We start from the raw sequence: 104,559 nt of genomic DNA, 5'->3' as shown, positions 1-104,559 counted from the left end.
TCGACCTTCTCACGCTTACGAAGTGCGCTTGGGTCGAAGCCCATGACCAAGTCAGTCCGCGCTTTTTTTGCCAGATCTCGGGCGGTTTTCAGGCTGACCTTGGGGTAGGTTCCGAGCGAAATGGTCTTTCGGACACCCTTGAATGTGTAGTCCAGCCTCCAGCCGTGGGACCCGCTGTTGCAAAATGGCAACAGGTACAGGCCGTCGCCGTCGGACAGGCGCTTGCGGGGATCTCCAGGCTTGACGCTTCGGATGACAGCGTCCGAAAGAGGGGTTACGATCTTCATAACAGTAAGGTTTCCAGTACATTGGGAAATGTGTATAGGCAAACCTAGTGTTCATGCGGGTTCTAAGGCATCTTTCGATAGAGCCCCAGGCCACCAAAAATTCAGATCTTCGCCATGCCGGGGATCGTATCCCCAGCTCGGGCTGCTGCTTGCCCGATAGCTAGCGGGCGAGAGTGCCACGCCGACATCGCGGTCGTGCACCGCGGCGTACAAATTCCATCGCATCTCCCCGTCTTCAACGCCCGCGAGGTCTCCGTGCGTAAATATCGATCGATTGCCCCGGTAAATGGCCGCTTGCGCCGGCTCAACCGTCGCCAGCGCAAGAAGTTGCACGTCGGTGAATTCCAAGACTGTCTTTTCGAAGTTCGCGGGTCGCTCGTTAGCGACATCGATGATGGCGATGCGCTGCTCGATGCGTTCATCGCGTGGATCGAAAGCTGCGATCTCTACTTTGCCGGTTACGTCGGTCGAGGCAGGATCGATGGCATGGTGCTCACTTCGGTGGGATCTCCAACTGAAGCACAGCGGCAATCTGTCGTCCGCTGGTTCAAGGAGCGCCCAGAAGTCGCCGAAGTCGAGGCGGGAGAATTCCGAGATGCCTTTTACGGCTATGAATAGGCATTAACCCACGCGTCGCTCGCAATCCAAAGGCAGCACACGCCGCGCCAAGCAAATAGACTGCTCGCTCGGTCGCCCCCCACACTAAGCCCCCCGGGTATCTAAGCTCCTCAGCATTTTCAGCCGTCCCATGATCAGGTCGGCACGCTCGGGCTCTGCAAGCAGGCCTGGAAGCACATTCGCAAAATCGGGATTTTCGATGAGTTTGTCGATGGCGGACCCCACGGCCTGGCGCAACGCGGCAGGCGAATCGGCAAGTTCTGCGGCCAATTCTTCTCGACCGTCCACGATGTTCAATACATCTTCCAAGTCGTGGCTGTTCATGAAGTCGCCACCTCCCCGGCCAGCAAACGCCTCCAATTTTGTGGAGACAAACGCGACGGCGCTAATCAGCTTGATCGTCACCCCAGATTCCAGCTCCATGTCGCCAGCCGTCTCGACGGCGTAGGAATACCATCGATTGGAAAAGCCTAAGATCTCCGGCTGAACGGGCATGAGATCGAAAAGCACGCCGGATTCTTTGTGCACCCAGCGGCAAATGACATCACTGCTGACATCGCGCGCAAACCCACGCGCCGCAACGGCTTCTTCGAACCTATGAAAAGCGGCACGATTGGCCTCCAGCACGGCGTCCACGTCGCGCGTCGCGCGTACGGGGTCGGCCAAAGGGTCCGTGATCAGCAGGCCCGCCACAGCGCCCCCGACAAATACAACTTGTTCCCGCAATTCACCCAGCGCCCTGGCGATGCTGCGTAAATAGGGCAAGTTGGGGTCATCCATTCGCATCGAGGACTCCTGCATCGGCGTGCATCAGTTCGGTCTCCAAAAGCTGGGTAGCGAGGTCGCGCTCACGGGCTCTGCCTGTGCGCAAGGCATCCACCAACGCCAGCATGCGGTGCAAGGCCGGGTCCGCAAGCGCGGCCTGCGGCGCCGTGCGATACAGCGGCGAAAGCGTTGGTCCCTTGGCGGCGCCCGTGGGATGCGCCCAGACGGGGGCCTCCCCCGGCGCGGCGTTCAAGCGGCTAGCTAGCGGCTCGGTGCCGAAAGCAGTTGGAATGCCACGCTTGACCGGCCCCGGTGTCGCTGGCCAGACATATCGCACGCCGTGGACGACAAACTCCAGAATATTCGCTCTTACCGGCCGCCATTTGCCGCGTGCCGGCGCCACCGCCAACCCTGCCGCGACAGCCCGCTTGACGCTTGCGTGAGCCTCCGAGGCGCTCATGTGCAGCGCCGAACCCAGCGCAGCGTAGGTCCAGTGCTGCGGCGGGTGGGCAGCAGCCTTGAGCAGTACCAGGAGGTCTTGAGGCTTCAGGTCCATGAGCATATTCGCTATTCGCGAATAGCGAATATCACCCATGAACCAGTTTTTTGCAACTGCTATATACGGCGCTCAGCGCCAGAGGCGGTTTCCAAATTGGAGCCTTCCGCACGCTTGCGAACAACCCTTCCCGCAACAGCCCTTCTGGCCCGCCGCATTTCGCGATATCGTGACATGCCGCCGTTTCGCAGTCGATGCCAAGTAACCGCACGTCCGTCCCCCACCACGGAGTCGCACCATGCGCGCCCGCGCACGAATCCTCTTCTGGCTGTCTGGCCTGGTCCTGGGATGGGCGCGCGTGGCGCTTGCGGCGGAAACGCCCGCGCCCGCCGCGCCGCCTGCCGCGATCCAGATGGCCGAGATTCCGCTGCGGGCGGACACGGATTTGCGGTACGCCGAGGGCGTGTTGCAGCGCGCGGCGACGGCAGATCCGCTGACCGCGTTGATGCCGCCGCTCGATGCCATCGCCAAGTCCGCCGACGAAAAGCTCTACGAATTCCAGCCGGCCCAGCTGCGCAACTTTCCCATCATGCGGCTGGAAAGCCTGGAGCGGCACTGGCTTTTCGACGTGCGGCGGCTGGCGCGCTGGCGGGCCGACATGCGGCAGGCGACGGCCTGGTACGCCAGCGACGCGGCCGAGCTGCTGCGTAGGCGCACGGCCTGGCAGGCGATCAAGGATGCGCCGGGCGCGGCGGGGCTGCCGGCGGCATTGGCCGACCGCGTCGACGTGGTGATCGCGCAATTGCTGGCGGCCAGCCAGGCGCTGTCCGTGCCGCTGTCGCGCCAGGTTGAACTGGAACAGCGGGCCAATGCGATCGAGGAACAGATCAAGGCAGGCCAGCGTCAGGTGATGGAGGCGATCAGCTACGTCGACGCGCGGCTATTGCGGGTGGATTCGCCGCCGCTCTGGGCGTTGGACTGGTCCGGAAAATCCGACCAGGACACCATGACCCTTCTGCGCCAGGGTCTGGACATCGAGGTCCGCTTCGCGCGCGACTATGGCGCCGCCGGCGCCAGCAATCAGCGCGCGCTGCACACGTTGCAACTGCTGCTGCTGCCGCTGCTGATCTGGCTGGCCAGAAAGAGCCGCAACGCCATCCGCACCGGCGTCATGAGCGAAACCGCCGCCGGTGTGCTCGGGCGGCCCATCTCCACGTGGGTCCTGCTGTCGATGATGGGCGTGCTGGCCCTGGAGCCGGACGCGCCGTTGATGGTGCAGCAGATCGCCCTGGTGCTGGCGGCGGTGCCGGTGCTGCGCCTGCTTCCGCCCGCCAGCCGCCGGCATCTGGACCATTGGCCGCGCGTCATCACCGTGCTCTTCCTTGCCGAGCGGCTGGGCTTCCTGTTCCTGGCCAACACCCTCTTCTATCGGCTGTCGACCGTGGCCGCGGCGGTGGCGGCCCTGACGGCCATTTTGTGGCTCCTGGCGCGCGGACGGCGCCAGACCTATCCGCCCGGCTCCGAGCGGCTGGTGCGCGCCTTGCGCGCCGTCGCCTGGTGCGCAGCGGGACTGCTGTGCGTGTCGCTGGGCGCGAACCTCATCGGCAATGTGTCGCTGTCCGAGATGCTGACCAGCGGCATCATCGGCAGCGGCTACTTCGGGCTGGTGCTGTACGCGGGCGTGACCGTCATCATCACGCTGCTGCAGCTTCTGCTGGCCCGCCAGGGCATTTCGCGCTTCCGGCTTGCGCGCGAACACGCGCCGCCGCTGGTGCTGCTGCTGATCCGGCTTTTCAGCGCCGCCGCGGTCGTGGGCTGGGCGGTCTACACCATGGACCGCTTCCGCGTCCTGCGCGCCACCTACGCCTTCGTGACGCAGGTGCTGTCCTATACGCTGGAAGTCGGCGAGGTCTCGATCAGCCTGGGCAACATCCTGGTCTTCGCGATCTCGGTCGTGATTGCCTTCTGGGCCGCGCGCGCGGTGCGTCTTATCCTGCACGACGAGGTTCTGACCCGCATGTCGCTGCCGCGCGGCGTCGGCAACAGCATCGCCTCGCTGTCGTACTACCTGGTGCTGCTGCTGGGATTGGGCATCGCGCTGTCGGCAGCGGGTTTCCAGACCAGCCAGCTCACCATCGTGTTCGGCGCCTTGGGCGTGGGCATCGGCTTTGGCCTGCAGGGCGTGGTGAACAACTTCGTGTCAGGCCTGATCCTGATGTTCGAGCGTCCGATCCAGCCCGGCGATGTCGTGGAGATCGGCGGCACGTCGGGCCAGGTGCGGGATATCGGCATGCGCGCCACCCGCATCAAGACGTTCGACGGCGCCGACGTGATCGTCCCGAACGGCACGCTGCTGTCCGACAAGCTGACCAACTGGACGATGCTGGACCGCAGCCGCAGGATCGAGATCAGCATCGGGCTGGCCTACGGCACCGACCCGCGGCAGGTGCTCGCGCTGCTGGACGACGTCGCGCGGCAGACGCCGGGCGTCGTCACGGAGCCTGCGCCGATGGTGCTCTTCATGGGCTTTGGCGCCAGCACACTGGATTTCAGCTTGCGCGCGTGGACCTATGACTTCGACCGGTGGATCGAGATCCGCAGCGACATGCTGGCGCGGATGTACGACACGCTGCGTGACGCGGGCATCCAGATCCCCTTTCCGCAGCGGGACTTGCACCTGCGCAGTGTTTCGGCAGAGGCGGGCCGTGCGATCTTCGCGGCCAGGCAACCCGGACCGGACGCCCCGCCTGCGGGCTGAACCTGTACCTAAAGCGCCGGCCTCGGCGCCGGTTCACCCGCCGGCCATCACCGGCACCGTCAACCCGTTCTTCACCCGGCTCATCACCACCAGCGTCGAGAACCGCTTTACGTTCGGATTGCCCCAGAAGTAACGCTGCGCGAACACCTCGTATTCGGCCATGTCGCGCATGGTGAGCGTCAGCACGAAATCGACCTCGCCCGTCACCGACAGGCATTGCATGATTTCGGGCGCGTTCTGCATGGCGCGCTTGAACTGGTCGAGTTTGTCGGCGCGTTCGCTTTCCAATGACACCAGCACAACCATCGTGATGCCGCGGCCCACGGCGGCGGGATCCACGACGGACACGTCCGCCGTCACCACCTTGGCTTCGCGCAGCCGCTTCATGCGGCGTAGGCACGATACCGGCGACAGGTTCACGCGTTGCGCGACGTCCTGGCTGGTGCGCTGGTTGTCTTCCTGCAGGCTTTGCAGGATCTGCAGGTCGAAATCGTCTAGTTCCATGAGGCGCTCGGAACGCGGGGAAATGGCGCCCAGGATGGCGCGGGGAGAGGCTATTCGAGGATTCTAATCGGGGCGGCGATGCAATCCTTCGCGATTTCGACGGGAAACTTCATTTCGGGGCCGCGGGACGCAGGAATTATTCAGGCCGCTTGCTTACACTGGGAGCCCTCCGCCCGCACATGCGGGATTTTTCACGCTGCACCCGCAATGCCCTCACTCCAGTTGTTCCTGCTGTTCCTGGCCGCCGATGCGGCCTTGAAGCTTACGCCCGGCCCCGACATGGCGCTTACGCTGTCGCGAGGCATGACGCAGGGATTCCGCCCCGCCTTCCATAGCGTGCTGGGCAACGTGGCGGCCGGGTTCATCCAGGTGCCCGCTGTGGTGCTGGGGCTGGCGTCGGTGCTGCGGACCTTTCCCACGCTGTTCGTCGGCATCAAGGCGGCGGGCGGCCTGTACCTGGGCTACCTGGGCATCAAGGCCATGAGCCGGTGCGCGAACGCCGCCGAGGTGTCGCTGGCGGCCCGGCCCGGCGACGCGCGCGACGCCTTCTGGCAGGGCTTCATCACCAATCTGCTGAACCCGAAGGTGCTGCTTTTCATGATCGCCTTCCTGCCGCAGTTCACCTCGCCGGACAACGGACCGGTCTGGATCCAGATGCTGGTGCTGGGCGTCACGATGAAGGCGCTCAGCCTGCCGTACGGCAGCTGCTTTGCGTACGGCGCGTCGCGCATCCGCGGCTGGGTCGGACGCAACCCCTGGTTCCTGCGCATGCAGCAGGGGCTGCTGGGCGCAATCATGTTCGGGCTGGCGATCTACGTGCTGATTTCCACGGCGATGCATCCACAGCCCTGACCGCTCATTCGCCCGCCTGAACCGACGACGCCATTGCACACCCTCAGCCTTCCATGACCGCCGCCACCTTGAACAACGGACACCCCAGCGCCACGTCCACCCTGCTGCCCACCCTGTCGCTGATCGGCGCCATGGCCTCCTTGTGCGTGGGCACGTCGTTCGCCAAATCGCTGTTTCCCGAAGTGGGCGCGCAAGGCACCACCGCATACCGCATCGTCATCGGCGCCATCATCCTGCTGGCCTTCTGGCGGCCCTGGCGCTTTCCGCTCACGCGCCGCAACGCCGCAAAGATCGCCCTGTATGGCGTGACGCTGGCGTGCATGAACCTGCTGTTCTACATGGCGCTCAAGACCCTGCCGCTGGGCATTGCCATTGCCATCGAATTCACCGGGCCGCTCACGCTGGCCGTCGTGCTGTCGCGGCGCGCCATCGACTTCGTCTGGATCGCCTGCGCGCTGGCCGGCCTGATCCTGCTGATCCCCACCGGGCAGTCCGTGCACGACCTCGATCCGCAAGGCATCGCGTACGCACTGGGCGCTGCCGTGTGCTGGGCGCTGTACATCATCTTCGGCAAGATGGCCGGAAACGTGCATGGCGGACAGGCCACGTCGCTGGGCCTTCTGGCGGCCACGATGGTGGCCCTGCCGGTCGGCGCGGCGCACGCGGGCATGGCGCTGCTGGATCCCAAACTGATCCTGGCCGGCGTGGCCGTCGGCATCCTGTCCAGCGCCCTGCCTTACTCGCTGGAAATGGTGGCGCTGCGGCGGCTGCCGCAAAAGACCTTCGGCGTGCTGCTCAGCATGGAGCCGGCGATGGGCGCGCTGGCGGGGGTGGTGGTGCTCAACGAGCACCTGTCGCAGACGCAATGGCTGGCGATTTGCGGCATCATCATCGCGTCCGCCGGCTGCGCAGCCACGGCGCAGCGTAGCCGCAAGGCGCCGATCCCCGCGCCTGATTGATCAGACTCCTACGCGCGCGGACGGTGTCTCACCAGGTGTCTGACACCCTGGGGAGAGGATCGTCCGCTTGCAGCGGCATCTCAACGGGTGTCAGACACCGCCGCAACAAATCGCTCGCCCCTCGTACCCCTTGCGGCGGCTGTTACCCGCCCGTTCACTCGGCCGACAGCCCCTTGCTCCGGATGACCGCGCCCCAGCGCGCGTGCTCCTGCCGCGCGTAAGCCTCGAACGCCTGCGGCGTGCTGCCCGCCGGTTCCATGCCCTGCAAGGTAAGCTGCTTGACCACGTCCGGCGAGGCCAGGGCTTGCCGGATTGCGCGGCTAAGCGTCTCCACCACCGGCGCCGGCGTGCCGGCCGGGGCCACCACGCCCTGCCAGGCCGCCGCCTCGAAAGCCGGACCGCCCGCCTCGGCAAAGGTCGGCACGTTGGCCAGTTGCCCGAATCGGGCGGCGGACGGCACCGCGATGGCATGCAGCCTGCCCGCCTGGATCAGCGGCCGCGCGGCGGCCAGGTCCGCCATCATCAGCGGCACCACGCCAGCAGCAACGTCCTGAAGCGCCGGCGGCGTCCCCTTGTACGGCACGGCCGTGGCGCGTCCCCCGATCGTTTCCATGAACAATTCCATCGCCAGATGGTGCGGACTGCCCACGCCCAGCGAGGCGTAACTGCCCGGCTCGTTGCGCTTCAGATAGGTCTTGACGTCGTCCAGCGTGCGCAGCCCGGAATCCGGGGCGGTCACCAGGACGATGGGCAGCGCCACCAGCGTGGACACCGGCGTGAAATCGGCCTGGGGATCGTAGGGCAAATCGCTGTAGAGCCACGGGTTGAGCGCCAGCGTGCTCATGCCGGCGGTCAGCACCGTGTAGCCATCCGGCTGCGCGCGCGCGGCCTCCTGCGCGGCGACGATGGTGGCCGCGCCCGGCCGGTTCTCGACCACCACCGGCTGACCCAGCGTCTGGCCGACATGACGGGCCACGATGCGCGTGGCCAGATCGCTGCCGCCGCCAGCACTGAACGGCACCAGCCAGCGAATGGGGCGATCGGGATATCCGCCCGCCACCGACGCGGCCGGAATGGCCGCCGCCAATGCGGCCGACAACAGCATGCGCAGCACGCCCTGAAACATGAAGCTCACTCCTTTTGCACTTCGATTGGGGGCATTGCGCGGGATCAGGCGCGGGCGGCGTTCAGCCAACGCAGGCCGGCCGAGGTCGCACCCGCGGGGCGGTACTCGCAGCCGATCCAACCGCCGTACTGCAACTCACGCAGCACGCCGAAGATCCAGCCGTAATCGAGTTCGCCGCGGTCGGGCTCCTGGCGCAGCGGCACCCCGGCGATCTGCAGATGGCCGACCCGCCCGGTGGGCAGGTATTCGCGCAGCTTGGCGGTGACGTCGCCCTCGACGATCTGGCAGTGATAGAGGTCCATCTGGACTTTCAGGTTGGGTGCGTCGACAGCCTGCACGACGGCGTGCGCCTCGTCCTGGCGGTTCAGGAAGTAGCCGGGGATGTCGCGCGTGTTGATCGGCTCGATCAGCAGCGTGACGCCGGCGGACCGGGCCTCGCGCGCAGCCCAGTCCAGATTGGCCAGATAGCAGTCCCGCATCTCATCGCGCGACGCGTCCGGCGGCACTACGCCCGCCATCACGTGGACGTTGGAACAAGACAGCGCGGTGGCATAGCAGAGCGCCTGCTCGATGCCGGCCTGGAACTCTTCCTGCCTGCCCGGCAGCGCCGCCAGGCCGCGGTCGCCCTGCGCGGTGATGCCGGGCGGCGCATTGAACAGCACCTGCGCCACGCCGGCGGCATCCATGCGCTCGCGCACGAACGCGGCGGGCGCTTCATACGGAAACATGCATTCCACGCCCGCGAAGCCGTCGGCCGCTGCCGCCGCATAGCGGTCCAGGAACGCATGTTCCGGGTACATCATCGACAGATTGGCGGCGAACTTCAGCATGGCGGGCTCCTGGCGCGTGATGCCGCCGCGGGCGGCGGCATCCGCCGAAAATAGCACAGCCGGGCGCCGCCCCCAACCCGGTCAGTACGTCATGCGCACGCCCAGCAACACGCTGCGTCCGGGCAACGGCGCCACCGACGAGATGAACGACGCGTGGTTGTAGGCCAGCTTGTTCAACAGGTTGGTGCCGCGCAGGTAGACCTCGTAGCCCGTCGCGCCGTACTGGCCGCGATACGCGACGACCGCGTTGACCATGTTGTAGCCCGGGGTGGTGTCCTCGTACGCCGCAATGTCCTTCTGCGCGAACACGCGGGCGTATTCGACGCCGCCCGACCACTGCTGCCACTTTAAGTTGCCGCGCACGCCCGCGCGCCCTGCCGGAATGCGCGGCAGATTGCCGTCGCCGCCCGTCAGCCTGCCCCGCACGTAGTCGCCGAACACCGCCGCCGAGAAGACCGGCGTGAACTGGTGCCGCAGCTCGCCTTCCACGCCCGTGAATTCCGCATCCTGCTGGGTGTATTCGATCAGGCGGAAATCCTCAAAGCGATCCAGCGTATTGGCGTAGATGTAGTTCTTGACGCGGTTGTGGAACACGCTGGCCGAGAACGTCGTGTCGCCCGAATGCTTGCGCAGCGTCAGGTCGATGTTGTGCGACGTTTCGCGCGTCAGGTCCGGATTACCCAGTTCATACGTATTGGTGGCAAGGTGAACGCCGTCCGCATACAGTTCCTGCGCGTTGGGCAGGCGCTGCGAGCGCGACAGCGACAACGCCACCGAATACTGCGGCGCGAAGTCCCAGATCGCGGCGGCCGACAGCGACGTGCCCGACAGGCTGCTGCGCGGCGCGCCGCCCGACGGCGACACGCGCTGCCAGTCCTGGCGCGCGCCCAGCTCGAACCGCCAGTCGTTCAACTGGTATTCCTCCAGCACGAAAATGCCGTTCGACCGCGTCTTGCTGGGCGGCAGGAACGCCTCTTCGCCTTCGGCGCTGAAATCGCTGTACGCATTCTGCAGACCGATCACGCCGCGCCACCCGGCGATGGGCTTGTGCTGCAGCTCCACCCGCATGTCGTAGCCCTTGTTCTTGAAGCGCGTGCCAACCTCGCCGCCTTCGATCTCATCGTGCTGGTAGTCCGTCAGGCCGCCGCGAAAGCGGATCTTCTCGAAGCCGGCAAACGGATCCTGATATTCCGCGCGCAGATCCACCCGGTTGCTGCGCAGCTTCACGTAGGGCACGCCGCCATGCTCGTGATCGTGGTCGTGGTCTTCCTCGCCCTCGTCGCCGTGGTCATGATCGTGGCCGCCGCAGTGCAGATGCGTGCCGTGCGGATGGCAGCCCTCGTACTCGTGGTTGTGGCCGGGCAGGCCGTATTCGCTTTGCAGGTGCGTGAAGGCCACGCCCACATAGCCGCGCGGCGTGATCCACGACATGCCCACCGAGCCCTGCGTCGATTCGCTGTACGAGCCTTCCAGCGTGCCGCCGGGCCAATCCGGCACGTCGTAGTCGCTGGTGCGGCGCTTCATGCCTTCGACGCGCACCGCGAACTGGCCTTCGCCCGCCGTGATGCCCACGGCACCGGCGCGCTCCTTGGTGCCGGTGGCGCCGCGCAGCTCAGCTTCGGCGGCGATGCCTTTCTCCGGCACCTCGGTCGGGATTTTCTTGTCCACCACGTTCACCACGCCGCCGATCGCGCCGCCGCCGTACAGCAGCGTGGCCGGCCCGCGCAGGACCTCGATGCGATCAGCCAAAAGGGGCTCGACCGTCACGGCATGGTCAGGAGAGATAGCCGAGGCGTCCATCACTTCGGACCCATCGGACAGCACCTTCACGCGCGGCGCGGTCTGCCCGCGGATCACCGGGCGGCTGGCGCCGCCGCCAAACGTGTCGCTGTTCACGCCCGGCAGGTTCTTGAGGGTCTCGCCCAGCGTCCCGTTGCGCTGCTCGATCAGCGCGTCCCCTTCCAGGACCGAGGCGGGCAGCGTGGTGCTGTTCAAGTCCAGCCCCAACGGGTTGGCGGACACGGTGATCGGCGCGACGGTCTGCGCGCGCGTCTCGCTCGCGGTCTGCGCCTGCGCCACGGGCGCCATCAGCATCAGCGAGCACACCAGCGGTTTCAACGGCGCCCGGCCATGTGAACGGCTGCGCAAGACCTTCACGCGCGCTTTCCCCAACCCCAGCTTCTTTCCTTTCATCTTCGCTCTCTCGGATGTTATATCATTACAAAACGCAGTCGGATGATATAACATTTCATAACTGACGCAGCGCCTCCCCAATGAAAAAGCGCGATTCCCATGCGGGAATCGCGCTTCGATGACGCGGACAACGATGAAACCGACAACCAGACGTGCGGAAACGGCGCCCGCCCGTCGATCAGCCCGCCTTGAACTCCTTGTTCCAGAACTCGAGCATGTCCGCCTTCTTCTCGGTCAAGCCCTTCAGGTCGTAGGCGTGCAGCAGCTTGACCTCGGCGTCCGAAAAGCCGACCCGCTTCAAGGCTTCCGGCAACTGCGCGTTGGTCACGGTGGGCGCGTAGCCCATCTTTTCGGCAAAGCCGATCTGCCCTTGCGGATCCAGCATGGCGTTCAGGTAGGCCCAGGCCGCATCCTTGTTGCGGCTGTTCTTGGCGACGGCCGCTTCAAACGACACCGGCACAGAGCCTTCCTTGGGGATGACGAAGCCCAGCGGCAGACCGCTGTCCTTCCATTGCAGCGCGCGCGCCTTCCACATGACGGCGATCGCGATTTCGCCGGACTTGAAGGCGGCGGCAACGGCTTCGTTGGACGGGTAGATGCGCGGCGCGTTGGGCTTGAGCTTGGCAAGAAAGCGCTTGCCGCCCTCGAAATCCTTGGTGTTGCCGTCCGCGCCCAGGCCCACGAAGACCGAGTTGTAGAGATAGAGAATGTCGGAGAAGCCGACCTGGCCCTTCCACTTCGGATCCAGCAGCACCTGCAGCGAATCCGGCGGGGTCGGGAACTTCTCGGTGTTGTAGACCAGGGTCATCGCGCTGAAGATGTGCGGAATCGAATACGGCGTCTTCAGCGTGTCGATGGCGTTGGCCAGGTTGGGCAGCTTCTTGGTGTCCAGCGGCTCCAGCGTGCCCGAGCGCTCGGCGTCGTACATGTCGACTTCGCCCAGCAGCGCCACGTCCATGCTGCCGCGGCGCGAGTTCTTCTCGGCGCGCAGCTTGGTCACGCGCCCCACGGCGTTACCCGTGTCGTAGACCACCTTCACATCCTGCTTGGCGACGATGGGATTGATGATCTGCTGCAGCAGGTTCTGGTAATCGCCGCCCCAGGTGCCCACCACGATTTCCTTTTCGGCCGCATTGGCCATGCCGGGCAGCCAGCCCAGGGCGGGCGCCAGGGCCAGGCCGGAGGCGGTCTTGATGAAGCCACGGCGATTCAGGTTTTTCTCTTGCATAACAACCTCGTATCGAAGGGAACTGACGACTTGCTACGATGCGCCGCGCGGCAGGCCAGTCTGGCGCGCGGCCTTGGGTTCAACAGGATTCAGACCAGCATTTGCACCGGCGCATCCGGCGCGGACGCGCGGATCTCGTCGGCTTCGATGTCGCGCGCGATCACGATGATCGCGTCGCGCGCATCGGGCTGCCGCGTCAGCCGCTGCGGCAGGCTGAACGTCGAGCCGACCGACTGGATCAGGATGGGTTCCTCGCAATCCGTGACGCGCACCACCGCCTTCACGCGCAGCAGACGGTCGCCGCACAGGCCGGCCAGGTTATCCAGCCACTCGGAAAAATCGGTCCAGCTGATACCGCCTTGCGCGCGTGCCGCCATGACGCGGATGCGCGGATGCGCCGCGCCCTGCCCGCCTGAGGCAAGCACTCGCGCCGCAAGGCCGGCCAGGTCGGACGTGCCTTGCGACGGCGCGAACGCGGCCTGCACCGCGCGCCGGCGATCCGGCTCCGCGACGATCTCGGCAAGCGGATTCAACGCCTCGGCGCGCGCGGCGCGTTCGCCCAGCGCGCCGGGCACGGCCGGGAGCAGATCGGTCTTGGTCAATACGATGCGATGGGCCGCGCCAAACTGCGCCATCGCTTCGTCCATCTCGGCCAGCGCGTCGGGATCGCGCGCGCAGTCGTCGGTGCAGACCACCGTCAGCCGCAGGCCGCGGCTGGCCAACTCCGGATCCGCCAGCGACGCGATGATGGGTCCGGGCCGCGACAGGCCACTGCACTCCAGGACGACGCGTTGCAACGGACCCTCGCCTTCGGGCCGGGGCGCATCCAGCAGCGCGCTCAGCGTGTAGACCAGATCGCTGCGCAACGAGCAGCACACGCAGCCGTTGGCCATCAAGGTCATCGGCACGTTGTCGCTGTCGTTGGCCACGATGGCCCCGTCCACGCCGACCTCGCCCGCCTCGTTGACGATCACGCCCGTATCGCGCGATTCCGGATCGCGCAGGTAGTCCACCAGCAGCGTCGTCTTGCCGCTGCCCAGGAACCCGCACAACAGGAAAAGGTCGACGGCCATCAGGTCACGTCCTCGCCCGGAGCGCCCGAGTCGCAGGGCGACCCGGCCGGTGCGCCGCCGGTGGGCGGGCGCTCGCCGTCGGGATCGTCTGCCCAGCTGTCCCGCACCATCGCGCGCACGTCCGCCAGCAGCTCGGCGGTGTCGTACACCACGCCCGACTTGATGGTGGTCTGCAGGCAGCGCTTCCATTCGACCTTGGCGGTGTCGTCGTTCAGGCGCATGGCGCCGGTGCCGAACAGCAGCTTGAAGTCGGTGAGCGGATTCTGGTCGTGGATCAAGAGGTCGGCGCGCTTTTGCACGTCGATGGAGCCGGTGTCGTCATCGATGCCCAGCAGCGCCGCGCTGTGCGACGTGGCCGCGCGCAGCACCTCGATGGGATGAAAGCCCGCTTCCTGCAGCAGTTCCAGTTCGCGGATGAAGCCGAAGCCGTAGATCTGGTAGATGAAGCCCGAATCGCTGCCCGCGCAGACGCGTCCGCCCAGGTTCTTGTATTCGTTGATGAACTGCATCCACAGCCGGTAGTTCTGCTTCCATTCGATTTCGTTGGTGGTGCTCCAGCGATACCAGTAGGCGCCGTGGCCGCCGCGCTGCGGCTGGAAGTAGCGCCACACCGCCTTCCACGTGTACTCGTCGTGCCAGTCCGCGCGGCGCGCGCGCATCAGGTCGCGGTTAGCGTCGTAGATGTTGAACGTGGGCACGAAGGTGTGACCGATTTCCAGGAACTCGTCCATGACCTGGCGCCACTTGGCCGAACCTGGCTGCGCGGCCTGCATGAAGGTCTGGCCCGCCACCGCGAAGCGGTAGTACTCGTCGCTGTAGTTGTAGTCCGTGGGAAACGACTGCACCACGCGGTCTTCGAACAGCGCCTCGGGCAGGCCGTAGTAGTGTTCGGAGCTGGTCAGTCCCCAGCGCGCGGATTTCAGCGCATTCACGCGCGTCACCGCCATCTGGGCGTGATGGCAGCCCGAACGCAGGCCCACCTTGGCCGCCTCGTCCAGCGCCGCCTCCATGATGGCCGGCGGCGCCCCAAAGAACTTGATGCCGTCCGCGCCGCGCGCGGCCAGCTTGCGCACCCATTCGCGGCCCTGCTCCGGCGTGTGGATGGTCTTGACGCGGTCGTTCACGGCGGGAAACACGGAATGCACGATCATGCGCGGCGCCGCGATCTGGTTGGCCGCGGACAGCTCGCGCTGCTCCATCGTCCAGCCCAGGCCGCCCATCGCGCCCATCTCGCGCACCGTGGTCACGCCATGCGCCAGCCACAGCTTGTAGATGTAGTCGGCGGGCGGCACGATGCCGCTCATCGCGTGATACGGCGTGCCGATGTGCGCGTGCGCGTCGACAAAACCGGGCGTCACGAACTTGCCGTGGCAGTCGATCTCGTGATCGCCGGGGCCGGGACGGCGCTTGGGGTCGATGGCCTTGTGCGGCGTGCCCACGTTGACCAGCGCGGTGATGCGATCGTTCTCGATCACGATATCCACTGGGCCCCAGGGCGGCGCGCCGGTGCCGTCGATGATCGTGGCCCCGCGCAGGATCAGCCGCGGAAACGGCCCCAGACCGCGATCGCGAGGCGCGGGCGCCGAGGGCGGATGCCACCCCTTGGCCGCGTTGACGTCGCGGGATTCCTCGCCGACTTCCGACTGCGAAAACGTGGGATCGCTCATGGCCCCTACACCCCCAGGTCGTTATGTTCGATGACGCCGCCCTTCATGATGAGGCCGATGTGCTCGCCCTGCCCCAAGAGGCACGACAGGTCGCGGTACGGATCGCCGTCCACCAGCAGGATGTCGGCCAGCGCCCCTTCCTGGATGCGGCCCAGCTGGCCGACCTGGTTCAGCACTTCGGCCGCCGTCGTGGTGGCGCACTGGATGACTTCCTGCGCGGACAGCACCTCGCGGCGGATACGGAATTCGTCGCTTTGCAGGCGCTGTGACGGGCCCAGCAGGTCCGAGCCGTAACCGATCTTCACGCCCGCCTTCTTGTAGATCTCAAGTGAATGCAGGCCAGCAGTGCGCACCGTGGCGATCTTGGCCACGGAATCGGCCGGCAGACCGTAATCGGCGCCTTCGTTGGCCAGCGCCTCGTAGGTCACCAGCGTCGGCACCACGAACGCGCCCTTCTCGGCCATGAAACGCGCCACGCGCTCGTCGACCAGATTGCCGTGTTCGATGGTGCGCACGCCGTTGCGGATGGCGCGCTCGATGGCGTCGGCGGTATAGGAATGCGCCATCACGTACGTCTGGCGGCTGGCCGCCTCATCGACGATGACGCGGATTTCCTCTTCTGAGTAGCCAAAGGACGCAATGGGATCGGTGGGCGACGCCACGCCGCCCGAGGCCATCATCTTGATCTGGTCCGCGCCCATCTGCAGTTCCTGGCGCACGGCCTTGCGCACGTCGTCGATGCCGTCGGCCACGCGGCCGATGTCGCCCGCCCGGAAGCAGCAGCCGCAAAAGCTCATGGGACGCAGGTGGTCCGAACGCGGACGCGGATCGCCATGACCGCCCGTCTGGCTGATGGCACGTCCCGAGATGAACAGCCGCGGTCCCTTGACCGTGCCTTCGTTGACGGCGCACTTCAGGCCCCAGCCCGCGCCGCCCGCGTCCCGCACGGTGGTAAATCCCCGGCGCAGCATTGCCGCCATGATGGGCACCGCGCGCATCATCACCAGCGCGTCGGGCAGGACGCCCTGCGTGCTGAGATTCAACTGCGTGGCCAGCACATGCACGTGCAGATCGATGAGGCCGGGCATCAGCGTGCGGCCGGCGGCGTCGATCACGCGCGCCGAGGACGCGGTGATCGGCTTGTCCGACACTTCCTTGATGACACCGTCCTCCACCAGGACGTGGTGCCCTTCCAGCAGCTCGGATTGCAGCGGATCGAGCAGGTTCGCATTCTTGAACAGCACAGCGGACATGAGAATTTCCTTCGGGGGATGTCTGGGTCAGGACGCCATGGTCTTGATGTAGCGCCGGTGGATCAGCCAGTTGGATATCAGTGCGATGACGAGCGTGCCGCAGACCAGGATGACCGCCAGCGCGGCGCCAAACGGCCAGTTCGAGGCCTTGGTGATCTGGTCATACAGCGCCGGCGCCATCATGGTCAGGCCCGAGCCGCCCAGCAGCACCGGCGTGGCGTAGGCGTTCATGCACAGGATGAACACCAGCATCGTGCCCGCCGCCACGCCCGGCGCGGCGATCGGCAAGACGATGCGGCGGAACGTGGTGAAGAAACTGGCGCCCACGTTGCGCGCGGCCTCTTCCACGGACAGGTCCATGCCTTCCAGCACGCTTTGCAGCGTCAGGATCAGGTACGGCATGACGACTGCGGTGGTGCCGATGACGACGGCGGTCGGCGTGTACATCAGCGTCAGCGGCTTGTCGATGATGCCCAGGCCCTGCAGCACGGCGTTGACCACGCCGGCGTTACCCAGCGCCACCATCCAGCCGGCCGCGCGCACCACGTTGCCCACCATCAGCGGAAACACCAGCAGAATCACAAAGAGGCTCTTGTAGCGGCTTTGCGTGCGCGCCAGAAAGTACGCCACCGGAAAGCCCAGCACCAGCGCCAGCACCGTGCACAGCGCCGCGATGCCCAGCGTGGTGAAGAAGATGTCGCGGTAGTAGGGATCGCCGAAGAACTTGGCGTAGTTCTCGAACGTGAAGGCGGTCTGCATCATCTCGACCGGGTCGAAATGATTGAAGCTGTAGCGCGCCAGCTGAAGGATCGGGATCATGATGATCACCAGCACCACCAGCGAGGCCGGAAAGGCCAGCCCGGGGCCCAGCCATCGGCTGGGGCGCCCATCCTGCGTTGCGGTCGTCATGGCGCCTCCTATTGCGTGAAGGCGACGCAGTCGTCGGGCTCGAAGCACGCATAGACGCGCTCGCCGGCGGCTGGCGGCGCGCCGCGCGCGCCCGCATTGACGATCTGGCTGATCAGGCGGTCGCCGCCATCGAGCTGCACCCGCACCTCAAGCACCGACCCCAGGTACAGCGACGACTCGATCACGCCCGGCAGCGCGTTGCCGCCGGAAGGCTGCGTCTGCAGGCGCACGCGCTCCGGCCGCACGCCCAGATGCGTGGCGTTGCCGCCGCCCGGCGCCGCGATGCGCTGGCCGGTCTTGGTCTCGAACTGATCGCCGGCCTGGCCGCGCCCCGTGAAGACGTTCATCTTGCCCAGGAAGTCCGCCACGAAGAGGTTGGCGGGCCGTTCGTACAGCGTGTCGGGCGCGCCCACCTGCTGCACGATGCCGTCGTGCATGATGGCCATGCGGTCCGCAATCGCCAGCGCCTCTTCCTGGTCGTGCGTGACAAAGACGGTGGTCAGGCCCAGGCGCCGTTGCAACGCGCGGATTTCCTCGCGCACTTCCAGGCGCAGCTTGGCGTCCAGGTTGGACAGCGGTTCATCCAGCAGGAACACCTTGGGTTCGATCGCCAGCGCGCGCGCAATTGCCACGCGCTGCTGCTGGCCGCCGGACAACTGGCGCGGATAGCGGTCGCGCAGCTCAGTCATGCGCACCATGTCCAGCACACGACGGATCTTCGCATCGCGGTCGGCCTTGGGCACCTTGTGCATTTCCAGGCCGAACGCCACGTTCTCGGCCACCGTCATGTGCGGAAACAGCGCATAGCGCTGGAACACCATGCCGGTATCGCGCTTGTGCACCGGCAGCCGCGTGACGTCGGTTTCGCCAATGCGGATGCGCCCCGACGTCGGCGTGATGAAGCCGGCAATCATGCGCAGCGTCGTCGTCTTGCCGCAACCGCTGGGACCCAGAAAGGTGACCAGCTCGCCTTCGGCAATCTCCAGGGAAAAATCCGACACCGCGACCGCCGCGCCGAACTGCTTGCGGATGTTTTCGATTGAGACCTTCGCCATTTCTTACACCACCTGACTGAGTTTCACGTAGCGGTCGGTCACAAGCATGATGATGCCCAACAGCAGGATTTGCACCGAGGCCACCGACGCGATGGTCGGGTCCAGGTTGAATTCGAGGTACTGCATGATCGCGATCGGCAGCGTCGTGCGCCCAGGGCCCACCAGCGACAGCGACAGCTCCAGGTTCTCGAACGACACGACAAAACTGAACAGCGCCGCGGCGACGATGGACGGCCGCAGCATGGGCAGCGTCACGCGCATGAATGCCTTGGGCGCGCTTGCGCCCAGGTTGCGAGCGGCTTCCTCGATGGAGCCGTCCAGCCCGGCCATGCCCGCCGTGACCAGACGCACGGTCCAAGGAATGGTGAGGCACACGTGCGCAATGACCAGACCGCCGAACGTGCCGACAAGATCCTGGTCCAGCACGTTTTCAGCGCGCAGGTAAAAGAGATAGACGGCCACGCCCGCGACGATGCCGGGAATCAGCAGCGGCGACAGCAGCAAGGTGTTGACGCCCTTGCTGCCCGCGAAGCGGTAGCGCGCGATCGCGACCGCCGCCAGCACGCCCATCACCACGCCGATGAACGCGGCCACCAGCGACACCTGCAGGCTGAAAAGGAAGCCGTTGGCGAACGCGGGGTTCTCCCAGGCCTTGACGTACCAGGAGAGCGTATAGCCCGATGGCGGGAAATAGAGGATGGCGTCCTTGAAGAAGCTCAGCCAGACCACCAGCACGATGGGGCTAAGCATGAACGCATACATGAGAACCACGAAAACGCGGTGCAGCCACGTGGCCCACGGGATCACGCGCACTGGCTTGTCCCGCGAGACCGCGACGGCTGAATCCAAAGGAGGTGCATTATGCAAATCCGGTTCCTTTCAGCAACTGCCGGCTCGGTTTGAAACTCCTCCGAAAGACTCTGCGGTCCCTACGGTTAACCGAAGCATATCGACCGGTTGCTGCCCGGCTCAAGTAGGGATAACCCACGGCACGCCAAAACTCGCGGGTTATCCCTGCAGTAGCCCCGCCACGGGTGCAACCCGCTGCGAACGCTGGCCGAGGCAGGTGCAACCTGCGCTGAGGCGCGCAGCTACCGCGCCCCCGCCCTCACTGCGCCGTCCGGGTCGCGCGTCAGGAATCGGCAGCGCGAAGCGCAGCCGATGGCGATGCGGCCGCCGCGCCGATCCACGCGGTCAGCGCCATCGACATCAGGGCTAGCAGCGACGGATACAGCATGCTCAGGTTGCGCGCCTCGCCCTCGGCGGCGAACAGCAGGAAGAGCGGCACGTTGACCGCCAGCGCCATCAGCACGTGCACGCGAAACGGCGTGGGCAGCAGGCGCCAGCCGGTCGCGGCCACGCCCGCGATCATCAGCACCATCACCGCGCTCAAGCCCTTGGGCAGCGCGACGCCGTAGGTGCTTTCGGTACGGAACCAGTTGCCCGGATCCAGGAAGTAGAAGAAATTCGCGCCCGGCTGGAAGCTCACCGCGCCGCCGGGATTGCCCGCATAGCGCATGCGCAGCGCCAGATACACGCAGCCGCAGACGAACACCAGGGCCGCCACGACGCCTGCTGCCTTGATGCGCGGCAGGCTGCGCCGCAGAAACGGATACAGCGTCACCACATAGAAGAAGAACGCCTCCTTGTTCCATGTCGCCATGGCCGCGACGACGGCCAGAAGGCCCAGCCGCCCCGCCGCACGCATGGGGCGCTCCACGGGAATGCGCCAGGCCAGCAGGATCGCGCACGCCATGAACAGCACTTCGAAGAAGTCGTAGAAGAAGCCGCCCTCGGTCAGGAAGAAGGGCAACAGCAGCGCGATGACCATCGGCGCGGCGGTGGCCGCAGCCCCGCTGGCGCCTGCCGCAAGACACACCGACCGCATGGCGAACAGCGAGCCGAGCAGCGCCGCGAAGGTCAGGTAATAGACGAGGTGATAGCGCAGCGTCACGGGGGCCTGCATCGCTTCCGATTCCGGATAGCGCATCGCCAGCCCCGAGCGGCTGTTCACGCGGCGCGGCTCGGTCAGCCGTTCGGACAGACGCGCCACCGTCGCGGCCGGCAGCAAGTCCTGAATGCCGTTGGCGATGGCCGGCGCAAATTGCCGGTACACGTAGGGACGGTGGGCGGTGCCGTCCACCATGGCCGCCAGCGAATGCGGGCCATGCCCGTCGTTTAGCCGCCACTTCGTATAGAAACCGTTGAAGGCTGCCGCAGCCACCATCACATACAACATCGCCAGCAGAAAGCGGCGGTAAACCACGCTATTGAAAAAACGGATCATCGGACTTCCGAAGCAGCCGGTTGGGAGACGCCCTGCGGGCCCAGCCATTTGGCCAGCGCCAGCGCCAGCAGGCACAGCAGGGACGGATAGAGCATGCTCAGGTTGCGCATTTCGCCTGGCGAGCAGAACAACAGGAACAGCGGCAGGTTGATCGCCAGCGCCATCTGCGCGTGCCAGCGCAGGGGCTGGGGCAGGCGCGTCCAGCCTTGGATGGCAATGCCGGCAAAGGCCAGCATGCTCACGATGCTGAAGCCGCGCGGCAAGAGGACGCCATAGGTGTTCTCGGTTCGCAGCCAGTTGCCGGGGTCCACGTAAAAGCGCAGGTTGTCCCACAGCTGGTAATCGACCGTCGAACCGGGGTTGCCCGCGTAGCGCAGGCGCAGCGCCAGATAGACGCAGCCGCTAACCAGCAGCAGCACGCCCACCACGCCTGCGGCGTGCATCCGCGGCAGGTTGCGCCGCAAGAGCGGATACAGCGCGGGCGTGAAAAAGAAGAAGGCTTCCTTGTTCCAGGTGGCCAGCCCGGCCAGCGCCACCAACGCGCACAGCCGCACCGGCGTCTGGCGCGATGCGCCCAGCGCCAGCAGCACGGCGCTCATGATGAACATCAGTTCGACGAAGTCATAGAAAAAGCCGCCCTCGGTCAGAAAGAACGGCACCACCATCGCAAGCAGCGCGGGCGCGATCGTGGCGGCCGCGGCGCCAGCCCCCGCCCGCAGCGCCACGCGGCGCATGACGAAAAGCGAGGTCAGCAGCGCGGCGAAGGTCAGGTAGTAGACCAGGTGATAGCGCAGAGTCACGGCCGGCATGAGGGCCTCGGACCCCGGATAGCGCATTGCCAGGCCCGAGCGGCTGTCCACCCGCCGGGGTTCGGCAAGGCGTTCGGACAGGCGCGCCACGGTGGACGGCGGCAGCAGCGACTGGATGCCATTGGCCAGCGCCGGCACGAACTGGCGATACACATAGGGGCGGTAGGCCGTGCCCTCGACCATCTGCGTCAGCCCGAGGGCCGCGTGGCCGTCGTTGAGCCGCCACTTGGTGTAGAAGCCGTTCATGACGGCCGCCGCCACCACCACGTAGGCGCAGCAGAGCAGGAACCCGCGGTACCACGCGCCATTGAAGAAACGTTGCATGCCTGTGCCCGCCTATTTCGAAATCAGGAAGACGCCAATGGCGATGAACGCCGCGCCCGCCATCCGCAGGGCGGTGATGGTTTCCGTGCCGGACAACAGGCCGTAGGCAAAGACGCCAGCGATGGCAAAAGCCACCATCAACGGATAGGCCAGCGTCAGATCCAGCTGGCGTAGCGCCAGCGCATAAAAACCAAAACCCAGTCCGTACGCGCCGATGGCGGCAAGATAGGGCAGCCCCTGGCTCAGCAGGGACGGCGCGGCCGCTTGTGCGGCGCTGCTTCCCGCCGCCTTGAGGGCCACGCTGGCCGCCACGCTACAGGCCCCGCTGAGGATCAGCCAAAGATATGCCATGTCTACGTCCTTACAAGCAAAACCACCACGGCCACCCAGGCCAGCACCGCCAGGCGGATCTGGCTGTCGGCAAGCAGATCGCGCCCCGGCTCTTCGCCCGATCCGCCCTTGTACAGCAGGTACAGATAGCGAAATACGCCGAACGTGACGATGGGCAGCGTGATGATCAGATTCTGCGTCCCGTGCAGCGCGGCGGTGTCCGAGTCCACCGTGTAAAGGCCATACGCCAGCAGCGTCGTGCTGGCGGTAATGGCCACCAGAATGTCCAGCAGTTGCGGCGAATAATGCCGCAGCACGGTGCGCGTGCTGCCCGCCGACGCCGGCGCATCCAGGGGCGCCGAGGCAATCTCGGCCCGCCGCTTGGCAAAGCCCAGGAACAGTGTCAGCATGAAACTGCACAGCAGCATCCAGCGCGACGGGACGATGCCCACCGCGTAAGTGCCACAGGCCAGGCGGATCATGAAGCCGGATGCGATGCAGAACACATCGACCAGCACCTTGTGCTTCAGGCTCAGCGTGTAGGCAACGTTCAGGGTCAGGTAACCGGCCACGGCCAGCGCCACCGGCCCCAATCCGCACGCAAGCGGCAGGCCCAGCGCCGCGCAGAACAGCACCGCGATCAGCGCGCGGGCGGCGGGCAGGCTCACCCGGCCGCTGGCGATGGCGCGCAGCCGTTTCTTGGGATGGGCCGCGTCGGCGGCGCGGTCGTGATAGTCGTTCAGGACATACACCGCGCTGGAGGCCAGGCAAAACGCCACGAAACCCACACCCACCGCGAACACCAGCGCCGGGTCGGACCAGCCGTGGCTGAAGATCAGGCCGATCAGCACGAAGCCGTTCTTCAGCCACTGCTGCGGACGCAAGAGGGAAAGCCAGGCGGTCATGGCTTGACCGCCTGCCCGCGATACCACGCGTGGTGCGCCGCATCGATGAGCCACTGGTCGCCGCGGCTGTCGCCGTAGGCGTGCAGTTCGTATTGGTCCGTGCCGCCGAAGCGTTCGGTCAGGCGCCGCAGCTTTTCAGGCCCCCAGCAGTTGTGGCCGTCAAAGTCGCCGGTCAGGCGGCCCTGCGCGTCCACCGCCATGCGCGTGCAGATAAGGTCGTCGAACCCCAGGTATCGCGCCACTTCTTCCAGGTAGATATCGGGAGACGCGCTGACCAGCACGCAGCGGTCGCCGCGCTGCTGATGCCAGCGAAGACGGTCGATAAGCGCGGGTCGCAGCGGGATGGTGTGCACCCAGGCGCGGGCGACGTGGGCCAGTTGGGCGCGCGGACGTCCGCGGAGCGCGGCGCGGCACAGTGATCTTTTTGCGTCTTCGTTGCTGCGCAGGCGCATGGCAAAGGCCGCCAGCGCCGGGGCGGTTTGCAAGAGCGCCGTCAGAAAACGGACCCACGACAAGTGGGCCAGGAAGGGGACGAACGTATCGCGCTGGGTGAGCGTGCCGTCAAAGTCGAAGGCCGCGATCACCCGCGTGGAATCGGGAAACTGCGTTTGTGTAGCCATACTGCTTTCGCGGCGGCGCCCGGTCAGGGCATGACGTCGCAAACTGTGCCGGAAAATGCGTCGGCGCCCAAGGCGCGGACGCGTAATGTCAGACGCAGGGCTGCGCGATGCAGTCCTGCGGTGAAGCCTATGCGTTTTATTTCAAATTTTGTGTGTTTGTAACACACTTGATGACAAGTCATCATAGCCTGCCCTCCGGGCGAGCAAGGCAAAAAGCACCGCGCGATTCCTGCCGTTTTTCGCGCGGCAAGGGCCTCAGGCCTGCTCTGCCTGCTTGAATGCGCCTTCTTCTTCGAGCACCTGGTTGGCCACCTTGAAAGCGTCCAGCCCCGCGGGAATGCCGCAATACACCGTGGCCTGCAAGAGAATCTCCTTGATCTCTTCGACCGTCACGCCGTTGTTCAGGGCGCCCTTGACGTGCAGCTTGATCTCGGCCGGACGGTTCAGCGCCGTCAGCATGGCCAGATTGAGCATGCTGCGCGTTTTCTTCTCCAGCCCGGGACGGCCCCATGTATAGCCCCAGCACCACTCCGTAGTGATGTTCTGGAAGGCCATCATGAAGTCGTTGGCGCGCGCCAGCGATCCGTCGACATAATCGGCGCCGAGCACTTCGCGGCGTAGCGCCAGGCCTTGATCGAACAGCGCCTGGGTTTCTTTCTGGGTTTCTTTCTGGGTGTCTGCCATGGGTTCCTCCGGGATCGTGGCGGCGGGCATCGCCGGCCCGCCTGCCGGTTGTCATCCGGCCGATTGTGGGCGTGCCGCCTCCCGCCCGTCAAATGCGGCGCAGCGGCGCAAATCGATGCCTGGGCAGTGAACGCGGCGGGCGGGGCCTACAGCGAATAGCGGTAATCGCAATTCAACGTGGCCTGCAGCGGCGCGGGATAACCGCTGGCCGCCTTGCCGCCGGGACGCGGGCCCAGCAACTTGGCCTGGAACGTGCCCGCCATGTCGCCGTCCGCCGTCTTTTTCACGGCAACAGTGGACGGCAGCGCGTACAGCGTCAGCGCCTGCCCGTCGGCCGGCGCGACCAGCGTGAAGACCGACTGCGAGAAATTGGCGACCACATATGCCGGCGCGTCGTCGGCCGTGAACGACAGCGTGGCCGCGGCGTACGTCAAGGTCAGGGCCAACGCATCGGACGAGGGCGAAGGAATATCGCCCTTGAGCGCCACCTTGCCGATTTCGGATACGCACGACAGCGAAGCGGGCGCGGAACCGGCGTGGGCCGCGCCCGCCAGAAGTGCGATGGACAACAGGCAGGCCGCGCGTGCAATCATGGTCATTTCTCACTGTCCTCGGGCGCGGCCCAAGCCGGCAAAATTTCGTCAGGAATATATCAGACGGTCATCCCCCCCCCCGAGGCGATCCGTATAGGATGGAGCCGTCGTCCATCAGAAGGAGCGTTTCCATGCCGTCCCTGCGACATCCCATGCTGGCCACCGCCCTGGCCGCGGCGCTGGCCGCCGCCGCCCCCCTAGCCGCCCACGCCGAATCCGTCACCCTGCAGGTCGAGCAGGCCACGCCCGGCGCCGATCCGCACACCAACGCCCGCATTGTCGACATCAAGCTCAAGCCGGACAGCAGCAAGGCGCTGGCGAACTTCACGCGCGAGCGCGTGGGCCAGCGCGTGCAGTTCCGCGCGAACGGCATTCTCCTGTCCTCGGCCACGCTGATGAGTCCGCTGGAAGGCGACAGCCTGCGCATCACCGCCGGCGAACACGGCTTTGCCGGCAAGTCGGCCGAAGAGATCGCGCAAGGCATCATGAAGGACGGCGCGCTGACGATGGACGACGAGAACAGATAGACGCGCCTGCCTTATCGGGTCCCGTGGCTGACGCCCGCGCATGCGGGGTCAGCCATTTGTTTTTGGCCACGCGCTTGCCGCGCGCCGCAATTTCAGGGCACTGTCATTAACCTTTCATTTCGGACTTCTAGTATTGCTCGTCCCCATCGGGCATCAGACCCAAAGCCAGGAGTTCCAATGAGCAAGTCCATCTCCGACAAGACTGTCCGCAACCCCAGCCAGAGCACCCCGTTCAGCGAGATCCTCGAAAAGAACATGTCCCGCCGCATGGTGATGCGCGGCGGCATCGCCGCCGCGTTCGCGACGATGACCAGCCTGGGCCTGGCCGGCTGTAACGGCAGCGACGACGATGATGACGACGCCGGAAACGGCGGCCAGAATCCCGCGCCCGAAGTGCCCGGCGGCGAGCAGCCTGCCGCTCCGATCAAGCTCGGTTTCGAGTCCCTGCCCACCTCCATGACCGACGCCTGTGTCGTGCCGGCCGGCTACACCGCCCACGTGTTCGCGCCGTGGGGCACGCCGTTCAACGACAACGCCAATCCTTGGGACCGCAACGGCAACAACAGCTCGACGGACCTGCTCAACTCCACTGGCATGCACCACGACGGCATGCACTTTTTCCCGATCAATGGCAGCTCCACCGAAGGCCTGCTGGCGATCAACCACGAATACATCGACCAGGGCGCGCTGCACCCGAACGGCCCGACGAACGTCGCAGGCGTGCGTCCCATCGAGGAAATCCGCAAGGAGATCAACGCGCACGGCGTGGCGATCCTGCACGTGCGCCTGGAAAACGGCCGCTGGAACATCGTTCACAATTCGCGCTACAACCGCCGCTTCACGTCGGCCACGCCGATGAAGCTGGCCGGCCCGGTCGGCGGCACGGACTGGGTCAAGACGCCGTACTCGCCCACCGGCACGATGGTGCGTGGCACCAACAACAACTGCGGCAACGGCTTCACCCCGTGGGGCACGTACATCACCGCTGAAGAAAACTGGGCCGCCTGCTTCGTGAACACCGGCACGCGACCCGCGCACCAGCTTCGCGTCGGCGTGCCGGATACGGCCGGCCGCTACCAATGGGAAACGGGCGCCAATGATCCGCTGGAAGTCCAGGGCGAGTTCGCGCGCTTTAACGTCACCGAGACCGGCGCCGACTTCACGCAGGATTGGCGCAACGAAGTCAACGGCTTCGGCTACCTGGTCGAGATCGATCCGTTCAACGAAAACAGCATCGCCACCAAGCGCACCGCGATGGGCCGCTTCGCGCACGAAGGCTGCGCCTACGCCATGCCCGAAGCCGGCAAGCCGCTCGCCTTCTACAGCGGCGACGATTCCCGTTTCGAGTACATCTACCGCTTCGTGTCGGAAGCCGTGTGGGATCCGAAGGATGCCGAGCGCACCGACCGCCTCGCCGTGGGCGCGAAGTACCTGGACAAGGGCACGCTGTACGTCGCGCGCTTTGACGCCGACGGCACGGGCCAATGGATCCCGCTCGTCGGCACGACCGTGGGCGCGGGCGGCCGCACGCTGGCCGACGAATTCGGCAGCCTGGAAAACATCATCATCAACACGCGCGGCGCAGCGGACTTCGTCGGCGCCACGCCGATGGACCGCCCGGAATGGACGGCCACGCACCCGACCAACGGCGACATCTACCTGACGCTGACGAACAACACCAGCCGCAACGCCAGCCGCGGCACCAACCCGGCCAACCCGCGCCTGAACAACGTCAACGGCCACATCGTGCGCTGGCACGACGAGCCGGGCTCGACCAAGTTCAAGTGGGACATCTTCGTGTTCGGTTCGAACGCCGGCGCCGATGCCGACACCAACCGTTCCGGCCTGACCGCGCTGAACCAGCTTGCCAGCCCGGACGGCCTGGGGTTCGATTCGCGCGGCATCCTGTGGATCCAGACCGACAACGGCATCGACGGCGGCCGCAACAACGACGTGGCCCGCGCGACCAACGACCAGATGCTGGCCGTGATCCCCGGCGCCCTGGCCAACAGCACCGGCACGGGCCCGGCGATCAATGCGACCAACCAGGCCGACCTGCGCCGCTTCTTCATCGGACCGAACGAAGCCGAGGTGACCGGTTTTGCCTTCACGCCGGACTACACCAGCGTCTTCCTGAACATCCAGCATCCGGTGAACTGGCCGGCCTACGACACCGATGACGCCACCGTCGCCACCACGGGCGTCGTCCGCCCGCGTTCGTCCACGGTGGTGATCCGCCGTGCCGACGGCGGTCCGATCGGGGTGTGATGACGGCGCGACCGGGACGTCCCGGTCGCCCAAAAATTAGGGCCACCCTCGCGGGTGGCCTTTTTTTATTGCTTGCGCGCAAGGCGCCGGCTAGTGATCGGCTAGTGATCGGCTAAGCGGCGCACCGATCAAGCCCGGGTCGCTGCGGGGATTTGTCCAATACCGTCATGCAAGCCTGGAGCACACGCCCCGGCTCAATCGAATCGATATTCGAAAATCCCGCTTCGGGCACGACGTCGCGGGTGTACTCGCGGGCCCAGAACCATTCGGGGTTGGATTCGTTGAACACGCCCACATAGGGCACACAGAGGCCCTGCGCGATATGGGAGGGGCCGCAATCGTTGGAGACGATAAGGCGCGCGTGCTGCATCAGCGCGACCAGCTCGGCCACGGGCCGGCAGCTCTCAAGCCGGAAGTCCGCCCGCTGCAGGGCTTGCAGGCGTTCGCGCTCGGCCGCTTCAGCCGGCCCCAGCACAAACGTGAACGTCGCCCCGCCGCCCAGCCGCGCCTGCAGGAGATCGGCCAGCGCAACGTAATGCTCCACCGGCCACCGCTTGAACTTGCCTGCGCCACCGCCCGGGATGAAGACGATGTCGGCCGGTTGCACCTTGTCCGCGCAGGGCCGTGCGATTTCAAGGAAGCACTGGCGCGCGATGACTTCGGGGTCGTGGTGCTGCACCGTGGACAGCAGCCGCAGGTTTGCCAGCCCGATGTATTCGCGGATGTCCTTGACGTGCGAATGCGTCCAGACACAGTCGCCAAGGCGGCGGTTGCTGAAGCCCAGGCGCATCGGGGGACGGCGCAGCAGGTTGATCAGGGCAAAGCGCTCGCTGGAATGATGCAGGGTCAACGACGCGCTGGCGCGCCGCGGAAGCGCCCGGACCTGATCGCCGAACGCGTCCGCGCGGACAAACTGGTCCACCCACGGCAACTGCGTATAGAAGTCCTCGACGGCAAATCGGGACACAACGCGCACCTGCTTGTCCGGCCACAATTTCTTGACTTGATACAGCGCGGGATACGCCACTATCTGGTCGCCGTAGCGCGACTTGCTACGAACGAATACGACGACATCGGCCATGGCCACTCACTTGGTGAAATCTCGCGCGACATCCTGCTCTCTTGCAGTACCGCGCGCAATCGGAAAATTCTGAAATCAAGACCCCGGCCGGTGACTTTCAGCCTGGCAACCCGCACCAGTGCGTGAGGCCGGCAGGGGCGTATCGCCCGATGTATTGCCCGCAAACTTGCGGATCTTCTCGGCCAGCTCGGGCGTCGCCTTCTCGTAGCCGTAACAATACGGCGGCGTGGGCGCCGACTCGGGGCGGTAATCCTGCAGCACCGGCTTCGCATCGCCAAGGTACAGGTTGTCTTTCAGACGCAGAAACGCCTTGAAGTCGCGAGTGTACCCGTGATCCTCCTTGCGCCTTTCATAGGCCCCGCGATCGGAGTCGCCATTTTCCAATGCGCTGCGCGCCGGCGCAATCGGGATATAGCGACAATAATTGACATTGATGCCTTCCACGGTGGGAAAGAACTCGGGTTCCACGCATTTGCGCTGCGCATCGTTGTTGAAGATGTTGCCTTCCACCAGCGCCTTGGCCTCCAGGCTGAAACTCATGCCATAGAAGTCCCAGTTCTCAAGCAGGTTGTTGAACAGGTGGAAGGTGCCGAACTGCGCGCGCGGATTGCGCTGCACGGTGTTGAAGAAATAGTTGTGATGCAACGTTACACGTGCAATCGAATCGCGCTCGTAGTTCTGGAACAGGTTCTTGGACGTGATGTTGTTCAGCAGCATCACCTTGTTCGAATTGTGGAACTTGGTCCATGAGATCGTCACGTCCGTCGAGCCGTTCTTCACGTTCAACAGGCGATCCGACATCCGCGACAGATCCATGTGGTCAACCCACACGTCGCGGCTGTCGTTGGCCACGTTCACGGCCTGCGTGAGGCGGGTGAGCCGCCCGTCGATGGTCAGGTGCGTCAGGATGACGTTCTTCGCGCCATACACGCCCAGGCCATCGTCGATCAGGGCCACCCGCTTGCCGCGGCCGTCGATGGTCGTGTTGGACGGAACCCGCAACTGCGACTTCAGGACAATGGTCATGTCCGAGGCAAAGCGTATCCACGTCGGCCCCTTGCGGGCCTGCGCCAGCGCTGCCCGCAGCGTGCCGGGGCCGGCGTCCTGGTCGGAGGTCACTTCAATGAACTTGCCGCCCAGGCCGCCCGTCGCCTTGGCCCCATATCCTTCGCGCTGCGCCAGCAACGCCGAAACGAACGGGCATTGCTCGTCCGGCGCCTTGCACGGCTCGGCGGCTGCCGCCGCACCGCCATGCAGGCCGGCCAGCGCCAGCAGCCCGATCATCATCGTCTTTTGAAGTCGCATCACAAATCGCTCCCTGTGGATCACGCGGACGGATCCGCGGCCGTCACGTGACGCCAGATGCCGCCGCTCAGCCGCAGGTTTTCCGGCGGGCCGGCAAGGTGCTCGCGCAGCCGCTCGAAGTACGCCTTCTGCCAGCGCTGCGCGTAGGCGTCGGCCTCCTCGCCCGGATTGGCGGCCGGCAGCATTTCCAGCGTGTAGGCCACCTGACCGTTCTCCCAGCGCGGCGCGTAGAACACGGACGGCACGCCCATCCGGTGCGCCAGATGCGCCGCAAAGCCGGAATAGGTGACGTCCTGGCCTTCGAACGTCGTGCGCGGCGCGGCGGGATTGGCCGCGCCGTCGATCGCCAGGCACAGCACGAATCCCGAGTGGATCGCGCGCATGCAGGCCTTGGCGACCTGCGCTTCGGTCTGGTCGGCCGTCGAGATCAGCGCCTCGGCGTAGCTGCTGCGGGCGATGCTGGGCGCCGACGCCAGCCAGCGCGACGGGATGCCGACCAGTTCCAGGGCCATCAAGCCTGCATACATCGGCCCGACGTGGGCTGTGGCGACCACGACACCGCGGCCGGCGGCAAGCAGCGGCGCAAAGAAGCGCTCGCCGGTGTCCAGCTCACCCAGCATGGCCATCGCCTCTTCGACGCGTTCCTCGCGGCATTCGAGCCAATCGAACAGCAGATGGTCGATCATGTGTCCCCAGCGCGCGCGGCGTTCCCACGTGGCGCGGTCGATGCTGGTGTCGCCGCGCATCGACCAGGCCCAGTCCAATCGCGCCTGCGGAATGGGTGCGGTGTCCAGCTGCGCTTCCATGCGCGCCAAGGCTTCCTGGAAGGTCTCCGGCAGCCGCGCGCCGCGCTTGGCCACGTATTGCTCGAACAGCGCCTCGGCCTCGTCCTTGCGCCCGGCCTGCGACAGCGCGCCAATGGCGGACCGCTGCCACAGCAGGTTGTCCGGCGACTTTTTCAGCAGGAACATCATCTGCTCGGCCGCCGCGTCGTACTGCAAGGTGTAGCGCAGCGCCCGGGCATACAGGCCCCGCGTCTGTTCAAGATCGGGCGCCAGTTCGATGGCGCGCGCCAATGGCGCCACGGAATCCTTGTAGCGTCCGGCGCGCAGCAGCGTTTCGCCATGCAGCGTCAGCAGCCGCACGTCGTCGGGCGCGGCCTTCAGGCCTGCTTCAAAGTGCGCCGGCGCATGCGTCTTGCGATCTTCCTCGGTGCCGCGCCGCAGATGCGCCAGCCCCAGCGACGATCGCAGCGCCGCGCAGTCGTGGCCCGCGCGCAAGGCGGCGTCGCCAAGACGAATGGCCGCGGCGTTGCGGCGGTCCGCGAGCAGCGCGCGAACCGCCATCGTGGCCACGCGCGCATTGGGCAGGTTGTCCGGGTCCAGCGCTGCCGCGATGCCTGCTGCCTCGGCCACGTCGCCGTTGCGCACGAAGGCCATCAGCCACGAATACGCATCTTCCGGCGCGCTCTGGGCAAGCGCAAGGGTCGTGCGGGCGACTTCCGCCGCCTCGGGCACGCGCCCCGCCTGCACGCGCAGCTGGATGCGCGCGGCATGCAGCGACGCATTGCCGGGTTCGATGCCGGCGGCGGCGTCCGCCTGCGCAATGGCCTTGTCCCATTGCTCCAGGCGGGCGAGCAGACTGGCGAGCAGGCGCCTGTCGTCGGCCCGGTCGGGATACACGGCAGTCAGCGTCTCCAGCGCCGCGACGGCGGGGGCCAGCTTGCCCTCCTTCACGTACGGCGACACCAGAAGGCGCCGGACCTCACGCCAGCCATTCTTCGCAGGCCGCAGCGCCGGCTCCAGCGCGGTCATATCGCGCGCCGGGTCTGCCGAGGCGCGGATATGTCCGATGACGTCACGCAGGCGCGCCGTGGCGTCCTTGGGTTCGGCGCCGGCTTGCGGCGGGCAGTTTCCAACGACCGTATCAACCATGACGCAGCCCCCTCAACAAAGCCATCGCGACGCGGGCGATGAACATGAGCACAAATCCCAGCGCCAGGGCCTGCAACAGCAGAATGCCGGTGCGCGGGCTGCTGGGGCGGTCGGTCGGAACCGGCTGCGCGATGATGGACAGATACCGCTGCAGGCGCAGCGCGTCCGTCATCGCCTGCTGGTACGACTGCTGCGCCAGCGTCAGGTTGGAATCCGCAAACACCTGGGCATTACGCAGCGCCTCGTATTCCTTCAGTTGCTTGGCTTCCGTATTGCCGTCGCCGCTCAGGCGCTGGCGCACGGAAGCAAGCCGCTTTTTCAGCGCCGCCACCTGCATCTGCGCAGGCTTGAGCATGAAATGGTCCTTGTTATCCAGCGCCCGGATCTTGTCCAGGTTGATCTGCGCGGTGCTCAGCTCGCCTTCCAGCTGGCTGGACAGGTTGAGCAGCATCGACACCGTTGCGCTGGGATCGATGTTGCCGTGCTTGGTGCGCCAGGTCGTCAGCGCATCGCGCGCCGCCAGCGCCTTTTCCTCGGCCAGCTTGACCGACTCCTCGCTCACCTTCAGCTTGTCGGCCACCCCCTTCTCGTTCATCGAGCTGACGAATTCCTCGGCCAGGCTGATCAGCGCCTTGGACAGCGTGGCCGCGTCTTCCGACGAGAACGCGCTGACGCGCAGCACATCGATCTGCTCCAGCGCGTTGAACGAGACGTGCACCGAGGCCTGATAGGCGCGGTACAGATCGTCCTCGCTGGCGTCCTCGGCCAGGCGGTTCAGCGGATCCAGTCCGTCGTTCATCAGGTAACGCCGCAGGCCGACCTTGCGGTCAAGCTGCTGCATGCTGTCGCGCGATTTCAGGAAGTCCGCGACGGCCCATCCGTCCACGAAGCCGCCCAGCATGCCGCCGGAGTTGCCCGTGGTCAGCAGGCTGGCCGCCGCGCCCCCGCCGCCCTGCTGGTTGGACGCCGACTGCACGAAAAAGCGCGACTCGGCTTCGTAGCGCGGCGTGGCGACGAAGGACAGGTAGATCAGCGCCAGCACCACCGGCACCAGGACGATCAGCGCGTTGACCCAGCGATGGCGCCGGCGCTCGCGCAGCGCCGACTGCCGCTCGCGGCGGCGGCGTTCGATCTCGGATCCGCCCTCAGAAGCCGAGCTGGCCTTCGTCGAAGCCGCCTCCGAGGACGTCGTCGCCTGTGCCGGAGTCGCTCCGAGATCGTCGCGGGGGATACCTGCGGAGGCACTGGTCGAGGTCGTCGTCGATGCTGAGCGCGCTTCGTTCATAGATCAAGCCTTTGAAGCAATAATCCGCCAACTGATTCTGGCGATAACTGGAAAAAATGAGTGTCCGGCCCACCAGCCGCTCTTCGAACAGAGCCAGCCAGAGCCGGGTGAAACGGCAAGGCTCGAAGGGAATGCTCCCTTCGATCACGTAGACATCGAACGCGGGCGCCAGCGCCAGCGCGAACGAGAACTCCTGCCGCACGTAGAGCGGCCAATGCTCCATGGGCTTGGCCAGCATCTTGGGATCGCTGATCAGGTCCGCGACCAGTTCGTACGTCGCGTCGGGATCGATCTCGTACATCTCGCTGACGAAATCGATCATGGCAAGGCCGCTGGCCTTGCCGCGGATGAAGCCCTGGCGGCCAATCGCCCAGGAGACGTTGCCGTCGTGCTTGACGAAACCCTGCCGCGGCGGCCGCAGGCAGCACAGCACGTCCACCAGCTGGCGGTGCATTTCCGGCGCGGGCGACAGCAAGGCATACCGCCCGGCCGGAATGTCGAGCGTGGCGTTGGCCAGCAGCGGCAGCCTGCTGCCGAAGGCATAGGGTTCGTCGGTTACGCCATTGAGATGGATCATTGGTCACCCTCACATCGGCTGGACATTGGGACGGGCAAGGCGCTCGGCCACCAGGGCGATCACCATCATGAACACCAGCGAGGTCAGGAAATAACCCAGGCTGGCGTCGTGCGACTCGTACGCCTGGAAGTAGGCCGAGCGCAGCAACTGCATGCCGTGCGCCAGTGGCGACCACAGCAACCACGGCCGCAATTGCTCCGGAAACTGCTCCGACACGAAAAACACGGCCGCGAAGATCTGGAGAAAGCGCTCGATGATCGGCGCCAGCCGCAGGAAAAAATGCCAGAACGTCGCGATCGATCCGAACAGCACGCCCATCGCCGCGCCCGCCACGCCCATCAGCACGACAAACAGGATGAAGCCGGCCCAGCTCTTGGGCAGCGTGATGAGCCCGATCGCATGGCCCGCGGTGATCAGCACCCCGAACACCACGAGATACACCGATACATAGATCATGGCCTGCACCAGCGCGCACATCAGCGGGGTGACGCCCTGGAAGTTCAACAGGCCACGCGCCGAGACATAAGCCGTGCTGCTCCGAAACGCGATCTGGCGGAACATGATCCAGGTCGTGGCGCCCAGCAGCGAGAACGTCTGCACGTCCATGCCCAGGATGTAGTGCGTACCCATCAGGATGTACAGCGACGAAATCAGCGTCAGCAGCACCACGGGACCCACCAGCGCCCACACCAGCGCGATGCGGCTCTCGCCGTGCATCACGCGCAGCTGATAGATGAACATCGCCATCAGCGTGCGGCCGATCGGCCGGTGGCCGGCCGTATCGTCCGAATGCCCTTCATGCAGGGTGCGCAGCCGGTCGCGCAGGATGGCCAGGTCGCCCGCCTCGCTTTGCGGAACCTCGATCTCCAGCGCGATGTCATTGCGCGACGCATGGCGGCGCGCTTCGCGTGCTTCGTCCTGCTTGCGCCGCTCCACGCGCCGCGCATGCGCGGCGGCCAGCCGTTCGTCCTCGGCGATCAGCTTGGCCGGCATGTAGCCCAGCGCGAAGACGTCCACGCCCGCGCGGATGTCCTGCTCCAGAAGGCGCACGATGATGCGCAGGCGCCGCCGCGAAAAATCGGCCAGGGCCTCGTCGACCGCGCTGCGCGCGATCTCGGCATCCAGCTCCGCCTGCACGGCCTCGTACACCGCCCGCCGCGCCGCCACGGAGTCGTGCGGCTCGCCCTGCAGGCGGGCCAATAGCGGCTTGAACAGCACGGCCGGCGGGGCCTTGGCCTCGAACAGCGCGGCCGGGTCCAGCCGCCAGTTGGCGACGCCAGACCCTACCGTGTAGTTGCTTTCCTTGCGGCGCGAGCGCCAGCCCTTGATCCGATCCTCGTTACTCATGGACGCTCATGGACGCGCTATTGGGCTACGCCGGTCGAACCGCCGCCCGAATCGCTGTCGATGGCTCGCGTGGCGCTGAAGCCGGCGCTCATCGTGACGCGGAAGGCCGACAACACCTTCTGCACCTGCGTGAACGGCGCGTCCGAGATATAGATCGCCTGTCCTTCATGCACCGTGAACTCGCGCGCCAGCGCCACCTGCTCCGGCCGCGTAAGGTCGAACTGGTACACGACGGGCAGCAGGTCCGGCTTGCCTTCGGCCCCCGCCCTCGCGGGCGTGAACAGGAACACCGACCGCGGGTCGGCCAGCTTGTCGTCCAGGCCGCGCGAATCGGCCAGCGCGTCCAGCACGCTGTAGTTGCGCTTGCTGATCTCGACCCGGCCCTGCTGGCCGGCCGCGCCCAGCACGGTCAGGAATTCCTTGGCATCGTAGGCGGTGATGACATCGCCCGAGCGCAGAAGAATGTCGTTGTTCTGATTGCGGTAGATGTCCGCCAGCCGCACCGAGGCGACCTGATTGTCGCGGCGCAGGCTGATGATGAGCTGCTCGGGATTGGTCTGCACCGGCGCGGCCTGCGCCAGCGCGCTGCTCAGGCGCTGGGCGGTCTGCGTGATGGGGTACATGCCGGGCTTGGTCAGGTTGCCCTGCACCGTCACCATCTGGCCGCGGGCGTCGGCCGCGCGCGTGACGCTGACGTCCGCGCCGACCACGAGCTTGCTCAGGCGCGCCACGATGGCGTCATGCAATTGGCCAAGCGTCATGCCCTCGGCGCGGAACTTGCCGATGATCGGGAACGAGACATGGCCCGAACGATCGATCTCCTGGTTGCCCAGGTCGCTGATGCCGGAGGGGTCCGTGGCAAACACGCCCAGCCCGCCGCGCTCCCAGACGCGCACGTTGATGCCGTCGCCCGGCACCAGCTTGTCGAATCCGGCTTGCGTCAGATCGCGGTAGCGCACAGGGAAATCGGCCACGTCGGGCACCCTGCTCTTTTGCGCCAGTTCACGCGACACGGGCATCACGATGACGTCCTTGTCATCGTGAGCGCCGGTCATTTCGCTGAGCATCGGGCCGGACCGTGGGAGCTGGCAACCCGAGAGTGTCAGCGCTGCCAGAAGCAGCAGGGCAAGGGTCGCGTGTCGCCGCGATCCCAGGGCCGGGACGTTCATTTGCATAAGATCCTTCAGCGTCAACAACTTGAAAAAGAACAACTGCCGATTACGCCAGCATGCGGCGCTGGGGCGCCACGTCGATGCGCTCGTCGTTCTGGGACTCGGTCATGGCGGGCATGCAGATGCTCATGAACTTGGTCAGCATCGCATCCAGCGAGAACAGCTTCTGCGCCCGCTGGCGGCTGTGTGCCCGCAGGTCCGCATTGCTGCGCACCTGATCCACCATGTTCAAGACCTTCTTGTACGCCTCGTGCATGTCGGGGTGATCGACGTCGCTGAGCAGGTGGCCCGTTTCGTCCTCGACGAAACACTCCTCTGCCCCGCCCGCCGGCGTGGAAATCACCGGCACGCCCAGCAGCTGCGCCTCGATCAGGACGTTGGGCAAGCCTTCATAGCGCGACAGCAGCACGCTGGCGTCCATCTTCGAATACCAGAACCCCACGTGGTTCGACAGGCCCACCAGCAGCAACCGGTCCAGGACATCGTGTTCCTGCGCAAGCGCTTCGATGTTCTCGCGCAGGCGCCCGTCGCCCACCAGGAAAAAGCGCGCCTGCGGCCGCTCCTTCAGGTAAAGCGCCGCCAGCTTGATGAAGAGCTGCGGACGCTTGTCGGGTTCCAGGCGGAACACGCCGCCAATCGTTTCCGTGGCGTCCTGGGTGCGGGCCTCGAAGGCTTCCCACTTTTCCTTGTCGGCGTCCGACGCATCGGTCGCCAGGTCGGGCACGCCGTTGTACAGGATGTGAAAGCGCTCCAGCGGCAGGTCCAGCCATTCGGCATAGGCTTCCGCGGCCTTGCGGCTGTTGCTGACGAACACCACGCCGGGCACCTGCGCCAGCGCCTGGTACAGCTCGGGATACTCTTCGCGGAACCGGTCCTTGCGGATGTTCGGCGGCAGGCCCCGAAACACCAGGTGGATGGTCGGCGTGCCGGCCAGAAGCGCGGCCAGGGCGCCGAACAGGCACGTGCCGTCCTGCCACAGGCTCACCACGTCGAACCGGTTCGCGCGCAGCACCGGCGCCAGCCGCGTCACGCCGTAGTGCACGGGCGGCGGCAGCTGTTCCAGCAGGCGGCCCAGGCTGCCTTCGGGCAGAGCCTGGTGCGCCACCGAGATCGCCGGCAGGCGGTTGATCTCCGTGACGGGAATCTGCGCCTTGATGAGCACCGGCAGGAAGAAATCATCCTGCTTCTTGGACACGCCGGACGGTTCGGTGTGCTGCTTGACCAGCACCTCGACCTTCTTGGGGCGCATGAGGATGTCGGGCGGCTGCTGTTCCGGCGAGGCGGCCAGACGGGTCAGTTCGCCGGCCAGGCGGGTCAGCTGGCGCTCGGCCCCGCCCGGTCCCAGGCTGCCGGTGACCAGCGCCACCGACACGGCCTTTTCCGGCGTGTTCTCGGCAAGCTTGCGATGGCGGAAATGCAGGATCGCGTGCTTCATCGAAATGATGCGCACGTCCTTGCCGGCCAGGGCCTCCTCGGACTCGAAACGCTGATAGAACGCGTAGTCGCTGGCCAGCCCTTCGGCCAGCTCGGCCGCCTTGCTGCCTGGGGTCAGGTGCTTGGCCACCGGCGCGATCGCCTCCCAGGCGTCCGCCAGAAGCCCGCGCTTGCGCAGGCGCTTGGCGAACTCCACGCGCATGTTGCGGTCCGTGTGCTGCGAGATCAGGCTGCGGAACAGCGCGTCGGACTGCTCGTGCGCGCGGATGTCGCTCAGCAGTTTGGCCCGCGCGAACAGGCGGTCCGGATTCGTCGTGGACGCGGGCAGGTGGCGGTCGACCAGCGCCATGGCGTCATCCAGGTGCCGCTCCTTCACCAGCCGCGTCGCGCAATAGCGCACGATCTGCAGGTCATCCGGGCATTCCTCGAGCAGCGTCGTCCACTGCTCGGCCATGCCTTCGTTCAGGCCCGCCGATTCCTGCAGGCGAAGCAGCAGGAATCGGACCTTCGAGTCTTGCATGTGGCCGCGGGCAAGCGCCTTGGCCCGCGCCAGGTTTTCCTGAGCGACCTGAACCCGCACCGATGCCGCAACGATTTCCTCCAACTGCGCCTGAACTTGCTGAAGTTCGGACTTGGCGTCCGCTCGCTCGGTAATCAGTGGCGGATTCATGCTGCCTTTCTCCGGTTGATCTTTTCGATCCACGCGAGGCAGCGCTCGATGTAACTGTCGTATTGCGCCGGGTTCTCGGAACGCTCCTGCAGCGTCTTCCAGTACGGCAGGGCCTGTTCGAACCGGTGCAGACGCATCGCGCCCACTGCGGCCAGACGCAGGCCGATGGGGTCGTCAGGCACGAGCGAGACGATACGTTCGCCCAGCGCCAGGCGTTCGGTCGTGCTGGACGAATCCAGGGCGCGCGCCTCGGCGTACAGATAGGCCAGGATGCGGCGCTTCTCGTGATCGACCTCCGGCATGCCGGGCCACGACTGGGCCACGCGATCCAGCAGCTTCCACGCGCCCTGATGATCGCCATTCGACAGGAGCTCGCGGGCGCCGCGGATGGCGCGCGGTCCCAACCGGCCCAACTGGCGCTCGGCCTCGTCCTTGGCGCTCTGGTCGGCGCCCGGATGGGCAAGCACGTCCTTGTAGGCGTCGATGGCTTCACCGAACCAGCCGCCATTGAAGGCCACGCGGGCAAAGTGCAGCTTCGTGCTGAACGGGGCGGACTCGCCGGCGGCGGCCACTTCCAGATGGCGCATGGCCGTCTTCTTGTCGCCCAGCGCGTCGGCGGCGCGGCCACGCATGGCGTGCAGCTCGGGGAAGTCCACGTTCGTGTCGATGGCCAGGTTGGTCAGGTCGATCACTTCCTTGTGGTTGCCCGCCACCAGCGCGGCCCGCGCGCCGAGGCGCATGGCGCGTTCGAATGCGCGCTGCGCCCGTGCGCCGGTCAGCGCGTCGGGATTGAGCAGACGGTGCGCGCAGATGCGTTCGGCCGCATCGCGCAGTCGTCCTTCCTCCAGCGCGCGGTTGCCTTCTTCGGCCCACGTCGCCGATTGCGCCTGCAGCCAGCCGCTGATGTCTTCCTGCTCGCTCTTGGCCAGGTTGCACGACGCCGCCAGCGTCGCCGCGGCCACGATGCAACCGCGCCACGAGGCTTCCTTGACCAATTCCAGCGCGTCGCCCTCTTCCAGCTTGGGCTGCTCGCCCGCCAGATCGCGCAGCGCGTCGCGGTCGCCAGCCAGCAGGCGGTCGCGCCACAGGACCGCGAAGCCGCGACCGTAGCTGGGATTGGCCGCGCGGACTTCCTGGACCCAGCGAATCGCCGCTTCCATGTCGCCGCCCGTCTGCAACAGCGACAGCACGGTGTCGGCCGCTTCCAGCGACATGGCGTCGCCCGGCGCGCTGATGCGGAACAGCTGCTTCCAGTTGCCCAGGCTTTCGTCGACATAGCCCAGGTGGCCGGCGGACACCGCCGCGATGCGGACGATTTCCGGCGTTTCGATTTCGTCGCCCAGCAGGCCGGCTGCCAGCGAGTACGCCACGTCGTAGCGGCCCAGCTTGAACTGGTTACGCATCAGGATCTGCTCGGCCTTGCTGCCCGAGGCCAGCGTGCCGTCGGCGCTGGTCAGGAGCGCCAGCGAACCTTCGTAGTCGCCAAGCTCTTCCTGGATGCGCGCAAACAGCACCACGTGATCCGGCAGGCCCGGGTAGCGGCGCAGCACGTCTCGCACACGGCGCGAGGCTTCGCGCAGTTCGCCCGAGTCCCACAGCTTCTCGATGCGCTCGACGCTTTCCTCGGCGCCCAGCTTGGGCACGGCGGTCTGCGGGGTCGAGGAGCTCATGCGCGGCCGGATGAAATTCTTGAACCAGTCCGTGTACAGGCGCTCGGCAAAGACCGGCGTGTAGTGGGTCAGGTCCAGCCCGCCGTCTTCCATCGCCTCGGCCTGGCCGATCTTGTTCATGAGCGGCGTCGGGTCGTAGCACGGCACCCCGATACGCTGCGCGGCGGCGGTAATGGCGGCGATCAGCTGCTGGCGCTGTTCGATCGGCACGTTGTCGGGCGTGAGCGCATTCACGTGGGTGACGAACACGATCTTGTCGCGGCCCAGCAGCTCGACGAGCTGGCGCATCTCCTGCTCGATCTCCTCGTCCGTCTGGTCACGCTTGACGATGCGGGCGAGCAGGTCGCGGTCTTCCGCGCTCAGGCTCTTGAAGACCGGGTCCTGATCGAGCTGCGCGCGGCGTTCGGCCAGGCGGTCGGTGGCGGCCATGGACCAGAAGGCGCGGGTGCGCGTGCGGTCGGCGAAGAACTCGCTGAAATAGCGGCCCAGGTAATTGGACTGGATGGGATGGCCGTCAATGGTCAGCAGCTTGCGCGAGGACAGCTCGACCATGTACAGGTCGGCCGGCTTGTGTGTGCCGCGGCGGGCCTGCTCGCCATTGGACGGACGGAAGATCAGGCGCTGCACGTCGGCGGGGATGTCGCTTTGGCCGAACATGAAACGGGCCTGCTGGAGCGCTTCGGCGGCCGTGTGCACGAAACCGTAGTTGCGGCCGAGTTGAAGCTTGACCGGGTAGCGGCCCACGGCATCGCGCAGCGGCGTATGGATGCGGCAGGTTCCGATCGGAGCGATAGTGAAAGCAGTCATTCAGGGTCTCTCCTGTAGGTATGGATTACGCGCCTGAACTACAGAGTCCAGTACAAGAGGTCGGCCGGCAGCCGTTTGGGGTCCAGGACGGACTTCAAGTCGCACACCATGCCGCCGTTCTTGACGAGCTGCGGCAGGTCTTCCCAGATGGTTTCCATGGTTTCGCGGTGCGGCACCGCCAGGATCAGCACGTCCATGTCGCGGAACTGGTCGCGGCCGACAAGCTTGATGCCGTACTCGTGGTCCATCTGCTCCGGATCGACCATGGGGTCGCACGCCACCGGCGTGATGCCGTACTGGCCAAGCGCGTTGTAAAGATCGACGACCTTCGAGTTGCGGATGTCGGGCACGTTTTCCTTGAAGGTCATGCCCAGGATGCCGACGCGGGTGGAGGCGTTCAGGCGGCCGTTGCGCGCCAGCTGCTGCACCAGGCGCGAAGCCACATGCGCGGCCATGCCGTCGTTGATGCGGCGGCCGGACAGGATGACTTCGGGGTGGTAGCCCAATTCCTGGGCCTTGGACGTCAGGTAGTAGGGGTCCACGCCGATGCAGTGACCGCCCACCAGGCCGGGGGTGAACTTCAGGAAGTTCCACTTGGTGCCGGCCGCGGCCAGGACTTCCGACGTACGGATGCCGACCAGGCCGCAGATCTTGGACATCTCGTTCATGAGCGCGATGTTGATGTCGCGCTGCGTGTTCTCCAGCACCTTGGCCGCTTCGGCCACCTTGATGGAGGATGCGCGGTGCACGCCGGCATCGATGATCTGCTCGTACACGCCGGCAATGACTTCCAGCGATTGCTCGTCCTGGCCGGAAACGATCTTCACGATCTTCTCAAGCGGATGCTCGCGGTCGCCCGGGTTGATGCGCTCGGGGCTGTAGCCCAGCTTGAAGTCGACGCCGCAGCGCAGGCCAGACGCCTTTTCCAGCTCGGGACCGCAGATTTCCTCGGTGGCGCCGGGGTGGACGGTCGATTCGAAGACCACGATGCAGCCCGGACGAAGCACGGGGCCGAGCGATTGGCACGCACGGACCAGCAGGGAAAAGTCGGGGTTGTTCTTTTCGTCGACGGGCGTCGGGACGGCGACCACGAAAAAGTCGCAGCCTTCCAGTTCGGACAACTGGTCCGTGAACTGCATGGGGGAAGCAAGCAATACGTCGCGTTCGATCTCGCCGGTCCAGTCATCACCCTCTTTCAGCCGTGCGATTCTCCGCTTGTCCACGTCAAAACCGATGACATCAAAGCGCCTGGAAAATGCCACTGCCACGGGCAGGCCGACATATCCAAGGCCACACACTGCGATTCTCTTTACCACGGGGGACCTCACTGTTTTCGTCGTGTCGCAGACACTAGAAATCGACGCCCCAAAGCGAGTAAATCGACATAAGGCCGAAATACTGTTGCCGTATAGGGGCGGACGTATCGCTAAAAATGAATTTGGCTCGGTACCCCGTTAACGGACTGGGTAGCGAGCCTGGGCATCGTAGAGGGGTCGAACAGCAAACTTTTTTCTAAATATTTTTATTGCTGCGGAAATAAATCAGGACAACCCGTAATAAACCCGGGAAATCCCTAGAAAAATTACATTCATTACACAAACCGCAACATCGAATTTGCGATCAATGTAATCAAATATGAAAAGACGTTTTTCTTGGTCCGCTTTAACGAAACTGAAAAATCATTATCCAGATCGGCTGCTTATTAGGTTATTGCGTGAGGCAATATAAAACCCGCACCAAACTGGGGATCAGCACGCACCCTATCAGCACGAGACATGCCTGGGTTTTCATCGCCCGGTAATAAACGGCCATGAAATGGCCAGGCCTTGAATAATTCGGCAGGCGATTCGGAAAGTCTCGCCATACAAGGTGTCTGACACCCAGGCGAAATGACTTCGGGCGAATCGCAGTGGCTCAAGGGTGTCAGACACCGCCCGCTGTGAAATAGTTTTCGCATTTACCCGCGCAAATGCAAAAAAGCCGGCAACGCTTGCGCGATACCGGCTTTCAGCCAAAGGTGTCGGGAAACACCTTCATGAATTCTCGACCACATGAAGTGGTCGGGGCGAGAGGATTCGAACCTCCGACTCCTGCGTCCCGAACGCAGTACTCTACCAGGCTGAGCTACGCCCCGATCTTGACAACTTATTTAGCGATGCTCAGTACCGCCAAACATTACTTCACTTACTGCTACTGCTTACTGCACTTTCCCGGTAACTTCCTGCCGATCTCGCCGCCGTTTTTGGCTAGCGATCTCTATTCACCGCGAAAGCGCAGAATTCTAACAGAGAATTTTGAAAAGGGGAAATGGGGTAGATCGAAAGGGCTTCACGGGCCCGATCGGCCTCGGCCACGGCGGCCAAGCGGGCGTGTTCCAGCGCGTCGGTGGCCTGGATCGCGGCGGCCACGGCAGCGAAGTCGGCGTCGCCCGTCTTGATGGCGTCGCGGATCAACTGCTGCTGCTCAGGCGTGCCCACTTCCATGACGCGGATCAGCGGCAGGGTCGGCTTGCCTTCGCGCAGGTCGTCGCCCACGTTCTTGCCCAGGGCGGCGGCGTCGCCGCTGTAGTCCAGCACGTCGTCGACCAGCTGGAACGCCGTGCCCACATGGCGGCCATAGGCGGCGGCGGCGGCTTCCTGCTCGGGCGTGGCGCCGGCCAGCACGGCGCCCACCTGGGCGGCGGCCTCGAACAGCTTGGCCGTCTTGTAGCGCACCACCTGCAGGTAGCGCTCTTGCGAGACGTCCGGGTCATGCACGTTCAGAAGCTGCAGCACCTCGCCCTCGGCGATCACGGTGGTGGCTTCGGACAGGATGCTCATGATGCGCATCGAGTCGGCCTCGACCATCATTTCGAACGATCGCGAGTACAGGTAGTCGCCCACCAGCACGCTGGCCGCGTTGCCGAACACCGCGTTGGCGGTTTCGCGGCCGCGGCGCAGGTCGGATTCGTCGACGACATCATCGTGCAGCAGCGTGGCAGTGTGGATGAATTCCACCACTGCAGCCAGCAGCTGGTGATGGGTGCCTTCGTAGCCCAACGCGCGCGCCACCATCAGCACCATGGCCGGGCGCATGCGCTTGCCGCCCGCCCCAATGATGTAGTCGCCAATCGTGCGGATCAGAACCACTTCGGAATTCAGCCGCTCGCGGATAACCGCGTCGACGGCTTTCATATCGTCAGCAATGGGGGCAATGAGCGCGGGGAGATTCAAGACGTATCCGACAAGTGTGAAGCGAGCCGCGTAACGGCTCTTACCGCTGGGCCCGCCAGCGGTCGGCGGGGGATTCGACCACGGATTATACGGGGAGTGCGCGGGAAGTCCGGCCGCCCGCGGCCCGGGCCGCGCAGCCCGGCGCCAGGCGCCCCGCGCCGGTCGGATCAGCCGGTCGGATCCCCCGGCCGGATCAGCGCCCGCGCGCCAGCAGGCCGCGCGCCATCAGGTTCGCGTAGAGCGCGCGCACGCCGAACGTCCAGGGCGGGATTTCCGTGGCCAGCTGCACCTCGTTCACGAGCGCGCCCAGACGCTCCGAGGCAATGACCACCCGGTCACCCGCCACATGCGTGAACCCGGTGCCCGGCCCCTTGCGATCCTTGGTGGGCGAGAACATCGTGCCCAGGAACAGCATGAAGCCGTCGGGATACTGATGGTGCGCGCCGTGAGTCTGGCGCACCAGGTCCAGCGGGTCGCGGCTGATCTCGCGCATGTGACTGACGCCGTCCAGCGTGAAACCGTCGGGGCCTTCGATGTGCAGCGAGACATCGGCGCCCCGGACGCTGTCCATCGTGAATCCGTCATCGAACAGCCGGATGAACGGCCCGATGGCGCAGGAGCCGTTGTTGTCCTTGGCCTTGGTCAGGAGCAGCGCGCTGCGGCCTTCGATGTCGCGCAGGTTTACGTCGTTGCCCAGCGTGGCGCCGACCACTTCGCCCCGGCTGTCGACGGCCAGCACGATCTCGGGTTCGGGATTGTTCCACTGCGACTCCGGCAGCACGCCGATCCGCGCGCCAAAGCCCACCGAGGCCATGGGCGGCGTCTTGGAGAAGACTTCGGCGTCGGGGCCGATGCCCACTTCCAGATACTGCGACCACTGGCCGCGCTCGAGCATTTCGGCTTTTAGGCGGATGGCCTCGGGCGATCCCGGGCGCAGCCGGGACAGATCGGAGCCGATCAGCGCCTGCATGCGCACGCGGATTTCCTCGGCGCGGCCGGCGTCGCCGCCCGCCTCCTCCTCAATCAGGCGCTCCAAGAGGCTGATGGCAAACGTGACGCCCGCCGCCTTCACCGGCTGCAGGTCGCAGGGCGCCAGCAGACGCGGCCCTTGCGCGCCTAGCAGCGTGGCATCCATGAGCGCGTGCACGTCACCCAGGGATTCGCCCTTGGCCTGGCGCGCGAGCGACACGCGGTCGGGATGGTCCAGCAGGTCGGACACGGTCGGCGCCGTGGCGGTGATATCGACGACCTCTCCCCCACGCACCACGACCACGCTCGGGCCGCCGACGGGATCGGGCCGCCAGACGCGGCCCACGAGCAAGGCGTCGGCCAGATCGGCGGGCAGCAGGTTGTGGGGGTTCATGGCGTCTCCTCGCGTTGGTGCCCTGCCGGCGGCGGGCTCGTGTTCTGTGCCGGCTGGCCCGGCATGGCGCAGCCAGTCTAGGAGACTTCATTTATCATGTCCAACATCTTGCATATCTGTCCAACATATTGGAATCATGGCCGCCGATTACGACGTTCCCGCCATCCGCCGCACCCACGACATCCTGCGCGTGCTGGCCGGCCGCCCCGCTCCGGTAAAGGCCGCGGAGCTGGCCCGCGCCTGCCAGATGCCAAAGAGCACGCTGTACCTGCTGCTGGACTGCCTTGAGCAACGCCGCTGGGTCGAGCGCCTAAACGGCGGCTATATCGTCGGACTGGAACTGATGGCGCTAGGCGCTGCGTACCTGCGCCACGACGGGCTTCAGACGGCCTTTCATCAGGCGGCCGGCGCCTTCGTGGCCCGCTGCAACGAGGTCGTGCAACTGGCCGCGCTCGATGGCTTTGATGTGGTCTACCTGGCCCGGGAGGACGCGCGCCGGCCCGTGCGCCTGGTGTCGGACCTGGGTCTGCGGCTGCCCGCACATGCGTGCGCGCTGGGCAAGGCCCTGTTGGCCAGCCTGCCGCCCGACGACCTGGCCGCCCGGCTGCCCGAAACACTGCCCCGCGTCACCGACCGCACGATCGCCGACGCCGCCCACCTGCACCGCGAACTGGACGACGTGCGGCGCCACGGCCTGGCCCACGACCGGGAGGAAGTCGCCACCGGCCTCGTGTGCTTTGCGGCCTTTGTGGGCGTGACACCCCTGGGCAAGCGGGTGGCGGTCAGCACGTCCATCCCCACCGACCGCCTGGACGACGCCCACCGGCAAGCCGCCACGGAAGGCATCCGCCGCGTGGCGCGCGACATTGCGCTGCGCGTGATTCCGGGCGCCTGAAGCCTGCACGCCACACCTAAGCCCTTAGCCTGCAACAGCTTTTTGACTTTCCAAAAGTCCCGGGCTAATATCTCGGATTCGGTCAGCAATGGCCGAATTACGTCGGTTGTTCGTGCACGCCGCCTGGCATCATCGCAAGTCCTGATTCAGCGGACTTTCGGCTAGTACAAGCGCTAGTACCAGCACTGGTACGGCAGGCCAGCACGGCATTCTTGCCCAGCAGGGCAGGCAGCACGAACGAACCCATTTACCTATTTAAGGAATACCCCATGTACGCGGTCGTAAAAACCGGTGGCAAGCAGTATCGCGTTGCCGCTGGCGAAAAACTCAAGATAGAACAGATACCGGCTGACATTGGGCAAGAAATCACCCTGGACCAAGTGCTGTCCGTGGGCGAAGGCGACCAACTGAAAGTTGGCACGCCCCTCGTCTCCGGCGCCGTGGTCAAGGCAACGGTTCTTGCGCAAGGCCGCCACGACAAGGTCAAGATCTTCAAGATGCGCCGTCGCAAGCACTATCAGAAGCGTCAGGGCCACCGTCAGAACTACACCGAAATCCGCATCGAAGCCATCACGGCTTAAGAAGCGACTCGGTACCACTTAGCAGGAGCTAAACATGGCACAGAAAAAGGGCGGCGGCTCTACGCGGAACGGACGCGACTCAGAATCGAAGCGTCTGGGCGTCAAGGCATTCGGCGGCGAATTGATTCCCGCTGGTTCGATCATCGTGCGTCAGCGCGGTACTCGCTTCCACGCTGGCGTGAACGTCGGCATGGGCAAGGACCACACCCTGTTCGCGCTGGTCGACGGCAAGGTTCAATTCGGCTTCAAGGGCGCATTGAACAAGCAGACCGTTTCGATCGTCGCTGCCGAGTAATCGGTTAGCAAGCCCGCGGACTTCACGTCCGCGGTCGCATACGGTCTGGGACGCGGTCCGCCGCAGTTCCCGAACGGCAAAAGCCCTGTCGCGTGCGGCAGGGCTTTTTTGTTTGAAGGCAATTGGCGAGTAAGCTCTCTTTTGCCTCCCGGCGGCTCCCCGTGTGGACGCCCGCCCTCACCCACTACACGCGCATACACCATGAAATTCGTAGACGAAGCCACCATTGAAGTGGTCGCCGGCAAAGGCGGCAATGGCGTGGCGAGCTTTCGCCGCGAAAAATTCATTCCCCGTGGCGGCCCCGACGGCGGCGACGGCGGCCGTGGCGGCACCATCTACGCGGTGGCCGATCGCAACATCAACACGCTGATCGATTTCCGCTATGCACGCCTGCACCGCGCCAAGAACGGCGAAAACGGCCGCGGCTCGGACCAATACGGCGCTGCCGCCCCGGACATCACCCTGCGCGTGCCGGTGGGCACGATCATCCATGACGCCGAAACCGGCGAAGTCCTGTTCGACCTGAACAAGCACGAACAGAAGGTGGTGCTGGCCGCCGGCGGCCAGGGCGGCATGGGCAACATCCATTTCAAGTCCAGCGTGAACCGCGCGCCCAAGCAATGGACGCCCGGCAAGGAAGGCGAACACCGCCACCTGCGCATGGAACTGAAGGTGCTGGCCGACGTGGGCCTGCTGGGCCTGCCCAATGCCGGCAAGTCGACGCTGATCACCCGCATTTCCAATGCGAAGCCCAAGATCGCGGACTACCCCTTCACCACGCTGCACCCGAACCTGGGCGTCGTGCGCACGTCGCCGTCGCGCAGCTTTGTCGTGGCCGACATTCCGGGCCTGATCGAAGGCGCCTCCGAAGGCGCCGGCCTGGGCCACCTGTTCCTGCGCCATCTGGCGCGCACCCGCGTGCTGCTGCACCTGGTGGACGTGTCCACGCCGGATCCGGACGCCGATCCCGTCGAGCAGGCCGTCGCCGATGCGCGCGCCATCGTCGAGGAACTGCGCCGCTATGACGCCGACCTGGCCGCCAAGCCGCGCTGGCTGATCCTGAACAAGCTGGACATGGTGCCGGATCCCGAGGACACCAAGCGCCGCTTCCTCGAGCTCTACGGCTGGACCGGTCCGGTGTTCGGCATCTCGGGCCTGTCGGGAGAAGGCACGCAGGACCTGATCTACGCGCTGCAGGACTACCTGGACGCCGAGCGCGAAAAGGAACAGCTTGCGCAGGATCAGGCCGAAGGCACCTACGTGGCGCCGGACCCGCGCTTTGACGACACGCGCACCGACGCAGACAAGCCGGCCGCGCCGCGCGGCGGTAACGAATAAGCCATAATCGCAGTCCTTTCGATTACGCTTTTTTTCGCCGCAGCCGGCCGCCATCATGTCTGCTGAATCACCTGCCGTTTCCGTCGTCACCCACGCCCAGCGCATCGTCGCCAAAGTCGGCTCATCGCTGGTCACCAACGAAGGCCGAGGCCTGGACCGCGCCGCGGTCGCCCACTGGGCCGCACAGATCGCCGCCCTGCACAAGCAGGGCAAGCAGATCGTGCTGGTGTCCAGCGGCGCCATCGCGGAAGGCATGGCGCGCCTGGGCTGGCGCAAGCGCCCGTCCGTCATGCACGAACTGCAGGCCGCGGCAGCCGTGGGCCAGATGGGACTGTGCCAGGCCTATGAGGCCGCCTTCGCCGAACACGGCCTGCGCACCGCGCAGATTTTGCTGACCCACGAAGACCTGGCCGACCGCCACCGTTACCTGAACGCGCGCAGCACGCTGTTTGCCCTGCTGCGTTTGGGTGTCGTGCCCATCGTGAACGAAAACGACACGGTCGTGACCGACGAAATCCGGCTGGGCGACAACGACACGCTGGGCGCGCTGGTCACCAACCTGATCGAAGCCGACACGCTGGTCATCCTGACCGACCAACGCGGCCTGTACGACTCCGACCCGCGCAAGAATCCGCAAGCCAAGTTCATGTCGCACGCCCAGGCGGGCGACCCCGCGCTAGAAGCCATGGCGGGCGGCGCGGGCAGCGGCATCGGCACCGGCGGCATGCTGACCAAGGTGCTGGCCGCCAAGCGAGCGGCCCACAGCGGCGCGCATACCGTCATCGCCTCGGGCCGCGAACGCAATGTGCTGACGCGCCTGGCTCAGGGCGAGTGCATCGGCAGCGAACTGCAGGCGGTCGTGCCGGTGTGGTCGGCGCGCAAGCAGTGGCTGGCCGATCACCTGCGCCTGCGTGGCCGCGTGGTGCTGGACGACGGCGCCGTGCAGGCGCTGCTACGCGAAGGCAAGAGCCTTCTGCCTATCGGCGTGACCGACGTGGAAGGCGAATTCGGCCGCGGCGACGTCGTGGCCTGCGTCGACAGCCAGGGCCATGAATGCGCCCGCGGGCTGATCAATTATTCGTCGGCCGACACGCGCCGCATCCTGCGCCAGCCTTCGTCGCAGATCGCGCGCATCCTGGGCAGCATGACCGAACCCGAGCTCATGCACCGGGACAATCTGGTCGTGCTGTAGGAAGGCGCGGCAGCAGGATATATCCCCACCCCCGCACCGCCAGCAACGGAAGATCGATATTGAACCGGCGCGCCTTGTTGCGCAGCCGAGACACGACCACGTCCACGCGCCTTGTGCTGTCCAGGGGATCGCGCGCTTGCGCGGGAAAGAAGCTTTCGCGATGAAGACAGTGCCCGGGCGCATTGAACAACCGGATGAGAACGGCGCGCTCGCGCAGGGTAAGCGGCAGGCGTTCACCGCGGGGGCCCACCAGCATGCGGCCAAATGCCACGACGCGCCAGTCGTCCGGTCCGCACCGCGCGCGCCGGCACAGGCTGCGCAGCAGCGCGTCCCACTCCAGAAGCTCCATGTCCGCCGGCACGCAGGCGTCGACCCCTGCGTCCAGCGCCGCCGCGCGCTGCGCCGTGGTGGCGCCGCCGTCCTGCCACACCACCCGCGCGCCCGGCGCGGCTTGGCGCACGCGGTCAACAAGATCCGCCTTGCTGTCGCAAGGCCCTTGCACGACAAGCAGATCCGGCGCGTCACCGGACACGTGTTGGAGCAGGGCGTCCACCGATGCAAAGACGCGCGTGTCCCAGTCGAATTGGCGCAGCGCACTGGCCAGCCGCCACCCCGCAACGTCCTCGGATCGCACGATAAATACGCTGCCCCGCTCCCACATGCGATCTTCCCCTTGTTATCACCCTAGTGTTATTTATATCCACCAACGTGACAGATCGGCAAGCTTCAATCGCCCTGTGAAAACATTCTCAGACCGACTGAAGCATGCGCGTCTTCTTCGTGGCCACACGCAGAAGGCGCTCGCCCGTCTGGTGCGCATCTCGCAAAGCGCGATCGGCAGCTACGAAAGTGGTCTGCGGCATTCAAGCCGATCCGCGCGCAAGCTGGCGCAGGTGCTGAAGATCGAAGTCGAATGGCTGGAGACCGGCAAGGGTCCCATGGAGCTTCCCCTGGACGCCTACGACCTGAGCAATACTTTGCCAGTATCAGGCGTTTCCGAATCGGCGCCGCGCCCCGGCGGCCGGCCCCGTCCGCTGGCGCCGTGGCCCTATCCCAACATTTCACCGTCGCAATTCGAATCGCTGACGCCCGACGAACGGGCAATGCTCGAAGCGTTAACCCAGACCTTCATCGAAACGACACTGCTTCGCCGCGGCATCAAGCCGCGCGGCCGCAAGATCGGCTGATCGCGGCCCCTGCCCGCGGCCCGCTGCATATCGGGCCACGCCGCGACCACGCTTCAAGATCAAGACACTGCGAGCCGCATCGGGCGGACCAATTTGTCCCGTTCTCGCGGACGCCTGGCGCGCACGTTGAATGCGCCTTCCAGGACAAAAATGCAGACGAAAAAAAACCGGCCACGTAAGCCGGTTTTTTTGCGCACCCCGAGATCAGGGTTTGGCAGCGGGTGCCGGCGCGGGTGCCGTTCCGCCTGCGGCGGGCACGGCATCGCCACGGATGCGCGCGGCGATTTCGGAGGCCGCCTGGGCCGAGGGCACGCCAAAGGCCAGGACGCCACGGTTCAGGGGCTCGCCGATGAGCGGCGCGGCAACCAGTTCCTGATCGATCACCAGGGCCAGCACGCTGCCGACGTTGGCGGTGCTGACGGCGGTCAGCTTGCGGGTGCCGGCTTCGGAGAAGCGCAGACCCACGAAGTTCTGGCCTTGGCGATCCACCAGCGCGGCGGCATCGGTCAGGTCGGCGCGCGTGAGCACGGGCGTTTCCTGCAGATAGAGCTTGCCGTCGGGCAGGTTCACTTCACGCAGGCCGGCGCCGGGTTCGCGCTTGGCCAGATAGAAATCCACGCGCGCGGCGGCCGCGGGCGTGGTCGATTGCTGGCCCGCCGGGGGCGTGGCCGTGGCGTCGGACGTCTTAGTCGGGGCCGTCTTGCAACCCGCTAGCGCCAATGTCACGACTACGAGGGCGGGCGCCAATGTGCGTAGGTTCAGTTGCATGCTCGATTCCTTCTTAAGTGGGCTGATGCCGGACGGTAAGACTCTAAGACTGTACACGCGGCGTGTGGAAAAAAGTGTACCGAACCTGCATGGCGGTGTCTGTCTAGACTGAATCCAAATGTAAAGCAGTAATACCAGCCTCGTTCAAATGCCCTATCTGCGCGCGTTGCGACGGTGCTCGCAGATTGTTCAATGCGCCGCGTCCGCTTGGCTCTATACTGCGCGTTCACGCAGGGGTACTCGTCCCGCCATCGACGGCGGCGACGTGTTGAGAGAGTCCCTTCGTACCAGTACGGATAATGCCGATGCTGGGAGCGTATTCCCGCCACGCGTCTTCGCACGTACTGGGCGGGAGTCCATCCCGATCGGCTCCAACCACTCGCTTGGAGCTTTCCATGAACGCAAATCCCAAATTTTTGGCCGCGACCGCCGAAGTCGACGCTGCGGCCGTCGCACCGCTGCCCAAATCACGCCGCGTGTATGAAGTGGGCTCACGCCCGGACATCCGGGTCCCCTTCCGGGAGATCGAACAGGACGACACGCCGACGATGTTCGGCGGCGAAAAAAATCCGCCGCTGACGGTGTATGACTGTAGCGGTCCCTACACGGACCCGGACGTCAAGATCGACATCCGCCGCGGCCTGCCGGAACTGCGCCGCGCGTGGATCGAGGAACGCGGCGACACGGAGCTGCTGTCCGGCCCGACCAGCGACTACGGCAAGTCGCGCCTGACCGATCCGAAGCTGACGGCGATGCGCTTTGACCTGCAGCGCCCGCCGCGCCGCGCAAAGTCCGGCGCGAACGTTTCGCAGATGCACTACGCGCGCCGCGGCATCATCACGCCGGAAATGGAATACGTGGCGATCCGCGAAAGCCTGCGCCGCGAGCACTACCTGCAAACGCTACGCGACAGCGGCCCCGACGGCGAAAAGATGGTCAAGCGCCTGCTGCGCCAGCACCCGGGCCAATCGTTCGGCGCGGCCATCCCCGCCGCCATCACGCCGGAGTTCGTGCGTGCCGAAGTCGCCCGCGGCCGCGCGATCATCCCCGCCAACATCAACCACCCGGAAGTGGAGCCGATGGCCATCGGCCGCAATTTCCTGGTGAAGATCAACGCAAACATCGGCAATTCCGCGGTCAGCTCGGGCATCGGCGAGGAAGTGGAAAAGATGACGTGGGCGATCCGCTGGGGCGGCGACACGGTGATGGACCTGTCGACCGGCAAGCACATCCACGAAACCCGCGAGTGGATCATCCGCAACTCGCCGGTGCCGATCGGCACGGTGCCGATCTACCAGGCACTTGAGAAGGTGGACGGCAAGGCCGAGGACCTGACCTGGGAGATCTTCCGCGACACGCTGATCGAGCAAGCCGAGCAAGGCGTGGACTATTTCACGATCCACGCAGGGGTGCGCCTGCCGTTCATCCCGATGACCGCGGACCGCATGACGGGCATCGTGTCGCGCGGGGGCTCGATCATGGCCAAGTGGTGCCTGGCGCATCACAAGGAGAGCTTCCTGTACGAACGCTTCGAAGAGATCTGCGAAATCATGAAGGCGTACGACGTGAGCTTCTCGCTGGGCGACGGCCTGCGTCCGGGCTCGGGCTACGACGCAAACGACGAGGCGCAATTCGCGGAACTGAAGACGCTGGGCGAGCTGACGCAGGTGGCGTGGAAGCACGACGTGCAGGTGATGATCGAAGGCCCGGGTCATGTGCCGATGCAGATGATCAAGGAAAACATGGAGCTGCAGCTGGAACACTGCCACGAGGCGCCGTTCTACACGCTGGGCCCGCTGACGACGGACATCGCCCCGGGCTACGACCACATCACGTCGGGCATCGGCGCGGCGCTGATCGGCTGGTATGGCACGGCGATGCTTTGCTACGTGACGCCGAAGGAACACCTGGGGCTGCCGAACAAGAAGGACGTGAAGGACGGCATCATCACGTACAAGATCGCGGCACATGCGGCGGACCTGGCCAAGGGACATCCGGGCGCGGCGATCCGCGACAACGCACTATCGAAGGCGCGCTTCGAGTTCCGCTGGGACGATCAGTTCAATCTGGGTCTAGATCCGGATACGGCGAAGGAATTCCACGACGAGACGCTGCCTAAGGATTCGATGAAGGTGGCGCACTTCTGCTCGATGTGCGGCCCGCATTTCTGCAGCATGAAGATCACGCAGGATGTGCGGGATTATGCGGCGGCTCAGGGAGTCAGCGAGAAGGAAGCGCTGGCTAAGGGGATGCAGGAGAAGTCGGTGGAGTTTGTGCGGAAAGGGAGTGAGGTTTATCACCGGCAGTGAATTGTTGGCGGGGGATTTAGGTTGATGGAGTGAAGGGGTTGCGGCATTCGGCTTGCCGCTTGCGGCTTGCGGCTTGATGCTTGCGGCGGATCGGGTTCTTTAGACGCCCGGCGCGTCGTGGGCCTGGGGCGGACGGGGCTCCGATTGCGGTCCGGAGCCTTCGCTCCGGCCTGCCCCGTCCTCAACCTCGTCCGCCTTCGGCTCCCTTCGGTTTCCGTCGGGCGCATCTAAACGCCCCGCCCGCCCCAGGCCCACGCCACACCGGGCTCTACGGTTGAATCTTTACGGGCGGCGGGGCGAGCCGGGTTCTTGGCGTTCTTGCACGCAGTCGTTCGGGAGAGAAACGTCTTGCGGTGCCCGCCCCCGGGCGGCCGCGCGGGCGGCCTTCGTGGGCTTACGCGGTGTCTTGCGTCGTCGCTATGACGCTTCGCGTGTGGCTGCTTCCTCTCAAGGTGTCTGACACCCTGGTGAGAGGCGCTTCATGCGAGTTCACCCCCCGAGGGTGTCAGACACCGACAGCGGCAAACGCGCTCGCCAAGTTCCGGCACGACCGCCATTGATCGTCAATTGAACTCCAGTGCTCGATGGGCGGCGCGCGTAGAGGTGGGCAGGTTGTAGCTGGCCGTCGACGCGCGCCGCCCATCACCGCCCCCCCCCCGTCGGAGAGCACCATTAGCAAGCCGATCCCCGCCAGCGCGCTAGCGCACACCCTCACGACGTACCAGCACCCAAATGCCGATTGCCGCCGCCCGGGCGGCAGCAATTCGGCGGCCCCGCAGATCTCCTGCCCTGACCACAGGTCTTGAAGCGCCACATACCAAAGACCCTCGCAGCACGGCGTCGCGGTCACCGTGGGTGCGAGCGCCGTCGATGCGCCCGAGGGAATCTGAAGGGAGCCGAAGGCGGACGAAGATGACGAGGGGGAAGTCCGGAGCGAAGGCTCCGGACCGCAATCGTGGGCGATCGTGCCCACGGTGACCGCGGCGTCGGGCGACCTACGAAGATCCGACGCAACTATGAAGATCTAAAGCAACTACGAAGATCCGCCGCAACTACAAAGATCTAAAGCAACCAAGAAGATCTAACGCCACGACAAAGCTCCGTCCCCCCCCCCCCCCGAAGATCCAAACCAACGCCTACAACAACTTCCCAGGATTCATAATCCCCGCAGGATCCATCACCTTCTTGATCTCCCGCATCAACCGTAACTCCACGGCATCCTTGCTATGCAGGAAATGCTCACGCTTGAGCTGACCAATTCCGTGCTCAGCCGAAATACTCCCCCCATACCGGTTCACTTCATCCAACACCGCATCCGTGATCGCAGCCCCATGCTCCGCGACCCAGTTGCGGTCGGCGCCTGCCGGGCGGGACAGGTTGTAGTGCAGGTTGCCGTCGCCGAAGTGGCCGAAGATGAACGGGCGGATGTCGGGGTACAGGGCGCGTACGCGCGCTTCGGCCGACTGCATGAAGTCGGGAATGCGCTCGATCGGCAGCGACACGTCGTGCTTCAGGTGGGGGCCGTCGGCGCGTTGGGCTTCGGAGATTTCCTCGCGCAGCTTCCACAGCGTCTGCAATTGGGCCAGTGACGCCGAGACCGCGGCGTCCAGGCACAGGCCGCGTTCAAGCGCCGTGCCGATGACGTTTTCGAGCAGCGTGTTGAGCGCGGCCTCGTCGGTGGTGTCGGCCAGTTCCACCAGCACATAGGCCGGGTAGCGTTGTTCGAAGGGCTCCTGCACGCCCTCGGCGTGCGTCAGCACCAGGTCCAGGCAATCGCCGGTGAAGAATTCGAAGGCTTGCAGGCGTGCGCCGCATTGTTCGAACAGGATCTCGAACAGTTGCAGCGCCTGCGCCGGGGATTCGACGGCGGCCAGCACGACGGAGCGCACGTCGGTGCGCGGGTACAGACGCAGCGCGACGGCGGTGATGATGCCGAGCGTGCCTTCCGACCCGATGAGCAGTTGCTTGAGGTCGTAGCCGGTGTTGTCCTTGCGCAGGGTACGCAGGCCGTGAAAGATTTCGCCGGTGGGCAGCACCGCTTCCAGACCGAGGACCAGTTCGCGGGCCATGCCGTAGCGCACCACGTTCACGCCGCCGGCATTGGTGGCGACGTTGCCACCGATCTGGCTGGAGTCTTCCGCAGCAAGGCTGAGCGGCAGCAGGCGGCCGGCGTCCTGGGCCGCGCGGCGCAGGTTGCCGAGAATGGCGCCGGCTTCTGCGACCATCGTGTTGGCGACGGTGTCGATGGCGCGCACCGCATTCATGCGGTCCAGGCTGATGACGACGTTGTTCGCGCCGCCGTCGGGCGTGGCGCCGCCGCACAGCCCGGTGTTGCCGCCGCGCGGCACAACCGGCACGCCGGCTTCCTGGCACAGGGCAAGGCATGTGGCGACCTCGGCGGTCGTGCGCGGACGCACGACAGCTTGGGCCTGGCCGTTATACAGGCCGCGCCAGTCGGACAGCCACGGGGCGATGTCCGCCGGGTCGGTGAACACGGTATCGGGGCCCAGGGCCTGGACCAGCCGTTGAGAAAAGTCGGTTGCGCTCATGAGATGTGGGATGCAGCGGGAAAAAGAAGATCGAGTTGCAGGCGGCCGGCGGCTTGCTGCAGGTGGCGGATGGCGGCTTGGCGGGCGCGGTCCGGATCGCGCGCGCGGATGGCCTCGAACACGGCGACGTGTTCCTGGTGCACGGCGGCGGTGAGGCCTTCTTGCAGGAGGCTGTTTGACCGGGCAGTGCTGACGGCCAGGCGCAGCTGCAGGTTCAGGTATTGCAGCAGGTCCTGGTAGTAGCTGTTGTGCGTGGCCGTCGCGATGGCGACGTGAAAGGCGATGTCGTGTTCGACGCCCGCTTCGGGGTGGTCCAGATGGGCTTGAAGCGAGGCGAGGGCCGATGCCATGGCGTCCAGGTCCGACGCCGTGCTGCGAACCGCAGCCAGCGCGGCTGCGCCGCCTTCCAGTTCCATGCGCAGTTCGTAGACATTGGCGAGCTTGTCGCGGTCGACCGCAATGCCGGTGGACACCTGAAAGCCCTGTGCGCCCGTGCGCGAGACGACCGTGCTGCCCGACCCCTGCCGGCTTTGGATCAGGCCCTGCGCGCGCAGGCGTTCCGTGGCTTCGCGGATGACGGCGGCGCTGACGCCGTACTGTTCGGCCAGCACACGGCCGGACGGCAGCTTGGCGCCGACGGCATGGATGCCGTCGGCGATTTCGCTGGCGAGCTGGCGGGCGACCTGCTCGGTCAGGGTGAGGCTCTTGGTCAACATGAGCGGATTATAGGCAGATTTTTCAGGTTATCTGATAACTTTAATTGTTTCAGAGTGCCGGCCATGCGGCCCGTATGCCGTGATGGTGAAGCGCGAAAATCAGTGAACGGCGTCCAGATTTGGACAGATTCGGCCCCGCACGGCCGCGGCGGACGAGCGCCGTCGCTTCAAGCGGCGACCGACGCGCTTTGCAGGCCTTCGCTTTCAGCGATGACTTGGCCTTGGTCGACCACGCAGCAGCGGCCGCCCTGCGCCTTGGCCCGGTACAGCGCCGCGTCGGCGGAATCCAGCGCGCCTTGCGGGGTGCGGTTGGCGCCCGACATGATCGAGATGCCGATGGACAGCCCCACGCAGACCCGGTTGCCGTCGGCCAGCGTGATGGGCTGCGAGACGTCGCGCAGCAGATGCTCGCCCAGCCGCAGCGCGGCCGTGGCGTCGATGCCGGTGACCAGGACGATGAATTCGTCACCCCCGATTCGCGCGGCCACGTCGTCCACCCGCAGCATGGCCCGCATGCGCTCCGCGATGGTCTTGAGCACCTGGTCGCCCCCGGCGTGTCCGTGGGTGTCGTTGATCCGCTTGAAATCGTCCATGTCCATGTACAGCAGCGCGGCGGCGCTGTCATGGCCGCGCGCGCTGCTACACACACGCTCCAGCGCCGCCAGCAGGCCGGCGCGGTTGGCCAGGCCGGTCAGCGCGTCTTCGCTGGCGCGCCGGTCGCTGTCCCGCTCGGCCAGCATGGTGGACACCAGAATCCGGTTGAGCCGGTGCGAGGCGATGACCATGCTGATGAGATAAAACGGGATCTGGATGAAGACGATCGCCATCACCCATTCGCCCGTGAACAGGGCGCCCAGGCACATGGGGCCCAGGCTCAGGAAGATCATGGCGCCTACCAGCCGGGGCGCGCCGTAGTTGCGAAAGCAGATCCCGCCCGCCATGGCGCCGCACGACACGCCGGCCAGCGTCGCCGCCAGCCAGTCCTCATTCAGCAAGGTGACGAACACGCCATAGCCCACGCTGAACGCCCAGAGCAGCGCCAGCAGGATGTAGAGATCGGTATAGGTGTTGCCGCCCTTGGGGGCCGCCCGCAAGGCGGCGCGCAGAATCGTGACGCGCACCAGCGCGAGCACGATCTCCAGGATCAGCCACGAGACGTAGAGCGGTTCGGGCCGGCGCCACGCGACGACGCCCGAGATCATCAGGGTGTTGATGACCCCGCCGGCAAAAATGGGGAGCGTGCCGAACAGACTGGCAATGAGCGCCGCGCGGATGTCCGCAGGCGTGTCATGCCCGGAATGCGTCAGCCAACGCGTCAGCCGCCACTTGGGCAAGCTGAACTTCAGTCCTGTATCCACGCCGTCATATCCATGACCATCTACCCGAATTCAGTAGGCTGGCTGGCGTTATAGCAGGTATTTGAAACCTTTAGTATTGTCCTTGGGTGCAATACGGCCGGTCTTTACCCGTGCGCGCGGTGCCCGCAAACCGTGCATTCCGGGTCGCGCTGCACGTTGACGCTGCGCCATTGCATGGTGCGCACGTCCAGCCAGAGCAGGCGTCCGGACAGGCTTTCGCCCACCCCGGACAGCAGCTTCAGGGCTTCGGCGGCCTGCATGCTGCCGATGATGCCGACCACCGGCGCGAACACGCCCATGGTGGCGCAGTTGGCTTCCTCGACGTCGTCGGCTTCGGGAAACAGGCAGTGATAGCACGGTGCGTTGTCGTCGCGCAGGTCGTAGACGCTGACCTGGCCGTCAAAGCGGATCGCAGCGCCGGAAACCAGCGGCTTGCGATGCTGCACGCAGGCGCGATTGATGGCGTGACGAGTGGTGAAGTTGTCCGTGCAGTCCAGCACCAGGTCCGCCTGGGCGACCGCGTCGGACAGGGCCTGGTCCTTCAAGCGCTCGACCCGGGCATGAACGCGGGTCTGCGGATTGAAGGCGCCCAGCATGTCGCGGCCGGACTCGGCCTTGGGACGGCCGACGCTGGCGGTGGTGTGCAGGATCTGGCGTTGCAGATTGCTCAGTTCGACGACGTCGTCGTCGGCCAGCGTGATGTCGCCCACGCCAGCGGTGGCCAGGTAGAGCGCGGCGGGCGAACCCAATCCGCCCGCCCCCACGATGAGCACACGCGCCGCCAGCAGTTTTTCCTGCCCTTCGATCCCGAGTTCGTCCAGCAGGATGTGGCGGGCGTAGCGCAGCAGTTGCTCGTCGTTCATTTGTCCTTGCTGGGCTCGACTCCGGTCGGCGTGATCTTCATGCGCTGGGGCGTCCCGCCGCCGGCCTTGGCGTCAGCCTTGGCCTGGGCGCGGGCCGAGCCCTTCTGCACCGGCTTGCCGGCCAGCAGGTTCAGCGCCTGCTGAAGCTGGAAGTCGTCCTTGCCGCCGAATTCAAACACCTTGGCCGGCAGTTCCACGTTGTCCTGGTCGGCGCTGGACTTGATCTCGTTGGTGGTCTGCTGGTTCGACAGGTGGCGTTGCAGGTCGGCTTCGCGCGGCAGGCGGAACAGGTCGCCGTCGGCCGTGTCGGCAACGACGTAGTCCGGTTCGATGCCGGTCGCCTGGATGGAGCGGCCGCTGGGCGTGAAGTAGCGCGACGTGGTGAGCTTGACCGCGGTGGATTCGGACAGCGGCAGGATCACCTGCACCGAGCCCTTGCCGAACGTGCGGTTGCCCAGCACCTTGGCGCGCTTGTGGTCCTGCAGCGCGCCGGCCACGATTTCGGACGCCGAGGCCGAGCCCACGTTCACCAGCACCACCATCGGGACCGTCTTGGTCCAGGCCGGCAGGCCGGACAGGTAGTTGCTTTCGCCGCGAGCGAATTCCGACGGCGTGGCCAGGTACTTGTGGCGGGCGTCCGGGGTGCGGCCGTCCGTGGACACGATGAGCGCATCGGGCGGCAGGAACGCGCCGGACACGCCAATGGCGCTGGTCAACAGGCCACCCGGGTCATTGCGCAGGTCCAGCACGAGGCCCTTGGGCGGTTCCTTCGCGCCCAGCTCCTTGAGCTGGCGTGCGAGATCGGCGCCGGTCTTTTCCTGGAACTGGGCGACGCGCACGTAGGCGATGCCGTTGTCCAGCATCTTGCTGCGCACGCTGCGCACCTTGATGATGTCGCGCACGATCTTCACGACGATCGGCTGCGGCCGGTCGGCGCGCATGATCGTCAGGGTGATGGGCGACTTGGGCGCGCCGCGCATGAGCTTGACCGCGTCGTTCAGGGTCATGCCCTTGGTGGGCGTGTCGTCGATCTTGATGATGAGGTCGCCAGCCATGACGCCCGCGCGGGCGGCGGGCGTGTCTTCGATGGGCGAGATGACCTTCACGAAGCCGTCTTCGGCGCCGACCTCGATGCCCAGGCCGCCGAACTCGCCTTGCGTCGCGGTCTGCATCTCGCGGAACGCGTCGGCATCCAGATAGGCGGAGTGGGGATCCAGGTTCGACACCATGCCGGAAATGGCATTGTCGATCAGGGTCTTGTCGTCGACGGCCTCGACGTAGTTGTTCTTGATGGCGGCAAACACATTGCTCAGTTGCCTGAGCTCGTCCAGAGGCAGGGGGCTGCCGCGCTGGGCGACCGCAGTCACGCCAACACTGAGCAACACGCCAGCCACCGCACCGATGGCAATCAGACCGAAACCGCGAAACTTACGAGTGCCCATGCACACTTCCCGAATTTTGTTTTCGCCGATGGGTTTGGTAATTTACCAACGGTATTTTTCCAACGACATTCATTTACCGACAGCATCTGCGCCGATCGCATCCCAGCAAACCGGTGCACGACCGGCCGACCTACATCTACTGCGCCAGCCATTGGGCCGGGTCCACTGGAGCGCCACGATGGCGAATTTCAAAGTATAGGCCGGATTCCACTTGGCCGCCGGTTGCGCCGACGGTTGCAATAGTATCGCCGCCAGCCACCGGATCGCCCACCCGTTTGAGCAGGCTCTGGTTGTAAGCATAGACGGTCAGGTACTGCTGGCCATGATCCACAATGATCAGGTTGCCAAAGCCGCGCAGCCAATCGGCGTAAACCACAGTACCGGGGGCCACCACCTTGACGGGCGTCCCTTCTGGCGCGCGCAGCACCACGCCCCGCCATACGCCCCCGTCCGGGCGATCCACCCCGAACCTGCCCTGCACCTGGCCGCGCACCGGCATGGTCAGCCCGTGCCGCAGACCACTGCCGCCGCCCACGGGCGGCGCCTTTGCGGTCTGCTGAGCCGATGCACTGCGCGTTGGAGTGGCGGGCTCGTCAATCGGTTCCGTCTTTTTGGGCGGTTCGGCAGGCTTTGTTTGCGCCGGCGTATCGGCAGGGCCGCCAATGCGGGTCTGGCGCTGCTCGGCGGGACGCAATCCGGCGGCATCCGGGTCGGCCACGGCCACCGGGCCCCGATTCTGGCGGGCGGCCGCCTCGACCTGTTCGCGCGCCTGGGCGGCCTCGCGGGCTTCGTTGTCGCGGCGGGCGCCGTCCTCGGCGACCTTGCGGTCGGCCTCGGCCTTGCGGCGGGCGTCCTGCGCGCGGCGTTCGGCCTCGGCGCGCTTCTTGGTTTCTTCGGCCACGCGGCGTGCTTCCTCGGCCGCACGCCGCGCCTCCTCGGCCCGGCGGACTTCCTCGGCGCGCTTGCGCGCCTCTTCCGCCTTGCGCGCGTCCTCGATCTGCTTGGCAATCGCCGCGTCCAGATCGGTGATGAGCCGCGACAGGCGCTGGTCGTCACGTCCGAGCTTGTTGGCCTCGGCGCGCTGGGCGGCGATCTGCCCTTCCAGCTGGGCCAGCAGGCTGGCGCGCTCTTTTTGCTGCGCGACCAGCGCGGTTTTCTGTTCGGAGGTCTCGGCGACCCCTTTTTCGATTTCGGCGCGGCGTTCATCCGCGCGGGCTTGCAACGCCGCCAGGCGGTCGATGTCGGCCCGCAAGGCCTTGACAGCGTCGGCCCGGGCGCGGGACACGTAGTCCAGATAGCCCAGATTACGGCCCAGCACCTGGGGATCGTCGCCGGAGAGCAGCGCCGTCCAGGGCGACAGGCCGCTGGTGTATTGGGTGCGCAGCTGGTCGGCCAGTTCGACGCGGCGCTTGGCCAGCACGGCCTCCTGCGCGGCGATCTGCTTTTCCAGCGACGCGAGATCGGCCGTCGCCTTGCGGTTGGCCTCGGCCAGTTCCTTCAGGCGCAGGTTGATCCGGGAAATGGACGATTCCGACTGCTTGAGCGCGTCGGCCGCCTCTTTGCGGGCGGCCTCGCGGTCGTCGATTTCCTTTTGCAGGCTCTCGATGCGGTCGCGCAAGGCGGCCTGCTGTTTCTCGGCATCGGACTGACGCCCGGCAAGGTCGCTGGGCGCGGCGCGCGCAGGCAGCGTCCCACTGGCCAACATGACCGCCAACAACAACCCCGCCGTGCGACGCATAGAGATATCAGTCCTTCTTGGCCTTGCCCTGGGCTGCAACCGCAGCCATGGCCGCCTCGATCTCGGCGGCATCGCCCAGATAATAGTGGCGGATCGGGCGCAGGTCATCATCCAGTTCATAGACGAGCGGCTGGCCGGTCGGAATGTTCAGGTTGACGATGTCGTCGTCCGACACGTTGTCCAGATGCTTGATCAGGGCGCGCAGGCTGTTGCCGTGGGCGGCGATCAGCACCTGGCGGCCGGAACGGATGGCCGGCGCGATCGATTCATTCCAGAACGGCAGCACGCGGGCCACGGTGTCCTTCAGGCACTCGGTGGCGGGCAGCTGGTCGGCCGGAATCTTGGCGTAGCGGCTGTCGAAACGCGGGTGGCGTTCGTCGTCCAGGGACAACGGTTCCGGGGCGATGGCGTAGGCGCGGCGCCAGATCAGCACCTGCTCGTCGCCGTACTTGGCGGCGGTTTCGGACTTGTTCAGGCCTTGCAGGGCGCCGTAATGGCGCTCGTTCAGGCGCCAGTTCACGCCGACCGGGGTGTACATGGCGTCCATGGCGTCCAGCGCGATCCACAGGGTGCGGATGGCGCGCTTGAGCACGGAGGTGTAGGCCAGATCGAAGGCGAAGCCTTCCTTCTTGAGCAGTTCGCCCGCCTTGCGGGCCTGTTCGCGGCCCGTGTCGGTCAGGTCGACGTCGGTCCAGCCGGTGAAACGGTTTTCAAGATTCCACTGGCTTTCACCGTGGCGCATCAGTACGAGTTTGTGCATGGTTTGGGGCGCCCGCAGCGCGGGTTAAAGTTGGAGGATGGTTAAGGAATGGGCTCATTTTATAATTGAGTGATTTTGCCCGTGATTCTGCCCCGGCGCACCGCGTCCATGTCCTGGACGCGATGCATCAGGGTTCGCCCCTACCCGGCTGGCCGGCGGACTTGCCGACATGCAAGCCGGCGTAGCGCCAGCCGACGTACTACAGGAAGCCTTCGTGGACCTTTTGCAATTCTTGCTCGATAAAAACAACATTTTCATTGTCGCCGTCGCCGTGGTGTCTGGCGTGATGCTGATCATTCCGGCCATGCGCAAGGGCCGTACCGGATCTGCCATCAGCACGAATGAAGCCATCCAGATGGTCAACCAGCGCAATGCCGTGTGGGTCGACGTGCGCCCTGCCGAGCAATTCCAGGCCGGCCACATTGCCCAGGCACGAAACGTGCCGGCAGCCGACATCGAGCAGAAGGCCAGCTCGCTGCCCAAGAACAAGCCGCTCGTGGTGGTTTGCGACAATGGCCGCGATTCGGCCCGCGCCGCCGCCAAGCTGCGCGCTCAGGGCTTTACCGACGTCGTGCCGCTGGAAGGCGGCATGCGCGCCTGGTCCGCCGCCAGCCTGCCGGTCACCCAGAAGGGTTGAAGCGGGCGGACTCGCCCCCATCTACCTATCCTTGTACCCACAGGAGCGCCCTATGAACAAAGTCGTCATGTACAGCAAGGACTATTGCCCTTATTGCGCCCGCGCCAAGTCGCTGCTCGAGCAGCGCGGCGTGACCGACCTGGAAATCATCCAGATCGACCGGGAACCGTCCCAGCGCGATGTCATGATCGAACGCACCGGCCGGCGCACCGTCCCGCAGATCTTCATCGGCGATACCCATGTCGGCGGTTGCGACGACCTGATGGCCCTGGACCGCTCGGGTGGACTCACCCCCTTGCTGAACGGCTAATCGCCCCTTTTTGCCTCTCCCACCAACGGAAACACTCATGGCTGATCAAGACCAAAACTCCCAGCAAGAAGGCGGCAACGACGCGCCCTCGTTCAATCTGCAGCGCGTCTACCTGAAAGACCTCTCGCTGGAAATGCCTAACGCGCCTCACGTGTTCCTGGAGCAGGAAGCGCCCCAGGTCGAGGTGAGCATCACCGTGGGCGGTCAGCGCCTGGCCGAAACCGTGTTCGAAACCACGGTCACCGTCACCGTCACCACGCGCATCAACGACAAGGTCGTGTACCTGGTCGAAGGCACGCAAGCCGGCATCTTCGAAGCGGCCAACATCCCCGAAGAACAGCTTGATCCGCTGCTGGGCATTGTCTGCCCCACGATGCTCTACCCGTACCTGCGCGCCAACATCGCCGACGCGATCACCCGCACCTCGATGCCCCCGCTGCACCTGACCGAAGTCAACTTCCAGGCCCTGTACGAACAGCGCATCGCCGAACTGCAACAGCAGCAGGCTGGCGCCGCCAATGGTAGCGGCGGCGACTCGGGCATCATCCTGCCCCCCGGCGCGACCCGCCAGTAAGCACCCCGCGGCGCCCCATGAACCAACCCGCCGAGCCGCGCCTGCGCGTCGCCGTCCTGGGTGCGGGCAGTTGGGGCACCGCGCTGGCGGCGGCCGCCAGCCGCCGCCACCCCACCCAGCTCTGGGCGCGCGAAGCCGCGCAAGCGGCCGCCATGGCCGCCACCCACGAAAATGCCCGCTATCTGGCGGGCATTTCCCTGCCCAAGACGCTGCAGTTTTCCGCCGATCTGGACGCCACGCTGCGCACCTTGCAGGACGACGCCGCGCGCCCCCTGATCGTGCTGGGCGTGCCCGTCGCGGGCCTCATGTCCATTTGCGAAGCGCTGTCGCAGCGGCTGCCCGCGCTGGGCCTGCAGGACACTCCCATCGTCTGGACGTGCAAGGGCTTTGAAGCCGACACGGCCAGGCTGCCCCACGAAATCATGCGCGAGGCCCTGCCCGGCGCAACGGGCGGCGCCTTGTCAGGCCCCTCGTTCGCCCGCGAGGTCGCGCAAGGCCTGCCCGTCGCGCTGACGGTCGCCAGCAGCAGCCCCGCGCTGCGCGAGGCCACGACCGCGGCGTTCCATGGCGCGGCGCTGCGGGTCTACGCCAGCACCGACCTGGTCGGCGTCGAGGTGGGCGGCGCGCTAAAGAACGTGATCGCGGTTGCCTGCGGCATCTGCGACGGCCTTGCGCTGGGCACCAATGCCCGCGCGGCCCTGATTACCCGCGGTCTGGCCGAGATGACCCGTTTTGGCGTCGCGCTGGGCGCGCAGGCCGAAACCTTCGCCGGGCTGACCGGCCTGGGCGATCTGGTGCTGACCGCCACGGGCGAGCTATCGCGCAACCGGCGCGTGGGCCTGGAGATCGGCGCCGGCCGCAAGCTGGCTGACATCCTGGCCAGCGGCATCACCGCCGAGGGCGTGCGCTGCGCCCGCGCCGCGCTGGAACGCGCCCGCGCCATCCATGTCGAATTGCCCATTACCGAAGCCGTGTGCGCCGTGCTGTTCGAAGGCGTGGCGCCCATGACGGCCGTCTCGGCCCTGCTGGCGCGGGATGCGCGTTACGAAGGGTCCGGCTCCGGCGAGGCCTTCGGCGCCGCCTAAGCCGCGCCTCTGTCTATTCCGCTCCGACAACATCACACGACACCCACCCCGAGGAGACATCCTTCATGACGCAAACCCGCAAGTTCCGGGTCGGCCCGCTGCTGCGTGGCCTTTGCCTGAGCCTGGCCGCCATCGTGCCCTTTGCCGCCCATGCCGACTGGCCTGAGCGCCCGATCCACATGGTGGTGCCCTTCCCGCCGGGCTCGTCTCCCGACATCCTGGCGCGTACGATTTCCGAGCCCCTTTCCCAGGCCCTGGGTCAGCCCATCGTCATCGACAACAAGCCGGGCGCGGGCGGCAACATCGGCACGCGCATGGTGGCGCAGGCCAAGCCCGACGGCTACACGCTGCTCTACACGATCAACGGCCCGCTGGTCACCGCCCCCACCCTGTACAAGAAGACGCTGGGCTACGACCCCCTGACCGATCTGGAGCCGGTGTCGCTGGTGGGCACCAGCCCCAACGTGCTGGTGGTGCCGGGCAGCCTGAAGGTCGACAACGTCCAGGACTTCGTCAAGCTGGTCAAAGGCCGCGGCAGTTCGCTGAACTACGGGTCGGTTGGCCCGGGCAGCTCGGCCCACCTGGCCATGGAGATGTTCAAGGAGAGCGCGGGCGTGGACCTGGCGCACATTCCGTACTCCGGCTTTCCCCAGGTCATCACCGCCATCATCGGCGGCGACGTGCAGGCGGGCTTCATGGTGCCGGCGATCGCCGTGCCGCAGGCGCGCGACGGCAAGGTCAAGCTGCTGGCCGTGACCAGCCTGCAGCCCAGCGACGCCCTGCCCGGCGTGCCGACCATGGCCTCGCAAGGCTATCCGGATTTCGAGGCCATCTCGTGGAATGCGATCCTGGCGCCGGCCGGCACGCCCACGCCGATCGTCGAACGGCTCAATAGCGAACTGGCGCGCATCATCAATAGCGATGCCGTGCGCAAGCAGCTTGCGCTGCAATACTTCACGCCCGCCCCGTCCACCCCGGAAGCCCTGACCGCCCGCATCAAGAATGAAAAGGCGCGTTGGGACCAGGTGATCGACAAGCTCAAGCTGTCGCTGGACTAAGCTTCCCGGCCGAAGGGCGGCGCTACGCGCCGCCTTCGTAGCCCTGCTGGCGCCACGCTTCGAACACCGTGACCGCCACGGCATTCGACAGGTTCAGGCTGCGCTGGCCGGCGCGCATCGGCAGCCGCAGCCGCTGCTGCGGCGGAAACATCGCCTGGTGTTCGTCGGACAAGCCGGCGCTTTCGCGGCCAAACACGAATACATCCCCCGGCTTGAAACTGACATCGGCCACGCTGCGCTGCGCGTGCGTGGTCAGCGCATAGATGCTGGACGCGGCCGCGCCGGTATCTTCCAGCGCCTCGCGCAGCGTGTCGTGCACGCGCACGGGTTGCCACTCGTGATAGTCCAACCCGGCCCGCCGCATGCGGGCATCATCCAGTTCAAACCCCAACGGCCGCACCAGATGCAGCTGCGCGCCGGTATTGGCGCACAGGCGAATGGCGTTGCCCGTGTTGGGCGGGATCTCCGGGCAGACAAGAATGACGTGGAACATGGTGCAGGGAAGATGAAAAGGCGTGCGGCCGGAAGCGGCCGCAGGCGTGATTGTCGCCGATTTGCCAGGATGGGCCGGCGCGCGGCGGGCCATCCAGGCGGCCCGGCCTGGACGCCGGCCGATGCAATCCGGCGTCAGGGCGTGCGCGCGGCGACCAGCACCGTGACGCTGGCCGCGCCCGCCGCCATCAGGGCCTGCGCCGCGGCCCCAGCGGTGCTGCCGGTGGTCATCACGTCGTCCACCACCGCCACATGCCGGCCAAGAACGGTGCCGGAGCAGGTGAAAAGACCCGCGGCCCCGCGCTGCCTGGCGCGCCGGTCCAGCGTGGCTTGGCGGGGCGTCTCGCGCCGCCGCGCCAGGACAAGGCGTGGCGCGGGCAGCGACAGTTCGGCCGCCAGGCTGCGCGCGATCTCGGCCGCCGGGTTCATGCCGCGCTGGCGCAGCGACGCGCGGCTGGCCGGGATGGGGACCAGGAGTAGATCGGCAGTCCAGGCGCCCGCGCCCGGACTGGCTGCCCCGTCCGCCGCCTGCAGCGCCTGCGCCATCAGCCGCGCCAGCACCGGCGCCATGCTGAGGCGCAGTTGCGTCTTGAGCATCAGGATCAGCGTGTCGCCGGGCGGCGCGTAGTCAAAGGCCGCGACGGTCCGGCTGAATGGGCGCGGCGCCGCCAGGCAGGCCGTGCAATGCGTCCCGCCACCGTTGAGGCAAAGCGCGCACTGCGGGCATCTGGCCGATGCGCCCGGCGGCCCCGCCAGGATGTCGGCCTGGCAGCCGGCGCACAGCCGCGCCCCCGCGACCCGGGCGCCGCATAACGGGCAATCGCCGCCCACGCGCGACAGCAGCCGTCGCCCCATGTCCAGTAGGGGCAATCGGAGCCTGCGGCCGGGATGCGCAATAATGTGTGCCATCCCAGATCAAACCATGCTCCGCCCCGGGCGATCCCGCGGGCGCGACCGAAATGTCCCTGCCAGATACCGCAACGCCCCCCTCCCTGCCCCTCGTCAGCGCCGACGTGCCGCGCCAGTTCGCGCGCCGCGGCGACCTGGCTGACGCCCAATTCCTCTATGGCGAGGTGGCGCGCCGCATGCTCGGCCGCCTGCAGTACATCCGCGTGCAGCCGCAAGCCTTGCTGGACGCCGGCTGCGGCGCCGGCGACAACCTGCCGTTGCTGCGCGAGCGCTACCCGGATGCCGCCTATACCGGCCTGGACAACTGTGAGCCGCTGCTCGGCCAAGCGCGCAAGCGCCACGCGCCGGGCGGCCTGTCGGCCTGGATCGGCAAGCTGGCGCGCCGCGGCCCCGCCGCCCCCGCGTTCGTCAATGCGGATCTGGCAAACACGGGCCTGCCGCCCGAGTCGCTGGAACTGGTGTGGTCGAACATGGCCATGCACTGGCACCGCGAACCGCACGCCGTGCTGGCCGAGTGGCGCCGCATCCTGAAAGTGGGCGGCCTGGCGATGTTTTCCTGTCTGGGCCCGGCCACCCTGCGCGAACTGCGTCAGGCGGTGGCCGACGCGGGCCTGCGCACCGCCACGCCGTCCTTCGTGGACATGCACGACTTCGGCGACCTGCTGGTTGAGAACGGCTTCGCGGATCCGGTCATGGACCAGGAAATCCTGACCCTGACCTATCGCAGCCCGGAAAAGCTGCTGCAGGACGTGCGCGCCCTGGGCGGAAACCCGGCCGAAGGCCGCCGCGGCGGGCTGGTGGGACGGGATTGGCGCGACCGCCTGTGCGCCGCGCTGGAAGCGCAGCGCAATGCCGATGGTCTTATCGTGCTGAGCATCGAGGTGGCGTACGGCCACGCCTGGCGCGCCGCCGCGCATCGGACCGTGGCGGGAGAAACCCGCCTGTCCGTCAGCGCGATCGGCGGCCGGCACCGCGGCGCCCCCTGACACGGGGGCCCCGCCGCTGGCTTCCTAGTGCAGCCGTTCGGGCACGATGACGCCGGGCTCGGACGCGGCCAGGCTCTGCATGGGCTCGGACGTCGCCCGGATCCGGCGGCGCAGCACCGCAGTGGGCTCCGCGGGCGGCGCGACGGGGGCCGCCGTGCCGCGCCAGGCATTGGACATGGCCTCCACCATCAGCGGCAGGTCGCGCAGGCGGTGATACTGGCTACGCAGCCAGCGGGCATCGTTGCCGGCGCGCATGGCATCGTCGCGCAGGGCGGCGATCATGTCGCCGGTGCCCAGTTCCTCGGCCACCGGCATCAGACGCTGGAACAGCGCACGCAGATGGTCGATCAGGCGCACGCGTTGCCCTTCCGGCGTCACGTAGCTGCCCTGCAGGCCAAAACGGCAGGCCTGGAAATGGTTGCTGCGATAGGACAGCCACGCGTTGTCGCTGGGATCTTCCTCGCGCATCAGCAGCACCGCCAGCACCTGGGCAAACGCCGCCACCTGGCAGGCGCGTTCCACGGTCAGCGGCGTGTCGCAAACACGGATCTCGACCGTGCCGTATTCAGGCTTGGGACGGATATCCCAGTACAGGTCCTTGATGCTTTCAGCCAGGCCGAAGGCGCGCAGTTGCGACAGATGGGCCTCGAACTGGTACCAGTCCTTGACCTCGGCGGGCATATGCCCGGCCAGCGGGAAGCTGTTGACCGCGTTCAGGCGCGAGCACGAGAACAGGGTATCCACCCCCTCGCAGTAGGGGGACGACGCCGACAGCGCGATGAAATGCGGCACGTAGGGCGACAGGCGGCGCAAAAGCTTGATGGAATCGTCGCCGCTCTTCACGCCCAGATGGATGTGCTGGCCGAAAACCGTAAATTGACGCGCCAGGTAACCGTACATTTCGGCCAGGTACTGGAAGCGCGGGGTATCCGAGATGGAGCGTTCCTGCCAGCGCATGAAGGGATGGGCGCCGCCCCCCGCCACCGACACGCCCACCGCGTCGGCCGCTTCAACCAGGGCATCGCGCATCTCGCGCATTTCGGCCAGAAGGCCCATGGGGTGCTCGTGCACCGAGGAGTTCAGTTCGATCATGGACCGCGTGATTTCGGGTTTGACGCGGTCGGCAATAGGATGGTTGGCCATCTGGGCCAACAGTTCGTCAGAGGCTGCAGCAAGGTCAAAACTGCGGGGGTCGATCAGTTGCAGCTCGAGTTCGATGCCCAGGGTGTTGGGGGCCGACGAAATGAACGGGATTTGTTCCATCTCGGACTCCTTTGAATGTTTGATGAGGGTATGCGCCGTTCGACCTTGAAGCCCGGCAACTTCCCGGGGGGCGCTAGACGGCGGCTTGTGAACGCATGATAGCCGCAGCTTTGTGGCAAAACGATTGAAAATCGTGACATTTGTGTGCAACATCGCGGATCATCCGGTTTTGCCCTCTGAAGAAAAGTAAGCAAGCGCTTACAGCATAGGATTGGCGCGGGTCGCCACCGCGCCAGGCGCCGAAAGCCAGTATTGACGGGGATTCCGAGGGGGGATGGGATAACCCTGACTAGGGTTATCCCTTATCAAATTGACGCCGGACGGCGGCTATTTGCGCCAGAAGATTGGCGTGAACAGGACCAGCACGGTCAAGAGCTCCAGGCGGCCGATCAGCATGGCAAAGGTGCAGACCCAGATCTGGAAGTCCGACAGCACGGCGAACGAGCCCATCGGACCCACGGGCCCCAGCCCCGGCCCCGTGTTGTTCACGCTGGCAAACACCGCCGAGAACGCTGTGATGGGGTCCAGGCCCGAGAGCAGCAGCAGACTGGTGAACACGGCGATCGACAGACCGTAGAACAGCATGAAGGCCAGCACGGACGACATGGTCCGGGTCTCCACCGCCCTGCCGTTGATCCGGACCGGACTGACGGCATGCGGGTGCAGCATCGTCACCAGCTCATTGCGGGCCTGCTTGATCAGCAGGATGGCGCGGATCATCTTGATCCCGCCCCCTGTCGACCCGGCCGAGGTCGCAAAACCCGACAGCAGCAGCATCGTCAGCGGCGCAAACAGCGGCCACTGCGCGAAGTCCGTGTTGGCGTAGCCCGTGGTGGTGGCCATGGAGATGGTGTTGAACATCCCGTAGCGCAGCGCCTCCAGGGGATCCGTGTAGACGTCCTTGATGAACAGGTACACCGAGATGATCACGCCCACTCCCAGCACCACGACCAGGTACGGGATGGCCTCCGGGCAGCGCCAATAGGCGCGCGGGCTGCGCTGGCGGAAGGCGTTGAAGTGCGTCGCGAAGTTGATCCCGGCGATCAGCATGAACACCATCGCCACCATTTCGACCGCCACGGAGTCAAAGTGCGCGAAGCCGTCGTCCCAGGTGGAAAAGCCCCCCAGCCCCATGGTGGTGGCCATGTGGCACCAGGCCTCGAACCAGGACAGGCCGGCCAGCCGGTACGCCAGGAAACAGAGAATCGAAAACACGAAGTACACCGCGTACAGCGCCTTGGCCGTGCTGGCGATGCGCGGCGTCAGCCGCTCGTCCTTCATCGGACCCGGGGTTTCCGCCCGGACCACCTGGTGGCCGCCCACGCCCAGCAGGGGAAGAATGGCGACGGCCAGCACCAGGATGCCCATGCCGCCGATCCAGATCAGCGTGGCGCGCCACAGGTTGATCGACGGCGGCAAGGTGTCCAGGTTGGTCAGGACCGTGGCGCCCGTCGTGGTCAGCCCGGACATCGCCTCGAAATAGGCCCCGGTGAAGGACAAGGGCAGCCCGGCGCCATGGAAATACAGCAGGAGCGGAATGGCCGCCAGCAAGGGCAGGCCCGCCCACACCGCAGACACCAGCACGAAGCCGTCGCGCGCCCGCAATTCACTGCGGTTGCGCCGGGTCAGCGCGGCCAGGCCGCCGCCAATGCCCACCGAAATGAGAAACCCGTCCCGGAACGCGTCGCGCGCCCCGTCCGCCCCCACATAGGCGATGAACAGCGGGATCAGCATGGTGAGGGCGAACATCACCATGGTGAGGCCCAGGATGTACAGGGTGGCCAGAACGCGCTTCATGAAGGCTTATCCGGCCGCGCGCGGCCCACGCAAGGAGTGAGAGGGGCAGCGCATCAGAAGAAGGACGCCGAGACCTGGAACAGCTTTTCCACGCGCGGCATCTGCTGGCGCGAGGGCACGAAGACGATGACGTGGTCGTCGGTTTCGATGACGGTATCGGCGTCGGGCAGGATGATTTCTTCACCGCGCACCAGCGCGCCGATGCTGGCGCCCTTGGGCAGGCTGATCTTGCCCACCGCGCGGCCCACCACCTTGGACGTGGAGCGGTCGCCGTGGGCAATGGCCTCCAGGGCCTCCGCCACGCCCTGGCGCAGCCGGTGCACGGCGACCACGTCGCCGCGGCGCACATGGCGCAGCAGTTCGCTCATGGTGGCTTGCGACGGCGACACCGCGATGTCGATATGGCTGCCCTGCATCAGTTCGCCGTACGCCTGCCGGTTGATCAGCGCGATCACCTTGCGTGCGCCCAACCGCTTGGCCAGCAGCGAGGACATGATGTTGTCCTCGTCGTCGCTGGTCAGCGCCAGCCAGGTGTCCATGTCCTCGATGTTTTCGCGCTCGAGCAGCGCCTCGTCGGTGCCGCTGCCGTGCAGGACCAGCACGCTATCCGGCAGCTGGGTCGCCAGGTACTCGCAGCGCTTGAGGTCGTGCTCGATGATGCGCACGCTGTACTTTTCTTCGGCGAGCCGGCGCGCGAGGCGCAGGCCGATATTGCCGCCGCCCGCGATCATCACGCGGCGCACGGCCCGCTCGGCGTCTCGCAGCTTGCGCACGGCGCGGCGGGCATGGTCGGAATCCACGACCAGCACGACTTCGTCGCCCGGCGCGATGACCGTGCCGCTGCCCGCGCGCAGGGGACGCCCGCCGCGCAGCACGTCGATCACGCGCGCCTTCACGTCCGGCCAGACGTCGCGCAGCTTGTCGACGGACGAATGCGCCATCGGGCTGCCATGCCCCACCCGGACCGTCACGACGCTGACGCGCCCTTCCGCAAATTCCACGACCTGCAAGGCCTCGGGAAATTCGATCAGGCTGTGCAGGTAAGTGGTGACGCTGCGTTCGGGGCTGATGAGCGCGTCGATGCAGAAGCCTTCTTCGCTCATGAGTTCGGGATGTTCGGGAAACTCGGCCGAACGGATGCGGGCGATGCGGCGGGGAATGTTGAAGAGCTGGCGCGCAATCTTGCACGCGACCATGTTGGCGGCGTCGGACGCCGCACAGGCGATGAAAAGATCGGTATCGGCGGCGCCGGCGTTTTCAAGCACCGACACCTGCGAGCCGTCTCCCAGGACGACACGCAGGTCAAAGTGTTCTTGCAGGTATTGCAGCTGGGCGGGGGCGGAATCGATGACCGTGATGTCGTTTTGCTCGGACACCAGGTTTTCCGCCACGCTGGTGCCTACGCGACCAGCGCCCATGATGAGGATCTTCATGTGCTGCGCTTGCGCGCGGACTCGATGCCCAATTGCTTGAGCTTGCGGTAGAGGTGGGTGCGTTCCAGCCCGGTGCGTTCGGACACGCGCGTCATGCTGTGGCTTTCCCTGACCAGGTGATATTCGAAGTAGATGCGCTCGAATTCGTCGCGCGCCTCGCGCAGCGGCTGGTCCAGCGAGATGCTGCCAAGCTGGCCGTTGGAGGTGGCCGGCGCATCGTTGACGGACACCGCAGCCAGCGCGGCCGGCGGATCGAGTTCGTCTTCCAGCGCGACCACCGGGCTGGCGACCGCCGGATTGGCGGCGGCAGGCGCCGGATGCGGCACGCGGCCCCGTGCCAGACCCGCGGCAACGGTCTTGAGCAGACGCTGCAGCGTGATGGGTTTTTCCAGGAAATCCATGGCGCCGATGCGCGTGGCTTCGACTGCCGTGTCGATGGTGGCGTGGCCGCTCATCATGATGACAGGCATGTCCAGCAAGCCTTGCGAGCCCCACTCCTTGAGCAGGCTGACACCGTCGGTGTCCGGCATCCAGATGTCCAGCAACACCAGATCGGGACGCATGCGAAGACGGGCAGCGCGCGCTTGCGCCGCGTTTTCGGCCAGCTCGACCGTGTGTCCCTCGTCGTAAAGGATTTCCGACAAAAGCTCGCGTATACCGACTTCGTCGTCAACCACCAGAATTCTGGCCATAAAGCATCCACCTATTGCGTAGCCGCATTATCCTTTTCTTGCGCGGTGGCGTCCATAGTATCGGACCCGGGCGCGAGCCGGGTCAACAGGATGGAAATCCGCGCCCCTCCTTCCTTGCGGTTGGCAAGGTCGATACGTCCGCCATGCTCTTCCACGATCTTGCGGACGATTGCCAATCCTAACCCAGTCCCGTGGGACTTTGTGGTTACGTAGGGCTCGAACGCGCGCTGCATGACCTGCGGCGGGAAGCCCGGACCCGTGTCGGCGACCGTGAAACGCAGCGCCTGATGGGCCACGCGATCGGGCTGTTCGCTGCGCATGAGCTGCGTCGTCACGCTGACGCGGCCCTGCCCGCCCAGCTCCGCGATCGCATCGCGGGCATTCGACAGCAGATTGTGAATCACCTGCCGAAGCTGGGTCGGATCGCCTTCGATGTCGGGCAGGCCTGCAGCCAGGCTCACGTCCAGATTCAGGGCCTTCTCCGTCAGGCGCGAGGACCCGCCCTCGGGCTCCCAGCCGTAGAGCGACAACACGTCCGCCACCAGCGCGTTGAAGTTGATGCGTTGCATGACGGCCGGCGGCGTGCGGGCGTATTCGCGGAAGTCGTCCACCATCTGCTTGAGCGACGCCACCTGGTTCACGATCGTGTTGGTCGAGCGCGCCACGATCTGGGCCTCGGCGGGCGGCAGCTTGCCTTCCAGCTTCATGGCAAGGCGCTCGGCCGAGAGCTGGATGGGGGTCAGCGGATTCTTGATTTCGTGGGCCAGACGGCGCGCCACCTCGCCCCACGCCACCGTCCGGTTGGCCGAGATCACTTCGGTGATGTCGTCGAACACCACCAGATAGCCGTTGCCGCGCCCGTCCACGCGCAGGTGCGTGCCCCGCGCCAGCAGCGTCAGCGGCTGCGATGCGGTCTCGCCTTCGACCGCGGCGGGCGCGATTTCGAACTGCTGCTGCCAGTGCTGGCGTTCGGAACCGACCGCCGCATGCGTGGAAAACGCCTGACGCACGATGTTCGCAAATTCCAGCATGCCGTCCGCCGTCTCCAGCGGGCGGCCGATCACCGAACGCAAGTCGGCGCCCAGGATGGTCTGGGCCCCCTGGTTGACCGTGGTGACGCGGAAGGCTTCATCGAACACCAGCACGCCGGAGGACAGGTTGGACAGCACGCTTTCCAGGTAGACGTTGGAGCGCTCGAGCTGCTGGCGGTTGCTTTCGACCATGCGGCGCGCCTCGTCGAGCTGGCGCGTCATGGCGTTGAACGAGCGCGTAAGCTGGCCGACTTCGTCGCGTTCCGGCGGTTCGGGCAAGGGCCGGTAGTCGCCCACGCCCACCGCCTGCGTGCCGCCTGCCAGGCTCAGCAGCGGGCGCACCAGCCGCTTGGACAGGGACAGCGCCACCGCGATGGCGCCGAACGCCGCCAGCAGCAGAGCCAGCGTCAGTGTGATGCCGTAGAGCTTGCGCAGGCCCAGCCGCGACAGCGCCAGTTCCTGGTAATCGCGAAAGCCCTGCTGCACGAGGTTGGCGTTGTGCGCGATCTGCTCGGGCACCGGCTGCAGCAGCTGCAGCCAGCGGGGTTCGGACGCTGGCCCCAACAGGTTGTCGTAGCGGTCCGGGCCGTTCAGCGGGATCACCACGCGTAGATGCAGGCCGCCCTCGGCGCCCGGCGTTACGGGATCGTCGGCTTCGGCCGCCGAGTAGCCGCGCGCCAGCCGCAACTGGTTCATCACCGTGGACGGCGGCATTGCAGGCAGCAGTTGCCCGTACTGGCTGGTCGAAAACGCCACCATGCGGCCGCTGCCCGTGAACACCATGGCTTCCTGCACGCCATTGGCCTCGCGCAGCCGGGTCAGCGCCAGCGTCACGCCGCTGTCGGTGCTGCGGTTCAGTTCGACCGCCATCGAGCGCGCCCGCGCGTCCAGGTCCGCCAGCAGCGAATCCAGCGCGGCGCGGCCCAGGTTCAGGCCGGCTTCCAGCGCCGTATCCACGCGCACGTTGAACCAGGATTCGATCGAACGCGACATGAACTGCACCGACACGGTGTAGATGAGCGCGCCGGGCACCACGCCGATCAGGGCGAACGCCAGGGAAAAGCGGGCGGTAAGCCGCGCGCCGAACTGCCGGCGTCGGATCTGCCGGGCCAGCCGCACCGTCAGCGCCACCACCCAGACAAAGAGCGCCAGCGCGAAAATGCCGTTCAGGACCAGCAGCGTGTCGTAGTAGCGCGCAAAGCGCGAGGCGTTTCCGGTGGACCAGGCCAGAAGGCCCAGCAGCGCCAGACCGCTCACGGCGCCGACCATCAGCGCCAGCCGAAGCAAAAGCCTCATGAGGGATCTTTCTCCTTGTCGCCCAACATGAACGAGAAGTCCATCCACGGCGTCGCCTGCGCCCACGAACTGCTGTTCAGGGCATTGACCTGGAACGGCCGCGGCAACAGCGACGTATCCAGCCTCAGGCGCAATTGCCCGTTGTATTCCGACCCCGCATCAAACTCGCTCGCCTCTGCCACCCGCCAATTGCGGATGTGCCGGATGGCGCTCATCGCGTCGTCCAGCGAGGCCACCGGAAAGGACAGCTCGCCCACGCCCGCCCGCCATTGCCGGGTCAGCGCGTTATAGACCACCCGCCAGGTGCGGGACGTGTCCACCAGCGACTTGTCGAACCAGTACCAGCGCTCGCGGGTGATGGTGAGGTCGGCCGTGAAATACAAGGCGACGCCGCGCTGGGCGGCGTCGCGCAACTGCTGATTCAGCTCGAATTCGATATCCGCGTCGATTTCCAGGTTGCCGTCCCGCACCACCGGATCCACCCGGGTGACGCGGGGTTCGGACGCATGCGCCAAGCCGCCCGGCGCGGTCAAAAGCACGGCAGATACCAGCAACAACCCAAGAAATACGCGCGAAATAATGGACATACGGCACCGGGACTACGTCATGCCCCTATTCTTCGGGATTCAGGACTGCTTGGCAAACAAGGCGTAGAAAAACCCGTCGTGTTGCGCCGCGGGTGTTGCATCGACCGCAACTGGCAGCAACTGGCCCGGTGCCTCCAGGCGGGTTGCGTCGGGGTGGCGCTGCAGAAACTCCAGGGCCTGGCGCGTGCCTTCGATCGGAAAGACCGAGCATGTCACATAGAGCAGGCGGCCGCCCGGCGCCACGGTGGACCAGAGCGCGTCCAGGATCCGGGTCTGCAGGCTGGCCGTGCGGCGCAGGTCGTTCTCGCGGCGCAGCCAGCGGATGTCGGGGTGACGCCGCACGATGCCCGACGCCGTGCAGGGCACGTCGGCCAGCACCGCGTCAAAGGGCTTGCCGTCCCACCAGGCGTCCAAGTCGGCCGCATCGGCCGCCTTGAGCCGGACGTGACCGCCGCCCAAGCCCAGCCGCGCCAGGTTCTGTTCCACGCGGGCAAGCCGGTCGGCATCGGCGTCCAGGGCAAGCAGGTCGATATCGGCCAGCTCAAGCAGATGCGCCGTCTTGCCGCCCGGCGCCGAGCACGCGTCCAGCACCCGCATGCCGTTCGCGGGCGCCAGCAATTCCGCGGCGAGCTGCGCGCCCGCGTCCTGCACCGACCACCAGCCCTCGGCAAAGCCGGGCAACTGCGTCACCGGTTTGGGCGTGGCCAGCACCACGCCCGACTGGCCCACCGGCTCGGCCGCCAGGCCTGCATCGGCAAATGCCGCCAGCACCTGTTCGCGGGTGGCGCGCCGGCGGTTCACCCGCAGCGTCAGCGGGGCCGGCAGGTTGGAGGCGGCCAGGATGTCACGCCATTGCTTGGGATAGGCCACGGTCAGCTGCTTGACCCACCAGCCGGGATGATTGAATTGCGCCTCGGGGCTGTCGGCCACCGCGGCTTCAAGCGCGGCGCGTTCGCGCAGGAAGCGGCGCAGGCAGGCGTTCAGCATGCCCTTGTACGACGCCAGGGCGCGCGAGCCGGCGGCCGCGGTCACCGCCTGGTCGACGACCGTGTGCGGGGCGTAGACCGGCATGCCGGGCAAGGCCACGGCCGCATCGCCCTCTTCCTTGAGCAGCGTCAGCGACACCAGCAGCAGGGATTCGAACAGCACACTGGGATAGCGCTGCACCATCTCGCGCCCGACCGCATCGGCCCAACCCAGGTAGCGCATCGCATGAAACGACACGGCCTGCGTGGCAGGACGCAGCGCGGCGTCCACGTCGGCCAGCGCCTCGGTGAGCGAACGGCCGTCGAGCACATCCTCCACCACTTCCGCGCCGGCAAGAAGGACTGAAGAGAGCGGAGGAGCCAGATTGGGGGAGTCGGAACGCGTGGACATGGGGCGAAATCAAAGAGTAAGACCGCTATGGTAGCCCGGACCTGGACGAGAGGGCGGCGGGCGCGGCACACTGGGTGCCTGCCCCGGAGCCCGATATGACCCTTGCCACGCTGCTGCTGTTCGTCCTGGCCTCTGCCGTCGCCATCATCACGCCCGGTCCCACCGTGCTTCTCGCCCTGTCCAACGGCTCGCGCCACGGCGTGCGCGCCGCGTGCTGGGGCATGGGCGGCGCCGTGCTGGCCGATCTGGTCCTGATCGGCGCGGTGGCCTGCGGCCTGGGCGTGCTGCTGGCGGCCTCCGAAGTCGCCTTCCAGATCGTCAAATGGGCGGGCGCGGCGTATCTGGCGTGGCTGGGCGTCAAGCTCCTGCGTTCGGACGCGGCGCTGATCCTGCCGTCCGAGCGCCCCCGCGACGCCCGTCCGGACGGCCTGGCCCTGGGCATGCGCAGCTTCGTCGTGGCGCTGACCAACCCCAAGGCCCTGCTTTTCATGTCGGCCTTTCTGCCCCAGTTCATCAACCCCGCAGCGCCGTTGCCCGCCCAATACGCCATCCTGGCCGGGATCCTGGCGCTGCTGAACGTGGCGACGATGCTGGCGTACGCCACGCTGGGCGCGCAGATGGTCCGCGCCTTCCAGGCGGGCGGCCTGCGCTGGCTGAACCGGATCTGCGGGGGCATGCTGATCGGTCTGGCCGGGACGCTGGCTCTGTATCGGCGAACCGCGGCCTGAACCGGACACGGGCCGACGGTCCGCGTCCGCTTCTCCGCCCCCCTTTTTGCAGGCCGGTTGCGCACCCGGCGCTATCCGCGCCTACGGCAATGCCGTATAATTATGCGCTTTCCCCGCTATCGCCACGGGAGCGGCCGCCAGCCTGGAATCCGGTTGGCGGGAAAACGCCGCCCCCCCTCCCCCCTGACTGAGTTATGAATAAGGCTGTTCCGCTTGCCCGGTCCGTCCGGTGGCAGGCGTCGCACATCAGCGAAGCGCGCAACCGCGTGGGCCTGCCGCAGGCGGATTTCGCGGCGTTGCTGGGCGTTAGCGTGCGTACCTTGCAGGATTGGGAACAAGGCCGGCGCAACCCTTCAGGCGCCGCGCAGACATTGCTGCGGGTTGCCATGCTGCATCCCGAAACGCTGCGCCACCTGTCCTCGGTGGACGCCCCGGCCTGGCCCTGACCCTTTGACGATTACCCCGCCGCACGCCCAATGCCCGTGCGCGAACCTACGGTGAATTAGATTGGAAGTTATTGAACATTCCCGCCCCGGCAAAGGCGCCGGCACTGCTCCCAGCAACGGCGCCGACGCGACGCTGGACGCCATCACGGCCGCCGCCCAGGAAGCCAACCCGGGGCGCGCGCCGCGCGTGGGGTTCGTGTCGCTGGGCTGCCCCAAAGCCCTGGTCGACTCCGAACGCATCCTGACCCAGCTGCGCACCGAAGGCTACGAAATCACGCCGGAATACAACGGTGCCGACGTGGTCGTCGTGAACACCTGTGGCTTCATCGACAGCGCCAAGGCCGAGTCGCTGGAAGCCATCGGCGAAGCCCTGGCCGAGAACGGCAAGGTCATCGTGACCGGCTGTATGGGCGTCGAGGAATCGGTGATCCGCGACGTGCATCCCAGCGTGCTGTCGGTGACCGGTCCCCAGCAATATGAAGAGGTCGTGCGCGCCGTGCACGGCGTGGCGCCCCCGCGCACGGACCACAATCCCTACGTGGACCTGGTGCCGCCGCAGGGCGTGAAGCTCACGCCGCGCCACTATGCCTACCTGAAGATCTCCGAAGGCTGCAATCATCGCTGCAGCTTCTGCATCATTCCCTCGATGCGCGGCGACCTGGTCAGCCGTCCCGTGGGCGATGTGCTCAATGAAGCCGAGCGCCTGGTGAAGGCCGGCGTGAAAGAGCTGCTGGTGATCTCGCAGGACACCAGCGCCTACGGCGTGGACCTGAAATACCGCAGCGGCTTCTGGAACGGCCGCCCGGTCAAGACCCGCATGACCGAGCTCTGTATGGCCTTGTCCGAAATGGGCGTCTGGACGCGCCTGCATTACGTGTACCCGTACCCGCACGTCGACGAAGTGATTCCGCTGATGGCCGAGGGCAAGATCCTGCCCTACCTGGACATCCCGTTCCAGCACGCCAGTCCGCGCATCCTGAAGCTGATGAAGCGCCCGGCCTTCGAAGACAAGACGCTTGCGCGCATCAAGCGCTGGCGCGAAATCTGCCCGGACCTGACGATCCGCTCGACCTTCATCGTCGGCTTTCCTGGCGAAACCGAGGAAGACTTCCAATATCTGCTGGACTGGATGCAGGAAGCGCAGCTGGACCGCGTGGGCTGTTTCCAGTATTCGCCGGTTGAAGGCGCGCCGGCCAACCTGCTGGACGATCCGGTGCCGGACGACGTCAAGCAGGATCGCTGGGAGCGCTTCATGGCGCTGCAGCAGACCATCTCCGCCCAGCGCCTGGCGCTGAAGGTCGGCCGAGAGATCGATGTGCTGATCGACGAAGTTGACGAGGACGGCGCGGTGGGCCGCAGCGCGGGCGACGCGCCGGAAATCGACGGCTGCGTTTACGTCAGTTCGGACAAGCCTCTGCAGCCGGGCGACATGGTGCGCGTGCGCGTCACCGAGTCCGACGAGTACGACCTCTGGGCCGACGCGCTGTAATCGCAGCGCCTTCGGACAAACGCCGTCCGGCGCATCACGCGCCGGACGGCGTTTTTCTTTGGACGAGCACGGGGCGGGATCCCGGGACCCCATTACCGCCCATCAATCCGCCCCGCGAACGGGGCGGCGCCCGATCAGGACTTGGCCAGGAAGTCCGACAGGTCGTCGGCGTGTTCCTCTTCCACCGCCAGGATTTCCTCCAGCAGACGGCGCGTGGTGGAATCCTGTTCACCGATGTAATCGATCATCTGGCGATAGCTGTCGATGGCGATACGCTCGGCGATCAGGTTTTCCTTGATCATCTCTTCCAGCGAATCGCCTTCGACGTATTCGGAATGGCTGCGGTCCAGGATGCCCTTGGGCGACAGGTTCGGCTCGCCGCCCAGCTGCACGATTCGCTCGGCCAGCTTGTCGGCGTGATCCTGCTCCTGCGCAGCATGCTCGGCAAACTCGGCCGCGACCGGTTCCGCATTCAGGCCGCGGGCCATGAAGTAGTGGCGCTTGTAGCGCAGCACACAGACGATTTCCGTGGCCAACGCTTCATTCAGCAGTTTCAGCACGGTTTCACGGTCTGCGCGATACGTGTCGGTGATGGCGCCGGATTCAATGTCCTTGCGCGCCTTGGCGCGAATCGCCTTCACGTCCATATCGAAGGGACGCTTGTTTTCCTGCGGGTTGCGGTTTGCTTGTTCCATATCGTTAGCTCCTCTAGTCCGTGAAAGCAGCACGACGCTGGACTTCCAGTCGTTTTCGCCATCTTCAGTCTACCGAGCGCGCCGGAACTTGCTGTGTCCAAACATTGCCCGCGTCTGCCCGCGGTGCTCGCCCAGGGTCTCGGGAGTCCTCCGGCAACCTTGCGTAAACTATCGGCTTCGCGAAAAGCCGCGTGACGCAATCTGTAACGCGGCCGGCAATTTCCCACCCGTTTTATGACTCTGAAGAATATCTGCGTGTATTGCGGCTCCAACCCGGGCACGCGCCCGGACTACGTCGAGCAGGCCCGCGTGCTGGCGCGCGAACTCGTCAAGCGCGACCTGGGCCTGGTGTATGGCGGATCCATCGTCGGGATCATGGGCGTGGTGGCCAACGAAGTGCTGGCCGGCGGCGGCCGCGTCATCGGCGTCATCCCCGAACTGCTTCTCAAGAAGGAACAGGCGCATCTGGGGCTGACCGAGCTGCACACGGTGCAAAACATGCACGAGCGCAAGGCGATGATGATGGAGAAGGCCGACGGCTTTGTCGCCCTGCCCGGCGGCGCCGGCACGCTGGAAGAATTCTTCGAAGTCTGGACCTGGGCGCAACTGAACATGCACCAGAAGCCCTGCGGATTGCTGAACGTGGCTGGGTACTACGATGCCCTGATGCAATTCATTGACCACTCCGTGGAAGAAGCATTCATCCGTCCCCAGCATCGCGACATGCTGGTGGTGGAAGAAGACCCTGCCTTGCTGCTGGATCGCTACGCCATCTACGAGCCGCCCAACGTCTCGAAGTGGTTCGATCCGATCCGAAAGCCCTGACCCCCACGCCAAAGACCTGAACGGAAGCCCCCGCAATGCCTACCGATTCGTTGTTCCCCGGTTGCACCGAGTCCGTATTGCGCGACTATTTTCACGCCAAGGACGAGAACCGCCCGCACTACATGGCCCGCGCCTTCGCGCCCGACGCCGTGCTGAAAATGGCCTTGCGCACGCAGGCCATCGCCTTTCCGCCTGAATCGCATGGCCTGGCCGCCATCACCGACACGCTGGTGCGCAAGTTCGGCCAGACCTACGACAACGTCTACACCTTCTACCTGTCGCGTCCCCCGGCGGCCACACGTCTGCCGGATTACCACTGCGACTGGCTGGTCGGCATGACCGAAAAGGCGACCGGCAACGTGCGCGTGGGCTGTGGGCGATACGACTGGGAGTTCCAGCCCGACCCGTATCGCGCCAAGCGCCTGACCATCACGATCGAAACCATGGTGACCCTGCCCCCGGGCGATGCGTCCGCGGTGTTCGGCTGGCTGCTGGCCCTGGACTACCCCTGGAGCAGCGCAGCGCGCGTGGTCGCCGGCGCTCCGCCGCTTGAAGACCTGGCGCCGGTCGTGCACTATTTGCTTCACCCGCACGGCATGTAGGGATGCGCGACGACGCCTGTCAGCGTGGGAGAGGCGTCCCCGCCCAGCCTGCCGGCATTGGATTCAAGAATTGAAATACGACATTGCAGCCTTCGACTTCGACGGGACCCTGGCAGACACCATGCCGTGGTTCAACACCATTCTCAATACCGTCGCGGAGAAGTACAACTTCCGCAAGATCGATGCGTCCGAACGCGAAGCGCTTCGCAGCCGCGATGCGATGGAGATCCTGAAGTATCTGAACATCCCGCTATGGAAGCTGCCCGCGATCATGACGCACGTGCGCACGCTGATGCAGGAAATCGATCCCAGCGTGCAGCTGTTTGACGGCATCCCGCAAGCGTTGGCCCGCCTGAAGGCGAGCGGCCTGCGCCTGGCGGTGGTCAGCTCGAACTCCGTCGAGAACGTCAAGCGCGTGCTGGGCGAGGAAACCGCGGCGCTCTTTGACGACTACGAATGCGGCAGCGACCTGTTCGGCAAGGCCGCCAAGATCGACCGCCTGCTCAAGCAGCACGGCACGTCCCCCGAGCGGTTCCTGCTGGTGGGCGACGAAATGCGCGACATCGACGCGGCCCGCAAGGCGGGCGTGCGTGTCGGGTCGGTTGCCTGGGGCTACAACCATGTCGACGCCCTGCGCGGCCGCGGCCCCGACGAGCTGTTCCTGGCGGTTCAAGACCTTCCCAACGCACTGGCATAACGCCCAGACCCCATGCATACCGATCCCGCTCACCTGATTACCGACGCCGACGCCCTGCACGCGCTTTACGGTTCGCCCGGCGAAGCCTCCCTGAAAAAAGAGGTCGACCACGTGCATCCGCACTACCGCGCGTTCATCGAGGCCGCGCCGTTCGCGCTGCTGGCGACGGCGGGACCGGATGGGCTGGACGCCTCGCCGCGCGGCGACCCCGCCGGGTTTGTGGCGGTGGAAGATGAAAAGACGTTGCTCCTGCCCGACCGCCGCGGCAACAACCGCGTGGACAGCCTGCTCAACGTCATTGCCGATCCGCGCGTGGCCCTGCTGTTCCTCGTGCCGGGCGTGGGCGAAACATTGCGAGTGAACGGCACGGCGCGCATCAGCGTCGACCCGGCGCTTCTGGCGCGCTTCGAGATGGACGGCAAGCTGCCCCGCTCCGTGCTGGTCATCGACGTGCAGAAGGTCTATTTCCAATGCTCGCGCGCCCTGCTGCGCTCGCGCCTCTGGGACCCGCAGACGCAGATCCCCCGCACCGCGCTGCCCAGCGTCGGCCGCATTCTGTCCGACCTGACCGCGGGCACGTTCGACGGCGTGACCTACGATCGCGAACTGCCCGCCCGCGTGGCCGGTTCGCTTTACTGATTCCGGAGCGCGGCCATGGCACGCAATGTCGAGATCAAGGCGCGGGTGGACAGCCTGGATGCCCTCGAACACCTGGCCGCGGCGCTATCGGGAAAAGAGCCGGTCTTCATCGACCAGGACGACACCTTCTTCACGTGCGCGAACGGCCGCCTGAAGCTGCGCGCCTTCGCGGACGGCTCGGGCGAGCTGATCTTCTATCGGCGCGCCGACGATAGCGGCCCCAAGGAAAGCTTCTACGTCATCTCCCCCACCGACGCGCCCGACACACTGCGCGAGGCCTTGTCGCACGCCTATGGCGTGATCGGCCGCGTCAGGAAACACCGCACGGTGTTCATCGCCGGGCGCACGCGCATCCACCTGGACCGCGTGCAGGGCCTGGGCGAATTCCTGGAACTGGAAGTGGTGCTGCGCGACGACGAAAGCGTCGAAGCAGGCATGGAAGAGGCCCGAACGCTGATGGCCGGGCTGGGCGTCGCGCCCGAGCAGTTGCTGTCGGGCGCGTATCTGGATCTGCTGGCGGCGCGCGGCCAGGCGTGAGCCGCCTGGCGCAGCGCCGTCAGGCGGGCTGCCAGCCGCGCACGAACACATCCACCGGCTGGCGCTTGCCGCCCGCCTTTTGCAGTTCAAGCAGGCGCAGCACGCCCTGGCCGGTGGCGATGTCGATGCCCGCCGCATCGGCGCGCAGCACGCTGCCCGGCGCCGCCGTGGTGGTCTCGGCCAGCGCCTGGGCGCGCCAGACCTTCACGGCATCGGGCAGCCCCGGCAACCGGATGCTGGCGCCCGGGACGGGATTGAAAGCCCGCACGCGGCGCGCCAGCAATTGGGCGGGCTGACTGCAATCGAGCGCGGCTTCGGCCTTGTCCAGCTTGGCCGCGTAGGTCACGCCGTCTTCCGGCTGCTTGCGCGCGGTCAGGCCGCCATTAGCCAACGCATCCAGCGCCTGGACGATGGCTTCACCACCCGCCTGCGCCAACGCGTCGTGCAGCTGCGCGGCATTGGTCTCGTCCGAGATCGGCACGATGCGTTCGAGCAGCATGTCGCCCGTATCCAGGCCTTCGTCCATCTGCATGATGGTGACGCCGGTACGTGCATCGCCCGCCTCGATGGCGCGCTGGATGGGTGCGGCGCCGCGCCAGCGCGGCAAAAGGCTGGCGTGGATGTTCAGGCAGCCCAGACGCGGCAGATCCAGCACCCATTGCGGCAAGATCAATCCGTACGCGGCCACCACCATGACATCGGGCGCCACGTTTTCCAGCAACGCACGGGCCTCGGCGGCCTCGTCCGGATAACGGCCATCCAGACGCAGGCTGCGCGGCTGGGCCACGGCAATGCCGGCGTCCAGCGCCGCCTGCTTGACCGGGCTGGGCGTGAGCTTCAGGCCCCGCCCCGCCGGCCGGTCCGGCTGCGTCATGACCAAGGGGATTTCGTGGCCCGCGGCCCGCAGGGCGTCGAACGCGATACGGGCAAATTCCGGGGTTCCGGCAAAGACGATACGCATGGACCGGCTCTCCGTCAGGCGCGCAGCGCTTCGCGCTCGGCTTTCTTGAGCTTGGTCTTGATGCGATTCTGCTTGAGGTTGGACAGGTACTCGACGAACACCTTGCCTTCCAGGTGATCGAGTTCGTGCTGCACGCAAACGGCCAGAAGACCGTCGGCCTCGAATTCGAACGGCTTGCCGTCGATGTCCAGCGCCTTGCAGCGGATGCGCGACGCGCGTTCCACTTCGTCATAGACGCCGGGAACGGACAGGCAGCCTTCTTCGTAGATCTTGTAGTCGTCGCTGCGCCAGGTGATCTCGGGGTTGATCAGCGTCAGCAGCGCATTGCTTTCCTCGGATACGTCGATCACGACGACGCGCTCATGCACGTTGACCTGGGTCGCGGCCAGGCCGACACCCGGCGCGTCGTACATGGTTTCGGCCATGTCGCGCACGAGTTGGCGGATGCGGTCGTCGACCTCGGCAACCGGCTTGGCCTTTTTGTGCAAGCGCGGATCCGGGTAGCGAAGGATGGGAAGTAAAGCCATTGAAGAGGGATCGCCAGTAGTGATGCTTGGTCGAGAGTTTAATTCATTAGAGTCTTGATTTCTAATAGTTTTCGGCTAATTCAGGGATTGCGGACATTGCTGCGGCACCGTTTTTGCAGGGGGTTTTCGCCATTTGCGCGGCCGCGCATATCCGTCCACCCCGGCCCTGATGGACGCGCGTGGCGCATGCGACACTCTCGAACCCCAGACGCCTTTTCCGCGCCCGTTTCATGCCCCTCACGCAATCGCCTGAAGAACTCGCCGCCTGGCTGCGGCTGTCCCTCGAACCCAACGTCGGTTCCGCGACCGCCTGCCAGCTGCTCGCCGCCCTTGGGCTGCCCGACCAGATCTACGCGCAGCGCGCCACCGCGCTCTCGCGGCACGTGCCGGAAGCGCTGGCGCGGCAATTGGCGGCGCCCATGCCGGCCGACATGGAAAAGCAGGTGCAGGCGGCGCTGGAATGGGTGCAGCAGCCCGGCCGTCACGTCCTCACGCTGGCCGATCCCGCCTATCCGCAAAGCCTGCTGACGATCGCCGACCCGCCCATCCTGCTGTACGTCGCCGGGGACCCCGCTTTTCTGCAGGGGCCGTCGCTGGCGGTCGTGGGCGCGCGCAATGCCACGCCCGGCGGCCAGGAAAATGCGCGCGCGTTTGCCCGGCATCTGGCGGGCAACGGCTGGCGCGTCGTCAGCGGCCTGGCGCTAGGCATCGACGCCGCCGCACATGAAGGGGCGCTGGACGCCGGCCCGCAGGGCGCGGGCACCGTTGCGGTCATGGGAACGGGCATCGACCGCATCTACCCGGCCAGCCATCGCGACCTGGCGCACCGCATCGCCGCGCACGGTGCGCTGGTGTCGGAGCTGCCGCTGGGCACCGGCGCGCGGCCGCAGCATTTTCCCAAGCGCAACCGCATCGTGGCGGGCCTGGCGCGCGGCGTGCTGGTGGTGGAAGCGGCCAAGCAGAGCGGGTCGCTGATCACCGCGCGGCTAGCCGGAGAATGCGGACGCGAAGTCTTTGCCATCCCCGGCTCCATCCATTCGCCGCTGTCGCGCGGCTGCCATGCCTTGATCCGCCAGGGCGCCAAGCTGGTCGAAACCGCCATGGACATCACGGACGAGCTTGGCGGGGGCCCCACGCCGACGCCGCCCGCGCGCAGGCAGACACCGGCCCCGGCCCCCGCCCATCCCGTGCTCGACGCCCTGGGTTTCGACCCGCTGCATCTGGACGCGATCCAGGCGCGGTGCGGCCTGGAGACGGCCGACCTGCAGACGCAACTGGTCGAACTGGAATTGCAGGGACGCATCGCCCGGCTGGACGATGGCCGCTACCAGCGTTTGCACTAGCACTGCAACGGGGCCGGATGCGATGGCGCTAATATGTTCGGCAGCGCCGCAGCCTTGTAGCACCGGCCACCCAATACCGACACAGGAAGAGACATGGCATTGCCCTCCCGCGTGAAGATCGTCGAGGTATCGCCTCGCGACGGTCTGCAGAACGAAAAGGAATTCGTCCCCACCGACATCAAGGTGGAACTGGTCAACCGCCTGAGCGCCGCGGGCTTCCCCAATGTGGAAGCCGCGTCGTTCGTGTCGCCCAAATGGGTGCCGCAGATGGCCGACGGCGCCGACGTGATGGCGCGCATCGAACGCCGGCCCGGCACCATCTATTCGGTGTTGACGCCCAACATGAAGGGTTTTGAAGGGGCGCTGGCCGCCCGCGCGGACGAAATCGTGATCTTCGGCGCCGCCAGCGAGGCCTTTTCCCAAAAGAACATCAACTGCTCCATCGCCGAATCCATCGCGCGTTTCGAGCCCGTCGTGCAGGCGGCGCGCGAAGCCGGCATCCGCGTGCGCGGCAGCATCAGCTGCGCGCTGGGCTGTCCCTACCAGGGCGAAGTTCCCGTCGAGGCCGTGGTGGACGTGGCGCAGCGCTACCTGGCGATGCAGGTCGATGAGATCGACGTGGCCGACACCATCGGCGTGGGCAACCCCAAGCGTGTGCGCGAAGTGATGGCCGCCGTCACGCAGGTCGTGGATCCGGCGCGCGTGTCGGGCCATTTTCACGACACCTATGGCCAGGCGCTTGCCAACATCCTGGCAGCGTTGGAAACCAACATTTCCATCTTCCACACGTCGGTGGCCGGCCTGGGCGGCTGCCCCTACGCAAAGGGCGCCACCGGCAACGTCGCGACGGAAGACGTGCTGTACATGCTGCGCGGCCTGGACATCGACACGGGCGTGGACTTCGACGCCGTGGTCGACATCGGGCAATGGATGTCCGCGCATCTGAACCGCAAGGGCTCCAGCCGCGCCGGCAACGCCATCGCCGCCAAGCGCGCGGCCTGATCCCGCGCCGCACGCCCCCGTCCGCATGACCCGGCCCGCATGACCACCCCGACAGCCACCCGCGCGCCCGAAGACCTCGCGGCGCTGCTCCGCGCCATCGGCCCGTTGCCCCTGGCGGGCCAGGCCTGGCCGGACTGGGTGCGCATCCTGACCTGGGTGTTGCTTGCGGTGCTGGGCGTGCAGGTCGTCACCACCGCCATCCGCGCGCCCTCACAGCCCTTCGACACGCTGCTGGCAGTGGCCGTGGTGCTGTGCTTTGTGGCGCTGTTGTTTGTCTCGTGGCACATGCAGACGTCCATCACCACGATCGACGATCACGGCATCCGCCAGACATGGTTCACGCGGCGCGAAGTGGCCTGGGAAGACGTGCGCTTCGCGCGCTTCGTGCCAATGGTGTTTTCCAAGCGGCTCGTCGTCTTCACGCACCGCGGAAAGCCGGTGATTTTTCAGGGTGGCACGCGGGAACTGCGCGCGGCGTTTGTGAAGATCGTAGAGTTGTACAAGAGCGCCTGATCCCGTCCAAAGTCAGCCGGTGTCAGACACACAAGGCGCCTGACACGCAGGGGCTTTGAGACACACGGGATCAACGGATGGGCAACGCGTACATCAATCCGCCCTGCGTCCACTGCGCATTCAAGCCGCGCTTGATCTTGAGCGGGCTGCCCTCGCCCACGTTGCGCTCGAAGCTCTCGCCGTAGTTGCCCACCTGCTTGACGATGTTGTAGGCCCACTTTTCGTCCAGCCCCAGATTCGCGCCGCTACCGGGCGTCACGCCCAGGATGCGCTTGATGTTGGGATTGGCGCTCTTGGCCTGTTCGTCCACGTTCTTGGACGTGACGCCGTATTCCTCGGCTTCGATCATGGCCGACAACGACCAGCGCACGATATTCAGCCACGCGTCGTCGCCCTGCCGCACGAACGGGCCCAGCGGCTCCTTGGAGATGATCTCGGGCAGCACGACGTAGTCGTCGGGATTCTGCAACTTGGAGATGCGGATCGAGGCCAGGCCCGAGGCGTCGGTCGAGAACACGTCGCAGCGGCCCGAGGCAAACGCGTTGACAACCTCGTTGAAGGTCTCGATGACGACGGGCTTGTAGGTCACGTTGTTGGCGCGCGCCCAGTCGGCCAGGGTGTTCTCGTTGGACGTGCCGGTCTGCAGGCAGACCGTGGCGCCGTTGATTTCCTTGGCGCTTTTCACGCCCAGCGATTTGGGCACCAGAAAGCCCTGGCCGTCGTAGAAATTGATGCCGGCATGGATGATGCCCAGCGCCGTGTCGCGTTGCTGCGTCACCGTGGTGTTGCGCGTCAGCACATCGACTTCGCCGGATTGCAGCGCGGTGAAGCGCTGCTGCGAATTGAGCGGCACCACCTTGATCTTGTTCGCATCGCCGAACACCGCGGCGGCGATGGCGCGGCACAGGTCCACGTCCAGGCCCTGCCATTTGCCTTGCGCGTCGGGCGCGGAAAAGCCCGCAAAGCCCGTGGTCGTGCCGCATGCGACGGCGCCGCGCTGTTTCACGACGTCCAGTGTTGCGGCCTGCGCGCCCTGCGCGGCTGCCATCAGAAGCGCCGCGCCCACCAACCCTTTTGCAATGTTCATGACGAGAATTCCTTTCTGCTACCGGGCGCGAAAGCGCGCCAAGGCAAGCAGCTTATAGACATGAAGCGCCCCCGCCAAATAACGGACGCTTATTTAGGTATGCCGCCGGCGCGTGCCGGCGGACCTGCGCAGAAAGGATAGCAACGCGGGGCGGGCGTGACGCTGCGCGCCGTCAAGCCGCCAGCGAAATCGACACCGGCTCGTTGGCCTGGCACGCGTCGACCGCGCGGCCCAGGCGGACCATGCCCTGTGCGATCTGGGATTCATTCATGGTGGCGAACGACATGCGCATGGCGAACAGATCCGCCTGCGCCGCGTCGGCATAGAACGCCTTGCCGGGCACGTAGACGACTTCGTGCTCGATGGCGTAGGGCAACAGGCGCGTCGCATCCACCTCGCCGGTCAGGCGCGCCCAGAAGAACATGCCGCCCTCGGGCTTGCTGAACGTGATGCGGCCATCCAGTTCGCGCGCCAGCGCGTCTGCCATGGCGGTGCAGCGCAAGCCGTAGGCGGCGCGGATGCGCGGCACGTGTTCGTCATAGCGGCCGTTGGCCAGATACTGGGCGACGACCTCCTGGATCCAGGCCGAGGACGCCATGTCGTCGGCGGCCTTCGCGGCGACGCAGCGGCGGCGGATTTCGGGCGGCGCAACCAGCCAGCCGATGCGCAGCGCGGGCGCCATGGTCTTGGACATGCTGGCCAGGTAAACCGCCCAATGGCGGGCCTCGCCCTCGGCCAGCGCCGCGATGGGCGGCACGGCCTGCCCGGCAAAGCGCAGTTCGCTGTAAGGGTCGTCTTCGACGATCAGGAAACGGTGCTTGACAGCCAGCTCCAGCAGCCGCAGGCGGCGCGCGCGCGAAATGGTGGCGCCGCAGGGGTTCGAAAACGAGGCAACGACGCAGACCATCTTGGGCTTCACGCGCGCGGCCAGTTCGTCCAGCGCGTCCACATCGATGCCATCCGGGCCAGAAGGCACGGTGTGGACCGTCGCTCCCGTGTAGCGCAAGGCCTGCACGGAGTTCGGGAAGGCCGGCGATTCGATGATGGCGTGGTCGCCGGGCTGCAGCATCACGCGGGTCAGGAGCGCCAGCGCCTGCTGCGAGCCGCCCGTCACGACCAGTTCCGTGTCGGCATTGCAATGCAGGCCACGCGCCGCGGACAGGCGCGCCAGCTCATGCCGCAGGCTGGCCTGGCCGTCGATGTTGGAATACTGCAGGCAGGCGCCCAGCCGGGCCATGACCTGCGTGGACGCGATCGACAAGCCGTCGACGTCGAACAATTCCTGCGCCGGATATCCGCCAGCCAGCGAAATGGTGCCCGGACGCATGGCGTAGGGCATGAGCGATCGGATGGGCGAGGCGGGAGGGTTCAGGAACGGCGTGGCAAAGACGTATTCGGGCGCTGCACTGGACATGGCGGAAGGGCTGAGTAGGAGGGGGATCGTGTCGCCCGAATGGGCGGCGCCGGACGGCATAGAACTTTGAAATATAAACAAATCTCCGCAAATTCTAAGCCTGCCCCTCTGACAGGGTCAACGCCAGCCTTGCCCGGTTATTGGTCCGCGCGCCGACAAGCGCCAAAACACGTCCTACACTATGGGACATCCTGTTTTCCCAGAGAGCTGCATGACCGCCGACGACATCATGGCCGGGCGCCTCGCCCGGATCCAGCAACGCATCCGAGAGGCCTGCGAACGGGCGGGCCGTCCTCCTGGCAGCGTGACCCTGCTGCCCGTCAGCAAAACCTTTGGCGAGGACGCCATCCGCGAAGCGATGGCGCTGGGCCTGACCCGCTTTGGCGAGAACAAGACCCAGGAGATCCGCCAGAAGGCCGAGGCGCTGGCAGGTTTGGGGCTGCAATGGGTGCTGATCGGGCACCTGCAGACCAACAAGGCCAAGGACGCCGCGCGCGATGCGTCGGAAGTCCAATCCCTGGACCGCGTGGAACTGGCCGATGCCCTGCACCGCCGCCTGCAGACTGCGGGCCGCACGCTGGACGTGCTGGTGCAGGTCAAGACCTCGTCCGAACCCAGCAAGTACGGGATGGCGCTCGAAGAGGTCGGCCCGTTCCTGCGCCGCATCGCCGCCGACTATCCCACGCTGCGCGTGCAGGGGCTGATGACATTGGCGGTCAACTCCCCCAATGCCGATGAAGTCCGTGCCTGCTTTCGCGCGCTGCGCGAGCTGCGCGATGGACTGGCAAAAGAGAACATCCCCGGCGTTTCGCTGGACCGTCTGTCGATGGGCATGAGCGGCGACTTCGAACTGGCCATCGAGGAGGGCTCGACCGAGGTCCGCATCGGCTCGGCCATCTTCGGCGCGCGAAGTTATCCGGATCCGCAATAAGACGGAGATGCGGGAGTTTGAGGGGGCCCAATGCACGGGCCCCTTTTTGCGCAGGCGCAAGGCATAATAGCCACGCAAAAAATATGCGGCGTAAGTTGACGTCGATCAACGACGCAAGCGCCGCGCTCACGATATCCCGCACGAGGAGACACTTCATGCACAAGCACGCAAAGCGCCTGCTGGCGCTTGCCGCCCTGTCGCTGGCCGCCACCGCGGCATCCGCCCAATCCTGGCCCACGCAACCGGTCCGCTGGATCGTTCCCTACCCCGCCGGCGGCGGTACCGACGTGGTGGCCCGCACCGTGGCCAGCAGCCTGGAAAAGACGCTGGGCCAGACCATCGTTGTCGAGAACCGTCCGGGCGCCGGCACCATCATCGGCGCCACGGCCATCGCCCAGGCCGAACCCAACGGCTATCTGGTGGGCACGGCGGACTCCGGCACGCTGGCCTTCAACTCGTCGCTCTACGCCAAGCTGTCCTACGACCCCGCCAAGTTCACCTACATCGGCGGCATCGCCAAGTTCCCGCTGCTGCTGGCCGTAAACGTCAATTCGCCGTACAAGACGGTCGAAGACGTACTCGCTGCCGCCAAGAAGGAACCGGGCAAGCTGACCTCTGCATCCGCCGGCGCGGGCTCGCCGCATCACCTGGCGCTGGAACTCTTCAAGCAACGCACGGGCGTCAACGTGCTGCACGTTCCGTACAAGGGCGCGGCGCCCGCCATCCAGGACCTGCTGGGCGGCCAGGTCGACATGATGTTCATCGATCTGGGATCGGGCCTGCCCAACGTCAAGGCCGGCAAGCTGCGCGTGCTGGCCGCCGCCACGCCCGAGCGCGTGACGGTGCTGCCGGATGTCCCGACGATGGCCGAACAGGGCGTGGCCAATTTCACGGCCTATGCCTGGCAAGGCCTGGTCGGCCCGGCCGGCCTGCCGGAAGCCGTCGTCAAGAAGCTGTCGACCGATCTGGACGCCACGCTCAAGTCGCCCGCGGTCTCGCAGAAGATGCTGGACATGGGCGTCATCCCCATGCCGATGTCGGCGCAGGACTTCAAGACGTATGCCGATCAGGAGCGCAGCGCCTGGGCCGACGTCATCAAGAAGGCGAACATCAAGCTGGAGTGATCGCTCCGGCGCCATCCGGCAAGGCAAAAAGCCGCGGTCATTCGACCGCGGCTTTTTCATGGGCCTGCTTGGAATGGTGTCAGACACCCGGCGCAGACAGTCCCCATTTGCCGTGGAGACTCGTCAGGTGCCCGATACGCGTGGGCCGCGCCAAACGGCGTCCCGACACCCGAATCACCCCGCTACGACAGGAATCTGCCGCGGCTGCGCCTCACGCACGCGCGGAATGCGCAGCGTCAGAAGGCCCTGCTTCAGGCTCGCGCTGATCTGCGCGCGGTCGAACTCCTGCCCCAGCCGGAACGCCCGGCGAAAGAGCGGCGCGCGCATTTCACCCAGCACCAGCCGCAGGTCGCTCGGCGTCTCGACCGAGGCCTCGCCCTCGATCTGCAGCACGTCGGCCTCGACGTTGATGCGCAGCCTTTCCTTGGACACGCCCGGCAGGTCCGCAAGCAGCGTAATGCCTTCCTTGTCCTCGTAGATGTCCACGGCCGGCACGGTCACCCCGCGTCCGTCGCGCTTTTCGGAGACGGCCGCTTCGGCGGGCACGGTCAGGTCTTTGCGTTCATTCATGATCGTTACTCCTATGCGGATGCGTTGGCGGGTCACTGCACGGTCACGGTGCGCGGCTTGGCCGATTCCTTACGCTTGATCGAAATGGCCAGGCAGCCGTCCGTGTAACGGGCCTGCACATTGTCCGGATCGGCGTCGGCGGGCAGCTCGATGACGCGCGTGTAACGGCCCTGCGTACGCTCGCGCGCGTAGTAGCGGGCGCCTTCGGGCAGGTCCTGCGGCTTGCGCTCGCCGCTGATGGTCAACAGGCTTTTTTCGATCGACACGTTCAAGCCATCCGGATCCACACCGGGAATGAACGCAACGACTTCGATCGAATCGCCGGACACCCCGACGTTGACGGGCGGAAAGTACCCCTGGGGCGTGGCGCGCAAGGCGGCAGGCACCCCAGCGCCGCGCAGCACGCGGCCCATGTGTTCCTGAATGGCGTCGAAGGCCGACGCGAAGCCGCTGTCGTTGAACGGAAAGTTGCTCATGAAGGTCTCCTCGGATCAAAAAAGGGACCGATGCAGACGCGCCACAATCGCCACCACCGCGACCGCACGTCTGATCGCTTCAGTGCCAAGTATGGGAGCGGTTTTTGGAGTTTCAAGGGGGGAAAAAAGGGCTGGTGCCACCGCCTTCATTGCCCGGTTTCCCGCATTGCGCGACGCAAAAAAAAACCGCGGCCATCGCTGGCCGCGGTTCTCGATTGCGCAGGGCGCGGATTACACCAGGACCCGTTCGATCCCGCCCGCGTTGGCGCGGCGCACGTAGTCTTCCATCCAGCCTTCGCCAAGAATGTGGCGCGCCATCTCGACCACGATGTAGTCGGCTTCCATGCCGGTGTCGCCTTCGTAGCGCGACAGGCCCTGCAGGCACGACGGGCACGAGGTGAGGACCTTCACGTCGCCCGTGAAGCCGTCGTTGCGGATCGCGGCATCGCCCTTCTGCAGCTCTTCCTGCTTGCGAAAGCGCACCTGCGTGGAGATATCGGGTCGGCTGACCGCCAGCGTGCCCGACTCGCCGCAGCAGCGGTCGCTCTTGATCGCGCCATCGCCCACCAGCGCGCGCACGGTCTTCATGGGTTCCTGCAACTTCATCGGCGTGTGGCAGGGGTCGTGGTACATGTAGCGCACGCCCTTGGCACCTTCCAGCTTGATGCCCTTTTCCAGCAGGTATTCGTGGATGTCGATCAGCCGGCAGCCCGGGAAGATCTTTTCGAATTCATAGCCGGCAAGCTGGTCGTAACAGGTGCCGCAGCTGACCACCACGGTCTTGATGTCCAGGTAGTTCAGCGTGTTGGCGACGCGGTGGAACAGCACCCGGTTGTCGGTGATGATCTGCTCGGCCTTGTCGGTCATGCCGTTGCCGCGCTGGGGATAGCCGCAGCACAGGTAGCCGGGCGGCAGCACGGTCTGCACGCCGGCGTGCCACAGCATCGCCTGCGTGGCCAGGCCCACCTGCGAGAACAGGCGCTCGGAACCGCAGCCCGGGAAGTAGAACACCGCTTCCGTGTCGGCCGTGGTGGCCTTGGGGTCGCGGATGATCGGCACGTAGTTCGCGTCTTCGATGTCGAGCAATTTGCGCGCGGCCTGCTTGGGCAGCCCGCCCGGCATCTTCTTGTTCACGAAGTGCACCACCTGCTCGCGCAGCGGCGGCTTGCCTACCGTGGCGGGCGGCTTGGCCGTCTGCTTCTTGACCAGGCCCGAGAACAGGTCGTGCGCGGCGCGCTGCACCTTGTAGCCCACGCCCACCATCGCCTTGCGGGTGGCGTTGATGGTGGCCGGGTCCTTGGCGTTCAAGAAGAACATGGCGCTGGCCGTGCCCGGGTTGAACGACTTGCGGCCCATGCGGCGCAGCACGGCGCGCATGTTCATCGACACGTCGCCGAAGTCGATGTCGACCGGACAGGGGTTGTAGCACTTGTGGCAGACGGTGCAGTGGTCGGCAACGTCTTCGAACTCTTCCCAGTGCTTCAGGCTGACGCCGCGGCGGGTCTGCTCTTCGTACAGGAAGGCTTCGACCAGCAGCGACGTGGCCAGGATCTTGTTGCGGGGCGAGTACAGCAGGTTCGCGCGCGGCACGTGCGTGGCGCACACCGGCTTGCACTTGCCGCAGCGCAGGCAGTCCTTGATCGATTCCGAAATGGCGCCGATGTCGCTTTGCTGCATGATCAGCGACTCGTGGCCCATCAGGTTGAAGCTGGGCGTCCAGGCGTGGCGCAGGTCCGCGCCGGGCATGAGCTTTCCGGCGTTGAAGTGGCCATTCGGGTCGACGCGGCGCTTGTAGTCCTGGAACGGGGCCAGCTCGGCCTCGGTCAGGAACTCGTACTTGGTCAGGCCGATGCCGTGTTCGCCGGAGATCACGCCGTCCAGGTCGCGGGCGATCTGCATGATGCGCTCGACGGCCGCGTGGGCCTCGCGCAGCATTTCGTAGTCGTCCGAGTTGACCGGGATGTTGGTGTGCACGTTGCCGTCGCCGGCATGCATGTGCAACGCGACGAACACGCGGCTCTTGAGCACCCGGGCGTGAATGGCGACGAGTTCGTCGACGATCTTCTTGTAGGCCGCGCCCGAGAACGCGCGCTGCAGGCCCGCCAGCACCTCGGTCTTCCAGGAGACCCGGATGGTGCGGTCCTGCACCACGTCAAAGACGCGTGCGCCGGGCTGGGCGGCCAGGCGTTGGGTCAACGTGGCGCGCAGTTCGCCAAGGCCCAGTCCGTCCAGTTGCGGCAGCGCCTCGCCCAGCGGCAGGTCCAGGTTGTCCAGCAACCATTGCCAGCGCTGGCGCGTGGCGGCGATCAGTTCGATGGCCTGGCGCGTGCGCTCGGCCAGCGCTTCGGCGCGGGTGGTTTCGATGTCGGCATCGTCGATCTTGCCCACCGGCAGCGGCGTGCACAGATACGCGTCAAGTTCCCCCAGCAGCTTGAGCTTGTTGCTCGTGGAGAGCTCGATGTTGATGCGTTCGATGTGGTCCGTGTATTCGCCCATGCGGGGCAGCGGGATCACGACGTCTTCGTTGATCTTGAAGGCGTTGGTGTGACGGGCGATCGCGGCGGTGCGCGAGCGGTCCAGCCAGAATTTCTTGCGCGCCTCGGGGCTGACGGCCACAAAGCCTTCGCCGTGGCGCGTGTTGGCCAGGCGCACGACCTCGCTGGCGGCCGCGGCCACCGCGTCGTCGTCATCGCCGACGATGTCGCCGATCAGGACCATCTTGGGCAGCACGCCGCGCTTGCTCTTGGTGGCGTAGCCCACCGCGCGGAGATAGCGTTCGTCCAGGTGCTCCAGGCCGGCCAGGATGGCGCCGCGCGCCTTGCCTTCGCCGTCCAGGTAACCCTTGACCTCGACGATCGACGGGATGGCGTCGCGCGCCTGCCCGAAGAACTCCATGCAGACGGTGCGCGTGTGGCGCGGCATGCGGTGCAGCACCCAGCGCGCCGACGTGATGAGACCATCGCAGCCTTCTTTCTGGATGCCGGGCAGACCTGCCAGGAACTTGTCGGTGACGTCCTTGCCCAGGCCTTCCTTGCGGAACACGCGGCCCTGGATTTCCAGCGTCTCGGTCTTGAGCAGGCGTTCGCCGGGCTTGCCCTTGCCGTCGAACCACTTGAGCTCGAAGCGGGCCACTTCCACGTCATGGATCTTGCCCATGTTGTGGTCAAGGCGCGTGACTTCCAGCCAGTTGCCGTCCGGATCGACCATGCGCCACCAGGCCAGGTTGTCCAGCGCGGTGCCCCACAGCACGGCCTTCTTGCCGCCGGCGTTCATGGCGATGTTGCCGCCCACGCACGAGGCCTCGGCGGACGTCGGGTCCACGGCGAATACAAAGCCGGCCGCCTCGGCCGCTTCGGACACGCGCTTGGTGACCACGCCGGCGCCGGCGTGGATGACCGCGACGGGTTCGGTGAGGCCGGGCAGGATACAGGACTCGACCTTGCCCAGCTTGTCGAATTTCTCGGTGTTGATGACCGCCGACTTCCAGGTCAGCGGAATGGCGCCGCCGGTGTATCCGGTGCCGCCGCCGCGCGGCACGATGGTCAGGCCCAGTTCGATACAGGCGGTGACCAGCGCGGCGATCTCGTCCTCGGTGTCGGGCGTGAGCACGACAAAGGGGTATTCCACGCGCCAGTCGGTCGCATCGGTAACGTGCGACACGCGCGACAGGCCGTCGAACTTGATGTTGTCGCGCGCCGTGATGCGGCCCAGCACCTTCTGGGCCTGCTTGCGCATCATGGCAGTCTGGTCGAACTCGCCTTCGAAGGCGGCAATGGCCGAACGCGCCCGGGCCAGCAGCCCGACCACCTTCTCGTCGCGATGCGGATCGTGGCCGGCTTCGGCGGGCGCGCCCGGTTCGCGGCGCTTGTCGATTTCGCCAAGGCGGTGATGCAAGGCCTCGATGAGCTGCTTGCGGCGCTTGGGATTGTCGAGCAGGTCATCCTGCAGGTAAGGGTTGCGGCGCACGACCCAGATATCGCCCAACACTTCGTAGAGCATCCGGGCGGAACGGCCCGTGCGGCGCTCGCCGCGCAGATCGCTCAACAGGCTCCAGGCATCTTCGCCCAGCAACCGGCCCACGATTTCGCGGTCGGAAAACGACGTGTAGTTGTAGGGGATTTCGCGCAATCGCGCGGGTGCGGCGGGCGGCATCGCCCCGTTCAAGATGTGGCTGGCGAGTGGGGCGTTCATGGCGGCAAGAGGGGGCCCTTAAAAAAGTATTTTATGCCATTGTCCCGACCTGGCCCCGAATAACCCGGGCAAGCCGTGCAAAAGCGCATCGGGGACGACGTGTTTCGTCCCCGTTTAAGTGTGGCGTCAGCGCTAGATTTTGCCCGGGAAGAACCAGAGCAGGCCGGCAGTCATGAACAGATAGCGCATGAATTTGCCGATGGCCATGTAGAAGACGCAGGGCCAGAAGGACAGGCGCAACCAGCCCGCGACGGCGCACAGGGGGTCACCCACCGCGGGCAACCAGGACAAGAGCAGCGCCGGCGGCCCCATCCGATGCAGCCAATCGTGGGCACGCTCGTTCCAGCGTCCGCGCATCCGGCCGCCTTCGGTGGCCTTGGGATGCGGATGGGGATGCTTTTCCTTCCAGCGCTCGACCGCTTTCTCGGCGCCAAGCCCCATCGCGTAGCTGATGGCCCCGCCCACGGTGTTGCCGGCCGTCGCCACCAGGACGGCGGGCCAGAACATGTCCGGCGATAGCTTGATATAGCCGAACACCGCCGGCTCGGAGCCCAGCGGCAGCAGGGTCGCGGACACGAGCGAGACGGTGAAGATGGCCGGCAGGCCCACGGAGGGCAGCGCCAGCACCCCCAAGAGCCAATGAACTGCGGATAAGAGACTTTCTTCCATGGTTGCGGCAGTGTAGCCGCGGGAAACCGGGAAGGCGACAGGCATTCCCTGCAATAATCCTGGCCAGTCCCCACTCTTGCCCTGTCGCGCGGTCCATGTCCACTGATTATCTGAAACGCATCCTGACTTCCAAGGTTTACGACGTTGCGGTCGAATCCCCGCTCGAGGCAGCGCCCCTGCTGTCGCAGCGGATGTCGAACACGATGTTGCTCAAGCGCGAGGATACCCAGGCGGTGTTCAGCTTCAAGCTGCGCGGCGCCTACAACAAGATGGCGAACCTGAGTCCGGCGGCCCGCAACCGCGGCGTCATCGCCGCCTCGGCCGGCAACCACGCGCAGGGCGTCGCGCTGGCGGCCAGCCGCCTGGGCTGCCGCGCCGTGATCGTCATGCCCACGACCAGCCCGCAGGTCAAGATCGATGCCGTGCGCCGCCTGGGCGGCGAGGTCGTGCTGGCCGGCGAAAGCTTTTCGGATGCCTACGCGCACGCGCAGGTGCTGGAAAAGAAAGAGAAGCTGACCTTCGTCCATCCCTTCGACGATCCCGACGTGATCGCCGGCCAGGGCACCGTCGGCATGGAAATCCTGCGCCAGCACCCCGGCCACATCGATGCGATCTTCGTGGCCATCGGCGGCGGCGGCCTCATTGCCGGGGTCGCGGCGTACATCAAGCAGCTGCGTCCCGAAATCAAGATCATCGGCGTGCAGACCGAGGACTCCGACGCCATGCTGCGCAGCGTGCGCGCGGGCCGGCGCGTCCAGCTGAACGACGTCGGCCTGTTCTCGGACGGCACGGCGGTCAAGATGGTGGGCGCCGAGACCTTCAAGCTGGCGCGCAAGTACGTGGACGATTACGTGGTGGTCAACACCGATGCGATCTGCGCGGCCATCAAGGACGTCTTTCAGGACACGCGCAGCGTGCTGGAGCCGGCCGGCGCGATGGCGGTGGCAGGCGCCAAGCAGTACGCGGCCGAGCACAACCTGAAGAACAAGACGCTCGTCGCCATTGCATGCGGCGCGAACATGAACTTCGACCGGCTGCGCTTCGTGGCCGAACGCGCCGAGGTCGGCGAAATGCGCGAGGCCGTCTTCGCGGTCACCATGCCCGAGCAGCGCGGGAGTTTCCGCCGCTTCTGCGAACTGGTGGGCGAACGCAGCGTCACCGAATTCAACTACCGCATCTCGGACGCGGATCGCGCCCACGTGTTCGTCGGCATCCAGGTCTCGTCCGCCGCGGAACCCGACAAGATCGCCGCGAACTTCCGCCGGCACGGATTCGACACGCTGGATCTGACTCACGACGAAATGGCCAAGACCCACCTGCGCCACATGGTGGGCGGCCGCTCGGCGCTGGCGCGAAACGAATTGCTGTACCGGTTTGAATTTCCCGAGCGTCCGGGCGCGCTGATGCGCTTTCTGAATGCGATGAATCCCGACTGGAACATCAGCCTGTTCCATTACCGCAACCAGGGCGCGGACTACGGCCGCATCCTGATCGGCATCCAGGTGCCGCCCGCGGACAAGAAGCTGTTCCGCAACTTCGTGGCGGAATTGGGTTATCCCCACTGGAACGAGACCGACAACCCGGCCTACAAGCTCTTCCTGTAGTTCCGGCGCTGCAATGCGAGAGGGCCTCCTTGCGGAGGCCCTTCCCTTCTGGGCGCAAGTCACGCCCGGCCGAACCCAATGTAGGGGGGGTTCGCTGTCACTCGGCGGTCCACGGAGAATGGCCCGCGCATTCAGCAAGGTCCGGCCGGACGCGCTGTTGCTTAGAAACGGTGACGCAGACCGACGGCAACCGCCGTATCGGTGGCATCGTGCTGGAACGCGTAGTTGTCGCCATAAGAGGCGTACGCGTACAGGTTCGTGCGCTTGGTGAACTCGTAGGTATAGCCAAGGCTGTACACGTTGAACGTTGCGTCGTCACCCGTCAGCTTGTCATTGCTGGCGGTGGCGCGCTGCCACGAGCCGAACACGGCGTGGCGGCCCAGCGGCACGGTGGCGCCGACCATGTACGAGTTGGCGCGAAAGCCGTCGGCCAGCTTGAACGAACCCAGCTTGTTCATGCCGTCGGGCGTGGTGCCCATGTTCTGGCCGATGAACCAGCCGTCGCGGGTCTGGCCAAAGGCGGCGGCCAGCTTCACGACTTCAAAGTCGTACGAACCGCCGACGATGTATTCCTGAATGCGCGCCGCATCCTTGCCGCCGACGCGGTCGTTGGACGGGTTGAAGCGATCGTAGGCGGCGGCCAGGTTCAGCGGGCCGTTGACGTACTGCACGCCGGCGGTGATCACGCGGTTGTTGTTGCCCGTCGCAAAGCCCTTCTGCGTCGAGTCGGTAACGGTGTCGTCCGCACTGAACGCATAACCCAGGCCGACCTTCAGGCCGCCCAGGCTGGGGGTCTGATACAGGACCATGTTGTCCAGGCGCATCGTGTTGGCGCTGCCGAACGTGGTGCCCATGTTGGCGTTGTTGTAGCTGATCGAGAACGGGTCGATCGAGCCGAAGTACTTCGAGGCCAGGTTGGTCTGACGGCCGAATTCCAGACGGCCCCACGAATCGCTGTCCAGGCCGACGGTGGCCTGACGGCCGAACAGGCGGTTGCTCTGCAGCGAGTTGCCGTTCAGGGGACCGAAGCCGCCTTCCAGCGTGAACACCGCGCGCAGGCCGTCGCCCAGGTCTTCCGTGCCGCGCAGACCGAAGCGCGAACCGCTGCTCACGCCCTGCACCGCACCGATGCGGCTCTGCGAGTCGCCCTTGAACTTCACTTTTTCGTAGCCAAGGCCAGCGTCGATCAAACCGTACAGCGTCACGGAATCGGCGGCCTGCGCGGCGCCGGCAAAGCCGGTCAGCAACGCGACGGCCAAAAACGTCTTCTTCATTTGAAACCCCAAAATGGCGAGATGAAAGGCGCACTGCTTGGCGCCGCAAGACCGCGGAACCTCGCATGCCGCTGCGTCCAATCGCGCGGCTGATGCACTGGAGGTAGTGTCCGGCTTGTAGCAGTTCGTAGTAACCCGGATTTCGACGAACTACTTTCCATGGTTGGGATAATGACGCGCCCCTGAAGGCGCGCGGCGTCACTTGGCGCCTGCTAACACCTTGATCTCAAATATGAATCATTGCTCGCATCGCGCTTTCACATCACCGGATCGGCCATGCGGCGCGCGTCCTGGCGGCAAACAGATGTAGCGGGAGCGGAACAGTTTTTGCAGCGTAAATGCCACACGGATTCAGCCGCCGAACAAAAAGCAGGACGCAAAAAAGCAGGACGCAAAAAAACCCCTCGGCGTCACAAGGGGTTCTTTCGGTGACCTTCCGGGCGGCTGGATAGCCGGTTTTGAATCAGCGGCCCTTGGGCGGGTAATCCAGTTCGCCGAACGTGTATTCGCCGCGCGCCTTGGCATCGGCCAGTTCCTGGCGAACTTCCGCACGGGTCTTGCCGACGGTCTGCGAGACGGCCTTGGGCGGATAGTCGAGTTCAGCGCTCGTCACCTGGCCTGCGGCCTTGGCGCTTTGCAGTTCCTGCTGAACCTGTTCGCGCGACAGGCTGGTGGTCTGGGGGGCAGCGGGCGGATAGTCCAGTTCGCCGAACGTGACGGTGCCCGCGGCCTTGGCGGCTTGCAGTTCCTGCTGGACTTGTTCACGCGTCTTGCCATCGGCGTGAGCGGCGGACATGCCAACCAAAGTGGCGGTAACCATGAGTGCGGTTGCTAGGGCTTTCATTGCGATGACTCCATCCTAAACGTTGCACATCGTCTCGCGCCAGGCTGGCGGGCTCGATATGACAATTTGATTGCTG

Annotated in this window: 95 protein-coding genes, 1 tRNA gene and 1 riboswitch; of the genes, 33 read left to right on the top strand and 63 right to left on the bottom strand. The window is 66.0% G+C overall.

The features are described from left to right. On the bottom strand, positions 1 to 287 hold a 287-nt coding region (locus tag KVT32_RS18005), incomplete at its 3' end, for an Arm DNA-binding domain-containing protein (RefSeq protein ID WP_217618604.1). A gap of 195 nt (positions 288 to 482) precedes the next feature. On the opposite strand from KVT32_RS18005, the gene KVT32_RS18000 reads away from it, so the two are divergent. Beyond that, positions 483 to 905 (top strand): 50S ribosome-binding protein YggL, encoded by a 423-nt coding sequence (locus KVT32_RS18000; protein WP_217618603.1) that lies wholly within the window; start codon positions 483 to 485, stop codon positions 903 to 905. A gap of 84 nt (positions 906 to 989) precedes the next feature. Here the strand turns inward: KVT32_RS18000 and KVT32_RS17995 are convergent, their stop codons facing one another. Together KVT32_RS17995 and KVT32_RS17990 are read right to left on the bottom strand one after the other, a co-directional pair. Then, positions 990 to 1,685, bottom strand: a complete 696-nt coding sequence (locus KVT32_RS17995) for a hypothetical protein (protein WP_217484616.1) — start codon at positions 1,683 to 1,685, stop codon at positions 990 to 992. Further along, a complete protein-coding gene (locus KVT32_RS17990; protein WP_152382833.1) occupies positions 1,678 to 2,226 on the bottom strand; it encodes a MarR family transcriptional regulator in 549 nt (182 codons plus the stop codon). The genes KVT32_RS17995 and KVT32_RS17990 overlap by 8 nt, the downstream gene beginning before the upstream one ends. Before the next feature lie 238 nt (positions 2,227 to 2,464). Here KVT32_RS17990 and KVT32_RS17985 point away from each other — a divergent pair, with 238 nt between their 5' ends. Then, positions 2,465 to 4,924, top strand: coding sequence for a mechanosensitive ion channel family protein (locus KVT32_RS17985; RefSeq protein WP_217618602.1), 2,460 nt, complete (start codon positions 2,465 to 2,467; stop codon positions 4,922 to 4,924). A 33-nt stretch (positions 4,925 to 4,957) separates the two neighbouring features. Here KVT32_RS17985 and KVT32_RS17980 read toward each other — a convergent pair whose 3' ends face one another. Next, entirely contained in the window at positions 4,958 to 5,428 is a 471-nt protein-coding gene (locus tag KVT32_RS17980; RefSeq protein WP_056319925.1) for an Lrp/AsnC family transcriptional regulator, read from the bottom strand. Between the two features lie 207 nt (positions 5,429 to 5,635). On the opposite strand from KVT32_RS17980, the gene KVT32_RS17975 reads away from it, so the two are divergent. After that, positions 5,636 to 6,280: a LysE family translocator gene (locus tag KVT32_RS17975; protein ID WP_217618601.1), complete on the top strand. Its 645-nt coding sequence runs from the start codon at positions 5,636 to 5,638 to the stop codon at positions 6,278 to 6,280. Positions 6,281 to 6,333: 53 nt separating this feature from the next. Next, complete coding sequence (locus KVT32_RS17970) at positions 6,334 to 7,239, top strand: EamA family transporter (RefSeq protein ID WP_217618600.1); 906 nt, start codon at positions 6,334 to 6,336, stop codon at positions 7,237 to 7,239. A 154-nt stretch (positions 7,240 to 7,393) separates the two neighbouring features. On the opposite strand, the gene KVT32_RS17965 is transcribed toward KVT32_RS17970, so the two are convergent. From KVT32_RS17965 to KVT32_RS17885, 17 genes are all read right to left on the bottom strand, one after another. After that, the gene (locus KVT32_RS17965; protein WP_217618599.1) at positions 7,394 to 8,365 is read right to left on the bottom strand and encodes a tripartite tricarboxylate transporter substrate binding protein; all 972 of its coding nucleotides are present in this window, start codon (positions 8,363 to 8,365) and stop codon (positions 7,394 to 7,396) included. A 44-nt stretch (positions 8,366 to 8,409) separates the two neighbouring features. Further along, positions 8,410 to 9,195, bottom strand: a complete 786-nt coding sequence (gene otnI, locus KVT32_RS17960) for a 2-oxo-tetronate isomerase (protein WP_217618598.1) — start codon at positions 9,193 to 9,195, stop codon at positions 8,410 to 8,412. 81 nt (positions 9,196 to 9,276) lie between these two features. Then, entirely contained in the window at positions 9,277 to 11,289 is a 2,013-nt protein-coding gene (locus KVT32_RS17955; protein ID WP_217618609.1) for a TonB-dependent receptor domain-containing protein, read from the bottom strand. A gap of 277 nt (positions 11,290 to 11,566) precedes the next feature. Next, entirely contained in the window at positions 11,567 to 12,616 is a 1,050-nt protein-coding gene (locus tag KVT32_RS17950; protein ID WP_056319935.1) for an ABC transporter substrate-binding protein, read from the bottom strand. Positions 12,617 to 12,705: 89 nt separating this feature from the next. Next, positions 12,706 to 13,689 (bottom strand): GTP-binding protein, encoded by a 984-nt coding sequence (locus KVT32_RS17945; protein ID WP_217618597.1) that lies wholly within the window; start codon positions 13,687 to 13,689, stop codon positions 12,706 to 12,708. After that, a complete protein-coding gene (locus KVT32_RS17940) occupies positions 13,689 to 15,356 on the bottom strand; it encodes an amidohydrolase family protein (protein ID WP_217618596.1) in 1,668 nt (555 codons plus the stop codon). The genes KVT32_RS17945 and KVT32_RS17940 overlap by 1 nt, the downstream gene beginning before the upstream one ends. A gap of 5 nt (positions 15,357 to 15,361) precedes the next feature. Further along, complete coding sequence (locus KVT32_RS17935) at positions 15,362 to 16,609, bottom strand: amidohydrolase family protein (RefSeq protein ID WP_056319941.1); 1,248 nt, start codon at positions 16,607 to 16,609, stop codon at positions 15,362 to 15,364. A gap of 27 nt (positions 16,610 to 16,636) precedes the next feature. Then, a complete protein-coding gene (locus KVT32_RS17930; RefSeq protein ID WP_056319944.1) occupies positions 16,637 to 17,518 on the bottom strand; it encodes an ABC transporter permease in 882 nt (293 codons plus the stop codon). Between the two features lie 8 nt (positions 17,519 to 17,526). Beyond that, on the bottom strand, positions 17,527 to 18,573 hold the full coding sequence (locus tag KVT32_RS17925; protein ID WP_175156499.1) for an ABC transporter ATP-binding protein: 1,047 nt from the start codon (positions 18,571 to 18,573) through the stop codon (positions 17,527 to 17,529). 3 nt (positions 18,574 to 18,576) lie between these two features. Then, on the bottom strand, positions 18,577 to 19,422 hold the full coding sequence (locus KVT32_RS17920) for an ABC transporter permease (RefSeq protein WP_152382842.1): 846 nt from the start codon (positions 19,420 to 19,422) through the stop codon (positions 18,577 to 18,579). A gap of 283 nt (positions 19,423 to 19,705) precedes the next feature. Next, positions 19,706 to 20,860 carry a hypothetical protein gene (locus KVT32_RS17915; RefSeq protein ID WP_217618595.1) on the bottom strand — a complete coding sequence of 385 codons (1,155 nt, stop codon included), beginning with the start codon at positions 20,858 to 20,860 and terminating at the stop codon, positions 19,706 to 19,708. Then, the gene (locus KVT32_RS17910) at positions 20,857 to 21,993 is read right to left on the bottom strand and encodes a hypothetical protein (protein ID WP_217618594.1); all 1,137 of its coding nucleotides are present in this window, start codon (positions 21,991 to 21,993) and stop codon (positions 20,857 to 20,859) included. The genes KVT32_RS17915 and KVT32_RS17910 overlap by 4 nt, the downstream gene beginning before the upstream one ends. A gap of 12 nt (positions 21,994 to 22,005) precedes the next feature. Further along, a complete protein-coding gene (locus KVT32_RS17905; protein WP_152382845.1) occupies positions 22,006 to 22,344 on the bottom strand; it encodes a multidrug efflux SMR transporter in 339 nt (112 codons plus the stop codon). Positions 22,345 to 22,346: 2 nt separating this feature from the next. Beyond that, positions 22,347 to 23,228 carry a decaprenyl-phosphate phosphoribosyltransferase gene (locus KVT32_RS17900; RefSeq protein ID WP_217618593.1) on the bottom strand — a complete coding sequence of 294 codons (882 nt, stop codon included), beginning with the start codon at positions 23,226 to 23,228 and terminating at the stop codon, positions 22,347 to 22,349. Next, positions 23,225 to 23,848 carry an HAD-IB family hydrolase gene (locus KVT32_RS17895; protein ID WP_217618592.1) on the bottom strand — a complete coding sequence of 208 codons (624 nt, stop codon included), beginning with the start codon at positions 23,846 to 23,848 and terminating at the stop codon, positions 23,225 to 23,227. The genes KVT32_RS17900 and KVT32_RS17895 overlap by 4 nt, the downstream gene beginning before the upstream one ends. Before the next feature lie 255 nt (positions 23,849 to 24,103). After that, positions 24,104 to 24,532 (bottom strand): carboxymuconolactone decarboxylase family protein, encoded by a 429-nt coding sequence (locus KVT32_RS17890; RefSeq protein ID WP_056320016.1) that lies wholly within the window; start codon positions 24,530 to 24,532, stop codon positions 24,104 to 24,106. Between the two features lie 146 nt (positions 24,533 to 24,678). Further along, entirely contained in the window at positions 24,679 to 25,131 is a 453-nt protein-coding gene (locus KVT32_RS17885; RefSeq protein ID WP_371825597.1) for a hypothetical protein, read from the bottom strand. Positions 25,132 to 25,256: 125 nt separating this feature from the next. On the opposite strand from KVT32_RS17885, the gene KVT32_RS17880 reads away from it, so the two are divergent. Both KVT32_RS17880 and KVT32_RS17875 read left to right on the top strand, forming a co-directional pair. After that, positions 25,257 to 25,652 carry a hypothetical protein gene (locus tag KVT32_RS17880; RefSeq protein ID WP_062838994.1) on the top strand — a complete coding sequence of 132 codons (396 nt, stop codon included), beginning with the start codon at positions 25,257 to 25,259 and terminating at the stop codon, positions 25,650 to 25,652. A gap of 177 nt (positions 25,653 to 25,829) precedes the next feature. Continuing rightward, positions 25,830 to 27,920 (top strand): PhoX family phosphatase, encoded by a 2,091-nt coding sequence (locus KVT32_RS17875; RefSeq protein WP_056319969.1) that lies wholly within the window; start codon positions 25,830 to 25,832, stop codon positions 27,918 to 27,920. A gap of 112 nt (positions 27,921 to 28,032) precedes the next feature. Here KVT32_RS17875 and KVT32_RS17870 read toward each other — a convergent pair whose 3' ends face one another. The 13 genes from KVT32_RS17870 to KVT32_RS17810 form a co-directional block, all read right to left on the bottom strand. After that, complete coding sequence (locus KVT32_RS17870) at positions 28,033 to 29,001, bottom strand: glycosyltransferase family 9 protein (RefSeq protein WP_142052508.1); 969 nt, start codon at positions 28,999 to 29,001, stop codon at positions 28,033 to 28,035. A gap of 75 nt (positions 29,002 to 29,076) precedes the next feature. Then, entirely contained in the window at positions 29,077 to 30,306 is a 1,230-nt protein-coding gene (locus KVT32_RS17865; protein WP_062838991.1) for a polysaccharide lyase family 1 protein, read from the bottom strand. A 20-nt stretch (positions 30,307 to 30,326) separates the two neighbouring features. Beyond that, entirely contained in the window at positions 30,327 to 32,240 is a 1,914-nt protein-coding gene (locus KVT32_RS17860; protein WP_217618591.1) for a tetratricopeptide repeat protein, read from the bottom strand. Next, positions 32,233 to 33,264 carry a sugar ABC transporter gene (locus KVT32_RS17855; protein WP_217618607.1) on the bottom strand — a complete coding sequence of 344 codons (1,032 nt, stop codon included), beginning with the start codon at positions 33,262 to 33,264 and terminating at the stop codon, positions 32,233 to 32,235. The genes KVT32_RS17860 and KVT32_RS17855 overlap by 8 nt, the downstream gene beginning before the upstream one ends. Before the next feature lie 121 nt (positions 33,265 to 33,385). Then, a complete protein-coding gene (locus KVT32_RS17850; RefSeq protein WP_056319973.1) occupies positions 33,386 to 34,102 on the bottom strand; it encodes a hypothetical protein in 717 nt (238 codons plus the stop codon). A gap of 9 nt (positions 34,103 to 34,111) precedes the next feature. Further along, entirely contained in the window at positions 34,112 to 35,449 is a 1,338-nt protein-coding gene (locus tag KVT32_RS17845; protein ID WP_175156505.1) for an ABC transporter permease, read from the bottom strand. Positions 35,450 to 35,466: 17 nt separating this feature from the next. Beyond that, complete coding sequence (locus tag KVT32_RS17840; protein ID WP_152382853.1) at positions 35,467 to 36,624, bottom strand: polysaccharide biosynthesis/export family protein; 1,158 nt, start codon at positions 36,622 to 36,624, stop codon at positions 35,467 to 35,469. Between the two features lie 43 nt (positions 36,625 to 36,667). Further along, entirely contained in the window at positions 36,668 to 38,725 is a 2,058-nt protein-coding gene (locus KVT32_RS17835) for a glycosyltransferase (protein ID WP_152382854.1), read from the bottom strand. Beyond that, positions 38,722 to 41,202: a hypothetical protein gene (locus KVT32_RS17830; RefSeq protein WP_175156506.1), complete on the bottom strand. Its 2,481-nt coding sequence runs from the start codon at positions 41,200 to 41,202 to the stop codon at positions 38,722 to 38,724. The genes KVT32_RS17835 and KVT32_RS17830 overlap by 4 nt, the downstream gene beginning before the upstream one ends. Before the next feature lie 38 nt (positions 41,203 to 41,240). Next, positions 41,241 to 42,500, bottom strand: a complete 1,260-nt coding sequence (locus KVT32_RS17825) for a nucleotide sugar dehydrogenase (RefSeq protein WP_128829408.1) — start codon at positions 42,498 to 42,500, stop codon at positions 41,241 to 41,243. Positions 42,501 to 43,259: 759 nt separating this feature from the next. Beyond that, positions 43,260 to 43,336: transfer RNA gene (locus KVT32_RS17820), tRNA-Pro, on the bottom strand. Positions 43,337 to 43,448: 112 nt separating this feature from the next. After that, positions 43,449 to 44,414 (bottom strand): octaprenyl diphosphate synthase, encoded by a 966-nt coding sequence (gene ispB / locus KVT32_RS17815; protein ID WP_056319988.1) that lies wholly within the window; start codon positions 44,412 to 44,414, stop codon positions 43,449 to 43,451. A gap of 193 nt (positions 44,415 to 44,607) precedes the next feature. Beyond that, a complete protein-coding gene (locus KVT32_RS17810; protein WP_217618590.1) occupies positions 44,608 to 45,777 on the bottom strand; it encodes a fumarylacetoacetate hydrolase family protein in 1,170 nt (389 codons plus the stop codon). Between the two features lie 136 nt (positions 45,778 to 45,913). Here KVT32_RS17810 and KVT32_RS17805 point away from each other — a divergent pair, with 136 nt between their 5' ends. The 5 genes from KVT32_RS17805 (at position 45,914) to proB (ending at position 50,078) form a co-directional block, all read left to right on the top strand. Beyond that, positions 45,914 to 46,672, top strand: coding sequence for an IclR family transcriptional regulator (locus tag KVT32_RS17805; RefSeq protein WP_217618589.1), 759 nt, complete (start codon positions 45,914 to 45,916; stop codon positions 46,670 to 46,672). A 269-nt stretch (positions 46,673 to 46,941) separates the two neighbouring features. Then, positions 46,942 to 47,253: a 50S ribosomal protein L21 gene (rplU, locus tag KVT32_RS17800; RefSeq protein ID WP_006216228.1), complete on the top strand. Its 312-nt coding sequence runs from the start codon at positions 46,942 to 46,944 to the stop codon at positions 47,251 to 47,253. A 34-nt stretch (positions 47,254 to 47,287) separates the two neighbouring features. Beyond that, on the top strand, positions 47,288 to 47,548 hold the full coding sequence (rpmA, locus tag KVT32_RS17795; RefSeq protein ID WP_006389959.1) for a 50S ribosomal protein L27: 261 nt from the start codon (positions 47,288 to 47,290) through the stop codon (positions 47,546 to 47,548). A 201-nt stretch (positions 47,549 to 47,749) separates the two neighbouring features. After that, positions 47,750 to 48,886 carry a GTPase ObgE gene (obgE, locus tag KVT32_RS17790; RefSeq protein ID WP_152382859.1) on the top strand — a complete coding sequence of 379 codons (1,137 nt, stop codon included), beginning with the start codon at positions 47,750 to 47,752 and terminating at the stop codon, positions 48,884 to 48,886. 55 nt (positions 48,887 to 48,941) lie between these two features. After that, entirely contained in the window at positions 48,942 to 50,078 is a 1,137-nt protein-coding gene (proB, locus tag KVT32_RS17785) for a glutamate 5-kinase (RefSeq protein WP_056319998.1), read from the top strand. On the opposite strand, the gene KVT32_RS17780 is transcribed toward proB, so the two are convergent. Then, positions 50,047 to 50,712 (bottom strand): response regulator transcription factor, encoded by a 666-nt coding sequence (locus KVT32_RS17780; RefSeq protein ID WP_371825596.1) that lies wholly within the window; start codon positions 50,710 to 50,712, stop codon positions 50,047 to 50,049. The two genes, proB and KVT32_RS17780, sit on opposite strands and share 32 nt — an antisense overlap. Before the next feature lie 103 nt (positions 50,713 to 50,815). On the opposite strand from KVT32_RS17780, the gene KVT32_RS17775 reads away from it, so the two are divergent. Next, positions 50,816 to 51,265: a helix-turn-helix transcriptional regulator gene (locus KVT32_RS17775; protein WP_063952153.1), complete on the top strand. Its 450-nt coding sequence runs from the start codon at positions 50,816 to 50,818 to the stop codon at positions 51,263 to 51,265. Positions 51,266 to 51,469: 204 nt separating this feature from the next. Here KVT32_RS17775 and KVT32_RS17770 read toward each other — a convergent pair whose 3' ends face one another. Next, complete coding sequence (locus tag KVT32_RS17770; RefSeq protein ID WP_056320000.1) at positions 51,470 to 52,033, bottom strand: hypothetical protein; 564 nt, start codon at positions 52,031 to 52,033, stop codon at positions 51,470 to 51,472. Positions 52,034 to 52,255: 222 nt separating this feature from the next. Further along, positions 52,256 to 52,364, top strand: a riboswitch (TPP riboswitch). Between the two features lie 64 nt (positions 52,365 to 52,428). On the opposite strand from KVT32_RS17770, the gene thiC reads away from it, so the two are divergent. Beyond that, positions 52,429 to 54,342: a phosphomethylpyrimidine synthase ThiC gene (thiC, locus tag KVT32_RS17765; RefSeq protein WP_062838980.1), complete on the top strand. Its 1,914-nt coding sequence runs from the start codon at positions 52,429 to 52,431 to the stop codon at positions 54,340 to 54,342. 1,136 nt (positions 54,343 to 55,478) lie between these two features. On the opposite strand, the gene KVT32_RS17760 is transcribed toward thiC, so the two are convergent. The 7 genes from KVT32_RS17760 to gpmA form a co-directional block, all read right to left on the bottom strand. Then, positions 55,479 to 56,891: an FAD-binding oxidoreductase gene (locus tag KVT32_RS17760; RefSeq protein ID WP_142052483.1), complete on the bottom strand. Its 1,413-nt coding sequence runs from the start codon at positions 56,889 to 56,891 to the stop codon at positions 55,479 to 55,481. After that, positions 56,888 to 57,607 carry a FadR/GntR family transcriptional regulator gene (locus tag KVT32_RS17755; RefSeq protein ID WP_217618587.1) on the bottom strand — a complete coding sequence of 240 codons (720 nt, stop codon included), beginning with the start codon at positions 57,605 to 57,607 and terminating at the stop codon, positions 56,888 to 56,890. Before KVT32_RS17755 ends, KVT32_RS17760 begins: the two co-directional genes overlap by 4 nt. A 167-nt stretch (positions 57,608 to 57,774) precedes the next feature. After that, a complete protein-coding gene (locus KVT32_RS17750) occupies positions 57,775 to 58,965 on the bottom strand; it encodes a GGDEF domain-containing protein (protein ID WP_217618586.1) in 1,191 nt (396 codons plus the stop codon). A gap of 104 nt (positions 58,966 to 59,069) precedes the next feature. After that, the gene (locus KVT32_RS17745) at positions 59,070 to 59,828 is read right to left on the bottom strand and encodes a molybdopterin-synthase adenylyltransferase MoeB (RefSeq protein ID WP_056319748.1); all 759 of its coding nucleotides are present in this window, start codon (positions 59,826 to 59,828) and stop codon (positions 59,070 to 59,072) included. Next, positions 59,825 to 61,270, bottom strand: coding sequence for a S41 family peptidase (locus KVT32_RS17740; protein WP_180097278.1), 1,446 nt, complete (start codon positions 61,268 to 61,270; stop codon positions 59,825 to 59,827). Before KVT32_RS17740 ends, KVT32_RS17745 begins: the two co-directional genes overlap by 4 nt. A 136-nt stretch (positions 61,271 to 61,406) precedes the next feature. Continuing rightward, positions 61,407 to 63,008 (bottom strand): murein hydrolase activator EnvC, encoded by a 1,602-nt coding sequence (locus KVT32_RS17735; RefSeq protein WP_217618585.1) that lies wholly within the window; start codon positions 63,006 to 63,008, stop codon positions 61,407 to 61,409. A gap of 7 nt (positions 63,009 to 63,015) precedes the next feature. After that, entirely contained in the window at positions 63,016 to 63,768 is a 753-nt protein-coding gene (gpmA, locus tag KVT32_RS17730; RefSeq protein ID WP_180097276.1) for a 2,3-diphosphoglycerate-dependent phosphoglycerate mutase, read from the bottom strand. 214 nt (positions 63,769 to 63,982) lie between these two features. On the opposite strand from gpmA, the gene KVT32_RS17725 reads away from it, so the two are divergent. The 5 genes from KVT32_RS17725 to KVT32_RS17705 all read left to right on the top strand — a co-directional run bounded on the left by KVT32_RS17725 (position 63,983) and on the right by KVT32_RS17705 (position 67,432). Beyond that, entirely contained in the window at positions 63,983 to 64,405 is a 423-nt protein-coding gene (locus tag KVT32_RS17725; RefSeq protein ID WP_217618606.1) for a rhodanese-like domain-containing protein, read from the top strand. 52 nt (positions 64,406 to 64,457) lie between these two features. Beyond that, positions 64,458 to 64,715: a glutaredoxin 3 gene (gene grxC, locus KVT32_RS17720; protein WP_056319736.1), complete on the top strand. Its 258-nt coding sequence runs from the start codon at positions 64,458 to 64,460 to the stop codon at positions 64,713 to 64,715. A gap of 37 nt (positions 64,716 to 64,752) precedes the next feature. Further along, the gene (gene secB, locus KVT32_RS17715) at positions 64,753 to 65,289 is read left to right on the top strand and encodes a protein-export chaperone SecB (protein ID WP_056319734.1); all 537 of its coding nucleotides are present in this window, start codon (positions 64,753 to 64,755) and stop codon (positions 65,287 to 65,289) included. Between the two features lie 17 nt (positions 65,290 to 65,306). Then, a complete protein-coding gene (locus tag KVT32_RS17710) occupies positions 65,307 to 66,374 on the top strand; it encodes an NAD(P)H-dependent glycerol-3-phosphate dehydrogenase (RefSeq protein WP_175156577.1) in 1,068 nt (355 codons plus the stop codon). A gap of 65 nt (positions 66,375 to 66,439) precedes the next feature. Further along, positions 66,440 to 67,432, top strand: a complete 993-nt coding sequence (locus KVT32_RS17705) for a tripartite tricarboxylate transporter substrate binding protein (protein ID WP_217618584.1) — start codon at positions 66,440 to 66,442, stop codon at positions 67,430 to 67,432. Between the two features lie 22 nt (positions 67,433 to 67,454). Here KVT32_RS17705 and KVT32_RS17700 read toward each other — a convergent pair whose 3' ends face one another. Both KVT32_RS17700 and KVT32_RS17695 read right to left on the bottom strand, forming a co-directional pair. After that, positions 67,455 to 67,925, bottom strand: a complete 471-nt coding sequence (locus KVT32_RS17700) for a tRNA (cytidine(34)-2'-O)-methyltransferase (RefSeq protein ID WP_056319784.1) — start codon at positions 67,923 to 67,925, stop codon at positions 67,455 to 67,457. A gap of 134 nt (positions 67,926 to 68,059) precedes the next feature. Then, complete coding sequence (locus KVT32_RS17695; RefSeq protein ID WP_371825595.1) at positions 68,060 to 68,794, bottom strand: ComF family protein; 735 nt, start codon at positions 68,792 to 68,794, stop codon at positions 68,060 to 68,062. 89 nt (positions 68,795 to 68,883) lie between these two features. Here KVT32_RS17695 and KVT32_RS17690 point away from each other — a divergent pair, with 89 nt between their 5' ends. After that, positions 68,884 to 69,819, top strand: a complete 936-nt coding sequence (locus KVT32_RS17690) for a methyltransferase domain-containing protein (protein ID WP_175156578.1) — start codon at positions 68,884 to 68,886, stop codon at positions 69,817 to 69,819. A gap of 24 nt (positions 69,820 to 69,843) precedes the next feature. Here the strand turns inward: KVT32_RS17690 and KVT32_RS17685 are convergent, their stop codons facing one another. The 7 genes from KVT32_RS17685 to rsmB all read right to left on the bottom strand — a co-directional run bounded on the left by KVT32_RS17685 (position 69,844) and on the right by rsmB (position 79,295). Further along, the gene (locus KVT32_RS17685) at positions 69,844 to 71,082 is read right to left on the bottom strand and encodes a YbdK family carboxylate-amine ligase (protein WP_142052460.1); all 1,239 of its coding nucleotides are present in this window, start codon (positions 71,080 to 71,082) and stop codon (positions 69,844 to 69,846) included. Positions 71,083 to 71,409: 327 nt separating this feature from the next. Next, positions 71,410 to 72,879, bottom strand: a complete 1,470-nt coding sequence (locus KVT32_RS17680; protein WP_152382865.1) for a TrkH family potassium uptake protein — start codon at positions 72,877 to 72,879, stop codon at positions 71,410 to 71,412. Between the two features lie 53 nt (positions 72,880 to 72,932). Then, positions 72,933 to 74,312, bottom strand: a complete 1,380-nt coding sequence (gene trkA, locus KVT32_RS17675; RefSeq protein ID WP_175156580.1) for a Trk system potassium transporter TrkA — start codon at positions 74,310 to 74,312, stop codon at positions 72,933 to 72,935. Beyond that, positions 74,309 to 75,004 carry a response regulator gene (locus tag KVT32_RS17670; protein ID WP_063952136.1) on the bottom strand — a complete coding sequence of 232 codons (696 nt, stop codon included), beginning with the start codon at positions 75,002 to 75,004 and terminating at the stop codon, positions 74,309 to 74,311. Before KVT32_RS17670 ends, trkA begins: the two co-directional genes overlap by 4 nt. Before the next feature lie 11 nt (positions 75,005 to 75,015). Then, positions 75,016 to 77,331, bottom strand: a complete 2,316-nt coding sequence (locus KVT32_RS17665) for an ATP-binding protein (protein ID WP_180097267.1) — start codon at positions 77,329 to 77,331, stop codon at positions 75,016 to 75,018. Then, positions 77,328 to 77,918 carry a DUF4390 domain-containing protein gene (locus KVT32_RS17660; protein WP_128829524.1) on the bottom strand — a complete coding sequence of 197 codons (591 nt, stop codon included), beginning with the start codon at positions 77,916 to 77,918 and terminating at the stop codon, positions 77,328 to 77,330. The genes KVT32_RS17665 and KVT32_RS17660 overlap by 4 nt, the downstream gene beginning before the upstream one ends. Before the next feature lie 39 nt (positions 77,919 to 77,957). Further along, a complete protein-coding gene (rsmB, locus tag KVT32_RS17655) occupies positions 77,958 to 79,295 on the bottom strand; it encodes a 16S rRNA (cytosine(967)-C(5))-methyltransferase RsmB (RefSeq protein WP_217618583.1) in 1,338 nt (445 codons plus the stop codon). Positions 79,296 to 79,390: 95 nt separating this feature from the next. Here rsmB and KVT32_RS17650 point away from each other — a divergent pair, with 95 nt between their 5' ends. The 3 genes from KVT32_RS17650 (at position 79,391) to rimO (ending at position 81,958) form a co-directional block, all read left to right on the top strand. Continuing rightward, the gene (locus tag KVT32_RS17650) at positions 79,391 to 80,023 is read left to right on the top strand and encodes a LysE family translocator (protein ID WP_056319711.1); all 633 of its coding nucleotides are present in this window, start codon (positions 79,391 to 79,393) and stop codon (positions 80,021 to 80,023) included. A gap of 194 nt (positions 80,024 to 80,217) precedes the next feature. Beyond that, entirely contained in the window at positions 80,218 to 80,469 is a 252-nt protein-coding gene (locus KVT32_RS17645) for a DNA-binding transcriptional regulator (protein ID WP_063952133.1), read from the top strand. Positions 80,470 to 80,611: 142 nt separating this feature from the next. Further along, on the top strand, positions 80,612 to 81,958 hold the full coding sequence (rimO, locus tag KVT32_RS17640; RefSeq protein ID WP_062839051.1) for a 30S ribosomal protein S12 methylthiotransferase RimO: 1,347 nt from the start codon (positions 80,612 to 80,614) through the stop codon (positions 81,956 to 81,958). Positions 81,959 to 82,092: 134 nt separating this feature from the next. Here rimO and KVT32_RS17635 read toward each other — a convergent pair whose 3' ends face one another. Next, positions 82,093 to 82,653, bottom strand: a complete 561-nt coding sequence (locus KVT32_RS17635) for a bacterioferritin (protein ID WP_056319683.1) — start codon at positions 82,651 to 82,653, stop codon at positions 82,093 to 82,095. Positions 82,654 to 82,887: 234 nt separating this feature from the next. Here KVT32_RS17635 and KVT32_RS17630 point away from each other — a divergent pair, with 234 nt between their 5' ends. The 5 genes from KVT32_RS17630 to KVT32_RS17610 all read left to right on the top strand — a co-directional run bounded on the left by KVT32_RS17630 (position 82,888) and on the right by KVT32_RS17610 (position 85,953). After that, positions 82,888 to 83,478, top strand: a complete 591-nt coding sequence (locus tag KVT32_RS17630; RefSeq protein ID WP_056319681.1) for a TIGR00730 family Rossman fold protein — start codon at positions 82,888 to 82,890, stop codon at positions 83,476 to 83,478. Between the two features lie 35 nt (positions 83,479 to 83,513). After that, positions 83,514 to 84,080: a hypothetical protein gene (locus tag KVT32_RS17625; protein WP_152382870.1), complete on the top strand. Its 567-nt coding sequence runs from the start codon at positions 83,514 to 83,516 to the stop codon at positions 84,078 to 84,080. A 70-nt stretch (positions 84,081 to 84,150) separates the two neighbouring features. Further along, positions 84,151 to 84,777 carry an HAD hydrolase-like protein gene (locus KVT32_RS17620; protein ID WP_056319675.1) on the top strand — a complete coding sequence of 209 codons (627 nt, stop codon included), beginning with the start codon at positions 84,151 to 84,153 and terminating at the stop codon, positions 84,775 to 84,777. Positions 84,778 to 84,789: 12 nt separating this feature from the next. Beyond that, positions 84,790 to 85,416, top strand: a complete 627-nt coding sequence (locus KVT32_RS17615) for a pyridoxamine 5'-phosphate oxidase family protein (RefSeq protein WP_152382871.1) — start codon at positions 84,790 to 84,792, stop codon at positions 85,414 to 85,416. Between the two features lie 15 nt (positions 85,417 to 85,431). After that, positions 85,432 to 85,953, top strand: coding sequence for a class IV adenylate cyclase (locus KVT32_RS17610; RefSeq protein WP_152382872.1), 522 nt, complete (start codon positions 85,432 to 85,434; stop codon positions 85,951 to 85,953). A gap of 19 nt (positions 85,954 to 85,972) precedes the next feature. Here KVT32_RS17610 and fmt read toward each other — a convergent pair whose 3' ends face one another. Together fmt and def are read right to left on the bottom strand one after the other, a co-directional pair. Further along, complete coding sequence (gene fmt / locus KVT32_RS17605; protein ID WP_152382873.1) at positions 85,973 to 86,914, bottom strand: methionyl-tRNA formyltransferase; 942 nt, start codon at positions 86,912 to 86,914, stop codon at positions 85,973 to 85,975. A gap of 14 nt (positions 86,915 to 86,928) precedes the next feature. Then, the gene (gene def, locus KVT32_RS17600) at positions 86,929 to 87,441 is read right to left on the bottom strand and encodes a peptide deformylase (protein WP_217618582.1); all 513 of its coding nucleotides are present in this window, start codon (positions 87,439 to 87,441) and stop codon (positions 86,929 to 86,931) included. A gap of 230 nt (positions 87,442 to 87,671) precedes the next feature. Between def and dprA the strand changes: the two genes are divergently transcribed. From dprA to KVT32_RS17585, 3 genes are all read left to right on the top strand, one after another. After that, positions 87,672 to 88,784: a DNA-processing protein DprA gene (dprA, locus tag KVT32_RS17595; protein ID WP_217618581.1), complete on the top strand. Its 1,113-nt coding sequence runs from the start codon at positions 87,672 to 87,674 to the stop codon at positions 88,782 to 88,784. Between the two features lie 93 nt (positions 88,785 to 88,877). Next, positions 88,878 to 89,786 (top strand): hydroxymethylglutaryl-CoA lyase, encoded by a 909-nt coding sequence (locus KVT32_RS17590; protein WP_056319662.1) that lies wholly within the window; start codon positions 88,878 to 88,880, stop codon positions 89,784 to 89,786. 39 nt (positions 89,787 to 89,825) lie between these two features. Next, entirely contained in the window at positions 89,826 to 90,299 is a 474-nt protein-coding gene (locus KVT32_RS17585; protein WP_217618580.1) for a hypothetical protein, read from the top strand. Positions 90,300 to 90,369: 70 nt separating this feature from the next. Here KVT32_RS17585 and KVT32_RS17580 read toward each other — a convergent pair whose 3' ends face one another. Both KVT32_RS17580 and KVT32_RS17575 read right to left on the bottom strand, forming a co-directional pair. Beyond that, positions 90,370 to 91,386, bottom strand: a complete 1,017-nt coding sequence (locus tag KVT32_RS17580; protein ID WP_056319656.1) for an amino acid ABC transporter substrate-binding protein — start codon at positions 91,384 to 91,386, stop codon at positions 90,370 to 90,372. Between the two features lie 172 nt (positions 91,387 to 91,558). Then, the gene (locus KVT32_RS17575; RefSeq protein WP_217618579.1) at positions 91,559 to 92,800 is read right to left on the bottom strand and encodes a PLP-dependent aminotransferase family protein; all 1,242 of its coding nucleotides are present in this window, start codon (positions 92,798 to 92,800) and stop codon (positions 91,559 to 91,561) included. A 211-nt stretch (positions 92,801 to 93,011) separates the two neighbouring features. Between KVT32_RS17575 and KVT32_RS17570 the strand changes: the two genes are divergently transcribed. After that, the gene (locus KVT32_RS17570; RefSeq protein WP_217618578.1) at positions 93,012 to 93,731 is read left to right on the top strand and encodes a YggS family pyridoxal phosphate-dependent enzyme; all 720 of its coding nucleotides are present in this window, start codon (positions 93,012 to 93,014) and stop codon (positions 93,729 to 93,731) included. A 155-nt stretch (positions 93,732 to 93,886) separates the two neighbouring features. Beyond that, complete coding sequence (locus KVT32_RS17565) at positions 93,887 to 94,855, top strand: tripartite tricarboxylate transporter substrate binding protein (RefSeq protein WP_056319648.1); 969 nt, start codon at positions 93,887 to 93,889, stop codon at positions 94,853 to 94,855. 174 nt (positions 94,856 to 95,029) lie between these two features. Here KVT32_RS17565 and KVT32_RS17560 read toward each other — a convergent pair whose 3' ends face one another. From KVT32_RS17560 to KVT32_RS17545, 4 genes are all read right to left on the bottom strand, one after another. Continuing rightward, positions 95,030 to 95,425, bottom strand: coding sequence for an Hsp20/alpha crystallin family protein (locus KVT32_RS17560; protein WP_056319645.1), 396 nt, complete (start codon positions 95,423 to 95,425; stop codon positions 95,030 to 95,032). A 32-nt stretch (positions 95,426 to 95,457) separates the two neighbouring features. Beyond that, positions 95,458 to 95,901 (bottom strand): Hsp20/alpha crystallin family protein, encoded by a 444-nt coding sequence (locus KVT32_RS17555; protein ID WP_175156588.1) that lies wholly within the window; start codon positions 95,899 to 95,901, stop codon positions 95,458 to 95,460. Between the two features lie 231 nt (positions 95,902 to 96,132). Further along, positions 96,133 to 100,092, bottom strand: coding sequence for an FAD/FMN-binding oxidoreductase (locus KVT32_RS17550; RefSeq protein WP_175156589.1), 3,960 nt, complete (start codon positions 100,090 to 100,092; stop codon positions 96,133 to 96,135). Positions 100,093 to 100,224: 132 nt separating this feature from the next. After that, complete coding sequence (locus KVT32_RS17545; protein ID WP_056319771.1) at positions 100,225 to 100,761, bottom strand: YqaA family protein; 537 nt, start codon at positions 100,759 to 100,761, stop codon at positions 100,225 to 100,227. A gap of 95 nt (positions 100,762 to 100,856) precedes the next feature. Here KVT32_RS17545 and ilvA point away from each other — a divergent pair, with 95 nt between their 5' ends. Beyond that, positions 100,857 to 102,365, top strand: coding sequence for a threonine ammonia-lyase, biosynthetic (gene ilvA / locus KVT32_RS17540; RefSeq protein WP_056319636.1), 1,509 nt, complete (start codon positions 100,857 to 100,859; stop codon positions 102,363 to 102,365). A gap of 161 nt (positions 102,366 to 102,526) precedes the next feature. Here the strand turns inward: ilvA and KVT32_RS17535 are convergent, their stop codons facing one another. Beyond that, positions 102,527 to 103,639: a porin gene (locus KVT32_RS17535; RefSeq protein WP_062838947.1), complete on the bottom strand. Its 1,113-nt coding sequence runs from the start codon at positions 103,637 to 103,639 to the stop codon at positions 102,527 to 102,529. Between the two features lie 463 nt (positions 103,640 to 104,102). Beyond that, a complete protein-coding gene (locus KVT32_RS17530; RefSeq protein WP_217618577.1) occupies positions 104,103 to 104,483 on the bottom strand; it encodes a DUF4148 domain-containing protein in 381 nt (126 codons plus the stop codon). Positions 104,484 to 104,559 lie beyond the last annotated feature (76 nt).

Origin of the sequence: Achromobacter sp. GbtcB20, from assembly GCF_019091095.1 — a bacterium.
Taxonomy (GTDB): domain Bacteria; phylum Pseudomonadota; class Gammaproteobacteria; order Burkholderiales; family Burkholderiaceae_B; genus Achromobacter; species Achromobacter mucicolens.
The sequence above is the reverse complement of the archived record's forward strand: the minus strand, read 5'-3'. Positions and strand labels throughout refer to the sequence as shown.

Bases quoted from the DNA above. Each gene is read 5' to 3' on its own strand.
- KVT32_RS17735 (WP_217618585.1), bottom strand. From the start codon at position 63,008: ATGCGTCGCACGGCGGGGTTGTTGTTGGCGGTCATGTTGGCCAGTGGG.
- KVT32_RS17700 (WP_056319784.1), bottom strand. From the start codon at position 67,925: ATGTTCCACGTCATTCTTGTCTGCCCGGAGATCCCGCCCAACACGGGC.
- KVT32_RS17910 (WP_217618594.1), bottom strand. From the start codon at position 21,993: ATGCAACGTTTCTTCAATGGCGCGTGGTACCGCGGGTTCCTGCTCTGC.
- KVT32_RS17590 (WP_056319662.1), top strand. From the start codon at position 88,878: ATGGCATTGCCCTCCCGCGTGAAGATCGTCGAGGTATCGCCTCGCGAC.
- KVT32_RS17900 (WP_217618593.1), bottom strand. From the start codon at position 23,228: ATGACCGCCTGGCTTTCCCTCTTGCGTCCGCAGCAGTGGCTGAAGAAC.
- KVT32_RS17545 (WP_056319771.1), bottom strand. From the start codon at position 100,761: ATGGAAGAAAGTCTCTTATCCGCAGTTCATTGGCTCTTGGGGGTGCTG.
- KVT32_RS17670 (WP_063952136.1), bottom strand. From the start codon at position 75,004: ATGGCCAGAATTCTGGTGGTTGACGACGAAGTCGGTATACGCGAGCTT.
- KVT32_RS17550 (WP_175156589.1), bottom strand. From the start codon at position 100,092: ATGAACGCCCCACTCGCCAGCCACATCTTGAACGGGGCGATGCCGCCC.
- KVT32_RS17975 (WP_217618601.1), top strand. From the start codon at position 5,636: ATGCCCTCACTCCAGTTGTTCCTGCTGTTCCTGGCCGCCGATGCGGCC.
- KVT32_RS17650 (WP_056319711.1), top strand. From the start codon at position 79,391: ATGACCCTTGCCACGCTGCTGCTGTTCGTCCTGGCCTCTGCCGTCGCC.
- fmt (WP_152382873.1), bottom strand. From the start codon at position 86,914: ATGCGTATCGTCTTTGCCGGAACCCCGGAATTTGCCCGTATCGCGTTC.
- KVT32_RS17575 (WP_217618579.1), bottom strand. From the start codon at position 92,800: ATGTCCAGTGCAGCGCCCGAATACGTCTTTGCCACGCCGTTCCTGAAC.
- KVT32_RS17965 (WP_217618599.1), bottom strand. From the start codon at position 8,365: ATGTTTCAGGGCGTGCTGCGCATGCTGTTGTCGGCCGCATTGGCGGCG.
- KVT32_RS17925 (WP_175156499.1), bottom strand. From the start codon at position 18,573: ATGGCGAAGGTCTCAATCGAAAACATCCGCAAGCAGTTCGGCGCGGCG.
- KVT32_RS17580 (WP_056319656.1), bottom strand. From the start codon at position 91,386: ATGAACATTGCAAAAGGGTTGGTGGGCGCGGCGCTTCTGATGGCAGCC.
- KVT32_RS17980 (WP_056319925.1), bottom strand. From the start codon at position 5,428: ATGGAACTAGACGATTTCGACCTGCAGATCCTGCAAAGCCTGCAGGAA.
- KVT32_RS17945 (WP_217618597.1), bottom strand. From the start codon at position 13,689: ATGGCCGTCGACCTTTTCCTGTTGTGCGGGTTCCTGGGCAGCGGCAAG.
- KVT32_RS17755 (WP_217618587.1), bottom strand. From the start codon at position 57,607: ATGTTGACCAAGAGCCTCACCCTGACCGAGCAGGTCGCCCGCCAGCTC.
- KVT32_RS17630 (WP_056319681.1), top strand. From the start codon at position 82,888: ATGACTCTGAAGAATATCTGCGTGTATTGCGGCTCCAACCCGGGCACG.
- KVT32_RS17905 (WP_152382845.1), bottom strand. From the start codon at position 22,344: ATGGCATATCTTTGGCTGATCCTCAGCGGGGCCTGTAGCGTGGCGGCC.
- KVT32_RS17870 (WP_142052508.1), bottom strand. From the start codon at position 29,001: ATGGCCGATGTCGTCGTATTCGTTCGTAGCAAGTCGCGCTACGGCGAC.
- KVT32_RS17895 (WP_217618592.1), bottom strand. From the start codon at position 23,848: ATGGCTACACAAACGCAGTTTCCCGATTCCACGCGGGTGATCGCGGCC.
- KVT32_RS17560 (WP_056319645.1), bottom strand. From the start codon at position 95,425: ATGAATGAACGCAAAGACCTGACCGTGCCCGCCGAAGCGGCCGTCTCC.
- KVT32_RS17875 (WP_056319969.1), top strand. From the start codon at position 25,830: ATGAGCAAGTCCATCTCCGACAAGACTGTCCGCAACCCCAGCCAGAGC.
- KVT32_RS17845 (WP_175156505.1), bottom strand. From the start codon at position 35,449: ATGAGTAACGAGGATCGGATCAAGGGCTGGCGCTCGCGCCGCAAGGAA.
- rpmA (WP_006389959.1), top strand. From the start codon at position 47,288: ATGGCACAGAAAAAGGGCGGCGGCTCTACGCGGAACGGACGCGACTCA.
- KVT32_RS17810 (WP_217618590.1), bottom strand. From the start codon at position 45,777: ATGAACCCCCACAACCTGCTGCCCGCCGATCTGGCCGACGCCTTGCTC.
- KVT32_RS17880 (WP_062838994.1), top strand. From the start codon at position 25,257: ATGCCGTCCCTGCGACATCCCATGCTGGCCACCGCCCTGGCCGCGGCG.
- KVT32_RS17930 (WP_056319944.1), bottom strand. From the start codon at position 17,518: ATGACGACCGCAACGCAGGATGGGCGCCCCAGCCGATGGCTGGGCCCC.
- KVT32_RS17835 (WP_152382854.1), bottom strand. From the start codon at position 38,725: ATGAATCCGCCACTGATTACCGAGCGAGCGGACGCCAAGTCCGAACTT.
- KVT32_RS17665 (WP_180097267.1), bottom strand. From the start codon at position 77,331: ATGAGGCTTTTGCTTCGGCTGGCGCTGATGGTCGGCGCCGTGAGCGGT.
- KVT32_RS17530 (WP_217618577.1), bottom strand. From the start codon at position 104,483: ATGAAAGCCCTAGCAACCGCACTCATGGTTACCGCCACTTTGGTTGGC.
- obgE (WP_152382859.1), top strand. From the start codon at position 47,750: ATGAAATTCGTAGACGAAGCCACCATTGAAGTGGTCGCCGGCAAAGGC.
- gpmA (WP_180097276.1), bottom strand. From the start codon at position 63,768: ATGCACAAACTCGTACTGATGCGCCACGGTGAAAGCCAGTGGAATCTT.
- secB (WP_056319734.1), top strand. From the start codon at position 64,753: ATGGCTGATCAAGACCAAAACTCCCAGCAAGAAGGCGGCAACGACGCG.
- dprA (WP_217618581.1), top strand. From the start codon at position 87,672: ATGCCCCTCACGCAATCGCCTGAAGAACTCGCCGCCTGGCTGCGGCTG.
- KVT32_RS17890 (WP_056320016.1), bottom strand. From the start codon at position 24,532: ATGGCAGACACCCAGAAAGAAACCCAGAAAGAAACCCAGGCGCTGTTC.
- KVT32_RS17860 (WP_217618591.1), bottom strand. From the start codon at position 32,240: ATGGTTGATACGGTCGTTGGAAACTGCCCGCCGCAAGCCGGCGCCGAA.
- KVT32_RS17865 (WP_062838991.1), bottom strand. From the start codon at position 30,306: ATGCGACTTCAAAAGACGATGATGATCGGGCTGCTGGCGCTGGCCGGC.
- KVT32_RS17635 (WP_056319683.1), bottom strand. From the start codon at position 82,653: ATGGAACAAGCAAACCGCAACCCGCAGGAAAACAAGCGTCCCTTCGAT.
- KVT32_RS17985 (WP_217618602.1), top strand. From the start codon at position 2,465: ATGCGCGCCCGCGCACGAATCCTCTTCTGGCTGTCTGGCCTGGTCCTG.
- trkA (WP_175156580.1), bottom strand. From the start codon at position 74,312: ATGAAGATCCTCATCATGGGCGCTGGTCGCGTAGGCACCAGCGTGGCG.
- KVT32_RS17535 (WP_062838947.1), bottom strand. From the start codon at position 103,639: ATGAAGAAGACGTTTTTGGCCGTCGCGTTGCTGACCGGCTTTGCCGGC.
- KVT32_RS17615 (WP_152382871.1), top strand. From the start codon at position 84,790: ATGCATACCGATCCCGCTCACCTGATTACCGACGCCGACGCCCTGCAC.
- def (WP_217618582.1), bottom strand. From the start codon at position 87,441: ATGGCTTTACTTCCCATCCTTCGCTACCCGGATCCGCGCTTGCACAAA.
- KVT32_RS17760 (WP_142052483.1), bottom strand. From the start codon at position 56,891: ATGAGCGCAACCGACTTTTCTCAACGGCTGGTCCAGGCCCTGGGCCCC.
- KVT32_RS17740 (WP_180097278.1), bottom strand. From the start codon at position 61,270: ATGGGCACTCGTAAGTTTCGCGGTTTCGGTCTGATTGCCATCGGTGCG.
- KVT32_RS17570 (WP_217618578.1), top strand. From the start codon at position 93,012: ATGACCGCCGACGACATCATGGCCGGGCGCCTCGCCCGGATCCAGCAA.
- KVT32_RS17955 (WP_217618609.1), bottom strand. From the start codon at position 11,289: ATGCTGATGGCGCCCGTGGCGCAGGCGCAGACCGCGAGCGAGACGCGC.
- KVT32_RS17705 (WP_217618584.1), top strand. From the start codon at position 66,440: ATGACGCAAACCCGCAAGTTCCGGGTCGGCCCGCTGCTGCGTGGCCTT.
- rplU (WP_006216228.1), top strand. From the start codon at position 46,942: ATGTACGCGGTCGTAAAAACCGGTGGCAAGCAGTATCGCGTTGCCGCT.
- KVT32_RS17915 (WP_217618595.1), bottom strand. From the start codon at position 20,860: ATGATCCGTTTTTTCAATAGCGTGGTTTACCGCCGCTTTCTGCTGGCG.
- KVT32_RS17680 (WP_152382865.1), bottom strand. From the start codon at position 72,879: ATGAAGCGCGTTCTGGCCACCCTGTACATCCTGGGCCTCACCATGGTG.
- KVT32_RS17935 (WP_056319941.1), bottom strand. From the start codon at position 16,609: ATGTCCGCTGTGCTGTTCAAGAATGCGAACCTGCTCGATCCGCTGCAA.
- KVT32_RS17585 (WP_217618580.1), top strand. From the start codon at position 89,826: ATGACCACCCCGACAGCCACCCGCGCGCCCGAAGACCTCGCGGCGCTG.
- grxC (WP_056319736.1), top strand. From the start codon at position 64,458: ATGAACAAAGTCGTCATGTACAGCAAGGACTATTGCCCTTATTGCGCC.
- KVT32_RS17770 (WP_056320000.1), bottom strand. From the start codon at position 52,033: ATGCAACTGAACCTACGCACATTGGCGCCCGCCCTCGTAGTCGTGACA.
- KVT32_RS17940 (WP_217618596.1), bottom strand. From the start codon at position 15,356: ATGAGCGATCCCACGTTTTCGCAGTCGGAAGTCGGCGAGGAATCCCGC.
- KVT32_RS17745 (WP_056319748.1), bottom strand. From the start codon at position 59,828: ATGAACGACGAGCAACTGCTGCGCTACGCCCGCCACATCCTGCTGGAC.
- thiC (WP_062838980.1), top strand. From the start codon at position 52,429: ATGAACGCAAATCCCAAATTTTTGGCCGCGACCGCCGAAGTCGACGCT.
- KVT32_RS17710 (WP_175156577.1), top strand. From the start codon at position 65,307: ATGAACCAACCCGCCGAGCCGCGCCTGCGCGTCGCCGTCCTGGGTGCG.
- KVT32_RS17805 (WP_217618589.1), top strand. From the start codon at position 45,914: ATGGCCGCCGATTACGACGTTCCCGCCATCCGCCGCACCCACGACATC.
- KVT32_RS17840 (WP_152382853.1), bottom strand. From the start codon at position 36,624: ATGCAAATGAACGTCCCGGCCCTGGGATCGCGGCGACACGCGACCCTT.
- KVT32_RS17555 (WP_175156588.1), bottom strand. From the start codon at position 95,901: ATGAGCAACTTTCCGTTCAACGACAGCGGCTTCGCGTCGGCCTTCGAC.
- otnI (WP_217618598.1), bottom strand. From the start codon at position 9,195: ATGCTGAAGTTCGCCGCCAATCTGTCGATGATGTACCCGGAACATGCG.
- KVT32_RS17685 (WP_142052460.1), bottom strand. From the start codon at position 71,082: ATGGAACAAATCCCGTTCATTTCGTCGGCCCCCAACACCCTGGGCATC.
- KVT32_RS17690 (WP_175156578.1), top strand. From the start codon at position 68,884: ATGTCCCTGCCAGATACCGCAACGCCCCCCTCCCTGCCCCTCGTCAGC.
- KVT32_RS17565 (WP_056319648.1), top strand. From the start codon at position 93,887: ATGCACAAGCACGCAAAGCGCCTGCTGGCGCTTGCCGCCCTGTCGCTG.
- KVT32_RS17885 (WP_371825597.1), bottom strand. From the start codon at position 25,131: ATGACCATGATTGCACGCGCGGCCTGCCTGTTGTCCATCGCACTTCTG.
- KVT32_RS17625 (WP_152382870.1), top strand. From the start codon at position 83,514: ATGCCTACCGATTCGTTGTTCCCCGGTTGCACCGAGTCCGTATTGCGC.
- KVT32_RS17610 (WP_152382872.1), top strand. From the start codon at position 85,432: ATGGCACGCAATGTCGAGATCAAGGCGCGGGTGGACAGCCTGGATGCC.
- KVT32_RS17850 (WP_056319973.1), bottom strand. From the start codon at position 34,102: ATGATCCATCTCAATGGCGTAACCGACGAACCCTATGCCTTCGGCAGC.
- KVT32_RS17995 (WP_217484616.1), bottom strand. From the start codon at position 1,685: ATGGATGACCCCAACTTGCCCTATTTACGCAGCATCGCCAGGGCGCTG.
- KVT32_RS17950 (WP_056319935.1), bottom strand. From the start codon at position 12,616: ATGCAAGAGAAAAACCTGAATCGCCGTGGCTTCATCAAGACCGCCTCC.
- ilvA (WP_056319636.1), top strand. From the start codon at position 100,857: ATGTCCACTGATTATCTGAAACGCATCCTGACTTCCAAGGTTTACGAC.
- KVT32_RS17970 (WP_217618600.1), top strand. From the start codon at position 6,334: ATGACCGCCGCCACCTTGAACAACGGACACCCCAGCGCCACGTCCACC.
- KVT32_RS17645 (WP_063952133.1), top strand. From the start codon at position 80,218: ATGAATAAGGCTGTTCCGCTTGCCCGGTCCGTCCGGTGGCAGGCGTCG.
- KVT32_RS17660 (WP_128829524.1), bottom strand. From the start codon at position 77,918: ATGTCCATTATTTCGCGCGTATTTCTTGGGTTGTTGCTGGTATCTGCC.
- proB (WP_056319998.1), top strand. From the start codon at position 48,942: ATGTCTGCTGAATCACCTGCCGTTTCCGTCGTCACCCACGCCCAGCGC.
- rsmB (WP_217618583.1), bottom strand. From the start codon at position 79,295: ATGTCCACGCGTTCCGACTCCCCCAATCTGGCTCCTCCGCTCTCTTCA.
- KVT32_RS17990 (WP_152382833.1), bottom strand. From the start codon at position 2,226: ATGGACCTGAAGCCTCAAGACCTCCTGGTACTGCTCAAGGCTGCTGCC.
- KVT32_RS17830 (WP_175156506.1), bottom strand. From the start codon at position 41,202: ATGACTGCTTTCACTATCGCTCCGATCGGAACCTGCCGCATCCATACG.